The organism is Leucobacter komagatae, assembly GCF_000834055.1.
Classification (GTDB): domain Bacteria; phylum Actinomycetota; class Actinomycetes; order Actinomycetales; family Microbacteriaceae; genus Leucobacter; species Leucobacter komagatae_A.
Genome location: NZ_JXSQ01000001.1, coordinates 114,304 through 229,646, shown reverse-complemented (window position 1 = coordinate 229,646; position 115,343 = coordinate 114,304). Strand labels below are relative to the sequence as shown.

The window sequence follows — 115,343 nt, the reverse complement described above, 5'->3', positions numbered from 1 at the left end:
GGGGCTCATTTATTTCACCAAATGAATACCCCCGAGGCACACGCCTCGGGGGTATTCATTTTCACCGCACCGGTCAGCACCAACACAACACACGTCCAAGACATTGCCAACGCGCCACCGAGTTATCCACAGGCTCAGCGACAGGGTCGCAGAGGCCGTGCGACAGTCCCGCTGCAGTCCTGGGGACATCCCCGCGACGGAGGCGGCGACGTCCCCAGAGGCAGGTCTGTAGCATGCGATGTGACCCGTCTGCGACGGGGGTGCGTTGCAGCGATGAAGCGTGCGATGAGGAGACCGTGCAGAGCCCGGTCTCGCGCTGGAGAGAGGCAATGGTCGCAGCCTTCGGGGCTGCGGTCGACACGGAAGAGTGAGCGGAGGCGCCCCGGGGGCGCCACCGCTTCTCAGCGCTTCGCGCTACACAGGCGCCCCGGGACCAGAGGTCCCATAATCCTGGGCGCCCGTGCTTCCGCGTCTTTCCAACGAAGTAGCGGGGGTCAGGCACCTAGGCTCTACCGAGGCCCCTCCGGGGCTACCCTAGGCACCTAGGGCCGAGGCCCCCCGCAACTTCGTTGATTCTCCAGCAGATTCCATACCTGTTTCACCGCTAAGGCGGCGAAACGAGGTAAGTAACGAAAAGAGCATAAGGGGGCGTGGTCCTTCGCTGCGTTTATCCACTCGCTGCGCTCCTGTCTAAACTTGCTTCGGAGTTGGCATAGCCAACACGCCTTCGTCGACGTCTCAGACCTCGCTGCGCTCGGTCTTCGCCGTCTCCTCACCCGGTCTCGCTGCGCTCGCCGGGCCCTTACTTCGGTCGCTGTGCTCCCTCGCCCCTGCGGAGCCCCACTGGGGCTCCTGGGGTACTCCTGCCCTCCGCGCAGCCGGGCTCGCCCCGCCGGCCTCCTCGCTGCGCTCGTCGACCGGACGGCACAAGGTTATCCACAGCTGGCGCTGTGATGCTCCGCTGCCGTCAGCAAAACACGAAGAGGCTCTGCGCGTCACATAAACGCACAGAGCCTCAACACGAGTAGCGAGTGCTACTTCGGAGTCACGTCCCAAGGCGACGGCACCGAATCAGGACTCACCGGCCTGCGATCAGCCAACTTTGCCTCACCCAGAAACACGCGCTTAAACAGATCGCGAATTCCAGGCTTCAGCTCGTTCACCCAAGGACCGAGGGTGAGCTGATTATCGCCGTCCTCAGAGTCGCTTGACTCGGCATGCTCCTCCCGCTTCAACCAAGGGTTGATCTTCTCCCAGCTTGCGGCAAGCCTCAGCCAAGCGTGAACTCGAGAATGCTCATTAGCGACCTGCTGCTGCTCCACAAGCAACAGAGTCGCCTCAGCCTGCGCGATAGCCGCATGAGCAGCGGCGGCATCGCACAACTCCTTGTGCCCGTCTGACACCGTGATGCGACCAAGACAACGACGAGCGGCGTCAATGCTCCTACGGACAGCCTCAGCGCCGTCAAGGTGCTTCTGAGGGATGTTGTTCCTAACCATAAGGAACTCCTTTCCTGTATATAGCTTGCGAACGGCCGGTTGGACGGGCGCGGTAGCCGTCGCTCATGGGCGGCTCGGGTGTTTATCAAGACTTGGAATCCGGGGGCAGTCACCCCAGTGCTCAGACCTGCGCGTGCTGCATCATGAGCTGCGCCTCAGAAGGCAAAGTCTCAAGCGCGTCCTCCGCGTAGCTCGCGAGGGAGTTGGCGGCCTCGACGACGTCGAAGTAGCTGTAGGTGTTGCTCATGGTGTTTCTCTCTTTCTCGTGTACTCCGATCTCGTGATCTGTGCCGACGCTCAGCCGCCGGCACCCTCGTCATCCGTGGACGCAGCCTGAGCAGCGGCAGGTACCGCGCGCAAGATGCAGCGATAGCTCGCCTTCGGCTTGTCGAACGCACCGACGGAGAGCGGGTTGTTGCCACTCGCCAGCGTGTTCTTCCACTTGACGAGGTCGTACTCGGCGATCAGCGGCTCTGGCATGGCCATCAGCTTCTTGATGCGCTCCGGGCCCGCCGGGCACTGCCAGTGGGCGGAGCCGTCGAGATGCGACCTGAGGCCCTCCACAAAGTGCTTGAAGCCCTCGGGCCTCTCTCCGGGCTCGACCTCCGCGAACCACGCCTTGTAAAGGTCGTAGAGGAACGCCAGCGGCAGGAGATCCCATGCGAACTGCGGCTCGAACTCCTCCCAGAAGCCGCGCACGGAGTTGTTCGTGTTGAACCAGGACGCCCAGGCCCGTCGGCACACGAGGGGCTCGGACAGCTCGACGTGGTCCATGTGCAGCGCGCGCTTCAGCACGTACCGCAGCACGTCCTCGCGGGCGAGGTACTCGTCCTTGATGTACTTGCGCTCGACCCCGGTGAACGACTTGGTCAGCGGCACCACGAGCGCTCGCCGCATGAACGAGGCGGACTTGTCCTTGACCCTGGGCGCCATCGTGTTCATGCACTGCACCATAAAGCCGTTCCAGTGCAGCATGACGGGGTCCTTGTACTTGCGGTCGACCATTACGGGGTCACCGGTGACAACAGCCTTGAAGTCGTCGAGGTCCTGGGCGAGAGCGCCGACGGCGTTCTCGTCGGTTAGCACGCGAGACGACTTCAAAAGACCCGTGAGAGCGAAGGGCTTGCCGAACCGCGCGAGCGGGATCGACACGTAGGCGCCCCTCCCGACGAGCCCACGCATGAGCTCCAGGACCGAGCCCTTGCCCCCGTTGCCGTTCGGCCCCACGAAGTACGGCACCCTGTTCCAGCTCAGGTACGGCCTGAGAACGGCGCTGACGACCTCCCAGAGGAGCTCGGGCACGCCCTCGTCGTCGCTCAGCTCGGCCATCCACTGCTCGACCTCCCAGACGGTGCCGTCGACAGGGTGGGTGATGACAGGGCTCTCGGCATCCGGGTCGTAGTCGACGGCGCACTTCGAGAGGAACACCCAGTCGGGGCTGAACGGAAGCAGCTCCATCCGCGCGGTGTCGAAGACGCCGTTGCGGACGGGGACCAGGTGCGGCTCCTGCGTGGGGACGGCGACCGGGGCCATGCTTGCGAGCCGCTTGAACGCGGACTCGATCGCGTTCTGCTTCATCGAGGGCACGAGCCCGGCAATGAGCCTCTGGATCGCCTCGTCGTCCTCCACATAGAGGCCGGCGTGGTCGCCGAGCTCGTGGTACATGGCGACGAACCTGGAGGCGGCGCTGTCGCCGCCGCGGGTGAAGTCGAGGCGCACGATGCGGTGGCGGGCGAGCACGACGGTCACCGCGGTGGCCTCGTCCAGCGCGTCGAGGGTCGAGATCGCGGGGGCGTTGGCCACGGCCTTGTGGCGCAGGCGCGACTCCGCGGCGATCGCGTTGTTGATGTGGCGGAGCAGCCCGTCACGGATCTCCGCGAGGGTCAGCGCCGGGTTCGCCGCGATCATCGAGAGGTACTCGCCGGTGGCGTCGGACACGATGGTGTCCTTCGACGTCGGGCGGAAGCTCGGATCGTGGAGCCTGTGCTGCCTCTTGCGCACTGGCACGCTGCCGGATGTGCTCGTAGACGAGTCGTCCACGGGATCCTCGTCTGGCAGGAACGCGGACGTTCCTGTAGTATTGATCTCAGCGCCGCCAAACGCTTCGGAAGTCCCTCGACCCAGGTCGGGGGCTTCTTCTTTTGGCGGCGGCGCCTGGTCCGTATCGGGTGCCATCAGCGAGCACCCCCGTCCAAGATCGAGCCGAGGCGCGCGAGCTGCGCGGCGCTCAGCCGGGGGGCCTTGGCGACGACCTCGTCGACGGCGGCGTCGAGCGCCGCCTCCGCGGCGGCCGGGCCGACGGGCTCCGGCCGCGCCCCGAGGACGCGGTCGAGGTCGGCGGGGTCGAAGACGTTCCTGCGCTTCCCGTCACGGATGATCTTGACGCGCGGCAGCTCGCCGGAGGCGATGCGGCGGCGGATCGTCGCCATCGTGCCGTAGCCCAGGGCGATCGCCTGGTGGATGTCGAGGTAGTGGCTGTGTCGCTCAGCGATGGTTGCGGGGTTCCCCACGGCGGCTCTCCTTCGGAGAACACGACGAACCAGGGCACCGGCGTAGTTGGTGCTGCCTGGTTCGGCCGTCTGCCGACGGACGGGGCTGCCCGTGTCGCTGTCACGACAGGGGGTTGTGGTTCTGCTTCGTGCTGGTGCCGAGGTGTGAGGAGATGCTGAGGTTGAGTCTGTGGGACGCTTCGTTCAGCCGGGAGCCCGCGTCACTCTCTCCCGACCGCACGCCTGCCTGGGCAGCACGTGGTGCATGTTCGTTCAGCCACTATTGAATTGTCGGTGCGCATATCTTACGCACTCACAAATATATCATATGATCGCAAATCGGCGCGCAGGTTATTTCGCCTCGACCCACTCGATGCCGACCGTGTCCGGCCTGAACGTGCGCACGCCGCGGCCCACCGGGTGGAGGGTCACCGTGAGCAGCTCCCGCACAACCTCGCGCTGGCGCTCGACGCTGAGGGCCTCCCACACGGCGCGCACGGCCGCCTCGCGCGACTGGGCAGTGTCGCCGCCGAGCCCGACCAGCTCGCCGAGCAGCTCGACCCGGCCCGCGTCCGACAGCTCCGCCTGGATGGCGGCGAGCTGGTCCTTGATGCCCTTCGACGCGATGCCGAGCTGCGACGCGGTCAGGGCCGAGTCGGGCTTCGCGAACTCGGCGGCGAGCGCGTCGAGCCGCTCCCGCAGGCGGCGCTCCTCGGCACGCAGCTTGCGGGCGTCGATGGACTTCGAGGGGCTCAGCAGGCGGATGGCGTCCTTCCTGGCCAGGCGTCGCACCACGATGCGCGTCACGAAGTCCTCGACGGGCTCGGCCATGCGAGAGAAGTGCCCCGTGCTGCCAGAGCACCGGTACCCGCGCACGCCCCGGCGCGCGCTGCCGCCGGCGTGCGCCGTCGCGCCGCAGACGCCGCACAGCGCGACCCCGGTGAGAAGCCCCACAGGGTTGCGACCGGGCCTGCGCCGCCCCGGGTCCAGCAGTATCGACTGCACCTGCTCAAAGAGGTCGGCGTCGTCGCCCTGCAGGATCGGCTCCCACTGGGCCGGCGCGCTCTGCACCTCGCCGAGGTAGACGAGCTGCCCGATGTTGCGGCGGTTCAGCATCACGTCGCGGACGCCGCTGCGGGTCCAAGCGGAGGGCGAGGGAGTCTTCCCGGCCTCCTTCTCGGTCTTGCTCAGGCGCTTGCTCTGGCCGGTCGTGAAGCCCGCGTCGTTCCAGGCCCGTGCCACGGCGCCGAGGGACTCGCCCCTGGCGATCATACGGTACCCCAGCACGATCGCGTCGGCCTCGGCCTGGCGCACCGTCACACCGTCCTTCTCGTAGCCGAAGGGCCTGCGGCCCCCGACGCGCAGCCCCTTCGCCGCGCGCTGCTCGTTCGCGCGCTTCTGGCGCTCGGACTTCCGGCGCACCTCGAACCGGGCCACGGCCGCCAGCATCGTCGCCCGCAGCTCGCCGTCGGCGCTGGTCAGGTCGATCTCGCCGTCGACGGTGAGCACGCGCACGCCGGTGCGCATCAGGTCGGCGAGGTCGGTGATCGAGCGCAGCAGCCGGTCCACGTCCACGGCGATCACCACGTCGATCCGATTCGCAGCCGCGTCGTCGAGCAGCTGCGCCCACTTCGCGGTGCCGCGGCCCTTGCTCGCGCTGGTCGCGTTGTCCTCGTAAGTCGCCACGACGACGTACTCGCGGGCCTTCGCCATCATGCGGGTCTTCTTTCGCTGGCGCTCGATGCCGTCCTTCTCGTCGACGCTCTGCCGCCAGTACAGGCCGGCCTTCGCTCCCGCCTTCAGTGCTCCGCTCATGCACCTATGTTATTTCATTGTCCTGTGAGTCGCATGGACCATCGCAGACCTCGCCGGGCGCCCAAGCCCCGGGCGAAGTGAGGTCGCCCAGGCACTCACGCTGAGAGGAAGCTCGACATGAACGATCACACATCATCCCCATCCGCTGACATGCCCGAGGGCCTGGGCGCGACGGGAGACAAGCGCGAACGCACGATCCGCCCCGACAAGGAAACACGCGGCCTGCTCTCCGAACTCCACGGCGAAGATTCCGTCTCGGAGGACGCGCTTGCCGTTCTCCTCGCGAGAGCCGTCTGGTCACGCCTCGCTGAGCCAGGGGATGCAGCAGCTGGCCTCCTCATCGGCACGCTCGGACCGCTCCGCGCGCTTGACCTCATTGGGGAACCCCATGCAACCAAAGCGTCGGGGAGGGCCCTCAGCGCAGCACCAGATACCGCCGGGTCCCTCTCAGCGACGCAGCTGAGTGCCGGGCTGAAACGATGGCGTCCGAGACTCGATCGGGCGGCTACCGTCCGCGATCTGCGTTCGGCTGTTGCCACGGAGATGACCCTACTGACGCCGGAGTCATCGCTGTGGCCAGCTCAGTTCGATGATCTCGGCAGGCACGCACCGCTCGCGCTATGGGTTCGCGGGAAAGCGGATACTCTCGCTTCCCCATCGCTCGCCGTCGTCGGCGCGCGAGCGTGCACCGGCTACGGCAGTCACGTCACTGCCGACCTCACGGCCGAGGCTGGCGCTGCTGGCTTCAGCATTGTCTCGGGAGCGGCATACGGGATCGACGCGGTCGCCCACCGCACAGCGCTTGCGACGGGTACGACAACCATCGCGGTACTCGCGGGCGGAGCAGACCGGGCGTATCCCGTCTCACACGACCAAATGCTTGCCACGATCGCAGTTGAAGGCGCGATCTGTTCCGAGCTTGTGCCAGGCGCAGCCCCCACTCGATGGCGTTTTTTGCAACGCAACCGAATCATTGCCTCGCTCTCCAAGGCTGTCCTGGTGACCGAGGCAGGAACCCGCTCTGGCACGCTCAACACCGCCGGTCACGCTGCTGAACTGGGGCGTTCGCTCGGAGCAGTGCCTGGACCGGTGACGTCCGGCGCCTCGGCAGGGTGTCACCGCCTCATCCGTGAGTACGGGGCGACGCTCGTGACGAACGGGGCTGAGCTGCGCGAGTTGCTCGGTGTTGAGACACCCGATCCGCTTCTCAGCGCCGATGACCAGCAGTACGACCCGACGGGCCGATCGCCGTCGCTGCATTTGCGCATCCTCGACGCGCTCCCGCTGCAGGGCAGCCGTTCCGCAGCAGATGTCTCAGTCCGGGCGGGCGTGTCTGTAGAAGATGCGACGGAGACGCTCGCCGAGCTTGAGCTCCTCAAATATGTGCGCCGGGATGAGACAGCGGACGATGAGGCGGTGCGGTGGTTGCTCTTGCGGCGCGAATGATTCCACGTGAAGCCGTGACTGTGAGCCGCATACGCAGCTCGTAGCCAGCCGGGAAAAGCACGAACCACCGCGCTCAGACACCCTGTATTTCACTTCTTCGACCAAGATGGGGGCATGAAGCTCAGCGAGGCCGTGTCCACGTTCCTCGATGCCGCACGTCTCGAGTTCGGCTACTCCGAGCACACGATCCGCTCATACCGGCGCGACCTCACCAACTTCACGGGTTTTGCTGAGGAGCAGGGGCACCCCAACCTCGCGGACGCCGACCTCGAGCTCATGCGTTCCTGGCTGTGGGAGCGACAGCAACGCAAGCTCGCGCCCGCGACGATTGCCAGGAACGTCGCAACGCTGAAGTCGTTTGGGTCATGGCTTGAGTCGCGCAGCATGGTTCCCGGTAACCCTGCCTCACGCCTGCGTACGCCTCGCGTCCCGAAGGCGCTCCCCCGGGTCCTCTCCCAGGAGCAGATGGCACGCGTGCTCGATCGGGTCGCCGAACGTGCCGCGACGGGCGACCCCGAACACATCCGTGACCTCGCGGTCCTCGAGCTGCTGTACTCCTCAGCGCTACGCGTCTCCGAACTCACCTCACTAGAACTCGCCGGCTTTGACCGGCGAGAGCGCAGCGTCCGCGTTGTCGGCAAGGGCAACAAGGAGCGCGTCGTGCCCCTTGGGGCGCCTGCCGGCCGCGCACTCGAACGCTACCTGTCTGGGGCACGCGATGCCTTGCTTGCGCGTCAGGAAACAGAGGAGCAGGCTGGGCTGCCCCGGCCGCCAGCGACAGGAAAGCTATTCATCGGCAACCGCAACGGGGTGCCCCTGAACACGGGTGCCGTGTACCGGCTCGTCGCTCGCGAACTTGAGCAAGAACCCGGCGGGGGCCCCAGCGGCCCGCACACCTTCAGGCACACCGCGGCGACGCACCTGCTCGACGGCGGCGCCGACCTCCGCGTCGTCCAGGAAATGCTCGGCCACGCGAGCCTCTCAAGCACGCAGGTGTACACGCACGTCTCGATGGAGCGGCTCGCCGCGACCTACAAGCAGGCGCACCCCCGAGCGTGACGGCTGCTGGGTGAGCACACCCCTGCGGATACGCGAGCTCTCCAGCTACAGCGTGCGCAACCCGCTATGCGGTTGGCCCACCGGGCACACTGATGGCCGTTGCCTGGGACCACACAGCCTGCCAACCGTCAGCGCCGAGCTCGTATGAGTCCGTGTGCCAATACTGTGTTCGGGCAACACGGTGTCCCCCGAAAGCGACTTCCAGGTCAGCACGATAGCGAATGATCGCCGCGCTCCCCGCGAAACGCACTGCGATCTCCCCCGCCTCCCACAACAGGTAGTCAATGTGCCCCGAGGCGACCGCTCCCAGATATTCAGTCTTGTCAAGCAGCGCACCAATCGGGGTGATGAGCTGAAACGACTCCGAGTGCAAGCTCGCCGCCGTGTCCATGTCAGCTGCCACGAGCGAGCGAAGTCGAGCACGCTCTGCTGCGCGGATATCGTCAGCCAAGCGGGCGCTCTCGGCAGTAGTCGCGCCGTCCGGTTGTGTGTTCACGTGTGAGCTCCATTCGAATGAGTTCGGCCGGCAATGTGCACGACCGCTGCGGGATGCGCGACATCGACCCGCCTCGCCCACACGGCCGTGCGAAAAGGTGGGGCGATACGCCTCGAGGGGCGAGACAAACGCGTCGCCGCGGGCCCGATGGATCATATTGACACTTTATGACTAAAGTGTCAATATTGAGTCGTGAGGAACTTAGAGTCGAAGTCAGAGCGCATTCTTGACGCGGCACTCCCCGTCTTCTGCCAGTACGGTTACCGGAAGACCTCAATGCAAGACATCGCGTCAGCAGCGGGAATGTCTCGGGCCGCTCTCTACCTCTTGTTCTCGAACAAAGAGGACATATTCCGCGCCGGATCGATCCGCGCACACCAACAATCGATGGCCGCCGTTGACGCAGCACTCGTCGCCCCCGCTGGCACATTCGAACGAATCCACGCAGCACTACAGGCGTTCTCCTCAGGACTCATGGCAGAAATCGCGGCCAGCCCCCACGGCTCAGAGCTCTTCGACGCCAGCATCGAGCTCGTTGGTGATGTCGTGAAACAGGCGAGGGAAGACCTAACCGCCAGGCTAGCCGACACGCTGCGGGACGCCGAGTCCAGGGGCGAGATCAGCCTGCCCCTCGCAGACACCACCCCAGAACACGTCGCCACACTCCTCCTCGCAACGCTCGACGGCATGAAGCACGTTTCAGGCTCAGCTGGCATCACCGTTGCTGATGGCATTGGCCTTCAGCTCCGACTCCTCGGGCTATCTCCCGACACTGCTCAGCCCGACCCCAACGGCAACAACACCGGCCGCGCGTAAAAGTACTGCAGTGGGTTCACATACTCATCGTCGACACGGACCCCGAGATGCAGGCACTCCGCAAGACAGTGGCCACCCTGAGCAACCTCACCAATCGACTGCCCCCTGACAACCTCGTCGCCCTCCGCGAGTCCCCCCGCTGGTTGCTCGACGGGCTCGAACGACACGACCGTACGCGAATTCACTCGAACTGAAAGCACGTAACGGTCGGCGACTTTCCCAACGAAGCTCACGGTTCCGGCGACGGGCGCATCGACCGGGTCACCGGGAGCAGCCGGCAGATCGATCCCCCTGTGCCCAGACGCGTACGGCGTCGGCGGAGGCCGGTACGGGCCAGATACCCGCAGCGGCGCTCCGAGCGGGGGCCGCCAGAATTCACTGTCACGACTCGGCGCTGCGTGGGGAGCCGGCGCAGCTAGCACAGCTGGCACAGCTGGCACAGCTAGCTCAACGGAGTTGCCTTGGCCAGTGCCGCTGGCGGGGGCAGCAGATAGGGCGGCAGCTGCCCAAAACGTCAGGACTACTGCGAGGGCGCGTTGGAACGAGCGACCCCTGGGCGGCGAGTACGAGGGTGATGGTGCCATCACCCCAGTCTGCGACGCTGCGCATTGCGCCTCGGGAAGACGGTGCGCGGTGTGGGAAGTTAGGCTCTCCCGCGCCACGCATTCGGGGTGTGGAGAACGCTCAGGGCCCGTGTGGGCTCCCCGAGCCCGTCAGGCCACGGTCACCCAGCGTGCAGCCGCATTGCCTACTCGTCGATCGAGAGTTCCTGCGGCAGCTTAAACTCGCGGGCAGACAGCTCCTCGACGTTCACGTCCTTGAACGTGAGCACGCGCACGGACTTCACGAACCGGTCGGAGCGGTACACGTCCCACACCCACACGTCGCTCATCGTGAGCTCGAAGTAGAAGTCATTTCCGGCGTCATTGCGCTTCAGATCCACCTCGTTGGCGAGGTAGAACCGGCGCTCGGTCTCGACTACGTAGCGGAACTGACTCGCGATATCGCGATATTCGCGAAACAGCGCCAGCTCGGCTTCGCGTTCGTAATCCTCAAGATCGTCCTCATTCATCACCCCCATCCTATGCCGCTTCGCCGACACGCGGGCACCACCGTGTCCAGCTTGACGTATTCGAACATATGTTCGAACATGGTCGCATGAGTTCCGCCGCTTCGATTCCCGACCTGCGGCAGCGCATCACCGAGATGCAGCCGCTGCGGATCGACGAGCGCGCCCTCCCAACAGCTCCGGGGCTCGGTGCACTGTTGCCCGGGGGTGCGCTTCGCGCTGGCTCAGCGTATTCGGTTCAGGGCTCATGGCAATTGGCGCTCGCTTTTCTTGCCGAGGCGTCGAGGGGCGGCGCGTGGTGCGGGGTGCTCGGGTGCCCCGCGTTTGGTGCGGAGGCGGCCGTGTCGCTCGGCATCGCGCTCGATAGGTGTGTGCTCATCCCCGAGCCTGGAAGGCACGCGCTCACGCTCGCAGGCACGCTCAGCGAGACGCTCTCGGTCGTCGTCGCGCGTTTCGACACCAGGGTCTCCCCCGCCGACATCGAGCGCCTGGGTGCGCGGCTGCGTGAGCACGGCTCAGCGCTGGTGGTTGTCGGCGAGTGGGCGAAGAGCGAGTCGAGACTCACTGTGGTGTCATCGCGCTGGACCGGTCTCGGAGCAGGTAACGGGGCGCTCGCCACACGCGAGCTTACGGTGCAGTCGGAAGACCGGCGCGGCACGAAGCGACATTCGGTCCGCTTTGAGCGCGGCTGCCTCACGGTGGATCGCCGCCAGACAGCACCCGTCCGCACGCTGAGGGCGGTGTGAGTGATGCCACCGCAACGCGTCATTGCTCTCCACCTCGTCGAGTGGCCACGCGAACGCACGGCCGGCGACGCACGGGGCGGGAACGCCCGGCGGGGCGGCGCGGCCCAGAATCCCGATGAGCAGGAACCGCCGGATTTCGCCCCGGTGTTCGCAAAACTCACCGAGCTCGTGCCAGAGATCGAGAGGATTCGTCCCGGGCTCGTCGCGATGCGGGCGCGCGGGCCTGCGCGCTACTACGGCGGCGAGCGCGAGGTTGCGGACGCGTTACTCGACTTTGCGCTCGCTGAGGGGCTCGGTGTCGCGCGCGTCGGGATCGCTGACGGCCGGTTCGCCGCTGAGCAGGCGGCGAGCGCAGCCCCTGCACCCAGTGATGGCGTGCGGATCATTGCGCCTGGTGGATCCGCCGCTTTTCTCAGCAATCTCCCCGTCGCGGTCGGCACGGACGAACGCCTCGCTGAGCTGCTCCCTGGGCTCGGGATCTACACGCTCGGCGCATTTGCCGCGCTCCCGGAGGATGCCGTTCGGGCCCGTTTCGGGCCGGCGGGGGTGCTCGCGCACCGGCACGCGAACGGTGAGGATGCGGAACGCGGGGAGCCGATCCGCGCCCAGCAGGCGGAGCGTGATTTTTCGCTCGGCCTTGATTTCGAGCCCCCGATCGCTGGGACCGAACAGCTCGCGTTCGCGTGCAGCTCACTCGCAGAGCGGTTCATTGGCGCGCTCACCGAGGAACGGCTCGTGTGCACATCGCTGCGAGTAACCCTCACCGACGACATCGGTGTGCGGCACGAACGCGACTGGGCGCACCCACGGTTCTTCTCCCCGCAGGACACACTCGCACGGCTCCGTTGGCAGTCAGAGAGCCTCGTCGCTGGGCTCACTTCCGGGGGCGGTGAGGAGCGGGCTGGTGCCGGGATCGCTGCGGTGCGGATCGCGCCGGTGTTGACGGACCGCACTGCGTCGCACGAGCCGGGGTTGTGGACCAGCGGACCGGACGAACGTGTCCACCACCACCTCAGCCGCGCGCAGGGGCTCCTGGGGCCTGGCGGTGTCGGCACGGTGTCGCTGGACGGTGGCCGGTTGTTGCTCGAGCGGCAGCGCTTCACGCATTGGGGGTCGGCCCCGCGACGCGAACGCGCTCCTGGGCCGTGGCCTGGTGCGCTCGATACCCCAACGCCGACTCTCGTGTTCGCGCCCCCGCTGCGGGCGCAGCTTCTCGATGCGAGCGGCGCGGTCGTTGGCGTCGACACGGACGAGTTGCTCGCCGCAACACCGCACACGCTGAGGGTTGAGGCGCAGCCCACCCCCGGTGTGGTGCGTGGGTGGTCGAAGCCCTGGCCAATTCGCGAACGTTGGTGGGACGGCAGGCCAGAGCGCTTTCGTGTGCAGGTTGAGCTCGATACGGGCGAGAGCTGGCTGCTGCTTGCTCGAATCCGTGAGGGGGAGCTGGCTGGGGCCGCCGCCAGCTGGTTTGCGGAGGGCCGCTATGACTGAGCCGCAGACAAGCGCCCAGGCCGCTCCGGGGGCGGAAGAGCCCGCGTACGCTGAGCTGCACGCGCACTCCCACTACAGCTTCCTTGACGGGTCTTCCTCCCCCGAGCAGCTCGTGACCGAGGCGCGCAGGCTCGGGCTCGCTGGCCTCGCGCTCACCGATCACGACGGGTTCTACGGTGCGCCGCGCTTCGCGGAGGCCGCGCTCTCAGCGCCCGAATTCCTCACCGTGTACGGTGCGGAGCTCACGCTCGGGCTCGACGCACCACAGTTAGGCGCAGCGGATCCTGCAGGCACACACCTCCTCGCACTCGCGAGGGGCGCAACCGGGTACCATCGGCTCGCCGCGGCAATCACCGAGGCACAGCTCGCAGGCGGTGAAAAGGGGCGGCCCGTCTACGACATTGAGGAGCTCGCGGCTGCCGCTGACGGCGACTGGGTGATCCTCACTGGCTGCCGCAAGGGCGCCGTGCGGCGGGCGCTCGAGCGCGACGCGCACGGCGGCGACGCGGCTACGCTGAGCGCTGCGGCATCCGGCTGGCAGGGCGGCGGCCTCCTCGGGTACGGCGCAGCCAGCGCCGAGCTTGACCGTCTCACCGCACTGTTCGGGAAGGACAACGTCTTCGTCGAACTCACACACCACGGGCACCCAGGCGATGACGCACGCAACGAGTTGCTCGCCACGCTCGCGGGCGACGCTGGGCTACCAACGCTCGCAACGGGGGCGATCCACGCCGCGACCAGGCCAGAGACCCGCACCGCGGAGGCGATGTCCGCGATCCGCGCCAGGCGCAGCCTCGCTGAGCTCGATCCGCATCTGCAGGCGAGCGGCGCCTCGTACCTGCGAAGCCCCAAGGCGATGCTCCGCCATTTCGCCAGCTTCCCTGGCGCTGTCGCCCGCACCGTTCCGCTCGCGCGAGAGCTCGCGTTCCCGCTCAGGGAGGCGACACCGCGGCTCCCGAAGCTCGACCTTCCCGCGGGGCACACACAAATGAGCTGGCTGCGCCAGCTCGTATGGGACGGCGCGCGGGAACGCTATGGGGCAGGACCCGAAACATTGGACGGGCCGCGGCGTGAGCGGATCGAGCGCGAGCTCGACGTCATCGAACAGCTCGACTTCCCCGGATACTTCCTCATCGTGCACGACATTGTGCGTGAGGCGCGCGCCCGCGGGATCCTGTGCCAGGGGCGCGGATCCGCCGCAAATTCGGCGGTCTGCTACCTCTTAAAAGTCACCTCGGTCGACTCGATCTTCTACGGGCTGCCGTTTGAGCGGTTCCTGTCGAGCCTGCGCGAGGAGGAACCGGACATCGACGTCGACTTCGACTCGGAGCGGCGCGAGGAAATCATCCAGTACGTCTACGAGAAGTACGGCAGGCGAAACGCGGCGCAGGTCGCGAACGTCATCACGTACCGCCCGAAGGCCGCGATCAGGGATGCAGCGAAGGCGCTTGGCTACAGCCCCGCGGAGCAGCGAGCATGGACGGGCAGCATCAGCCACCACGACGACTTCCCCGAGGCGGCCGGGCCGGCTGGCAGCGGCACCATGCCAGCTGCCTCCGATGCTGCGCAGGGCGGCAGCACGGCGGGCGGGAATGCGCTAGACGCGCATGCGAGCGGTGACGCACTAGGCGCGCATGCGGGCGCAGCGCACGGGCAAGGAGCACCGCCCGAGCCTGCTCCGGTCCATAAGAGCGGGAACGCGCGCGACTCCGGCCGAGCCCGCGCGAAGAGCAGAGGCCGGGCCGGCAAACCAGGCAACACTCCGAGCGACGACCCAGGCTCCCCCTACGCCGCGATCCCCGAGCCAGTGCTGCGGCTCGCCGGCGAACTCAAGGGCGCGCCGAGACACCTCGGGATCCACTCGGGCGGCATGGTGCTCACGGAGCGACCGGTCGGCGAGGTCTGCCCGATTGAGCACGCCCGCATGGACGGCCGCACCGTGCTGCAGTGGGACAAGGACGACTGCGCGGCGATGCGGCTCGTGAAGTTCGACCTGCTCGGCCTCGGCATGCTCAGCGCGATCGACAAGACGCTCCGCATGGTCGCTGCTGCGACGGGCGAAGAGTGGACGTTCGACTCGATCCCGAAGGAGGAAGCCGGGGTCTACGACATGCTCTGCCGCGGCGACGCGATCGGCGTCTTCCAGGTCGAGAGCCGCGCACAGCTCAACACGCTGCCACGGCTCAGGCCGCGCTGCTTCTACGACCTCGTCATCGAGATCGCGCTCATCAGGCCGGGGCCGATCCAGGGCGGCGCGGTGCACCCGTATCTCAGGCGCCGAGCGGGCAAAGAGGAGATCACGTACTCGCACCCGAGCCTCGAGCCAGTGCTCGCGCGGACGCTCGGGATCCCGCTCTTCCAGGAACAGCTCATGCAGATCGCGACGACCGTCGGCGGTTGCACGGGCGAGGACGCTGACCTGCTGCGCCGGTCGATGGGGTCAAAGCGCGGCAAGGAGCGCATGGATTCGCTGCGCGAGAAGATCTTCGCTGGGATGCGCGAGAACGGCATCGAAGGCGAGCAGGCGCAGCTCGTGTACACGCAGCTCGAGTCGTTCGCCGACTTCGGTTTCGCCGAGAGCCACTCGATCAGCTTCGCGCTCATCGTGTACGTGAGCTCTTGGTTGAAGCTGCACTACCCCGCGGTGTTTCTCGCCGGGCTCTTGCAGTCGCAGCCGATGGGCTTCTATTCGGCGCGCAGCCTCGCCGAGGACGCGAAGCGGCACGGTGTTGAGGTGCTGCCACCCGATGTGCAGTTCTCGGCTGTGCACGCGGGAGTCGAGACCAGCGGAGGCAACGCAGCTCACGCGGCTGACCAGCACGCGCACCCGGCTTCGCCAACGGGCATCCCAGCCTGCGCAGCGCGAACGCACCCGCCGGTCGGGCCGTTCGACGAGACGGCGCCTGACACGAGCGGCAAGCATCGCCGTGACGGGCGGTTCGCCGTGCGACTCGGACTTGCCGAGGTGCGCGGTATCGGGGAGCGGGTCGCTGAACGCATCGTCGCCGCACGCGCAGCGGGCCCGTTTGCTGACCTCGCGGACCTTGCGCGGCGCGCGGATCTCGACCGTGAACAGCTTGAGGCGCTCGCATCTTCCGGGGCGTGCACTGGGCTTGGAATGAGCCGGCGCGAAGCGCTCTGGGGCGCGGGACCGGCGTCTGAGAACCGCGACCGTTTTCTCCCGGGCATCGCGGTGCACGTGCAGCCACCACTACTCCCGCTACTCACCGATGCCGAGCAAACCTCGCTTGATCTCTGGACGACGGGCGTTGCGACGGGCACCCACCCGCTCGCGCTCCTCAGGGAACAGCTCGACGCCCGACGCATCGCCCGCTCAGACCTCGCAAGGAACTCCCCCAACGGTTCAACCATCGAAGTCGCGGGACTCGTCACACACCGGCAGCGGCCGGGAACCGCTGCCGGTGTCACCTTCCTCACCCTCGAGGACGAGAGCGGCACGGTCAACATCGTCGTTTGGGCGAAGGTGTGGCAGACACACAGATTCGTCGCCCAGTCCTCCCCAGCGCTCATCGTGCGTGGAGTTGCAGACCGCTCCCCTGAGGGCGTGTTCAACGTCATCGCGCACGGCTTCGAGCCACTTCCTGCGCCGCAGGCTATCGCGTCACGGGACTTCCGTTAGCTATGCTGGCGGGGTGCACACCTCAACTGCTTTGCTCACCGATCACTACGAGCTCACTATGGTCGACGCCGCCCTCAAGGCCGGCACCGCGCACCGCAACAGCGTCTTCGAGCTGTTCGCGCGCAGACTCTCAGGCGCCCGCCGCTACGGCGTCGTCGCGGGAACCGGTCGTCTCCTCGAAGCCATCACGGACTTCCGCTTCGGCGACCAGGAGTTGGAGTTTCTCCGCGCGAACAACGTCGTGAGCGCAGAAACAATCGATTGGCTTGCGAACTACAAGTTCACCGGCGACATCTGGGGCTACCCCGAGGGCGAGGTATTCTTCCCGGGCTCGCCGCTCATCACCGTCGAGGCGAGCTTCGCCGAGGGTGTCATCCTCGAGACCCTCGCCCTGAGCATCATGAACTACGACTCCGCGGTCGCGACCGCGGCCTCGCGGATGGTCTACGCCGCAAACGGGAAGCCGCTCGCGGAGATGGGCTCGCGCCGCACCGGCGAGCGCAGCGCAGTCGCCGCCGCCCGCGCAGCATACGTCGCCGGTTTCAGCGCGACGTCCAACCTCGAAGCTGGTCGCAGTTACGCGATTCCGACGATGGGGACAGCCGCGCACTCGTTCACGCTGCTCCACGACAGCGAGCGTGAAGCGTTCGCTGCCCAGATCGCGGCGTTCGGAGCCGACACGACCCTCCTCGTCGATACGTACGACACGGAGCAGGGCGTGCGCACCGCCGTCGAGGTAGCTGGCACCGGGCTCGGAGCTGTGCGGATCGACTCTGGCGATCTTCCCGTCGTCGTCGTCGAGGTGCGCGAGCTGCTCGATTCGCTCGGGGCAACAAACACGCGGATCACCGTAACGAACGACCTCGACGAGCACACCGTTGCGGCCCTCGCGTCCTCCCCCGTCGACTCCTTCGGCGTCGGCACCTCTGTCGTCGTTGGCTCGGGCAGCCCCACCATGGGCATGGTGTACAAGCTCGTCGCGCGTGAGGACGACAACGGCGACTGGGTGTCTGTTGCGAAGAAGAGCGCTGACAAGGCCTCGGTCGGTGGGCGCAAGAGCGTGCGTCGCCTCACGAATGCCCGCGGCGTTGCACGGGCAGAACTCATCTTCCTCGGCGACGGCCCTGGCGGTGCAGCAGAGGGCGAGGACGTCGCTGAGACGAGCCGCGAGGTGCTCGAGCACCTCGTCATCGGCGGCGAGATCCAGCCCCAATACGTTGGCGCCGACGGCATCGCACTCGCACGCGAGCGGCACCGCGAGTCGATCGCTGAGCTCCCCCGCGTCGCGATGAGCCTCACGCGCGGCGATCCCGCGATCCCTACCGAATACCGGTAGTCGGCTTCGGGCGCAGGCTCGGCCTCGCTACGCCAGCGAGAGCGCGCCCGCGAGTCCGCCAAGCGCGGCCGCCAAGCAGAAAGTCCGTGTCAGTTTGCGCCACAATCCCAGCACTGGGGTGGCGCAAACTGACACGGACTTTCGTGTGTCTGCGGGAGCGGCCCTACTTCTTCATCCGCTCGTAGACCTTCTTGCAGTCGGGGCAGACAGGAAAGCGCTCGGGGTCACGTGACGGAGTCCACTTCTTGCCGCAGAGGGCACGAACAGCCTTGCCAGTGACTGCCGACTCGACAATCTTGTCCTTCGGTACGTAGTGCGAGAAGCGCTCGTGGTCGCCGTCTTCAATGTGCGTGTCCTCGATCAGCTCTTCAAGCTCGCGATCAAGCACATCGAGGCTTCCGCCTGTGTCTGGTTCGTTGCGCGTGAAAATACCCATGCACGCATTCTAACCGTTCCCGCCACCGAGTAGCGGGTGAGTCTCCTAATCGAAGATCTGAGTGACCGCGAGGATCTCGGGACCCTGCTTGTCGAAGATCTTCCCGCCGATTGCAACGCCAGCGAGGAGGACAACGAGACCAAACCCGACTCCGAACACGAGCGCCCAAATGTTTCCGAGGAAGGAGACATCGGCGATCGCCGCGGCCGACACCCACACAGGCGCAACCGAGAGCAGCAGTGCGGCAAGCATCGACAGCGTCTGCGATGCGCCAGAACCAGAGCCAGACCACTGCGGTTGCACGAACGGGCTGTCGCCGGGACGCGTCGCGGGGTAGGGCATGAGCGCAGAGAACACGCTTGCGACGCCCGTCGCGACGCACAGCACGCCAACGTTCAGCCCGATCACGGCGGGGAGCACACGCCAGTCCCCAAGGAACGTCACGGTGATACTCGACCCAATGATCGCCGCGGGGACCCCGAAGAGGATCGCTGGTGCCAGACGCCCCGCACGGTCGGCCCAGCCGCGAATTCCGCTCGCGACATGCTCCCAAATTGCGGTGGAATCCATGGCGATGTCGTTGTGCTGTGACCAGCCAAGCAACAGCATGAAGATCGGAAGCGGCAGCAACGCCGCAAGGTACATGTCAGCGCCAGCTACGAGGAACGCGACAACAATCGCAATCGGAGCGACGGGAAGCGCGACGAGCGCGATCCGGTACCGCGGGTCGCGCTGCCAGTACGTGAGCTGCCGCGCAGCAATCACGGGAGCAGGGCGCGCAGGGAACCGCTCGAACCAGCCGAGGCCGCGCCTGGCGCTGAGGATATCGCGCGGGCGTTCAATCGTGCGCAGGGAGCGGGCAGCGACACCGAACCACGCAAGCAGCAGCACCAATACGGATCCGCCAAGCACCCCAACACGCAACGCCGCAGTGCTCAGGTCACCAGCAGCTGCGTCATTGATCGCGGCAAAGCCAGCGCCAAACGGTGTCCACGCGAGCACGCGCGCCGCGTCAACAAGCACCTGGTTCGTCTCCGACCGCAGGCTCTCAGCAACGACAAACACGAGGAGCGGCAACACAGCGACGAACAGCACGCCGCCCGTCAGCCGGAACCCACCGGCGAAGCGTTCACCGATGACGAGCTGGGACAGCCCGGAGGCGAACCGTGCAGCGACGACGCCAAACAGGGCCGCGAGCACGATCGCAAGCGGCAGTATGCCACCGGCAGCAGCCCACTCGGGGCGAGCAACCCACAGCGCGATCAGCCAGGTAAGGAACACCAAAAACGGCCAGCTCGCGACGGTGGTCAGCAGCATCGACCATGCAACGTTCGCAGGCCGCGCACGGAACAGTGCGAACTGCCGCGGCGCAAGGTTTCTCCTGCTGTCAAACAGCGGAACGAGCAGCGCGAGCGCGAGCACAACCGCTCCAATGGTCACGTCGAGCACATTGCGCAGCGCGCCAGGGTCGGTGAACCAGGAGACAAGGAAGGGCGCAACACCGGCACCGGCGAAGGCGAGGAGCAGCAGAAACGCGACGCGAATTCCGCGGGCATACGAGCCGCGAAAGAGGCCCCCGGCTAGGGCTACTCGGAGTCGGAAGAGCCGTGCAACCACTGGAGCCCCTTCTGCGACTCGTCGACACCGGTGAGCAGGCGGAACCGCTCCTCGAGACTGACGCCGTCACGAACGGCGTCGACTGTCCCCTGCGCGATTACCGAACCATCGACGATGATCACGACGTGGTCGCACACTCGCTGGATGAGCTCAAGACTGTGGCTCGACATGACAACGCTGCCGCCGCCGCCAACATACTTCTCAAGAATGTCGGTGACGTTCGCAGCTGACACCGGATCGATCGCTTCGAACGGCTCGTCGAGCACGAGCACCTCGGGTGCGTGAATCATGGAGCAGGCAAGCGCAATCTTCTTCTGCATACCGGCCGAGTAGTCAGACACGAGCCGGTCAAGCGCGGACTCGAGGCCGAACGCTGCGGCAAGCTCACCGCTTCGCTTCGCAACCTCAGCCTCAGCGACGCCGTGCAGCACCCCCGAGTAGTACAGCAGTTGCGCACCGGTTAACCGGTCGAACAGTCGCAGCCGGTCCGGGAGCGTTCCGATGAGGCGCTTCGCCGCTGCACCGTCGGCCCACACATCAACGTCTCCGATGGCGACGCGACCAGAGCTCGGTCGGAGCAGTCCGCTGATCATCGAGAGCGTTGTGGTCTTGCCTGCGCCGTTCGGGCCGACAACACCGGTGAGCGATCCGCCATGCACGTCGAACGACACCTCGTTCGCAGCGACCGTAGCCCCGTAGACCTTCGTGAGCACCTCGGTGCGCAGCACGACGGGGTTCTGCTCGGCAATGCGGCCGCGCTCGCGCGCACGCACAACCGACGGGGTCGGCACTTCGATTCGGTTGCGCGCAGGAGCATCAGCAACTTCTGTCGGTTCGGGCGTGGCGGTCGTCCGGGTTCGCCGCACGCGCGGCGCGGCGGTGGGTTCGCCGACCGCAGGTGACCCTGCAGGTGGCTCAACAGTGTGCGATTGCTCCCCGCTGACGGGGTCAGACACGCCCGAGGACGGTGTCACTGGCTCGCGGGAGGCGGCATGAGGCGTTTTCGCAGCACCGAATCCCACGTCCGGCAGCGGTTCAGACGGCGATGGCGGGGTTTCTGGCAGCACCCCCCTAACCTACCAAATGTACGGCTGTCCGCGAGCATAGTGCGCAGTCCAGGTGAACCCGGCAAGATAGACCACGTGAATACATCCGAATACGATCATGGGGGCAAGCGCGGATCAGCGTGGTCATCGCTGTGGCTCCTAACGAAACGCGACTTGAAGGTGCGGTATTCGACTTCGGTGCTCGGATACCTCTGGTCGGTGCTCGACCCGCTCCTCATGAGCGTCATCTACTGGTTCGTTTTTACGCAGGTATTTGAGCGCTCCGTTGGTGAGCAGCCGTACATCGTGTTCCTCCTCACCGCTCTGCTCCCGTGGATGTGGATCAACGGTGCGCTCAGCGACGCGACCCGCGCATTCCTCCGTGACGTCCGCCTCGTCCGATCCATCGCGCTCCCCCGGTGGATTTGGGTTGGCAGAATCGTCGCGTCGAAGGGCATCGAGTTTATTCTCAGCTTGCCCGTCCTCGTGCTGTTTGCGGTCTTCGCCGGCGCACCCGTCTCCTGGCAGTTGGTGTTTTTCCCGCTCGGGATCATCCTGCTGGCGATCCTCACACTGGGACTCAGCCTCATCATCGCGCCGCTCGTCGTGTTCTTCCGCGATCTTGAACGCGCGGTAAAGCTGCTGCTGCGCGTCCTGTTTTACGCTTCCCCCATCATCTACGGCGCCGCAGACCTGCCCGAGTTCGCGCAACCCCTCGCGTGGCTGAACCCGCTCTCGGGCATCTTCGCCCTGTTCCGCGGGGGTTTCTTCCCTGACCAGCTCAACTGGGGCCTCGTCGCCTCCTCAGCCGTGATCGCGCTGCTCGCGCTCGCGGTCGGGTCGTGGACATTCCGCCGCTCCATCGGCGGCGTATTGAAGGAAATCTAAACCCATGACGAACGCAGACCACATCATCTCTGTCTCGGGACTCGGCGTGCGATTTAAGCGCAACCGCAAGTCACGACGCAGCTTCAAAGACCTCTTCGCTGGGAGTAAGCGCCGCACACGTCCGGGCGAGTTCTGGGCCCTGCGTAACATCTCGTTCGACGTAGCCCCCGGCGAGGCCATCGGCGTCGTTGGGAGGAACGGCCAGGGCAAGTCGACACTGCTGAAGCTCGTCGCGGGTGTGCTACTCCCCGACGAGGGAAGCGTGCATGTCCGCGGAGGCGTCGCCCCGCTCATCGAGCTCACGGGCGGCTTCGTTGGAGACCTCACGGTCCGCGACAATGTGTGGCTCACCGCCGGCCTTCACGGGCTTTCGAAGCGCGAAATCGCGGCACAGTTCGACGAGATCATCGACTTTGCCGAGGCCGCCGCGGTCGTCGACACCCCGTTCAAGCACCTCTCGAGCGGCATGAAAGTGCGCGTCGCGTTCGCTGTCGTCTCGCAACTCAACGAACCGGTGCTCATCGTTGATGAGGTGCTCGCCGTCGGAGACAAGGCGTTCAGAGCGAAGTGCTATCGCCGCATCGACGAGCTGCTCGCCGACGGCAAGACGCTCTTCCTTGTGTCCCACAATGAACGAGACCTCAAGCGGTTCTGCACTCGCGGACTCTACCTCGACAAGGGTGCGCTCGCCCTCGACGCCGACATCGACGAGGTCATCGCGCGCTACAACTCAGAACACCCCGCGTAGTCAGCGGTCGAGCTGCGCCGCGGAATCGGCCGCTCGTTCGCTCGCTGCGAGGCTGAGCAACGACTCAATTGCCTCGTGGAAGCGACGCGTTGGCGCCCCGGGTGAGGTATCGCCGAAGTACCGCGAAGACCATTCGCCCAGGCGTTCGCGCGCTCCCGTATCGTCAATAACCCTGTCGAGCACCGCGACGATATTTGCGGCTTCTGCAGCGTGCAACCACTCGCACACACTGAGGTAGCCACCCTCGTCGATCTCGGCCTCGGGCGAGAGCGGGCGTGTCACCATGAGCGGGCGGCCGGTCGCGAGCCGGTCGTACACCATCGCCGATATGTCGCAGATTGCAATATCGGGCGTAAGTAGCTGCCAGCCGAGCACTGGGGAGTCATCGTAGACATGCTGTGCGCTCGCGTCAGCCTGGTTCGCCGCGGCAATCATCGCGATGATGCGGGCGTTCGCCGCGCCGAACTCCGGGCTCACCACGCCTGATCGCGGGTGCGGCCGGTAGACGACGCGGTGGCGTCCGGTGGCAAGCAGTTCGCGCACGAGCGCCTCACCGTGGGAGACGACGGAACCATAGCTAGCTGCTGGCCGATCGCCCTCCCACGTTGGCGCGTAGAGCACCACCGTTCGCTCGTCTGGCGTGTAGGCGGGTTCGCCGCTGAGGTGATCCGTCTGCGGTCGCCCAATCGCGAGCGTGCGCTCGCCGACGTCGTATTGCCAGAGCGCCTTCGAGAGTCGTGCTCGCGCGGCGTCTCCCGCGACGAACGCGTAATCGTACGCCTTGTACTGATTACTCGTCATGTACATCTTGTCGCTCTCACCGTGATTGATGAACACGTGCCAGCGCTCGCCGTAGCGCATCATCTGGAAGTTTCTGGTGTTCTGGTTCACGTAGAGGATCACGTCAAGCTGCTGCGTGTCGATAAAGTTCTCAATGCTCGTGACCTTCGGCACGAATGCGACGTCAAGCCCACTCTCGCGCATGAGTTGCAGGGCGCCGGCCGCGTTGCGCGCGAGCACGACAACCGGGAGCGTCTGCGAGAGCTCGACGAGTGGCGCGTACCACTGCCGCATCTGGTAAATGTTCACATCGCTGTCGGCGAAGTACACGCCGACCCGGTAGCGCTGCTCAGGCAGATCGCCGCGCTCGGCGAGCAGCTTTTTGAGTTCAAAGAACGCCCGGCGCCCCCTGACAACTCGCTTTGCGAGCTTCACCGCGCGTTTGCTGTCCTTCACAATCTGCATCCACCCAGAATAGCCCGCACGGCTGTGTCAGAGAGATCCCAGCGGGCTTCGGCCCCGCGACGGCGGTTCACGGAGCATCCTGTGGGAGGATCGACGGGTGGATCCGCAGCCCAATATTTCGCTCCATCCGCTGGCCGATCAGCCAGCGGTGAGCTACGTCATGCCCGTGTTGAACGAGGAAGGCTACCTCGAGCGCGCGGTGCAGACGATCCTCGCCCAGGATTACGACGGGGAGAAGGAAATCGTCCTCGCCCTCGGCCCCTCCCGCGACCGCAGCACCGAGATCGCGCGCGGGATAGCCGCGACGGATCGCCGGGTGCGGCTCGTCGACAACCCCGACCGGGACATTCCCGCCGGACTCAACCGTGCGATTGCCGCGAGCGTGCACCCCGTGATTATCCGCGTCGATGCGCACTCCGAGCTCACACCTGACTACACGCGGCGCGGCGTCGCAGCGCTTCGCGAGACGGGGGCGGCGAACGTTGGTGGGGTGATGCGTGCCGCTGGCTCGTCGCCCGTGCAACGGGCGATCGCGCGCGGCTACAACAGCCCGTTCGGCCTTGGCGGGGGCGCCTACCACGGGGACGGGTCCCCCGGCCCGGCCGAATCCGCCTACCTCGGCATCTTCCGCCGGGAGGCGATCGACGCAGTGGGTGGCTACGACCCTGGGATCCTCCGCGGGGAGGATTGGGAGCTCAACCTTCGCATCCGCCGCGCGGGCTTCTCGGTCTGGTTCGAGCCTGCGCTCGGCGTAACCTACTGGCCGCGGGCAAGCTTTCGGGATCTCGCGAAGCAGTTCTTCGCGACCGGCACGTGGCGGGCGGTGCTGGTGCGCAAGTACGGTCGGGCGAACCCGTGGCGTTTCTTTGCGCCTGGCACGCTGGTCGTCGCGCTCGTCGCCTCGCTCCTGGTGCTCGCGCTTCTCGTGACGACGGTGCTGCCATGGGGGTGGTGGGCGCTCGGCCTAGCTCCCCTCGGTGGCTACGCGCTCGGTATCGCTTTCGCGGTCTGGCGGATCCCGGAGCAGCGTGGCGCCCTCGATCGTTTACTCACTGCCGTCGCGCTCGTCACGATGCACACGAGTTGGGGAACGGGGTTTTTGCGCGGGATTGTGTTCGGTGGCGGCCGCGTCGTGGATCGCTCGCGAGCGTAGCGCTCGGGTGTTTCGCGGGGCGCTTAACCGCGGGACGTGTCGTGACCGGTGTGCACGCTCGGGAGCGCCCCAAGCTCGGTCAGCCGGTCGACGACCCGCGGTGTAGCGTGCCCGTCATCGTGCGGGGTGAAGCGTGCGCGCCACTCAGCGTATGCTGCGCTCGATGCGCGCACCCAGCCAGCGTCCACGCCGTGCTCAGCGAGCGCCAATGCGTGCGTGACGACCTCGCCGCGTGAGGCAAGCAATGGGCCTGGTGCAGCCCGCTCAAAGTCGAAGGTGAAGCCCCGCTCACGATCGCGGTACTCCGTGAGGTCTGGCACGAAGAAGGCGAGCGGAACGCCGGCTACCGCAGCGTCGAACATGAGCGATGAGTAGTCGGTCACGAGCAGGTCTGCTGCGAGGATCACATCGTTGATGTCCGGGTGCGTTGAGGCATCGATGACGTTTGGATTGACGCTCAGGTATCCCCCGAAGGCGTGCGTACGGGTGTGTCCGCGCGCGACGACGATCCAGTCGTCGCCAAGCTCAGTTGCGAGGGCGTTCACGTCAAGTTCGTCGACAACGCTGCTGCCGCGGTCGCGCCAGGTTGGGGCGTAGACGAGGACTGACTTGCCGTCAGGGATGCCAAGTGCGTGCCTGGCAGTAGCGACCGCGATCGGGTTGCGGCTGCCGCCAAGGTCGGCGAACGCGAGCCTGTCGTCTCTCGGGTAGCCGGTCTCGAGAATCTCGCCGTTGAAAGCGTAGCTGTGCCTGAACTGCTCGGTTGAGTGCGGATTCTGCGAAAGCAGCATGCTCCAGCGACGGCTCTCACGCCGGATCGCTAGCCGCGTGCGTATGGAGACGTTTGGTCGGCCAAGCGCGAGGTGTTTGAGCATCGTGCCGTGCCAGGTTTGCAGCACGGTCTGCCCTGCGGCCCGCTTGAAGCCGTAGCGCAGCCAGTCGTTCACAACGAGCATGCGAGAATGCTGTCGCGCTGCGAACCAGTCCCGGCCACCAACGAGCACGGGAATCGCCCCTGCAGGCACCTGCTGCCGCTCACTTGTCACGCTCCAGTAGCGTGGGAGCTGCGGGTAGCGTGCCGCAATCTCGGTGTCGATCGCGAGCGGGTTGCAGCTCACCTGGCGGCCGTAGAAGCTCTCGAAGAACACGCCGCCCTGGCGTACAAGCTCGCGCGATGGAAGGCGAAGGCGTTCCACGGCCGCGAGCACGCGTGCTGCGGACATCCCATCACGATGCTGGTGGAAACGGTTGGCGAGCACCCGCGCTGCGCGAACCGATTCTCGTTCGGCGGCGGACCCTTCGGTGAGGACACCGGTGAGTGCCTCGCACGCACCGCCCCAGTCCCGCGCTATCGGCGTTCCCACAGTGACTGCGAGCGCCTCGTAGAGCCCCCGCGTTCGCGTGTACTCTTCGAGGTCGGGGGCGAACCACACAATGGGGCGCTCGAGCAACGAGAAGTCGATTGCGATCGATGAAAAGTCAGTGATGACGCTGTCGAAAGCGCCAAGCACCGGTGTGATGTCGCGGATGAGGTCGCTGCCGAGCAGGTGAATACGCTCACCAACTGCTTCGCCGTACTCCCCCTCGCCGAGCGGGTGGGAGCGGATGATGAGCCGCGCACCAGTCGCCGCGAGCGCGGAGCTCACGGCCCGAAGATCACGCTGGTTCGGGATCGCTGGGTCAGTATCGCCGTCGCGCCACGTCGGCGCGTACAGCACGAGCCGTTCGCCGTCTGCGAGCGGGGCGGCTCCGCGCTCTGCGAGGATCCGGGCGACGGTATCCCGTGCTGCGAGGGCAAGCTCGGGGCGCAGTGCCTGCTGCGCGAGCGCGTCGTCGCGCGCGTCGCCGAGGACCGCGACTTTGCCTGGCGCCACCCGGAACGCCGATCGCAGCCGCTCCGCCGCGGTCACAGAGCCCGCGACATAGAGGCTCACCTGTTGGGTGCCGCGCGCGTACATGCGTCGCAGCAGTCCGCGGATGAGCGCTGGGCCGCGCACCGCGGTCGTCACAGGGGAATCAAGGTGGATCCGTTTGAGGGGGGCACCGTGCCAGAGCTGCACGGTGGTCCCGCCGAACACCCCGAAGCGGTTCACGTCGCCGAGCCCGTGCGTCACGACCAGGGTGCCCGCACGCAGCGTCGCCCAATACCCACGCCAGCCGTTGCGGAGCACTGGAGTGAACCCTTCTGCTGCCGCGAGTTCACTCTCGGCTTCGTCTGCAACCAGCCAGGTGATCTGCGTTCCCGGACGCTCGTGGAGGAGGTGCCGTGCGAGCGCAAGCGTTCCCTCGCCAACGCCAACACCGCTGCCGACCGCCCAACTGGCCCTGTCGCGTGGGACGACAAGCGCGAGGAGCCACGAGAGCACGTATTTTGGGATCGCCAAGAGCTTCGAGAGGTTGCTGCTCGCGAATTGGAATCGGCTGGTGCTCATATGACTCAACTGTAGAACACGAAAGCGGGCACCGTTTCGGGTGCCCGCTTTCGCGAGAGAGGCTACGGCGTTACCACTCGAGGGTGCCGAGGGTCGCTGTGACCTGGCCCGCGACGCCGTTGCGGGTGTAGTCGATGCTCACTTCGCTCTCACCAGCGTGCATGCGGATGAGCGCTGATACGGAAGTTCCGTCCGATGCTGGCACCCCGTCGACTGCGGTGATGACGTCTCCGACCTTCAGACCGGCATTCGCTGCTGCGCCGCCGCGCACAACCTCCCTGATCAGGCCGCCAGCGTGGTTCGCATCTGCGTCGGTATCGGCGCTCGAGTCCACCACGCCAGCACCGAGCAGCCCGTGGGTTGGCTTCTCGCCTGCGATGATCTCGTCCGCAACTCGCGTTGCCAGGTCGGCCGGGATCGCGAAGCCAAGGCCCGCGCTCGAGGCCTTGCCCTCGGTTGCTCCAGGGGAGGCGATCGCCACGTTAATGCCGATGAGCTCTGCGCGCGCGTTCAGGAGCGCTCCACCCGAGTTGCCAGGGTTGATTGACGCGTCGGTCTGCACGACCGGCAGGGTCACCTGCCCGCCTGCCTGTTGGGTGTTCTGCTCCTCACCTGGCCTGTCGAAGCGGAAGTCCCATGGGAATCCGCGTCCGTCGGGCGACTCTTCACCGTCTGGCGCTTCCTGCCCTTCCTGGCTCGGGTCCTGCGGGATGAGCGCGCTTCCGACGGAGATGCCGCGGTTGAGCGCACTCACCACGCCACTCGTCACCGTATTGGAGAGACTCATGGGCGCCCCGATCGCGACGGCGAGGTCGCCAACGTTCACCTTGCTTGAATCGGCGATTTCGATCGGCGTGAGGCCCTCGGCGTCGATCTTCACCACGGCGATGTCGGAGTAAGGCGCAACGCCAACCAGCGTTCCGGTGAACAGACGACCGTCGCTGAGCTTCACCCGGATCGTGGGGTCGGTAGCCGCCCCGTCAAGCGTGACGACGTGCGCATTGGTGATGATGTAGCCGTCTTCACTGTAGATCACGCCAGAGCCTGAGCCACCCTCGGTCTGGGATTCGACCGAAAGCGTCACAACGCTCGGTGTCCCGACTGCCGCGACACCTGAGATCTCGGTGGCGGTTTCCGGGTTATTCAGGGTGACCGCGCCGCTCTGCTGTGAGACGGAGCCGTTCTTCGGCAGCGAGTTTGCGACAACGAGCGATGACACGCCGCCGCCAACGATGCCGCCGATGAGCGCCGCAGCGGCGAGACCAGCGAGGAACGTCCCGGTCGAGTGGGTGCGCTTTCCTCCCCCGTTCTTCTGCTTAACGGGCGGTGCTCCCGCGGCCGGCTGACCGAATGCATCGGGGAACGGCTGCGTTGGGTGTTCGTGGGTGAGCTGCGGCTGTCCCTGCGTCTGCGCGGTGTGCGCGCCCTGGAACGGAGTGGGGTGCTGTCCCTGCACGCCTCCGAGCGGCACGCCTGCCGGGGGTCCCGCCTGCGGTGCAGTTGACGCGGCCTGCCCCTGGGCAACTGGCGAAGCGATATCCGCCGTCGGGTACCCTCCTGGCTTCCCCACTGGTGCGACGCCCTGGCCAGGCAAACCCTGCTCCGGTTGGGCCGGCGTTGGCTGCTCAGCTGCTGGCTGCGCCTGCGACTGCTCAGCCGGCACCTGCTGGCCGGATTCCTCTGGCTCGCTCGCCGAAGCATCCTGTCCAGCGGGAAGATTGTTGTCAGCCATCGTGGCTCCTCTCTCGATGACTTAAGCATTCCCCCTTAACCTATGAATTTGATTTGGGAACGCTGCATAGTGCCTGCAGATGCTGTCGCGAGCGAGCGAGTGAGGCGAGCCCGGTCCCTCAAAATCCGGTGAGGGACCCCAGGCCGCGAACAGGCCTCACATGAGCCTCGCCCGCCTCCGCAGCAATGCAATGCCGAGACTCAACCCGCCCATTCCGAGCAGAGCGGCCCCGAGCGCCACCTCCGGAGATATTGGGAACAGGGTGCCGAGCGCTTCCGGCCTTGGCGCTGGGCCCCCGGTTTCGGCAAGCGGCTCAACTATCTGCGCCGTCTCATCTGGCACCCCGAAGTCGTCACACCACTCCGTAATCTTGCCCACGATCTCTGCTGTTTGATCCGCCGCGATGAGGCACGCCTGCACCGTCACCCAACCGCGCTCGTCCGCAGGAATCGTGAACGGTGGGGCCTCGGTCCAGCGATCCACCTCTGTCATCGGCACGAGCACATGGCCGAGCTCACGTGCTGCCGGTGAGGGCAGCGCCTGCCGCTCAGGACGCTCGTTGAGCTGGTAAAACGTCAGCCGGACGTTCGCCTGCAGACGCGCGCCGGACTCGTCTTGCAGCCACTCGCCGCCAACGAGCGTCGCTCTTACGCTGTCCTGCAGCGTGCGAGCGCTCGGTGTGATTGTGTGCTCCGCGAGCCTGGTCTGCCAACGCAACTCCGTCGGAACGATTTGCCGTTCAGCGAGCACACCGAATCGGTCAGCGTGGACGGCTCCCGGCTGCAGAATCTCGGCGGCTCTGATCTCTTCAGACTGGCCCTCCTCGCGAATCATCCAGAGCCAGTAGTAATATCCGGAGGAGGCTCCCGCGAGGGACGTCTCTACGTCATATGTGCCCGGCCCTTCTGTGATCTCCACCGAGGCGCGGGCAGCTACCGGCGCGTCGACCGGCGGATCGGGAGCCTCCTGCTGCGGAGAAACGAAGGGGCCGTAGAGCGTGCCCTCTGCAAGCAACGGGAGCATTTCGCCGCCATCTAATCTTTCGGGCCAGCGCCCATCGGCTTCGGACACGGTCACACGGTCCCGGAACAAGCCGGTCGTTCGCGGCACTAGTTCTTCGGGCACCTGTGTCGTGACTGCCGGCGCGAATCTGCTGTCGAATGTTGCGGAGACCGGCCCTAGCGCTCCCGTATTTTGGCCGACCACAGGTTTCACGCCAGACCCCAGTCGCTGCTCGACCGCCCTTGATGAGGGGTGCACGATGAGCTCGGCCGGCCAATAGCGCTCAGCGAGAGCCCACGTCCCTGAGATCGTGACGTCGTTGAAGCGCGCCCAGGCTGGTTCGTGGGGTGTGGCTGACCACCGGACGCTGCCTGCAGTGCTGCCGTCGAGCTTGAGCTGTGTTGAGCCGTCAGCAAAACGACCCCCGGCAATCTTGAGCTCGGTCGTGCCTCGCGGATAGCTCACCGCTCCGCTCTCAGCGCCATCCTCAGTGTCTTGAGTCAACTCAAGCGGTGCGTCAGGGCGCACATTACCCGGCCCGACCGCCGCGGTTTTCGCCTCCGCTGCGAGCCGCTTGCCTGCCGTCACGAAGGCTGCCCCACCGTTGCGGTTGAAATGCGCGTATTTGCCGTCAATCCATGCCGCGTTCCCAGGCTCACGGCGGAGCTCCCACAGCGCGATCTGCACCGCAACTGCCTTCTCGCTATCCGTGGTGTTTCCGTGTTCTGCGAGCACCCAGTTGAGCTGTCGCATCACTTCACCGGTTGCGGGAGACGTGCGAACTTGGCCGCTCCACCCCCACGCGTCATCTACGTAGACGGAGTAGCCGGGGAGTTCGGACACCCTGCCAGGCGGGAGCTGTGCGCTCAGTGGCGCCTGCGCCCCTGGCTCCAAGCAATAGGCGAGGGAACCGTCGGCAAGAATAAACGCCCCCATCTCGTACCCACCAATCGCAATCATTCCGTCAAGCGAGGCGGCCTGAGCCGCGGGAACTGCCCCAGGGAGTAACAACGGCACGGCGAGTAGAGCAGCGAGCAGGGGCTTTCGCGTGCGATTGCGGCGCACGCGTACGTGGTCATTCATGTGGTCAACCTCTCGGTACGAAAACTACTGAGCGGCCATGCTCGCCCGGTCTTCTTGCGAGCGCGAAAAACCTTCCACAGGCCAAGTACGCAGCCCGATTGGCGTCAGGGAGGAATAGCTGATAGAGTTAATTCTTGTGCCGCGGGGTGGAGCAGTTCGGTAGCTCGCCGGGCTCATAACCCGGAGGTCGTAGGTTCAAATCCTGCCCCCGCAACCATTGAGGAAGGCCCCTGAACTGGAGAAATCCAGATCAGGGGCCTTTCGTTTTGCCTTCGCGCTCGCCCAGGGACGCAGCAATCACCCTCCGCACCGCGCACGCGCGGGCACGGGACTGGCGAGACAGACCCCTCTCCCCCGAACCCCCGGCTCGGCCAACGACAAACCCCGTGAGCCCACCACACCGTGGAGCGCGCAGAAAACACGCGGATCGCATACGCGAGGAGCACGTTGTGGAGAACGCTATAGGCACCGCTCCCCGATCAGCTTCTTCGCCTCTGCACACAGCACCGCGGCCGACCCCGCTGCACTCATTCAGGCACGCTCCCCTTCGCTGGAACCCTCACCCAGCAGGCAAACAAGCCCATTTCACTGCGAGCAGGCCCTCATTTTCGGAGCGCAACACGCCCAGTATCCGCCCCGGTTAGTCACTTCTCCCGTTGCCCCGTTAGGCTAGTAATCGTGACGCGGGGTGGAGCAGTTCGGTAGCTCGCCGGGCTCATAACCCGGAGGTCGTAGGTTCAAATCCTGCCCCCGCAACTTGAAGAAGGCCCCTGATCAGGGATTCACTGATCAGGGGCCTTCTGCTTTGTTCGGATAGGCCACCTACCACGCGCAGACATTCTCAGGCAGACTCAGTCTCCTCCTCCCAGGGACCGATGCAGGGCCGTGCCGCTCGCAGGCCTCCCCTGATAAGCGACGACCCAGCCCGATCACGACGACACCAGAGACGATAGCGCGCCCCGCGCCGCGCTCGGCCTTCGAGCGACAAGTGCACTGGCCCCGAACGCAACACCAACGTAGACGATGGCGCAAGTTGTAACGCATAGCGCACCGGAGACCTCCGCGCACCGGGGGGGCTTCCGCCCCAGGGGCAGCGCAGAGTAGCCTCGTGCTACGGAGGCGGCGACCCTGCGCGTTCCGGGAGGGGAGGCGAGAATGGCTGCTGCGGGCGGACACTCACGCCCCGGCCCCGCGCGCGCAACCTCCGGGCAACAGCCAGCACCGGCCCATGAGCCAGGCCCCTCCAATCAGCCCGCGCATCCGCGCCCACACACGACGGGGCGCGGCAGCAACCTCTTCGACCTCATCCGCATTGCCGCGGCGGGCATGGTGATCGTCGGACACGCATGGCCGCTGTCGGGCATCAAGGGCCCTCCGACGCTCGCTGGCATCACAGCGCACCACCTGGGGGTGTACATCTTCTTCGCGATGAGTGGCTACCTGCTTGCGCGGAGCTGGGCTCGGGAGCCGCGGCCCGCCCCGTTCCTCATTCGCCGCGCGCTGCGCATCTTTCCAGCGCTCGCCCTTGTCGTCGTCGTGACACTCGGCCTGATCGGCCCGCTCATGACAGCTGAGCGGCCTGCCGCCTACTGGGGCAGCGGGCAGACATGGAGCTATTTGCTCAACCTCACGCTGCTTGCCGAGTACGACCTGCCCGGCGTGTTCACCGACAACCCGACGACGGCAGTCAATGGCTCGCTGTGGAGCCTTGGCCCCGAGTTCGGGTGCTATCTCGCGCTCGTAGCCCTTGGCATCCTCGGTGTCTGGGCTAACCGAGTGCTCCGGGGCGTGCTCGCGCTCGCTACCGCAACCGCCATCATCGCGATTCCGCTCGCTGGCCCGCTCCGCATAACCATGATCGCGGTCGTCTTCTTCATTATCGGCTCGCTGCTCGCGGAGATCCCGCGTTCGGTGCGCTTGCCGCTTTGGCCGGCGGCGCTCGGTGCCGTGATCCTGCCGTTCCTCGGCGGCGAAGTAGGCCTCGTGGCAGCCTGGGGATTCGTGCCCTACGCGGTCATCGCCGCTGGGAGCCGGTCAAGCAGGATCGCGGCACCGCTTTCCCGTCTCGGCGATCCCTCGTACGGCATGTATCTCTGGGCGTTCCCGCTGCAGCAGATTGTCATCGCCCTCGCCGGTCCGTTGCCCGTGTGGGCGAGCATCGCAATCGTGCTCCCCGCGGCGGTCCTGCTCGGGTACGTCTCCTGGCACTTCGTTGAGAGGCGCGCAATTGCCCTCGGGAACGCGCTGTCTGCGCGCATCCCTGTCAGGCTCGGCGGGGGCTGAGCGGGCGCTCGAGAGTCAACGACCGGGGCCCCAAGACAGGAGTCTGCGAGCGCGAGCGAAGGCCCGACCTCCGCCCGCCTACGCCGCTACTTCTTCTTTGCGCGGATTGTCTTGTACAGCATCTGGCCGAGCACGAATGCGAGCAGCAGCGAGAACGCCGCGTTGGAGGCGAACGGCGTGATCTTCGTGGCGAGCACGGAGCCGAGGGGCGAGACAATGCTCGCCGCGATGCCGAGGCCGAGGGCTGCCCGCATGTCGACGTTGCGGCGCCTGAAGTTGCCGAGGGTGCCCGAGATCGATCCGGGGATGAGCATGATGAGCGAGGTGCCCTTTGCCACGAGGTCGTTCGACCCGAAGAAGAACATGAGCGCAGGCACCACGATGACGCCACCGCCAACACCGAGCAGGCCGGAGAGCACACCCGTGATCAGGCCGAGCAAGACGAGCCCGCCGCCGAGCAGCAGCGTCATCTCAATCTCCGCCTCGCGCTGCGGAACAACGAACCAGAGGCTCACGACAACGCCGAGCAAGAACACCATGAACAGCCAGCGCAGGAAGCCGGTCGGAACCTTCGCGAGGAGGTAGCTGCCGATCTGAGCGCCGACGATGATGCCGATGGCGAGCAGCAGCGCTGCCATCCAGTCGACGTTGCCCTGCACGCCGTACCCAATGCCGCCGACGATCGCAGCTGGGAGGATCGCGGCGACCGAGGTGCCGGCAGCGAGCCGCTGCTGGTATCCGAGGAAGATGGTGAGCAGCGGAACGAGCACGACGCCGCCGCCGATACCGAAGAGTCCGGAGAGGAGGCCAGTGAGCGCGCCGAGTAGCGCGAGCACCAGGATAGAGGGGCGTGGGAGTGCAAAGTCGGTGGTATTCATGCGTTGCTTTCTGTGCGTGTGCGATCGGTGCGGGGAGCGGATCCTACGATCCGCCGCTCCCCTACCCGGCCCCCGCCACGACGATCGCTGAGCCGTCGGAGCGTGGATCGCTCGCGGCCGTGTACCCGACGCTGCCGTCGCTCGCGCGATCCACTCTGACCACATTCGAGTGGCCCAGGGACTCGTCGCGCGCCGGCACTGAGACGAGCGCGAAGCCCGCGGCAGCAATGGCGGCCTGCGCCTCGGCGGACACGTCGGACTCGACGACAACGCTCACCTGCGTGTCGCCCGTGATCTCCTCGACCATCCAGCGCGGGGCGTGGGTCGCGGTCTGTGGGTCGGCACCGGAGAGCATGCGCTGCAGCAGGTGCGTGTGTACCTGAGGCTGCGCGGCGCCACCCATCGTCGCGGGCACGTAGCGCAGCTCATCGCCCTCGAGCACCATGACGGGCATGAGCGTGTGCCGTGGGCGCTTGCCGGGGGCGAATGCGTTCGGCGACTCGGGATCGAGCGAGAACGATGTGCCGCGGTTCTGGAAAATGATTCCCGTCTCGGGCTCGAGAATGTACGAGCCAAAATCCCAGTACACCGAGTTAATGAACGACACGGCCCAGCCGTCGGCGCTCACCGCGGAGAATCCGACCGTGTCCCCGCTCGCCTTCGCATCGCCGCGAATCGGGCGCTCGGGGGCAACAGCTGCGACGAGCTGCTCACCGGTCGCACCGTCGAATGTCGGGTCGGAGAGCAGCTGCGTGCGCACCTGATTGCTCTCGTAGAAGGCGCGCGCGAGCTCGCCCGCGCCAGCGCCGAGCGGATCCTCGATGCCAGCGGTGATCGCGTTGAGCGCGCGCAGAAACATGAAGCCAGACGTGTTCGGCGGCCCGGTGAGCACCCGAAGCCCACGGAACTCGGTCTCGATCGGCTCGTCCCAGAACGGGCGATAGGCTGCCGTGTCCTCGAGAGTGATCTTCGAGCCGCGGCTCGCGAGCCCCGCCACCCAGCTGCGCGCGAGGTCGCCAGTGTAGAACGCATCCGCTCCCTCAGCTGCGAGCTGCTCGAGCGAGCGAGCGAGGGCTGGTTGCACGAGTGTCTCGCCCTCGGCGAGCGGCGATCCACCGGGGTAGAAGACGTCGCGCGCGCCGGGATCTTTCGAGAACTCGGGCTCGGCGGCGCGCAGCTCGCGCGCGACCGAACGCGAATTCGGGAAGCCGCCCTTCGCGAAGCCGATCGCCGGGGCCAGGTGTTCAGCCCAGCTGCGGGTCGCCCCAAGCTCATGGAGCGCTTCCCACCCGCGGATGCCGCCAGGTACGGTGACCGTGTCGATGCCGCGAAGCGGGAGCGAATCGCCGTGGGCCTCGCGGAGCCCCTCGAGGCTTTGACCTGCCGGTGCCGTCCCCGTCGCGTTGAGGAACCTGATCTCGCCGTCGGGGCTGCGGACGATTGCGACGAGGTCACCGCCGAGCGCCACATTGTTCGGGTAGACAACGCAGAGCGTTGCGGCCGCGGTGATCGCTGCGTCGACCGCGTTTCCGCCGGCGCGGAGCACGGCGGCCCCCGCCTCGGTCGCGAGATGGTGTGAGGTTGCGATCGCACCCAGCGGTGATGCTCCCACTACGCGGTCTCCTGTTCTTCCTGAGTGATGCCTTCAGGCCCGGCTACGCCGTGCTGGTCAGCAATAGAGATCTGTTCGGCGATGTCGAGGACGTGGGCGCGCGCTTCGGCCTCTGCGCGGTCTCCGTCACCGTCAGCGATTGCTTCAAAGATGCGCCTGTGCGCTGCGCTGGAGACTTGCCTGCGCTCGCGCGTCTGGTACCGGCTGCCGCGGCTCGGGGCAATTTGCTGAGCGATCTGTTCGTTGATGAGCTCAAGCAGCGGATTGTGGGTGTACTGGGCGATGGACTGATGGAACGCACGGTCAAGATCGGCGTACCGCTCGGAGGTGACGTCTTTCTCCATCGCCTCGACGAGCTCGCGCAGCTGCGCAATGTCGCGCGGGGTTGCTCGCCCGGCGGTGATGCGGGCGATGGGAGGCTCAACGATCGCTCGGAGCTCCATGATGTCGCGGATCTCAGCCTCAGCGGAGTTCACGGCCTCCCCGATGCGCTCGGCAATCCCAGAGCGTTCACCCGGGCTGAGCACGATCGTGCCTCGTCCTGGCCTGCGATCAATGAGTCCGCGGTTTTCCAGCTCGCGCAGCGCCTCCCGAACGGAGACTCGAGACACACCGAAGAGTTCGGCGAGACTCCGCTCGGGTGGGAGCCTGTCCCCCGGCGCGAGCTCACCCTCAAGGATGAGCCTCTCGAGATCTACCGAGAGGCGGTCGGGCAGCGACAGCGTCGTCGCCGGCTTCATTGAGGTCCAATCCATCGCCACTCCTTTCGTGCATAACTACCGGCTTCGTGCCCGTCGGCGCGCGGGCAACCCTCTGAAACTATCGCGTTTGGGTGGCCACTTTTGCTCTTTTGACGCCGCGCTTCGCGACAGGGTATATTTGCCAAGCGCTCGAGCAATTGGTCTGACCAACAGTTCATTAACTTTACACCGAAGATCCTCGCCCGCGCTACCCACCGGCTGCCGCCCGACCGGCCAGGCAGCCAGAACATCACCAGCATGCCCACATGGAGAGTCAATGACGAAGCCCCTTCCGCCCGTAGCCCCAACGCCAGGCACCACCGAGTCAGGGCCACAACAGCACACCGGCGTGACACGCGCCCTCGGTCTTGTCGTCGATGACGCAAAACCGAGCGGCCTGCTCACCCTTTCTGGCGTGGAGATGTGGGAGCGCTTCAGCTTCTACGGCCTGCAGGTGCTCCTCGCCTACTATCTGTACTATTCGCTGGCCGAGGGCGGCCTTGGCCTCCCCCAGACCGTCGCGCTCGGGATCGCAGGCGCATACGGCGGACTCGTCTACATCGCGCAGATCGTCGGCGCGTGGGTCGCAGACCGCGTCCTCGCGCCCAAATACGTCGTACTCGTCGGCGGTTCCGGCATCCTCGCCGGTCACGTGATGCTCGCAGTAGTTCCCGGCCTTGCGGGCCTTGTCGTCGGGCTCACCCTCATCGTCATCGGCACTGGCGGCCTGAAGGTCAACACCACCATGATGGTGGGCGAGCTCTACCCGAACGGCGGCCCGCGGAGGGACGCCGGGTATTCGATCTACTACATGGGCATCACGCTCGGCGCCTTCGCTGGCCCGCTCGTCACCGGCTGGCTCAACCAATCATGGGGGTTCCATGTCGCCTTCGGCGCAGCGGCAGCCGGCATGGCTCTCGGTCTCGGCCAGTACATCTTCGGCATGCGCAGGCTCCCCGCAAGCACGGGCGTCGTCCCGAACCCGCTTCCGGCGCACGCGCGCGCAAGGTGGATCCTCGTCACCGTCGCAGGCATCGCGGTCATCGTAGCCGCCGTCTCCCTCGGGCTCGTCCGCGCGGACAACATCAGCAACGTCGTCGCGCTCGTCGTACTCGTCGCCGCCGTCGGACTCTTCGCCATGCTGCTCACCAACAAGCAGGTCACCGCGAGCGAGCGCCGCTCGGTGATCCGCTACGTACCCGTGTTCCTCATGAGTCTCGTGTTCTGGACGCTACTCTTCCAGCTCTTCACCGCCTTCGCCGTGTTCGCGGACACGAAGATCAACCTCACGGTCGGTTCCGTCACCGTGCCGCCGTCGCTGATTGTCACCCTCGAGAGCCTCGCGGTCGCCGGCATCACGGCGCTCCTCGCCCTCCTGTGGACCCGCAGCAGGGCCTCGCGGATGGTTCCGTCAACCAAGCTCATTGTCGGCGTCGCCGCAATGGCCGTTGGAGCAGCGGTGATCGTGCCGTTCGGCCTCGGCGCTGGCAAGACGATGCCGCTCACCATCGCACTCCTCGTGATGCTCTGCTTCGCGTTCGGCGAGTCGCTCTTTGCGCCGTCCGCGCTCTCCTTCACGGCCGAGCTCGCCCCCAAGGCGGCGAGCTCACAGATGACAGCGCTCTACTTCCTGACGATGGCTGGCGGGTCAACGCTCGCCGGATGGATCTCTCAGTCATACCAGCAGGGCGCCGAGGCGCAGTACTTCGGCACCGTCGCGATCGTCTCGTTCGCGCTCATCGCCATCCTCGGCATCGCCTCGCGGGTCGTCGACCGCGCAATGTCAGCGCGATAGTCGCGCGCCCCACGCACAAACGGCTGTGGGCCAGGAGACAGTGTCTCCTGGCCCACAGCCGTTTCTCGCTACACCCGGGCTATTACGCCCCGGCCTTCAGCGCCCGCTCGAGCGCCTCCGAGAGCTTCTTGTCAGCCTCAGCGAACTTCGAGAGGTCGCCTTCCTTCATAGCGGCGTCGCGCTCGTCGATCGCGGTCTTCATATCCTGAAGCGCCTTCTTGAGCACATCCGAGCCACCAGTGTTCGATCCCTCGTCCGGCTTCGTCTCGCCGGGATCGGTCTCGCCCTCTGGCGTCTCTTCAACCACGCCGTTGCCGTCACCGGCATTCGCGCCTGAGTCGCCACCGAAGAGCTCGTCGAGAGCCTTGTCGAGGGTGTCTTCGAAGGCGATATCGTCACCGAAGGAGACAAGCACCTTCTGCAGCAGTGGGAACTTCGTTCCCGACGATGCCTCGAGATAGACCGGCTGCACATACAGCAGGCCGCCACCAACGGGCAGTGTCAGCAGGTTACCGCTGATCACGCGCGTGCCACCCTGTCGCAGCAGGTTGAGCTCCGTCGATACCTTCGGGTCGGTGTTGAAGCTGTTCTGCACCTGACCTGGAGCTGGGATCGTGTTGCTCTTCGGGAGTGTCAGCAGCTTCAGCGTGCCGTAGTCCTCAGAGACCTTTCCAGCTTCCGATCCCGCGTTCGAGTTCGCCGCGAGATATCCGGTGAGGATGTCTCGCGCCCCCTCGCCACGCGCGTCAGGAATGTAGGTCGAGTAGATCGAGTACGCCGGCTCAACGCCAACCCCTGCTGACAGCGTGAGGTAGTACGGCGGCTGCGGCGGGTTCGCCCCGCTATCGCTTGCGCTCGCTACGGGGTCATCCGGGGTGCGCCACGCGTCCTCGGCCGAGTAGAAGGCGCCAGCGTCGGTGACGTGGTACTTGCTCAGCACCTCGCGCTGCACCTTGAACATGTCCGTCGGGTAGCGCACGTGGCTGAGCAGCTCGCCGCTCATGTCGTCAACGCTCTTCAGCGTGTCGGGGAAGATCTTGCCCCACGACTTGAGGATCGGATCCTCAGCGTCCCACGCGTAGAGGTTCACGCTTCCGTCGTAGGCGTCGACAGTTGCCTTCACGGAGTTGCGGATGTAGTTCACCGGCTTCGACACCATGCTCACGCGCTGGTTGTCTGCATCCACGGTGAGCGCGTTCATGTCGCTCACCTCGGAATACGGGTACTGCGACGAGGTCGTGTAGCCGTCGATGATCCACTTCAGCTTGCCGTCAATGACCGACGCGTACGGGGCCGCATCGATCGTGAGGTACGGGGCGACCTTCTGCACGCGATCAACCGGGTTACGGTCGAACAGCACCTGCGAACCGTCAACGACGGCTCCTGACAGCAGAATCTCCACGTCCTGGAACTTCAGCGCGAACATGATCTTCGTGAGCATGTTATTCAGGGCGGGGCCGCCATCGCCATCGAACGTTGTCAGGTTTGCGCGGCCGCCAACTGCTGCCTCAACCTCCGGATCGAGGGCCTCGGCAGGCACTTCCTCGGTCTCGGTGGTATCGCCACCTGTTGCCGCGTCCTCTGCAGGAGTCTCCTCCTCAGCCGCCGCCGCATCTGCCGCAGCTGCTTCTTCTTCGGCTGGGGTCGCGTTCTCGTCCTCAGCCGCTGGCGCCTCAGGGGTGCTTTCGATGTCGGACGGGAAGTCGAGCTCGATCGACTTGTCGCGCTCGCCACCAACGATCGAGTAGGCGGGCGAATCCATTCCGAAGTACACGCGCGGCTGGAACTCGCCAAGACGGCCACTCGTCGGGATACCGCCCTCGAGGAAGACGGGCTCGCCGCCGGGTGAACGCTGGTTGCCGTACGCGGCGACCAGGCCATAGCCGTGCGTGAAGACAAGCGTGCGGTTGTACCAGCTGGACTGACCGGAGATGTCAATGTCGCGGATCGCAGACACGGTGTCCTCGACCTGGCCGTCCAGCTCATAGCGGTCGACGTTCAGGGACTTCGGGAACTTGTAGTACTGCTTGGACTGCTCGAGCTGCGCGAAGGTTCGCGAGATCACTTCTGGGTCCATAATGCGGATGTTCGAGGTTGCGACAGCGTCATTGCGCAGCGCGCCTGGCTCAGCATCGGTGACCGCGTCGTAGCGCTCGATCTTCACGTTATCGAGGCCGTACGCCTTCCGCGTGGCCTCGATGTTGCGCGAGATGTACTCGGACTCAACGCTCTGCTCGTCTGGGACGACGCGGAACTGCTGAATCGCCCACGGGTAGCCGACGCCGAGCACGAGGCTCGACACGATGAGTAGCGCCGTGCCGATGACGGGAATCCGCCACTTGCCGGTGACCGCGGTGATGAGGAAGAGAATGGCAACGATTGCGGCGATTCCCGCAAGGATCTGCTTGCCGGGGATCGCTGCGTGGACGCTCGAATACATCGCGCCCGTTGCGTAGCCGTCGGTGCTCGTCACCGTCGCGTACTGGTCGAGCCACAGGCTGACCGCCTGGATAGCAAGGTAGAGCGTCGCGAGCACCGCGGTCTGAATGCGCGTCGACTTCGATACACGGAACTCGCGCTCCGTGAACGAGATGCCACCGTACAGGTAGCTCGTCGCCGCTCCGATGAGCAGCGAAATAAGCACAACGGCCGACGCGAAGCCGGTGATCGACTGCCACAGCGGCAGGTCGAAGAGGAAGAACGAGATGTCAAACCCAAACTGGGCGTCCGTCTCACCTGTCGGTGCTGAGTTCCACCAGAGCAGGACGGTGCGCCAGCTCGAGGCGGCAGCAATTCCGGCAAATACGCCGAGGACGGCGGGAAGCAGCCATTTCACAAGCCGCCGTAACGGTTCGACCACCTCCTGGTAGCGGTCGAGCTGCGCGGTGAGCCGCGCGTATACCGGGCGTTTTCGGTAGGCAATGTCAATCGCGAGGAACACCGGAATCGACATCGCTAGGAAGCCGACGATGAACATCGCGCCTGCCGCTATCCACTGGGTCGCAAACACGGGAAGATACCCGAGTTGATTGAACCACAGGACCTCAGTCATCACTGACGAGACCGCGAGGAACGCGATAATCAGCACGACCACGAGAATAATCGTGATTGCGAGTGGGGAAAGTCGGCGCGATCGGGGGGCAGAAGTAGTCTGTTCGGTCACCCTACGATCGTAGCGTTTACCTGCTGGATATCTTGTGGGAGCCTGAATTCGGGGCCGACTGTTCGCAGTCGGCGCAATGGAATCGCGATTCTCTCGGTAGGGTCTCACCTCCCGTGCCGTAGCGTTATAGGCGTACGAGGCATGAGGAGAACGCCGTGAGCAGCGACGATACACAGCCAGAAGGTCCGAACGAATCTTCGGGCCCCAATTTTGAAGAGTTGCAGCGCATGCTGCAGAACATGCTCAGCGGCCAACAGGACGCTGAGCTCGATCCGAGCCTGCTCGCAAAAGCGGCGGGCATCTCAGGCGACCCCGCTGTGCTCGGGGCCCTGTTCTCGACGCTGCGCGGCGCCATGGCGAACCCGAGCGACAAGATCGACTGGTCGGTCGCGCGGCGCACCGCGCTCGACGCGGCGGCTGGCGACGGCAACATTGACGCGGCACCCGCCGACAGGGCGTTCCCCGTTGCGTCCTTGTGGCTTGATGAGGCGACCGAGCTTGGCCCGATCCCTGACGCCCCCAGAACGGTCAACCGCATCGAGTGGGTGCAGCGCTCGATCGACACGTGGATCAGCCTCGCCGAACCAGTCGCTGAGTCCGTCTCCCAGGCGCTGATGAACACGGTGAATAGCCAAATGCCCGAGGAGATGGCAGCTGCACTCCAGCAGGCGACGCCTATGCTGCGCAGCGTCGGCGGCGCACTGTTCGCGGTGCAGCTCGGCTCGATCGTCGGTCAGCTCTCGGGTGAAGTGGTCTCGGCTGGCGACATCGGAATCCCGCTGTTCTCTGGCCCGAGCTACGAGGGCGGAGCGCTGCTGCCGAGCGGCATTGCTAAGTTCGCCGACGGCCTCGACCAAGATCTCGAAGCGGTCACGATGTACCTTGCGGTGCGCGAGCTCGCTCATGCGCGACTGTTCCGTCACACGAAGTGGCTCCGTTCGCACCTGCTGAACGCCATCACCGACTACGCGCGCGGCATCCATATCGATACGGAACGCATCGAGGAAGTCTCACGTGAGATCGACCCGTCGCGCCCCGACCAGCTGCAGGAGATCCTCGCAAGCGGCGCACTGTTCCCGCCGAAGACCCCCTCACAGGAGGCAGCGCACGAGCGTCTCGAGACCCTGCTCGCCCTCATCGAGGGCTGGGTCGATACGGTTACCGAAGACGCGACGCGCAGGCTCCCCGGCGCCGGCGGCATCGCCGAGATGGTTCGCCGCCGCCGAGCGACTGGCGGGCCAGGCGAACGCGCGTTCGCTGCACTTGCCGGTCTCGAGCTGCGTCCGCGACGACTTCGAGAGGCCGCAGCAATGTGGCGGGCGGTTGTGGATCGGGGCGGGCAGGCTGCCAGGGATAACCTGTGGTCGCACCCCGACATTATGCCGACGGCGGAGGAGCTTGATGCGCCGGATCTGTTGCTCTCACGGATCGGACTCCTTGGCGACGAGCCGGCGCCGGCCGACCCGTTCGACGATGAGCTCAAGAAGCTACTGAGCGACGCGCTGCCCGGCGCCGAAGACGCTTCGGGTGGCGACAGCAGCGGCTCACGCGACGCGGCGCCTGACGCCGATCCCGACGGCCAAGCGGGCCCGCCACAGGCATAGCTTGCGGTTTCCCCACACCCTGCTGCGCGCCACTCTCGGCTGCGGCGGGGTGTGGACAACGCCGCTGCGTCGCGCCAGGGGCGCAGACTGCTCACATGAGCATCTCAGCGACGACGTCTCAACTTGATCCGAGCAAGCCCCTTGTGTGGGAGTCTCCGACGACACTGCGCGTGGGATTCGAGCGCGCGATCGCCCGAGTGGCTGCACCGTCGGCTGCAGAGCAGCGGGTGATCGCGCTCCTCCTGCGCGGGGCTACCGAAGCCGAGCTCGCCAGCTGCGACCCGCTTGCCACAGCTGGCGTGCTCGCGGCGCTGCAACCAGCGCTCGTGGCTGCAGCGCCAACGGAGCTGGCGGCGGCGCGCGAGCGGCGTGCGTCTCCCCCACGGCCGCTGCGACGCGCGCCACTCAACCCGGCGCCTCCCGCGCTGCACCACGCGGGGCCAGTGCAAGCGAGCGGGGCGAGCCGGAGTCTGCGTGTGCTCGTGAACGACGACGGGAGAGAACTCCCGCACTTGCGCGCTGCGCTCGAGGCGGAGCGGCTGTGCACGTTCGAACGAGACGAGGCGCCACCCGACCTCGCGATTGAAGTGCTGCGATACATCGAGCCGCTCGGGCGCACCAGCAGGTGGCTCAGCGCCGACCTTCCAGCGCTGCTCATCAGGTTCACCGACGATGCAGCGAGGGTCGGGCCGATCGTTCGCCCAGACGGGCGCCCGTGTCACGGGTGCGAGACGCTCCACCTCACCGATGACGACCCCGCGATCCCCGCAATCGCGGCACAACTCTACGGCACCGCCCCCAGCGCGGAGACCGCGACGGTCGCGCTGTCCGTTGGTGTCATCGCCGCGCACCTCGTGTCATCCTGGCGGCGCGGCGAGACGTGGGTGCATGACCGACAGATCGCCCTGCGCGTCTCCGGTGGACGCCCGGCTGCGCTGCCGACCAGCACCCGCATCACGCCCCACGAAGCGTGTGGGTGTGCAATTAGGGCCGAACCCCCGCCTCCCCAACGAAGCGCGACGGCTGCCTAGCAACACGGGCGGCGCTCGCGAAGCCCGAGAGGAGCAACGTGTCGCGGGCACGTGTGAAGGCAACGTACGCCAGGCGTCGTTCCTCTTCGATGTCGTGCTCACTCTGCGCGTGCGAGATGGGGAAGATGCCCTCGCTCAGACCAACAACGTGCACGTGCGGCCACTCGAGGCCCTTCGACGCGTGCACGGCACTGAGAGTCACCGCTTCCATCTTCGGTTCGTGCTGGGCGCGCTGCCTTGCGAGCAGTTCCTCGCTGAACTGCACGATAGTCGTCCCGGGCGGCATCTCGTCGGCGAGCGACAGAATGGAGTTCAGCGCTTCCCAGCGCTCGCGCTCCGCTGCGCCCTCTGGTGGTTTCGCCGACCAGCCCACGACTCGAAGCATGTCGCTGACAACCTGGAAGAGCGGCCTATCGTCTCCCGCCTTCGCCTGTCCTCGGATGAGCAGGATCGCACGGCGAACATCAGCGCGATCGTAGAACCGCTGTGCGCCGTGCACGCGCGTGGGGACACCCTGCGACGTGAGCGCCTCCTCGATGCGGGCGGACTGCGCGTTCGTGCGGTACAGCACGGCGATATCTGAGGCTGGCACGCCGCGCGTGCGCGCCTGCGCGATGGCCTGCGCGACGGCGCGGGCCTCGTCTTGTTCGGTTTGGAACCATTCGAATTGCGGGACGACGTCGCCGCCTTCGCGCATCGGGCTGAGCTGCAGCGCGCCAGGCTTCTCCCGCATGAGCCGGTTCGCGCTCACCACGATCGGCGGCGTCGAGCGGTAGTTGCGCTCCAACCGGAACTCGCGGGCATTCGGGTATTCCGCACCAAACCGCAGCAGGAAGGAACTCGATGCGCCGGCAAACGAGTAAATCGTCTGGCTCGCGTCGCCGACGACGCACAGGTCGTCGCGCGCTCCCAACCACAGCTTCAGCACGTGCCGCTGCAGCGGCGAAACGTCTTGGAACTCGTCGACAGTGAAGAATCGGTACTGCTCTCGCACCTGCAGCGCAGCACGCGGCTCGACCTCGAGCATGCCAGAAAGCAGCACAAGCACATCTTCGAAGTCGATCTGCCTTCGCTCCTCGAGGAGCTTCGTGTAGCGCTCCTGAATGTCGATGAGTTTCTCGGGGGTGACTCCCGCAAGTGCTGGCCGCTGGTCAAGCTGCTGCGCATAGGTGTCGAGGCTCAGCATCGACACCTTGCGCCACTCGATCTCAGCGGCAATGTCGCGCAGCGTTTCACCGCTCAACCGCATTCCGAGCGACTCAACAGTCTGCGAGATCGCAGCAACCTTCCCCGGCAGCAGCTGCGGGGCATCGCCCCCAACGAACTGAGGCCAGAAATGGCTGAGCTGGGCGAGCGCGGCACCGTGAAACGTCCTGGCGCGCACGCCGTCAGCCCCAAGCTCGCGGAGCCGCCCTTGGAGTTCTCCTGCGGCCTTGCGGGTGAAGGTCACCGCGAGAACACGCTGCGGATCGTACACACCCATGCGCACCCCATAGGCAATGCGATGGGTGATCGCGCGCGTCTTACCCGTCCCTGCGCCGGCAAGCACAGACACTGGCCCGCGCAGCGCCTGTGCGATCTCCCGCTGATCGGGGTCGAGCGCCTGCAGAATCTCCGCGGCGTCAGCCGTCACCGCTGGTCGCCTTTCGCCCAGGTGTCGAGCAGCCACCCAGCGATCGAGAGCGAGCCGGGAAGCAGTAGCCCGGGCTGCGGTGAACGAATCTCGTCGCGCGTGAACCAGCGAAGCTCCGAGATTTCTGTCGGATCTGGCGCGAGCTGCTCAGGGTCCTGCCCGGCAGCCAGGCTGGCGTGGAACCCGAGCATCAGCGAACGGGGGAACGGCCATGGCTGTGACGCGACGTAACGGATGTCAGCGACGCGAACACCCGCCTCCTCAAATACCTCGCGCTCGACGGCGCTCTCAAGCGTCTCACCCGCCTCAACAAACCCGGCGAGCAAGGAAAACCTTCCGCTCTCCCACAGCACGTTCGAGCCGAGCAACACCCGATCCTCATGTGTGATGAGCACAATCACCGCGGGGTCGGTGCGCGGAAACAGTTCGCCTCCGCTCTGCGTGCGGCGCGACCAGCCACCGTCAGCAAACTCGGTCGGCTCGCCATCTCGCGGCGAGAAACCCGCCGACTCGTGCCAGCGGATCACTCCGAGCGCCATCGTGAGGAGTTCCCGCTCCGCAGGCTCCAACCCGGTTGCTACCTGGAACGTGTGGCGCCAGGTGACCCCTGGCTCCCCCGCGGTCTCTTCCGCGGCGATCGCGAACACCGGAGCTCCTTCGCGCCGGCCGAGGTAGATTCGCTCATTCGCCGGGGCGTCCACCAGCCGCGGCGAAACAAAGGCGAGCGTCCGGTCGCTGTCGCGCACCGGAACGTTTGGACCGGCTACGCGGAGCACCTGAGCCTCCGGTGCCGCCCACGCTCGTTCGAGGAGTTCCTCCGAGCTGCGGGTCGCCGCGTCGCGATCAATCTGGCCTCCGGCTAGCGGCACTCGTTCCACACTCATGCATCGATCTTCTCAGACTTACGGGCACACACCGCGCACGGAATTCTCAGAGACTCCCGAGCGGTGCGCGTGGCGCGATGCGTGTTGCCTGTGGTGTGCATACGCTAAAGAGCATGGCCACCCTCACCCTCACCCTCGCAGCACTCGCGACATCAGCGGTGCCCGGTCTCGTCGCGGTCGCGGTGCGGCCACATCATGCGTCGGGCGATGAGTATGCCACCGCGATCCTCACCACCCCCGACGATGAGATCATCGTGAGCGTGCCACGCACCCAGCAGGCTGAGATCACCCAGTCGGCGTCCGCACTCGGCATGGCGGCCCTCACCGATGGTGCACGGGCTGAACTGCCGTTTGAGGCGCCCCGCTCGCTCGGGATGACCCGCGCCGGCGATACGCGCGCGGTCGCAACCACGTTCCTCCAAGGGGCCCGCTTTGAGGCGTCGGAGTTGCAGCCAGACGCGATCCTCATCGACTCGATTGCGGAGAGCCTCGCTGCGATCCATGCACTCCCAAGGGCGGTCGCCCAGCAGGGCGGGCTCCTCGAGCGGACCGCCCGCGACCAGCGGCTGCTGGTGACCCGTCTCGTGGATCGAGCTCAGGCGAGCAGGTACCTCCCTGAGACCGTGCACGCCCGTTGGACGGAGGTGCTCGAATCCGCTGAGCTGTGGGACTTCGAACCGCGCATCGTGCACGGCACCATGACGGCCGAGGCGCTCCTTGTTGACGACGACCGAGTGGTCGGGGTGCTCGACTGGTCTGGGCTGTCGATTGGTGATCCCGCGAGCGATGTTGCCTGGCTGTTCGAAGCGGGCGATGACGTCTTCGACGCGGTGATGAGTCGGTACGCGCGGCGCTCAGGAACCGGTGAATCCGCGTCGCTGCGCAGCCGCGCAGCGTTCTACCACGAGCTTGAAATCGCGAAGTGGCTGCTCCACGGCGTCGACACCCACGACACGGAAGTGATCGACGATGCGGTCGGGATGCTCGACCGCATGGTGGATCGCCTGAGCCTCCTCGCTGTACCTGTTCCGAGCCGTGACCCCATTGGCGAGGAAGCCGCGATGGAAATGCTCGGTCAGACACCGGACATTGCTGACAGGCTCTCGGAGACTGCCGCGTTTGAGGCACTCGACGAGGATCGCATGTTCGGGTTCGACACCGACTTCATTGAGCCCCTGCCCGAGGAAGAACCTGATCAAGCTGCTGGGGCTGACGCGCCAGCAGCGACGCCGGATACGGCTGGGGCCGCTCCCGGCGCCACCGCCGACGCGCAGCTCACCGAGCCCATCGAGGATCTCCTCACGGAACCCATTCACGACGAGGACTTGCCAGGCGGCAGCGCCCGCTGAATCCACCGCGCCGCGGAGACACGACGACTACTGTGCGCCCGTGAGTTTGTCCGCTGCGGCGAGCCACACCGCCTCAAGGTCTGCGATGCTGCGCGCTTCTGCACCACGAATCTCAATATCCTCAGCCACATAAAACAGGGACACGTCGATCCTGCCGGGATCGATCCCCGCCCACTGTGCGTATGCGTGCCGATAGAGGTCGAGTTGGAAAAACCGGCTCTCACGCTCGGCGGCGTTCACCGGAGCTCGGCCAGACTTCCAATCCACGACCTCAAAGCGGGTTTCGGTACTCTCGCCAGCGCCCGCACGGTCGGCCGGCGCTTCAACCGGATGTTCGACAGAGTAGACCGCATCAAGCTTGCATACGAGCGTTCTGCCGGCGAAGGGAAGCGTCACTTCGAGTTCCACGGCGATGGGTTTGCGGTGGGCCCAGCGTGACCGCTCAAACACCTCGATCAGCGGCTGCAGCTCTGCCTCGGTATCGAACTCGCTGCGCCCCGCATCCCATTCGTCCGGGTCGAGCCCGATGAGCGGGAGGGCCGTGCCGCCCGGTGTGGTCGCCCGACGCTCCACCCATTCGTGGAATCGGTTTCCGACGCGAGTGCGCCGGTAGGGCCGCTGCGGCACCGGCCTGATCCGCCGCCGCTCCGCCGTCACCGGGTCCTCGACGAACTCGTGGAACGTCGACGCGGTCACACGTTCGGGGAGGTCTGCGGAGGGTGTGTCGGTCGTGCCAGCAGCGAGCGCCTCTGCCGCGGCCCGCTCGGCAAGGAGGAGACGGACGGTCGCGTCAATCGCGGTGCCGCTGCCGTCGCCCTCAGCAGCTGCCTCCGCCGCCACCGTGCTGTCGGCAGTCTCAGCTGCACCGGCTGCCGTTTCACTGCGCTCGGCGATCGCGCTGAGCACCTCGTTTGCCGCCCGGAACACCGCGGGCGCGCGATTGCCGAGCGGATCGAGCGGCCAGTTCGCGGTGAGCTCAGCGATCTCGCTCGGATCGGCCTCGTAGGCGCTTTCCTCCGGCAGCTCAGGGAAGAATCCCTCCTGGAGTTCGCGGAGGTAGACCGAGGGCGTCCGCGGCCGCGTCTGCCCGCCCCAGAACGAGCCGGAGAGCAGCAGGAGCCTCGCAGAGCGCGTGATCGCGACATAGGCGAGCCTGCGCTCCTCCTCAGCGTGGCGCTCTTTGAGGTCGGTGCGGTACTCATCGAGCCGTTCGACGAGTTCCTTCTGCGTCGTCGCGATCCGCCAGTTGAGTTGCGGGCGCGCGCCGCGGTCGCCGCGGAGCTCGTCGGGGAGCTCGCCAGTGCGGAGCCAGCCCGATCCGCTGCGCGCGCTGCCGGGGAATTCGTCGGTCACCATGCGCGGCACGGCGACAATGTCCCACTGCAGCCCCTTCGAGCCGTGCGCGGTGATGAGTTGCACGGTGCCGGGCAGCGGAGCGGCAACGTGCTCTGCGACATCGTCATCCTCAATCGCGCGCTCCACCCACTCGAGGAGCGATGCGAGCGTGCCGCGGGTGTCGATCGCGAGGAAACCCTCTGCGAGCTCGGTGAACGCTTCAATGTTTGCGAGTGCGCCGGCTCCGGCGCCTCGCGCCTCGTTGGCTTCGAGTTCGATGTCGAGGCGCAGCGCGTGCGTGACGGCCCCGATGAGGTCCGCCGTACTTCCGCCGACGCCCTGCCTGAGGTCGCGCAGCAGCTGCCCGGCCTCGCGGAGCCGCTCGCGCCCGACCTCCGTGATGCCTTTGAGCGCGCTGTGATCGAGGTCGCGCATTGTCGAGATCGCGTCGAGCGCGTCGATGAGCGTGTACTCGCGGTCGGGGTCTGGCAGCACGCTGTCTGCGGCCCGGTCCTCGTCGGCGAGGGGCTGCTGCCTGATGTCGCGTTTCGCAAACCAGCGGGCGGCGTCGCGCAGGCCGGCGAGGTCTGCGACGCCGATGCGGAACCGCGGCCCAGCGAGCAGCCTGATGACATCGCCACCTGCGTCTGCGTACCAGAGGCACCGCAGGCAGCTCACGACGTCGGTCACCTCGGGGGTGCTCAGCAAGCCGCCGAGCCCGACGATGCGGTTGGGCACGCCGGCTTCGGTAAGCGCGGCGGAGAACGCTGGCATCGCAGCGCGCTTGCGGAAGATGACGGCGGCCGTCGGCGGCTCACCGTTCTTCCCTGGGATCTCCGCGCGGGCCCGCGCCATCCACGCAGCGAGCAGCTCGCGCTCCTCGTGCACGGTCTCGGGGAACGCGACGTCGACGTGCCCCTCGCCCGCCCCTGGCCGTGGTCGCAGCTCGGGCACGTCGACGACGGCGTTCGCCCGCAGCTCGGCAGACACGGCGTTCGCCGCTTCGAGCACCCGCGTCGGGTTGCGCCAGCTGACCGACAGCGTGAGGGTGGCTGCGGCGTCACCGCCCCGGAAGTCCGCGTGGAAGGAGCGCAGCCCCTCTGCGGAGGCGCCTCGCCAGGCGTAGATCGATTGGTGTGGATCCCCCACCGCCATGACGGGCATGCCACCGAAAAGCTTCGCGAGCAATCTCGTCTGGCCGACCGACGTGTCTTGCACCTCGTCGAGCAGGATCGCCTGATACCTGCCACGCAGCACACCGAGCGCTTCGGGCGCCGCGTCGAGGGCCTGGGTCGCGAGCGACAGCTGATCGGAGAAGTCGATAAGGCCGCGCCGCTGCTTCTCTTCACCGTATGCGCGCGCGAGCCTGGTGATGAGCGGCGTCTCCTCGATCGCTTTCACCGCGTCCCGCACCTTCGCGTACACCTTGCCGCTCGGCTTCTCCGGATCTTCCTTGTCGTTGTATGGCAGGCGGGTCACAGCACGGAACTCCGCGACGAGCTGGTCTACCCTGTCGAAGCTCGTGAGGTGGTCAGCGACTGCCCGATCCATCGCGATGACGTGGCGGATGAGCGTGGGGGTGCGCAGTTCACTCGTGACGAGTTCGGGATCGTCGCTCGCGAGCAGTGTCTCGCGCGCGACCCGCCACGCCGTCGCCTCGTCGATGACGACGGCGCCGGGGGCCAGCCCTGCCGAGGCTCCGAATTCCTGGAGCACGCCGGCCGCGAACGAGTTGTACGTGCTCACGTCGGGCAGCTCGAGGCCGTCCGCGAGCCGTTCCTGGAGCTCGCGCGCTCTGGCGAGCTCGGTCTCGCTGAGCTTGCCGAGCTCTGCGAGGTTGCCGAGGCGTGAGACGAAGGCGCCGAGGCTCCCGACGATGCGCTCGCGCAGCTCGCCAGCGGCTTTTCGTGTGAACGTGAGCCCGAGCACGGAGTCTGGCTCGGCGAGCCCGTTCGCGACGAGCCAGACGACGCGGTTCGCCATGGTCTCGGTCTTCCCGCTCCCTGCTCCGGCGATCACGAGGGTGCTTCCAGCGAGCGGGTGCTCGATGACGGCGCGCTGCTCGTCGGTCGGCAGCAGAGGCTGCTCCCCCTCGGGGGCGAGAATCTCCGCGATGCGTGCGGCGGAAAAGACGGCTTCGCTCATGCGTGGCTCACCGCCTGAATAATGTGCAGGCGGCAGTTGCCCGGGCGGTGCGGGTCTGAGCAGTGGTGCTCGATGCGCGCGGTGAATTCCCCCGCGGCCATCGTGTCGGCGACGCCGGCGATGCGGGCCTCAAGCAGTTCGCGGGCCTCTGCGCTGAGCCCGGCCTGCTCACGCTCCACGTACCCTTTGCCCTTTGCGGCGTCTGGGTGCACGTAGAGCAGCTTCGCGGCGGTGCGGATCTCGACGTCGCCTGAGGTGTCGATGTCTCCCGTGTCAAAGGCGCCGAGCGCGACTCCGAGCTGGTAGGCCTGCAGTTGCACGTGTTCCTCAGCCTCCGGTTTCGTCGCGGTGGATCGCCCGGTCTTCAAATCGACGACGGTGATCTCGGCCCCGTCTGGGGTGCGCTTCGCTTCTAGCCTGTCAGCTATGCCTCGCAGCTCGGCCCGCCCCACTTCGAGACTGAAGCTCGACTCCTGGCCGAGGAGCTCGCGGCCAGACGCCTCGAATTCACGGAGATAATCGGAGAGCCCCTCCGCCATCTGCGCTGCCGTGCGCCGTGCGCGCTCCGACTCCCACTCTGCGTCGAAGGGGAGCTTCTGCCATTCGGCCATGATCGCGGCGAGCATTTCCTCGGCGTCATGCCCGTCAACCGTTTCGAGCGCGTGGTGCACGAGGGTCCCGAGGCTTGCTTGCACGCTGCCTGACCCGCCGCCGAGCGCACCGATAACCCAGTCCAACGCGCAGGTCTCTGCCTTGTCGAGCTGCGATGGGCTCACCGGAATAGGTCGTGGTTCCTCGCCGTCGACCTGCGCGAAGAGCGGGGCGGTGCTCGACGGCTCGAGCACGCCGTACCACTCCCGCGGGTGCGCCCCCGGGATAGCTTGATCCGCGAGCGCGACGAGCGACGCTACCGCGGTCTCGTGTCGTGCCGAACCCTTCGCGGCGCCCTCGACGGCACTGCGGCGCATCGCCGCGGTGATCCCTCGCAGGGTGAGTCGGGAGCTCGGAAGGCCGGAAACTTGGAAGTCACTGCCGAGGCCGAAGAACGGGCTCGGGTGACTCTCCTCGTCTGCGACGGCGACAACGAGGAGCTCGGCGCGCGCTCGCGCGCAGGCCTGCAGGAAGAGCCTGAGCTCGTCGTGCGTGGTGTCGCGCCGCGATGGCATGAGCGCCTCGCCGCCGCGCAACCAGCGCTCGAGTGCTGCGGTGCCGAGGAGTGAGCCTCGTGCGCGGAGATTCGGCCATGAACCGTCTTGCACCCCGATGACGGCAACGAGCGCGAACTCCCGCCCGATCATGCCCTGCGGAGTCGTCACCGTGACGGACTGCCGCTCGCTTCGCTGCGCAAGGGAGTCCTCGGGCACGGTGTTCCGTAGGATCTCCTCGAGTAGCTCGGCGATCGGCTGCTCGCTGTCCTGCTCTTCGTGGCGTTGTAGGGCGAAGAACAGCCCGAGCACCGCGTCGAGTGAGCGGTTCGCCTCGTCGGCCCGCAGGCCGCGCCCCGCGATCGCTTCCTGCTGCCACCGGTCGGCAAGCTTCGTACCGTCCCACAGTGCCCACAGCACCTCGCGCGGAGTGCCACCGGCCGCGTGAACTTTGCTTCCCTCCGCTGCGGTGAGCCCGAGCTTGCGGATCGCCCGGCCACCTGCGCTGTCGATCGCGGGGCTTGGGCCAGGAAACTCGAAGGCTTCAAACACCACTTCGTCGACTGCGGCAGCCTCACGCCCCTCCTCGCGAGCGAGCCTGCGCTCGTCGAGGAGCAGCGCGCCGCGCAATCTGCGAACCGCTACCGGGTCAAGCCCGCCAATCACTCCGCCCGCGAGCCGCAACACCCCTGCCGCGTCGAGCGGCGCGATGCCGAGTGCGTGCTGCATGAGCGTTACGAGCTCGCGCACGATCTGGTGTTCGCGGAGCACGAGCCCTCCCGCCGCGACCCCGGTCGGCACCTGGTGCCCGGCGAGTAGTCGCGCGACCCGCACGACCTCCCCCCGGGTGCGGCAGACCACGGCCATGTCGCTCCAGTCGAGCTGCTCCTCGCGCTCAAGCCCGAGCCTGCGAGCCCGCATCCGGTGGGCGATGGTGCCGAGCTGCTCAGCCGGCGTCGCCACCCGCGCGAACTGCACTGCCGTATCGGCGAGCTGTGGATCGGCCGCTTGTGCTGCGCGATGCTCGGCGCCGCCAGCCGCTCCGATCCTGCCACTCAGCCCCTGCACGAAGCCGCGGATCCCCGCACCGTGGCGATACACCGTTTCGAGTACGACGACCTGCTCGGCTGCCCCGGGGGCGGCGATCCACCCACGTCGCGCGAGCTCCGCACCGAGCCCCGCGAGCACGCGGGTGCGCTCACCCTGAAACGCGCCAGTCGCGATGTCTGGGTCACCAAATACCCACACCGCGCTCCCCGCGGCAGCGCACGCTGCGACGAGCGCGAGCTGGCCTTCGCCCAGCTCCTGTGCGTCGTCAACGATGAGAAGCTTGGGCGCTGCGGCAAAGCCATCACGGATCGCTGCGGCCGCGAGCCGCAGCAGGCCGCTCGAACTCACCTCTCCCCCGCGCGTCGCGTCGAGGTTCGCCTGTACCTCCCGCAGCAGCCCGAGCGCCTCGAGCCACCGACCAACGAGTGCCGCATCAGGGCCAGCGGTGAACGCTTCGGCCCCCGCCTCAGTGAGCACACCGGCGAGCTCTGCGGCGAGCACACCTGGCTCGAGACCGAAGTCGTCGAGGACACGCCACAGCTCGCGCAGCTCAGCGCGGAACGGCGCGCTCAGCAGCACCTCGGGAGCGAGCCCTCCCTCGGGTCGCGCGGCGATGCCGGTCGACCCAGCACCGGTCTGCGCAAGCGCGACGGCTGCGCCCTCGACCCGGGCGAGCACGGCTGCTGCGATCGCCTCGTCTTGGACGGTTCCTGTGAGCAGCCGCGGCGGCGCGTCACCCGTCAGCGCAGCCGCGCGCCCCAGCACGGAGAACGCAAATGAAGAAGCCGTGCGCACGGGTGCGCCGCCCATCGCCCTGCCTACACGCCTGTGGACGGCCTCGCGCAACCCCGCAGCGACCAACCGGTTCGCCGCAAGCACAAGCACGTCACCCTCTGCCCAACCGTCGCGGTCGAGCGCTCGCGCGAAACTCTCGACCACGAGCGCGGTCTTGCCGCTGCCAGGCGCACCGAGCACGCGTGCGTGCGTGCGCGGATCAAGGCCGAGCACGCGCTCCTGCGACGGGTCAAAAGCGATCATGCATTTAGCCTACTGAGCACCGCGGACATTGCGGGTGCGCCGTGTGGCATACTCAAAGTCGACTCCGTGCACTGGCACGGCCTCAGAGTGGAGGAACGATGACCCAGGCTGCTGATGCCACCGCGCTGCCAACTGCGAGCGGCACGCCAAAGAAGAGACGACGGGGGCTACGGGTGCTGGGGTGGATCCTCGCTGTGCTCGTCGTCATCGCGCTCGTCGCCGCAGGCCTCGGCATCTGGACCGTGCAGCGTTCCTTCCCGACCACAACGGGAAACATTACCGCCGCGGGATTAAAGAGCGACGTCACGGTGCAGCGAGACGAGCGCGGCATCGCGACGATCACCGCGGACTCAAGCGAAGACCTGTTCTTCTCACAGGGCTACGTGCACGCGCAGGATCGCTTCTGGGAGATGGACTTCCGACGCCACCTCACGAGCGCGCGCCTCTCAGAACTGTTTGGCGAATCCCAGGTCGGTACCGACTCGTTCCTGCGCACACTCGGGTGGCATCGCATAGCCGAGCAGGAATACGAGAACATGAGCGCGGAGGCCCGCGAATACTACGAGGCTTACGCGGCTGGCGTGAACGCGTACATGGCGGAGAACTCAGGCGCGAAGCTCTCGCTTGAATATGCAGTGCTCGGCCTGCAGAACCCAGGCTACGAGCCCGAACCATGGAAGCCCGTTGACTCTATCGCCTGGCTCAAAGCAATGGCGTGGGATCTCCGAACGAACATCGAGGATGAGACCGCGCGTGCGCTCCAAGCACAGTTCCTCGACGCCGACCAGCTCACAGAACTCTACCCCGGCTACCCGTTCGAGGAGCACCCCGTGATCCTCGCCGACGACCCGGCCGGCCGGCGAGTCGTCGCCGTCGGCAAGCTCGAGCAGGGTGCGACGTTTGTCGAGGAGCAGTTCAATAAGCTCATCGAATCACTCAATCTCACACCGCTCGAGGAGCTCCTCGGCAAGGTCGATTCACTGATCACTTCACAGGGTGAGGGCATCGGGTCAAACTCATGGGTGGTCTCTGGCGAACACACCGCGACTGGCAAGCCCCTCCTCGCGAACGATCCGCACCTCGGAGCAGCGCTCCCGTCGGTCTGGACCCAGATGCAGCTGCGCTGCTCGACCGTCTCGCCTGAGTGCCCGTTCGACGTCGCCGGCTTCAGCTTCTCAGGCCTTCCCGGCATCGTCATCGGCCACAACCAAGACATTGCCTGGGGCTTCACGAACCTCACCACCGACGTAGCCGACCTGTTCGTCGAGAGCGTCGAGGGCGACAGGTACTGGTACGACAACGAGTGGCACGACATGACCACGCGTGAGGAGACCATCAAGGTTGCCGGGGGCGACGACGTTGAGCTCACGGTCCGCGAGACCGGTCACGGCCCCATCGTCTCCGGTCTGACGGGAGAGTTCACCGCGATCGCAGAGGCACCGCGAGCGGAGACTCCCGAGGGCAAGATCCTGCCCGTTGGCCCTGGCGATATGGGCGGCACGATGCCCTACAGTGAGGCGGCGCTCGCGCTCCGGTGGACGGCGCTCGACGCCGGATCAACCCCAGAGGCGATCTTCATGCTCAACCGGGCCGAGAACTTCACGGACTTCCGCGAGGCGGCCAGCAACTTCGACGTGCCGGGGCAGAACCTCATCTACGCCGACCCGGAGGGGAACATCGGCTACCAGGCTCCCGGCAAGCTCCCGATTCGGGCGCAGGGCCAGGAGGGCTACCTCCCCACGCCAGGCTGGAGCAGCCAGTACGACTGGCAGGGCTTCATTCCCTTCGAGGAGCAGCCATGGTCTTACAACCCGAAGGCCGGATACATCGTCACCGCGAACAACGCGATCGTGAACGACGACTACGCCCACTTCCTCAGTCGCGACTGGGACTACGGCTACCGCGCAGCCCGCATCGTCGAGCTACTCGAAGAGAAGATCGCTGCCGGACCGGTGAGCGCGGAGGACATGGCCGCGATCCACATGGACAACCAGATGCCGGCAGCCAAGGCGCTCAAGCAGGCCTACTCCTCCGTCAGCTCGGACGACGCGGATCTGCAGGCAGCGCTCGACCTGCTCGCCTCGTGGGACGGTCAGAACGCGATTAACTCCGCCCCAGCTGCGTTCGCAAACGTGCTGTGGGAGAACGTCACCGAGCGCCTCGTGGCCGGGCACGGCGGAGACATTCCGCGCGACGACCAGTCTCGCTTCGCTCGCATGTTTGCGCTGCAGCTCGACACCCCGGAGTCCGACTGGTGGACCGGGGGCGGCTCGACGAGCCAGCAGGAGCTGCTCACCGGGGCAGCCGAGGACGCGCTCGCCGAGCTCACCAAGCTGCAGGGTAAAAACCCCGAGAAGTGGAACTGGGGAAAGCTCCACGCGATCACGCTCACGCACGGCACCTTCGGCGAGAGCGGCATCGCGCCCATCGAGGCGCTGTTCAACCGCGGCCCGTACGACTCCTCCGGCGGATCCGGCGTCGTGAACGCGACGGGCTGGAGCCTCGGCGAGGGCTACGCCACGAAGACCGTTCCGTCGATGCGCATGGTCATCGACGTCTCCGACTGGGATGCGTCGACCTGGCAAAACCTCACCGGCCAGAGCGGCCACGCCTTCCACAAGAACTACACGGATCAGGTCGACGGCTGGGCTTCCGGCGAGCAGTACGCGTGGGCCTACACGCCTGAGGCGATCGCGGCTGCGACCAAGGACACGCTCACGCTGACCCCGGCCAAGTAAGGGAGCCGGGCGACAGGGTTTCTGCAGGGGGTTTCTGCAGAAGGGTTGTACAGGGGGTTTCTGCAGAGGCGTTCTGTGGGGTGCCGGGGTGCGTGGATGCGCACCCCGGCACCCCTACAGCCGCGCGCAGCACTGTTGCAGCCGCGCGCAGCACTGTTGCAGCCGCGCACCTCGCCGTGTCGCAGCCCGACCCGTGTCGCAACCCGTCCCGTGTCGCGGCCCCTCCCCCGCAACCGCGCTGCAATAACTCTCAGATCTACCGAAACGAGGACGGATCCGGCCCGAAGGGCGATAGCTATTGCAGATCCCTGAGTTATCGCAGGAGGGTTGCGCCCGATACGAGCGGCTGCAGGTACGCGGCGAATCCCACACGCACTGACTCCCCACACACGCCGGCTCCCCACACACGCCGGCGCCCACACACGCCGGCACCCACACGAAGCCTGGCTGGGCGGGTACGTTGGAGGTGTGGATCACAGATCCACCTCCGGGCCCGTTGGCGCGAGGGATCGGCGGCTGAGGGAGTTCCAAATGACAGGATCCGGCACAGCACAGCGCGACCAAGCGGGCGCAGCGGGCGCAGCGGGCGTGCTCGCAGCAATCGTCGGCGAGCGGCTCGCCTCGACGGTGCAGTTCTCAGGCGTCGGCGCACTGCCATCCGTGTACCGCGTGACCGATCTCGCCGCAGCAGCGGTCGCCTCTGCTGGGTTGGCGGTGAGCGAGCTGCTCGGTGCGAACGAGACGGGCACGCGGCCGCAGGGCGCCCCGGCAGTGAGCGTCGACCGCCGGCTCGCTTCACTCTGGTTTGGTTCGTCGCTGCGCCCTATTGGCTGGGAGCCACCGCCATCGTGGGACGCCATTGCCGGTGATTACGAGGCGTCGGACGGCTGGCTGCGCCTGCACACGAATGTCCCCGCGCACCGCGCGGCAGCGCTCTCAGTACTCGGCGTCGCGGCCGACCGGGGCCTTGTTTCCGAGGCAGTAGCTGCGTGGCGCGCAGCGGAGCTCGAAGCAGCAGTCATTGCGGCTGGCGGCTGCGCGGCGGTGATGCGCAGCCCACAGGCGTGGGCGGAGAGCGCGGCGGGCCGGAGCGTAGCAGCGGAGCCGCTGGTGAGGGTCGAGCCAGGTACTGCGGGGCCGCGTTCGAGCCCTGCCCCTGATCCAGCCCGGCCACTCGCTGGCGTTCGCGTGCTCGACCTCACCCGTGTGCTCGCAGGCCCCGTTGCCACGCGGTTCCTTGCGCTCCTCGGCGCGGATGTGCTCAGGATCGATCCGCCATGGTGGGACGAACCGGGCCTTGTTCCCGATGTCGGCCTCGGCAAGCGTTCCGCGCGGCTAGATCTGCGGCGGTCAGCCGACTACGAGCGGTGCATCGGGCTGATCGCTGAGGCAGACGTGCTCATCCACGGGTACCGCCCCGGCGCGCTCGACGGGCTCGGCCTCGACCCGGCCACGCGGGCACGCGCGCGCCCAGGGCTCGCGGAGGTTGCCCTCACCGCCTACGGCTCAACGGGGCCGTTCGCCGCGCGTCGCGGCTTCGATTCGCTCGTGCAAATGAGCACCGGGATCGCGGAGACGGGGATGCGCGAGCTTGGCCGTGACCGGCCGACCCCGCTCCCCGTTCAGGCACTCGATCACGCAACCGGATACCTCATGGCTGCTGCTGCGATTCGCGCGATTGCCGAGCAACGCCGCGCCGGACACGGCACGCGCGCCACGCTCTCGCTCGCGAGAACCGCCAGCCTTCTCGCGCGGGCGGCGCCAACCGACGACACTGCGTCGTTACTGCCCGAGACCGCGGAAGACCTCGCTCCCGGCGTCGAGCACACCGCGTGGGGACAGGCGCGCCGCCTGCGAGCACCCCTCACCGTGTCCGGTGTCTCCTTTTCCACGGACAGGCCAGCTCGGCCGCTCGGAAGCGATCCCGCCAGCTGGTAACGTGCGGCCCCGCCCAGAGGCGCTGGGCGCTCCCGGGGCTGGTGCCCCGGCTTCGCTCTCACTGCGCGATCGCCTCGAGCTCCTCACGGATGAGCGCGAGCGCCCACTCGCCCTCCTCTGGGTCACGATGGAGCAGGTGGATCGCGACGCCGTCGACGAGCGCGTGGAGCCGCCTCGCGTGCACGAACAGGCGGTCGATTCCATGGGAGTCGTCTGACACGAGCCGCACGAGGCCCATACTGGCCGCCTGCAGCTCGCGGTGGGCGTGGTCCCTGATGCTGAGGAGGGCCGGCTCTGCTGGCGCCTCCCCGATGAGCGCGAGGTTTACCTCCAGCTCCGCTCGCCGCTCGGCGTCGAGCGGGAGTAGCTGCGCGATGACGTTTATCGCGTATTCGAGCGCGTCGCCGGGGTCGGGGACCGCCCGCACGCGCTCGGTTACCCTGCGCACCATGAGATCGGCGGAGAATGTCAGCAGCTCGGCTCGCGATGGGAACACGTAGCGGAGCGAGCCGACGACGAGACCCGCCTGCTCGGCAACGGTGCGGATCGATACGGCACCGACCCCGCGTTCGAGAATCACTTGCCACACGGCCTCAGCGAGCTGCTCCTTTCGAGCCTCGCGATCCAATACACCTTTCACGCGACAAACGTAGCACAGTCGTGCTACGTTAATCCAGTAGTACGGTCGTGCTACTACCCGGGCCATACCACCGCGGGGCGCCGTCACACGCGGCACTCACCCCTCGGCAACCACGACCCAGACCACCCCATCACGACAGCCCCGACCCTCCGAAACCCCAAGAACCACCCGCCAAGGAGGCGACGCCAGCATGCGCACCCCAACACGACACACCCTCCTCGGCGCCGCCGGGGCGGCCGCGCTTGCGGTCACCGCACTCACCACACTCACCACACTCACCGGGTGCAGCATTGTCGACGGCGTCGTGCAGGGAGTCTCGAGCGGCGTCTCCGGCGCATTCTCCGACCCTAACGTCGAGCCAACGGAACCCGACATCGTCATCGAGGTGCGGTTCGAAGGAGACACGGACACCGGAAGCTCCGCACGCGTCGACGTCGACTCCCCCACTAGCGGAACAAGCTACAGGGAGGACAGCGTCGAGCTGCCCTTCAGTAAGGAATTTCGAATTACGGCCGACGCCTTCCTGCCGTTCAGGGGTGTCACCGCCTCAATCGAGGTGCCGGAAGCGGGCAAGAGCGTCAGCTGCGAGATCCTCATCGACGACCACAAAGTCGCCTCGGGCACGGCCACGGGAAGCGGATCCCGCGCCGAGTGCGAGCGCCGCCTGCGACTCGGGCCCTCCTAGCGACACCTCGCCGCTCGGCACACTCGCGACGGGCGCTCACGGCTGGCGTCCGTGCTGCCGAGCACAACAACACTCCCGGGAAACGAGCATTGCCAACGGTAGCGTTGGATGTTAGATTTCACGAAAAGGGGAAGCACACCCACTGAAACGAGGCCCCGTGTCCGAATCAAACCGCCCACCCTCCCGTTTCCGCAAACCAACCGTGTGGATCCCGGTCGCAGCCGCGGCGCTCGCGGTCACGGCCGCGACCGTCGCGTGGTCCACCATCAATAGCTCCGGCGGGCAAGCCGCAGCCGAGACAACCGGCGACACCGCGCAGAGCTCACGCGCGTCACAGCCATCGGCCGATCCTGCACCCGCCGCCCCATCCGACGACACCACCGAAGAGCTCCTCCCAGGCATCCCCCTCCCGGAGGGGTTCAGCCAGGTGAGCGAGCGCACCGGAGAGACCGTCGGCCTGCCCGTCGTCGTCACTCGCTTCCAATCGCAGCCAGACATCCCGCTTGGCGGCGAGCAGGTCAGTGTCGCCCGCACCCCCGAGGGCGACATCTTGGGTTACATCGACTTCCGACTCCCCGACTCCGATGCTGGCCGGCTACCAACACCGGAGCAGGCCGAGCGCGACGCCTTTGCGCTACTCAACCGCGTCGATGCCGACTACGCTGCGGGTCTCACCGTGCAGTGGGTGGACACACACGATGAGACCATCCTCGACGCCGAAGGCACCGAGCACACACTGCGGGGCATGAAAGTGAAGACGGTCCACGAGAACGGCCGCTACACCTGGGTGATTTACGGCGCCGACAGCAGGGTCATCGCGTACGAGCGCGACATCCCGTGGAACGGGGAGGTTCGCGTGACCGGCGCGTGGCTCGAGGAGCGCGACGGTGTGGCTGGCGGGCGCTAGTGCTGCGCTGACGGCGAACGACACCACAATTTGCGGCGCAGGCCCGGCCCGCAGCCATACACTCGGAACAGGAAGAGTTGCGGTTTCGGCCGTAACCGAGCACGAATTGTCCAGGAGGCAACTGTGGAAGTACGGATCGGCATCAACCAGTCAGCGCGCGAGCTCTCGTTCGAGACCGAGGCCACCGCTGACGAACTCAGCGCTCTCATCCAGGCCGAATCGACCGGGATCGTCTCGATCTCGGACAGCAAGGGCCGCAAGTTCCTTGTGAACCGCGAGGCAATCACCTACGTAGAACTCGGTAGCGACACGTCGCGCAAGGTCGGATTCGTCAGCTAACACCGCACTACAGCGCCTCACGCCGGGAACCCCGGCGTGAGGCGCTGCTGTGTATAGCGCCCGATTTCTCAGGCTGGTGGCACAGCGTGGCGCTCAGCACCAGTCGGGCGCGAACCCAATTGAACTGCGCAGTTCGCCGCCATGCGCGTCGATGTACACCGTCGTCGTCCCGCGGAAGGCCGGGAGCACGGGTCGCGCGTCTGGCTCTGCACCGGCCGAGATGAGTTCGACCGCGACAACCGATCCGTTCGGTGCGGGGCATATCGCCCCGATCCTCGTCCCGCTGTGCGTTGGAGCAAACACCTCTTGCTCCGCCCCGTCAATCATCAAGAGCAGCCGGTGCGCGTCGCCGCTTCGCGCAACGCGGCCTCCCCCAGCGGTGAACACCTCACCGGGGAGGTGCCGCTCGACGACACGCGCTTCACGCTCGCTTCCCGCGCCGCCAGAGACGAGCCCCGACACGTCGATGGCACGCGCAACCCCGGAGAGGTCGGCGACGAGCTCGCCCGTATCGGGGAGGAACCCGACGATCCCATCGGCAGGCCCGAGAGGGACTGGGTCGCGGCCGAGTGCCGGTGTTGCCAGCCACAGTTCGCCATCCTCGTCCAATACCGCTACCCCAATACCGCCAGGCACGAACCGCCAGTCCCTCACGCGAAGCGGGATCCCGTCGGAACCCGAGACCGTCACCGGCGGCGCAACGCCGCTGCGCGCATCCATGACGAGCAGTTCGTTTTCCGTCTGCCTGCCAGCGAGCTCAATACCCGACGCAACGACACCGATGAACTTGCCCGTGGTGTCTGCGCGCAGTTGCGTGAGAGACCCGAGTTCCGCCGGGATGAGTGGGGTGTACGGGCGTTCACCCCCGCCGAACTCGCCGAGTTCAACCGCACCGCCACCTGCGTCCGTGACGGTGAACACCCTGTCGTCGAGCCCGGCGTACTCCTGCACGCGCCGATTGGTCTGTATTTCGCGCGGCCGAGCGCCGCCAACGAGATCGTTGCTCACGATGCGATCCCCCGCATCGTCTCGCACGAGCGTGCGCACGCGAATGTCTTGCGCCGCCACAGCACGCGTCACGTCGGCGACGGATCCGGTGGCCGCGCTCGCTACCCGCAGTTCCACCCGGATCTTCGCCCCGTAGTCGATGCGTTCGGAGAGGCGCACGGTGACGGCGGCGCCATCTGTTGACACGGTGTGCGCAACGCTTGGGGTGAGCGTTACGTCGGCTGGCTGCACCTCGCGAACTGTTTGCGTGAACCGCAGCACGACACGGGCAGTATCGGTGTCGGTGAGCGCAGCCGGGCTGAATTCGAGTGCGGTGAGCTTGGGCGGCTGAAGCGCACTCGCTGCGGCGAGGCTGCTCGCCGCCACGGCGACCGCGGCACACAGTGCGAGGGTACGGGCGCGGAATCGACTAGCTGACATAGGGATCCTCCGGCTGCTCGACAGCGTCGACGACGCTCGGGAGGACGGCGGCGGGCCAGGCGCTCAGCACGCTCGGGTTCTCGGTAAAAACCCCCGACACCTCGACCCAGTCGTCGACCGCAATGGAGCGCTGCCAGTCGGGTTGATACACGGGGACACCGATGGGCTGGGCGTCGACAGCGCAGCAGGTGATCACGAACCGCGTCACGATGAACACGGACTCTGGGTCGTCAGCGTCGGCGGTCACGAAGCCAAGGACCTTCGCGTTGCGGCCCGAAAGGAGGCTCGCGTCGTGCTGGCGCAGCACGAGCGACCAGTCGACCATTGACCGTTGCTCGTCTGCGATGTCGGCGCGACCTGCTCCTGGGTCCTCTGCGTTTCCAGCAGTGGCAGCCGCCGCGCCGGTGTGCGCGGAGAGCGGCCGGTTTGCGGTGCTGTCAGCGGTGAGCGTGGCAGGAGGGAGCAGCACGAGAGCCCAAGCGGCTGCGAGCACGAGCGCCACGCCGCGCACCATTCGGCTCACCCGAACAAGGCGTCCGGGCCTGTCGCCGGATTCTGCGGCCCGCTGGGCGGCGAGCACGCCGCACGCCGCGGTGAGCGCCGTAGCGCCAAGCACCGCCATCGTGAGCGTGAACACCACATACCTTGGGTGCACATACCAGTTCAGTCGGCCCGCGAGTCCGAGCGAGATGATCGCCCCAATCCCAAGCACCGAGAGGGCGAAGCCGACCCAGCTCGCCTTCCATTCGTCACGAGACAAGGTTCACTCCCCATCCGATCGCTGTGCTGCATCCGGCGGTCAGCGCGACGAGCAGCACAATGGTTCGCGTCGTGAATGTCGTGCGAAGCAGGGCAACCATTTTCAGATCGGTCATCGCCCCGAACAGCAAGAAAGCGACGATCGAGCCCGGGAGGAAACTCGCACTCAGCGAGAGCACGAAGAAGGCGTCAACGTTGGAACAGATTGACACAACGAAGGCGAGCGCGAGGAGCGCGAGCACTGACCAGAGCGGGTGGCCCCCGAGCGCCACGAGCACACCGCGTGGCACACCAACCTGCACCGCCCCCGCGAGCGCCGAGCCGACCGCGAGCGCCGGCAACAGCGCGCTGGTCTCGGCCACGAGCGCTGAGGCGCTCTTGCTGACTTTTCCGCCATGGTCGGCTTGAGCGTGGTCGCAGCTGGCGCGGAACCCCTGGGTGAGCATCGTTTCGGGGCGCGGATGGGTGGAGAGCCACCACCCGAGCAGGTTTGCGATGACGAAGCCACCGAGCACCCGGGCGACGAGGATCCCCGATTCCCACCCAAAGGCGTGGTAGGTCGTGAGGATCGTGACGGGGTTCAGTACTGGTGCCGCGAGCAGGAATGTCACGGCCTCTGCTGGGCTGAAACCCCGCATGAGTAGGCCGCGCGCAAGCGGCACGTTGCCGCACTCGCACACCGGGAGTACAACGCCGAGCAGCGATAGCGCCGCTCGGCGCAGCACAGGCCTGCGTGGCAGCGCGCGATCGAGCCAGCTGGCTGGGATCCAGATCTGCACGAGGATCGACAGCAGCGTGCCAAGGATCACGAAGGGTAGCGACTCAACAAAGACCGCGATCGAGAGCGTCGCGAAGTCGCGAAGCGGCGCGGCGAGGTTCGCGTCGCCACCGCCCATGAACGCGCGGAGCGCGATGACGGCGAGCAGCAGGGCGAGCACGCCAGCTGCGGCGAGCGCGGCGCGGCTGCGTCGCCCGAGCGCCACGCTCACCCGTTGACCCCGAGCCGTGCCGCGCCGTCCTCGATCCACAGGACGCGGTCTGCGCTTTCGAGGTCGTCCCTGTCGTGGGTGACGCACGCGACTGCGACGCCGCGCCTGGCTTCCTCGGCGAGGATCTCACGTGTTCGCGCGCGGCTATCGGCGTCGAGGCCGGCTGCTGGTTCGTCGAGTAGCAGTATGCGGGCGCCAACGGCGAGGCCCTGGGCGATGAGTACGCGCTGCCGCTGCCCGCCGGAGAGGTCGGCGAACGGTATCGGGCACAGTTCGCTTGCCCCGACCCGGTCGAGCGCCGCGGCGACAGCCGCGGTTCGCGCGCGTCTGCCCTGCCCCCGTTGCTGCCGCGCGGCCGGGGACTGCGCGCCGAGCGCGACGACGTCGCCGGCCGTGAGCGGGAGCTCGTCTGGCACGTGTGGCCGCTGGACGACGAGGACGACCGTGGCGCGGCGGTCGACGACGCCTGAGTCGGGGATGCGCACGCCTGCGAGGATCTCGACGAGGGTCGTTTTACCCGCGCCGTTCGTTCCGGCGATCGCGGTGACACGCCCGGGAGGTATCTCGAGGTCGATGCCCGAGAGTACTGGCGTGTGGCCGTACGCATAGTAGAGAGCGCTTGCGCGCATCAAGGTGAGGGAAGACACGCAGACCAACCTAGCATGTTGAGAACGGTTTTCATTATCTGTAGTGTCTCTTTCCATGCCCTGGATCTTCGACGCCCTCAGCACGGCCTTCTTCGTGAGAGCCATGCTCGGAGGAACCATCGTCGCCGCAATCTGCGGGATCGTCGGCACGTGGGTGGTCATCCGCGGCATGGCGTTCCTTGGCGAGGCAATCGGCCACGGAATGCTCCCCGGCGTCGCCATCGCGACGCTAACGGGCATCCCACCAATACTCGGCGGCGCCCTCTCGGCCGCCACCATGAGCGCGCTCATCGCCGCGCTCCAACGACGCGGCAAACTCTCCTACGACACGAGCATCGGCCTGCTCTTCGTCGCGATGCTCGCCACCGGGGTCATCATCGTGTCCCACTCAGGCAGCTTCGCCACCGACACCACCGCCCTCCTCTTCGGAGACATTCTTGCGATCTCCCGCGCAGAAATCACCCTCATCGGCTGGGCCGCGGCGGTCACCATTGGCCTCGCAGCAGTCTTCCACCGATCCTTCATCGCCCTCGCATTCGACCACCGCATCGCCCACACCCTCGGATACCGCCCGCGCCTCGCACAAACCGCACTCGTCGGCCTCGTCACCCTCGCCGTTGTCGCCTCAGCACAGGCAGTCGGCACGCTCCTCGTCGTCGCCCTCCTCCTCGGCCCGGCCGTCGCCGCCCAGCCCTGGAGCAGACGGATCCCAGGGCGCATGCTTCTCGCGGCCGCCCTCGGAACACTCGCCGTCCTCACCGGCCTCGCGATCTCCTGGAGCGCCGGCACCGCAGCCGGATCCACGATCGCCGCGAGCGCCGTCGCAACGGCTGGGCTCTCGCACCTGTGCAGATCCGCCCTCGCCAGACGCCAGCGGCACAGCAATCTCAATCCGAACACAGAAGGCACCCCATGAAGCACAACATCCTCCTCGCACTCACTGTCGGTGTGACGCTCCCCATCGCGCTCGCGGCGTGCGCTGCGAGCCCGGCCGCCACCGACTCCCCAGACCCCGCAGCAACCGAGCCGGCAGGCCACGGCGACATCGCAGGGGCGACGGAAGAAGCGGAGCCCCAGCTCGCCCTGCTCACCGTCACCACGACAGGCGAAACTGCACTCCTCGACCTGCTCGACGGCGGCGAGCGCAGCATCGGCGCTATCCAGGCACCGCAGCGCGTTGCAACCGACGGTCGCTACGTGTTCGGCGATTCCGGGGCCGGGGTGACGGTCACCGACAGCGGCGCGTGGACCTGGGATCACGGCGATCACTTCCACTACTACTCTGCTGAGCCGGCACAGCTCGGCACCGTGGCGGGCGACGGCGCAGCCACGGTCACCGGGGGCGCACTGTCCACCGCCGGGTCAACCGGGGTCTTCTTCGCCGGCTCTGGCGAGGCGGTGCTGCTCGACAACGCCGCCCTGCACGCGGGAAGCATCGTCGAACGCTTCCGGGTAACGCGCACACCGCACACCGGCGTCGCGGCACCGCTCGGCGACGGTGCCGTCGTCTCAGAGCTGGCCGCTGGCGGCGGATCGGCGCTGCTTCGCGTTCTCGACGGTAGCGGGGAACCGAGCGACACCACCGCGGAGTGCGACGATCCGCGCGGGGCGACCACCACCAGGGCGGGGCTCGTCGTGCTGTGCGCAGACGGCGCCGTCGTCGCAACCGCGGACGGCAAGGCCGCGACGCTCACCACTGTCCCCCTCCCGGCAGGTGGCGCGCACGCCCCGGCGTTGCTCGACGGGCGCACCGGCAGGCCGCTGCTTGCAGGTGCGGCAACCGCGCCAGACGGAAGCTCAGGGAGCTGGCTCTTTGACGCCCGATCGCTCGCGTGGAACTGGATCGCTAGCGACAGCACGCTCATCCGCGCGACGGCAGTCGGAGACGACGACCAACATATTGTGGCGCTCGACGACTCGGGCAGCGTGCGTGTCTTCCGCGACGGCGCCGAGATTGCGGCTACCGCGCCGCTCCTCGACCAGGCAGACCTCGAGACGGCTGCGCTCGCCAAGATCAGCCTCACGGTGGACGCCAGCAGGGCATACCTCAACGCGCCAGCGCTCGGCACGGTGTTCGAGATCGACTTCGCTGACAACGCCCGCATCGCCCGCACGCTTGTGCCGGCGACCGCCCCGGACTTCGTCGCTGTGGTGGGCCGTTGAGCGCCCGCTCGCGCGGATTCGCCGCGATCGCTGCCGCCGGGGCCGCCGCGCTCACGCTGTCCCTCGCGGGCTGCGCAGCGGCTGCACCCCCGAGCGACGGCGTGCAGATCGTCGTCACCACGAACATCCTCGGTGATGTCACCTCCGAGATCGTCGGCGACGCGGCGCGGGTCACGACGCTCATGAAACCCAACGCCGATCCGCACTCCTTCGAGATCTCCGCGCAGCAGGCAGCGGCGATGGATCGCGCCGACCTGCTGGTGTCGAACGGGCTCGGCCTTGAGGAGGGGCTGCAACAGCATCTCGATCGCGTCATCGCTGCTGGCGGAACACAGTTCGTCGCGGGCGACCACGTCGATGTCCTCTCCTACGCGCACGACAGCAACGATGCGGGCAGCGCCGATGCGGGCAGCGCCGACAGGGCCGACGCCGGCACCCCGGGCAGCGCCGACAGCGCCGACGCGGGCACCGCAGACGGTTCCCGTGACGGTGCCGCGCACACAGGCGACGCGGCAACCCCCGATCCACACTTCTGGACCGACCCGACGCAGATGGTCAGCGTTGCCCGCGCCCTCACCGACGCGATCACCGCCCTTCCCGGCATGACTGCGGATGCGCGCGACCAGATCAAGGCGCGCGCATCCGCGTACATTGCCGAGCTCACGGCGCTTGACGCGACCATCGCCGAGAGGTTCGCCGGCATCCCGGCCGAGCGCCGCGCCCTTGTCACCAACCACCACGTGTTCGGGTACCTGGCGAAGCGCTACGACTTCCGCGTGCTCGGCACCGCAATCCCAGGCGGAACAACGCTTGCGGCCCCGAGCGCCGCCGATCTGAGCGCCCTCGTCACCACCATCACCGCGGCCGGAGTGCCCACGATCTTTGCCGAAACGTCTGCACCAGACCGGCTGATGCGCGTGCTCGCGGAGGAGGCCGGAATCGACGTGCAGGTCGTGGCGCTCTTCACCGAATCACTCACAGCCGATGGCGGCGGCGCTGCGAGCTACACAGAGATGCTGCAGGCAAACACTGAGCGCATCGTCGCGGGGCTCACTCCCGAGCTCGGCAGCGGCCATGAGTCGAGCACTCGCACGCCGGGCACGGGCGGCTGAGCACGCCGCTTCGCTCCCACGTCGCTTCACAACCCCAGTCCACACAAGACCAACCCAGTAAGGAAACCCATGAAACACACCGAACGATCGCTTGCCGCCCGCACTTCGCGCAGCTCCCGATTCATCGCAGCGGCCGCTGCCGGGCTCGGCGTCGCCGTGCTCGCAGCGTGCAGCGCGACCCCGTCGAGCGAGCCGGCACAGCCGGGCAGCGACGCGGCGGCGCCCGCAGCGCACGACACCCGGCTTGCCGTGTCAACGCCCGGCGGCGTCACCGTACTGTCGAGCGGCGCGAACAACGGGGGCGACTTCGCAACCATCGGCTCGCTCAAGACCGACGAGTTTACCCGCCTGAACGCCTTCGGCGACGGCAAGCACCTGCTCCTCAGCACCTCGCAGGGATTTGAAGTGCTCGACGCTGACTCCGCCGAGCTCACGGGGCTCGTCTTCCCGGCCACGACGCCAGGGCACGTCGTCAGGCACGACGGCTCAACGATGCTCTTCGACGACGGAACGGGCCACACCACTGTTCTCGCGACGGACGCCCTCCTGAAGGACGACAGTCACGCGCCAGCGTCGCGCACGTACGAGGCAGACGCGCCACACCACGGCGTCTCGATTGAGCTCTCTGACGGCACACTGCTCACCACGGTCGGCACCGACGAGGGCCGCACGGGTGCACTCGCGCTCGAAGGACACGACGACCACTGGCACGAGCACGCCACCTCAGATGAATGCCCTGGCATTCACGGCGAGGGAACCGCGCGCGACGAGGTCGCCGTGTTCGGCTGCGAGGACGGCGCGCTGCTGTTCAAGAACGGCTCATTCACGAAGCTCACGGCGCCAGACGCGTTCGGCCGCATGGGGAACGCGTTCGCCGCAGACGACAGCCCGTTCGTCGTTGGCGACTACAAGAACGATCCAGACGCGGAAGGCTACCTTCTCAGCGCGGTGACGCTCATCGACACCGCAGCGGAGACGCTCACCGTCGCCGAGCTGCCGGAGAACGTGCGCTACACCTTCCGTGACGTCGTTCGCGGGCCCGAGGGCAACGCCTACATCCTGTCGGCTGACGGCGCGATCCACGTGCTCGACCCGAAGACCGGGAAGATCATCGACTCCTTCGACGTGATCGCCCCGTGGGAGGGCCCAGCGAACTGGCAGGACGCGCACCCCGCGATCGTCGCGGACGGCGACATCGCGTACGTCACTGAACCGGCTACGAAGTCGATTCACGCCGTCGACCTCGCGACCGGGAAGACGATTGCCTCGACGACGCTCGATGGCGTGCCGAACGAACTCGCGGTGGCAGTCGGTTAAGCACAATCCGCGAAGTCCGTGTCACTTTGGCCAGCATTCACCCGCCGTATGGCGGTCTGACTGGCCCAAAGTGACACGGACTTCGTGCGTTCAGCGGGAGGCCTACGCCGCTTCGACCGCGAAACGCAGCGTGAGCCCGATCGGCTGCCCCTGTGCGTCGAGCCTGCCAACAGTGCGGAGCCCCTCGAGCGTCGCCCGCTCTTCACCGATCTCCTCGATGACGGCCTCGAATAGCTCGAGCTGCCCAGGTGGGAGCGTCACCTGTGGCGGCGTCATGCCGTGCGGGATGTCCACGGAGAGCTCGGTCGCCGCAGGCAGCACCCCGAGCAGCACGCCGTCGCCCAGCCGCTCGGCTTCCCCGAAGTCGCCCGCGACCGGCCACGCGCAGCGCAGCGTCATCGGGGTCGCATCGGGGTCGCCCGTCGCCGACTCCAGATACTGGAACCACCACGGCCCGGTCACGTCTCCTCCCGCAGCGCGCACGGCCTCGAACACGCGCGCAAAACCAGCATCCGCCTCGCGAGTTCCGGCAGCCTCATGGGCCTCACGCTCCGCGTCCGTCGCCCCTTCGGCAGGCTCGGGCCATTCCGGCAGATCCAGGTAGGCGAAGCGCTGCGGCCCAACCTGCTCCCGTCGCACCTCGGCGGTGCTTCCCTGCTCGAGTAACCATTCGGCGGCTGCCAGTGCAGCGTCCTGCGCCTCGCGCTCCGTAAGCAGCCGCTCGCGCTCCCTCGCCAACGTCCCAAGGGGGTCGCCCGCGGTGAGGGCCTCGGAAACGACGGCGAGCGGCAAGTCCGCCGCTCGCAGCACCCCGATGAGCCCGGCGGCCCGGAGCTGACCGAACGCGTAGCCACGGTAGCCGCTGCGCGGATCCACCGCCGCGGGGCTCAGTATCCCCTTCGAGTCGTAGTGCCGAAGCGCCTTCGGAGTGAGGCCGGTGAGCGCGGCGAATTCGCCGATTGTCATCATGGGAAGTTCCTCGTTTCTGCGGCCGGCGGCCGCTCACCTCTAGCGTGGGCGTTCCCCCAGGGGCAGGGTCAAGCGGGCCGCGGATACCGCAGCGGGGTCGGCTTTTCGGGGCGTTTCTAGGCTCGCGGCGCGAGCCGCCTCGCCGCGAGCACGACGAGCACGGCGAGCAGCACCATTGTTGTGACGTCGGCGGCGATGTAGACGTAGTGCCACGGCGACTGGCCTGGATCCGCACCGGCGAGCACGAGGTCGGTGCGCGCGTTGAGCGGGGGCCTGATGAGCAGGATCTTCGCGAGGTACACGAGCGCAACGGCGGCGAGCGCGCCGATCTGTGCACGGCTCGCACGCAGCGCGGGGGCAAGCCGCGGCCAGAGCGTGACGGCGGCGAGCGCGATGAGGATCGCGCCCTCCGCGACGTTCAGCGCGAAGAAGACGAGGCGCCCGATGCCGAGACCGAGAGGGATCGTGATTCCAGGCGCCTGGAACTTCAGCGGTGCCTCAATGAAGGAGATCGCGGCGACCATGCCGAACCACAGGACCGGGAGGATCAACCGCCAGGCCGGCAGGGATGTTCCGCGGGTTGAGGGTGCCATACGTTCCTTCCGTTGGTGATCTGTCGGTTCGCGGAGGCAGGGCAGTTAGTCGACGAGCGCACTCTCGGTTTGGTCAAGCTCGTCGCCGACCGCGTCGAGGAGCGCATCTGCCACCTCACGCTTTGAGCCTGCGACGGCAGCGACAATGTCGCCGTCGAAGTTGAGTACCCGCACATCGTTGTCCGCGGATTCGAAGCCCTCGCTCCACCCGACTGCGTTGACTGCGAGCAGGTCGACGCCCTTGCGTGCGAGCTTGCGCCTGCCCCGTTCGAGCAGCTCGTCTTCGCTGTCGACGGTCTCGGCCGCGAAGCCGACAATCACCTGGTCGTCTTGCCGGTCACGCACGAGGCTCACCAGAATGTCGGGGTTCTCAACGAGCGTGAGCGTCGGCGCGCCCCCGGTAAGGTCTTCCTTGCGCATCTTCTGGTCGGCGACGTCGGCTACCCGGTAGTCGGCGACGGCCGCGGCCATCACTACGACGCGCGCGCCCTTCGCTGCTGCGTGCGCTGTCGAGTCGAGCTCAGCGGTTGTGTTCACTGGCACGACGCGGATCGCGGGATCCCCCGTGACCTCAGCGAGCACGGCGCCGTCAATGTTCGCGGCGAGCAACACCACTTCTGCCCCGCGGTCCGCGGCCGCGGCCGCGATGGCAACGCCCTGCTTCCCGCTCGAACGGTTGCCGAGGTAGCGTACGGGGTCGATCGGTTCCCTGGTGCCACCCGCCGTCACGAGTACTCGCACGCCCGCGAGGTCGCCCTCCGCGCGTGCGGCGTGGTCGACGTTGCCGCCTGCTGGAGCGGGCTCGATTTCGGGGGCTTGCCCGGTGACGTCCGCCGCCCAGTCCCGGTCGGCGGTCGCGCCCGTCACCTCGGGGTGTGGCACGCCGGCGAGGCTGCTCACTCCGCCGCCAACGACTGCCGCCGGTTCGGCCGCGTCGACCTGATTATGTAGCCCGGTCGCCTCGGCAGCGGCATCAATGCCTGTGCCGCTGCCAGCACCCGCATCGCTGTCCGCGCGGCTGCCGGTGAGCCCGCCGAGCATCTCTTGGACCCTGGCGAAGATGTCCGCCGGCTCGCTCATGCGCCCTTGACCACTGTCATCGCCGGTGAGCCGGCCGCTCTCGGGGCCGACGAACGCGACGCCGCGCGAGCGGAGGATCGCAATGTTGTCCTGCGTCGCCGGGTGCTGCCACATCTCCGTGTGCATCGCGGGCGCAACGAGCACGGGTGCGCGGGTCGCGAGCAGCGTGGTGCCGAGCAGGTCGTCGGCGAGCCCCGCGGTCATCCGCGCGAGCGTGTTCGCCGTTGCTGGCGCGACGACCACGAGATCGGCGTTCTGCCCCAGGGCGACGTGGCGCACCTCGGGGACGTCGTCGTGCACCGACGTGGTCACCGGGTGCCGGCTGATCGCCTCCCAGGTGGGTTGTCCGACGAAGCGCAGCGCATCGGCGGTTGGCACGACGTGGACGTCGTGCCCGGCCTCGACGAGCAGGCGGGCGAGGGCGACAGCTTTGTATGCGGCGATTCCGCCGCTCACTCCGAGCACAATGTTCACGCCCCCATCTTTGCACGGCGACCGGAGAAGCTCCGCTCCCGCTGCCAAGGGCGAGGGTGGAGATATTTCTCCACCCAAAGATACGGCGCCTGCCCGAGGCGCAAACGCGCACTGGTTTCTAACGTTGGGAGTGTCAGAAAACGAATACCAGGGAGGTGACACCGTGAACGGTGTCTTCGAAATCGCGCTCGTAGTTGTCCTCGTCGGATACCTCATCTTCAAGCGTTTGGCCGGTCAACCGGCGCAGGGCAAGCGCATGCTGCTGCTGCCCATCATCTACGCCGTTGTTGGCGTCGGCCAGAGCTGGCAGGTGTTCACCAGCCCGACCGCGATCGAGTTCCTCGGGCTCACCGCCGTTGTGAGTGTCGGGATGGGGCTCATTCGCGGCGCGAGTGTCCGCGTCTACGAAGCGAACGGGCTCGTGCACATGCGCTACACGGCGGTGACCGTAGCGCTGTGGGTCGTCACCTTCGCCGCGAAGTTCGGCATCGGATACCTGCTCGGGACGCTCGACGCCACAGCGGAACACGCAGTCACCACTGGTCCGATGCTCACCCTGGGTGTCAGCATGCTCGCGGAGGGCATCATCGTGCTGGCGAAGGCGCTGCGGGTTCCCGGCCAGATCATCTGGGATCGCGGCAAGGATGGCGCGGAGCATCGCGCGTCACCGTTTCTCGACAATATGAAGCAGCAGCGCCTCGAGCAGCACGGCGGCATGCCGGGCGAGGCTGGCACGATCGGTGAGATGAGGTGAAGAATGGGGGCATGGTGGCGGACTCAAGCGCGGCGGATCGGATCATCCGCCCGGCAACGATGGTGCTGTTTGTTCTGCTCATCGTGGCGCAGCTCTTCGTGCTCCCTCCCCAGTCGATCCAGGTGTTTACGTGGGCGGTCACGCTCGCTGCTGTCGCCCTCCTCATGGTCACGGGAACCGCGGCAAAGCTCACGCAGCGCGCATGGGATTTCCATGGCTTCTGGCCGCTCGCGGCGTTCGCAGCCGTGAGCGGCGTCGTCTTTGCCCTCCCACCCGGCGGCCTCGCGGTCGCGCTCGCATACTTCGCGTCGAACCGCGCAGGCGAGCGTCTCACCTCCCGGCGGCACGCACTCGCGGTTGCTGTCATCGGAACCGTCGTCGCGACGCTGAGCGCCTGGCTGTTGCCAGCGTTCGGGCTCATCGACGGCTTCATCCCGTGGTGGGTTGGCTTGACCGTTGGGCTGCCGGTGTATGCCGGTATCGCCCGACAGGATCGCACGAACGCGCTCGCCGCTGCGCGCGAGGCCGCCGCGCAAAGCCAAAGGGCGGCAGCCTCGGAAGCCCGAGCGGCAGCTCTCGAGGAGCGGGGCCGTATCGCTCGAGAGATTCACGACGTGCTTGGCCATTCCCTCACCGGCATTGCCATGCAGCTCGACATGGCGGACGCGCTTCACGCATCCGATCGAGATGATGAGGCGAACGGCGCCGTGCTGCGCGCGCGTGGCATGGCCGTCAGCGGCATGGCGGAAACGCGCCGGGCGATTCATGCGCTCCGCGAGGACACGCTCCCACTCCCCACCACGATCGAGGGTCTCGCAACGGCATCGCTCGCCGACTTTGCGCTCACCGGCGACCCTCAACCGTTGAGCGTCGAGATGGCGCAGGCAATCATTCGCACCGCGCAGGAGTCGCTCACAAACATCCGCCGCCACGCTCCGGGCGCCGCAGCTCAGCTCACGCTCGCATACGAGCCTGACCGCGTACGCCTCACCGTCGCCGACACACCAGCCCACGGCGGGGCGGCACCAGCTGTCGCGGCTGGCGAGGGCTCGGGCATGGGCCTCATCGGGATGCGAGAGCGTGCGGCGCTGCTCGGCGGTACGCTGAGCACCGGACCGGGGCCGCATGGAATCGGATGGATCGTGACACTGGAGCTGCCCCTATGAGCGAGACACGTCTCCTTATCGTCGACGATCAAACAGCTATCCGCGACGCCCTCGCTGTGATGCTCGACCTTGATCCGGCGGTGAGCGTCGTTGGGACGGCGGCAACGGGCGAGGAGTCCCTGGCGCAGGCTGCGGCGCTCTCCCCCGATGTCGTACTCATGGATCTGAACATGCCTGGCATGGGAGGTGTTGCCGCTACCGCTGCGCTCACCGCCGAGCATCCGGGCCTCGCCGTCGTCGTGCTCACCAGCTTTGAAGACGACGCCTCCATCCTCAGTGCGCTGCAGGCTGGGGCGCGCGGGTATCTCACGAAAGATGCGGACAGAGGGGTCATCCTCCAAGCGGTTCAGAGCGCAAAAGCGGGTAACGCTGTGCTCGATCCGGGGGTGCAGTTGCGCCTGCTCGCGCTCGCGTCGCGCCGTCCGATGGTCCCGGCGCCCGCTCCGGTGCAGCTGACCTCGCGGGAGCGAGAGATCCTCGACCTCATCGGCCAGGGGCTACGCAACGGCGACATTGCGGCCGCCCTCAGCATCTCTGAGGCCACCGTGAAGACGCACATCAACAATCTCTTCACCAAAGCTGATCTCCACTCCCGAGCCGACGCAGTGCGGCTCGCGCTTGCGCTCGCTGGCCCCGCCGAATAGGCACGCTCGCCGAGCGCCGCCGCGGCACGGGTGAACGTCCCGGCTGCCGTGCGATCCGCCGCTACGCGAGGCCGGCTACCCCCGCGACGACGATTGCCACTGCTGCGACGACGAGCGAGAGTGCGAGCACCGCCGCCCCTGCCCAGATGAGCCCAACGAGCGGGCCCGGCTTGCTCGCGTGCGGCCCGAGCACGCTGAGGAAGAAGCCTGCGGGGAGCAGAATGGCACTGGCGAGCACCCCGACGCCCGACCACTGCAGCGTGGCATTCACGCCGACGGCATCGAGCAACAGCAATACGGTCAGGCCAAGGATAACGAGCACCCCAGCGTGGGCGTGCCCGGCCCGGAAAAAGGAGCGCTGCAAATCGGTAAAGCCTGAGCTGCGGCGCAGTGTTCGCAGCAGGAAGGCGCCACCAGATTCGATGCCGACAATGGTCAGCAGCGTCACGCCCGAGACGATTGCGATCGTTGGACTCATACCTACCTCAATTAGGTAGTTGCGGTATCCAATTATCGGATACCGCTACTATCTAAGTCAAGGAGCCAACGTGGCGCCGCGACAGGAGGCACGCGCATGCAAATCTCAGAACTGGCAGAGGTAACTGGCGTGCCCCTGCCGACCGTGAAGTTCTACATCAGGGAGGGGCTACTGCCCAAGGGCACACCGGTGTCTGCAACCAGGGCCGAGTACGGCGAGGGCCACAGCGACCGACTCCGCGTGATCAGCGCGCTCGCATCCGTCCCCGGCCTACCCATCGCACGCATGCGCGAGATCCTCGCCATCATCGACAACTGGGACGACTACGGCGTCATCGAGGCAATGGGGCACGCAGTGGCAGCCCTGCCCCCATACGCCGCACCGTCGGACGCACGCCGTGGCCGAGAAGACGGAGCATCGCCCGAAGGCCCCCCACCTCCGCAGCTCACATACGCGCGGGAAGCGGTCGCAGCGCTCGGACTCACCTTCGACCCTGAGTACCCAGCGACGCGGCAGCTCGATGACGCGATCACCGCCGTGCTCGGTGCGGGGCTTGCGTGGACGCCAGACACCGCGGCCCGCTACGGTGCTTCACTGCGGCAGCTCGCCGAAAACGAGGTCACCCCCGTCCCCAGCATGACGGCGCGTCAGTCCATCGAATACGCCGTTCTCGGCACAACCCTGTTCGAGCCCGTGATCCTCGCCATTCGCCGGCTCCTGCATCGCCACTTTGCTGAGACCGCCGTTGAAGCTCCCTCGCAGGCACCGCGGGCGACCGAGTGACAGTGCTGGCCGGCAACTGACGACACGGAACCGGCGCGGGTGAACGCCCCGGCTCCCCGCTCCCGAACAGGCAGCCCCACCGCGCGCACCGCCGATACACTTGGATCCATGTGTACGGTCGTGATCGAGGTTCCCTCAGACGATTCAATACCCACCCGCGTGCTCGCCGTGCGTGACGAGGACCCGAATCGCCCTTGGGATCCGCCAGGTGAGTGGTGGCCAGACGAGCACCCTGGAACGCTCGGAGTGCGCGACCGCCGCGCAAACGGCGCGTGGCTCGCGTTCTCCCCCGCGGCGGGCAAGCTCTCGGTCATCGTGAACCGGGCTGCCGAAATGGCCGAACCAGCTGGCGGCTTCAGCTCGCGCGGCGGGCTCGTGCTTGCCTCGGTTACCGGCGGCACACTCACCGATCCCCCGACCTCCGCGCCGTTCTCCCTCGTCGAGGTCGTCGGGTCGCGCGCGACCGTCACCGCTTGGGACGGTGTCGCGCTCCGCCGGGAGGAGCTCACCCCCGGGGTACACATGCTCGCCCATCACGACGTCGATGACCCCCGCACGGAGCGGATCGAGCGCTGGCTTCCGGAGTTCAGGGAGCTTGCAGGCGCGGCAGCGAACGAATGGCAAGCCAAGTGGCTCGGGCTACTCGGGCGCACGTCCGAGCTGGGCACAACAGACGACCGCGCGATCGTGCGAGACAATCGGCCGCTCGGTTACCCGACCCTGTCGCTCCTCACCTGCGTCGCCGACGTATCGGATGCCGCAGTTGATCTCGAGTGGGCTGAGCTCACCGAGCCAGGCCGCTGGGGCAGCCCGAGCTTCGTCACGGCCTAACGCGATGTCGCCGCCGAGCGGCAACCGCGCAGATCGGGCGGGGAGCGTGATGCTCAGGCGCGCTCGAGCAGCACTGCGACCTCGAGGTGCCCCGTGTGCGGGAACATGTCGAACAGCCGCGCCTCCCGCACCCGAAGCGACGGCATGAGGGCGAGGTCGCGTGCGAGGCTCTCGGGGTTGCAGCTCGAATAGATCACGTGGCGGATCCCCGAACGCTCGATCCACCCGGCAAGCGTCTCACCGATCCCCCCGCCGCGGCGGGTTCACCACAACGAGCTCTGGCAGCTCCGCTGGGGCTGCGGCGAGCGCGAACTCGGTCGCGTCGCCCGCGAGGAAGCGCGCGGGGATGCCAGCCTCGTTCGCGCTGCGCTCGGCCGAGAAGATCGCCTGCTCGCTGAGCTCGACGCCGAGCACATCGCGTGCGGTCCCGGAAGCTGATCTCGCGGTGAAGAGCGCGAAACCGCCGACGCCGCAGTAGAGGTCCCAGAGCGAGGCGGGGTTCGCGCGATCCACCCAGGCAGCTGCCTGCTCGTAGAGCGCGAGCGCAACGGCGGTGTTCGTCTGGAAGAAGCTCTGCGGGCGCAGGTACAGGGTGATGGGTTCGAGCCCCTCGCCGAGCTCCATCGCGAGCGCCTCGCCAACGAGCGGCTCCTCGCGCTCCCCCTCGAGCACTGCTTTGTGCTCAGGGAGCAGGTTTACGGAGAGGACGGCCGCCTGCGGGAGCAGCTCGCGAAGGTCGTCGACACGGCGGCGGATCGCGGCAAGCCCCTCCTCGCTGCGCACAACGAAGCGCACCATGAGCTCGCCGGCGGGGCTCACGGTCACGTGCACATACTTCAGTTCGCCGGCGCGCTTCGGCACCGAGTATGGCGCGATGCGGAGATCGTTGACGAAGCTCGCGAGCAGCGGGATGACCCGGTGGATCTCTGGCTCGTGGATGAGGCAGTCGGTGAGGTCGACGCCCTCGCCGCCGCGGTCGAGGATCCCGAGCGTCACGGCTCCAGCGACCCCGCCGACGGCGAGCTTGGCGCGGTTGCGGAAGCCCGCGACGCCCCCAGCCACTGGCGGCAGCCACGCGGCGGCGGCAACGCCGGGCAACAGCTCCGCGCAGCGCTGCTGCTTCGCCTGAAGCTGGGCGTCGATCGGGGTCTCGATGAATGTGCACGAGCGGCACAGCCCCGCAGCGAAGTAGCGGCAGTGCGGTGGTGCTGGAGAAGTGTTCACTGCCGACACCATCATTTAGGCGGTGAGGCCGAGCCCGTCCATGCGGCGAATGTGGTCGGCGATGAGCTCGGTGAACACCGGCTCAACCTCGCTCTCGACGAACTCGCGCTTCTCGCTGAGGTTCAGCACAGCGCGCGACACGAGCAGGGTGTCACCGACGAGCCTGCGCCCCCAGAGGGCGAGCCAGCTCGACAGCTTCGGGTCCTCTTCGAGGGCTTGTTCGAGCAACCCCTTGAGCGCAGCGCGCCCCTCGCCGCCCGTGAGTACTGCGATCACCTCTGCGCGATAGGAGTCTTTCAGGCCGCCAGCGAGGCTCGCGAAGAAGTCGTCGAAGAGGCCACCGACGAGGTAGAGGGACAGCACGTGCTGGTGCCAGTCTTCGGTGTCGATGCGCTCGACGTAGTCGTCGATCACCTGCGTGAAGGGGCGCATCACCACGTGCGGCTCGGCGCCGCGGCGGCGGATCTCGTCTGCGAGGCGCTGCTGCTTCGAGAGCGTTTCGCCGGCGACGCGGGCGAGCGTCTCCTTCGCTTCGAGCGTCGCGGCGCCGGAGACAGCACGCGTCGCCGCCTCATACAGTTCGAGCTGCAGGTAGGCGGTCAAACCGAGGAACGTCATGATCCCTGGGGCAAATTCGGCGAGGTCAACGCGCTCTGTCGCGGTATCACTCGCGTGGGACAGCGACGCTTGTGACGGCGCCTGTTTCTTGCGCAGTCCCCGGATCCAGTCAAACACGTTGCTTAGCTTACCTCCGCAAGCGCGTATCGCGGGAATACCCTGGCGCCATAGTGAGAACACAGTGAGAATCACGCAGTTGTCGCCTTGCCCCATAGACTAAGGAGACACGTATTTTTCTTCGTTGCCGTTGGAGCACGAAGGCTGCGCCCTGTAGTGACGCGCAGCAATGCACAATCGAACACAGAACAGGACCAGGCGTGACCACATTTATCGAACTCGGTATCGACCAAGACATGGTTGATCAGCTCGCACACAAGGGCATCACCGAGGCTTTCCCCATCCAGGAACAGACCATCCCCCTCGCGCTCACCGGCCAGGACATCATTGGCCAGGCGAAGACGGGAACGGGCAAGACCTTCGGCTTCGGCCTGCCGCTCTTGCAGCGCATCGGCGCAAACCCAGAGCCGGGCGTCCAGGCGCTCGTCGTCGTGCCGACCCGCGAGCTCGCCATGCAGGTCTTTGAGGACCTCGAGCTCGCAGCGAAGGGTCGCGCCGCAACCGTCGTCCCCATTTACGGCGGTAAGGCGTACGAGGGTCAGATCGAGCAGCTCAAGGCCGGCGCGCAGATCGTCGTCGGTACCCCTGGCCGACTCCTCGATCTCGCGAGCCAGCGCGTGCTGGATCTCGGCAACGTCCGCGAGATGGTGCTCGACGAGGCAGACAAGATGCTCGACCTCGGCTTCCTCGCCGACATTGAGAAGCTCTTCTCGAAGACCCCGGCGAGCCGCCACACGATGCTCTTCTCGGCGACCATGCCTGGCATCATCGTGTCGCTCGCGCGCCGCTTCATGTCGAACCCGATCCACATCCGCGCGACCGACCCGGACGAGGGCGCAGCGCAGGCGAACATCGAGCACATCATTTACCGTGCGCACTCGCTCGACAAGGACGAGGTCATTGGCCGCATCCTGCAGGCGGAGGGCCGCGGCAAGACCGTGATCTTCATGCGCACCAAGCGCGCGGCAGCTCGCCTCCAGGAAGAGCTCACCGACCGCGGCTACGACGCAGCAGCCGTGCACGGCGACCTCGGCCAGGATCAGCGTGAGCGCGCAATGGCGTCGTTCAAGACGGGCAAGAAGGACGTGCTCATCGCGACCGAGGTTGCGGCGCGCGGCATCGACGTTGATGACGTCACCCACGTCATCAACCACACCGTGCCAGACGACGACAAGGCGTACCTGCACCGCGTCGGCCGCACCGGCCGCGCTGGCCGCACCGGCATCGCCGTGACATTCGTCGACTGGGACGACATGCACAAGTGGGCGCTCATCAACAAGGCGCTCGACTTCGGCATCCCCGAGCCCGTCGAGACGTACTCGTCTTCGCCGCACCTGTTCACCGACCTGAACATCCCCGAGGGCACGAAGGGCCGCCTGAAGGCGACCCCCAGTGAAGGATCCAGCACCCCGCGGCGAGCGCAGCGGAGACCGCAGCCGTAGCCGCACCTCTGGCGGACGCTCTGGCGGATCGCGCACTGCTTCGGGTTCGGGCGCGGCCGCTAGCACGGACGGCAGTTCTGAGGGCGGCGAGACCCGCACAGGCGAGCGCACGCGCCGCCGCACCCGCAGCGCGAACCCGCAGGGTCAGGGCCGCCACGAGTCGCACGGCCACGAGCAGCACGGACACGATGCCGAGGGTGGCAGTGAGCCTGGCGCACCGGCAGCGGCCACCGTTCAGGACGGGGAGGCGGCTCCGCGTCGTCGCCGCCGTCGCGGCGGCCGCGGTCGCGGCGCGGGCGCGGCGGGTGCTGAGGGCACGCAGCAGGCTGCCAGCGGCGGCGCTGCCGGCGAAGCCGCAGACGCTCCCGCAGCGTAAGCGTTCTGGCCGTTTGGCCTGAGACTGGACGGGGTTCGGTGGAAAAGCTCACTGCTTTCGACACCGGGCCCCGTTTTCTGTGGCGGGGTTCACCCGCGTGGGTGTGCCGCGACGGGTGAGCGCCGCTAGCGCGGCACGGCTACCTGCTCACGCAGCAGCGCGACCGTCTCAGCCGGTGTCGTGAGTTCCCCGAGCCTGTTGGGCTTGCCTGCACCGTGGTAGTCGCTTGACCCGGTCACCAGTAATCCCAGCTCTGCGGTGACCGCGCGCAGCGGCGGAAGCCAATCCTCACGGTTCTCTGGGTGCTCAAGCTCAATGCCGCCGAGTCCGGCAGCCGCGAACTCTCGCACGGCCTCGGGCGGCGTTGGGGTGCGCTGCCGTTCGGCGACCGGGTGCGCCAGCACGGGCACTCCCCCGGCATCGCGCACGAGCCTAATCGCGTCGAGCGTTTCGAGCGCGTAGGTGGGGACGTAGTATTCCGAACGCGGGTGCAGCACCTCGGTGAACGCCGCGGACCGATCCGGGAAGTACCCCCCGGCGACAAGGGCGTCCGCGATGTGCGGGCGGCCGACGGAAATCGTCTCGGATTCGCCGACGACGAGCTCCCAGGTGATGGCGTAGTCGGCCGCGAGGAGATCCACCATCTGGCGCGCGCGACCGAAGCGGGAATCCCGCACGCGCACGAGGGCACTCATGAGTTCACCTGCTGCGGGGTCGATGCCGTAGCCAAGGAGGTGACGCGACTTCCAGTTGTGTTTCGTCGTGAGCTCGATGCCAGGCAAGAAGTCGATGCCGTGGGTTCTCGCCGTGTCCCGAGCTTCCTCCCACCCCTCGACCGTGTCGTGGTCGGTGAGCGCGAACCCTGCAAGCCCCAACGCTGCGGCCTCATCGGCGATTGCGCCCGGTCTCGTTGTGCCGTCCGAGTGGACCGAGTGGGTGTGGAGGTCGTAGCCCGGGCTCCCTGTCATTCTCACAGTCTATGCGTGGCTGCGTCACCGCGGTGGCGCCACCTTGGCCCCTGCCACACGCGCCCAGCAGAAGGTGGGACAATGGCACAATGACCGAAAACGCGAATGCAACCCACGAGGCGGAAATCGACAACTCGAACCGGAGCACAACTCCGCAGTCCGATACGTTTCTGAACTTTATTTCGTCGAGCTGGGCAGACCGGGTCGACGAGCTCCCAGCAGAACTTCCCGTTGCGAAGTTCGCGGCGGATCGGCGCGCGGCGCTCGCCGCGCTCTTCGCCGACAAGCGCCTGGTGATCGCGGCTGGCGCCCTCAAGCAGCGCTCGAATGACACGTTCTACCCGTACCGCCCGCACAGCGCGTTCGCGCACCTCACCGGCTGGGGTTCGGAGTCGGAGCCAGGGGCGATCCTCGTGATCGAGGCGTCGGGCGAGACGACCCTCTTCTTCCGGGAACGGGCGGGACGCGACTCCGACGAGTTCTTCGCGAACCCGGAAATTGGCGAGTTCTGGATCGGGCCACGCCCGTCACTCGCGCAGGTTTCCGCGCTGCTCGGCGTGCAGGCAAAGCACCTCGCCGAGTTCGCCGCGCACGACGATGACCTCACGCTCGATGACGCTGATCTCGCCCGCGCCGCCTCAGAGCTGCGGCTCGTGAAGGACGCGTACGAGCTGGCCGAGATGCAGCACGCCGTCGACGCCACCCAGCGCGGCTTCGATGAGGTTCTCGCCTCGCTTGGCGATGCAAGCGCGCACCCCCGCGGTGAGCGGATCGTCGAGGGCGTGTTCAACCAGCGGGCGCGTCTCGACGGCAACGAGGTTGGGTACGAGACCATCGCGGCTGCCGGCGACCACGCGTGCACGCTCCACTGGATCCGCAACGACGGTCCCGTGCACGAGGGAGACCTGCTGCTCCTCGATGCCGGCGTCGAGCTCGACAGCCTGTACACCGCTGACATCACCCGCACTGTCCCGATCTCGGGGACCTTCAGCGAGACGCAGCGCCGCGTCTACGAGACCGTGCTCGAGGCTGCTGATGCCGCGCGCGCCATCGTGAAGCCCGGTATCCGCTTCAGCGACGTGCACGACGCGGCGATGACCGTGATCGAGCGCGCGACGCGCGAGTGGGGGTTCCTCCCCGAGTCAGACGGCACGCCCTACCACCGGCGCTACATGGTGCACGGCACCAGCCACCACCTCGGCCTCGACGTGCACGACTGCGCGCAGGCGCGGCGCGAAATGTACATGGAAGGCATCCTTGAGCCCGGCATGGTCTTCACGATCGAGCCAGGCCTGTACTTCCAGCCTGACGACCTCACGGTGCCCGCGGAGTTCCGCGGCATCGGCGTCCGCATCGAAGACGACATCGTCGTCACCGAGGACGGGTGCGTGAACCTCTCGGCAAACATCCCGCGCACCGCCGACGACGTCGAGCAGTGGGTGCGGGGAGCACGTCAGGCATAACACTGAAGCGGCGGGGTGGTGTTGAGCGTTCTCGCTCAACACCACCCCGCCGCCTGTATGCGCTGGGTTACTCCTGCGGGGTGCCGGTGAGCACGCGGCGCGCCTCGTGGAGGAGTTCCGCCTCCGTGACAAGGTCGTAGCGGGTCGCAACCATCTGCATCACCGACGAGAAGTCTCGCCGGTTGCGGTTCATCGCGTAGGAGAGCAGCCCAAAGAGCATGCCGAAGCCGGCGCCGATCACGACGGCCGACAGGAAGACTCCGCCGATTCCTGCGTTGTCCGGCTGGAAAATAAACAGGAGCAGGCCGAGGAACAGGCCAAGGTATGCACCGGAGAGTGCGCCCATCCAGGCGATCTTGCCGTAGCTCAGCCGCCCGGTCACTCGCTCGACGCTTCGCAGGTCGTTGCCGAGGATGGATACGCGCTGCACGGGGAAGCCGCTGCGGGCGAGCACGTCGACGGCGTGCTTCGCGTCTTCGTAGCGGTCGTAGGTCGATACGATCTCGCCCTTGGGGATCTCAGGCTGAATGGGCCTGCGCGAGTTGGGGAAGCCGGGGGTGCTCATGGCTTGATTCTTCCACAGGGACTCCAAAGTTGCGTGTATTGAGCTGAGTTCGCTGATTGCCGCGCTGCGCGCGATCCCCGGCGGTGTGGTTCCCGGCGCGAGCGCCAGGCTCGCACCGCTACTTCGCCGCGACGGATCTTCGGCGAGTCTCGCGGTTACTCAGGCGTTCAGCCGCCACTGGCGGTAGCGTAGAGGGGTGAGCAGTTCGCGGGTCTTCGTCGGCCGCCTTGCCGGTCGAGGTGTGTTTGATCCCGTCGGAGATCAGATCGGCAGAGTTCGCGATGTCCTCGTCGTGTATCGGGCCGAGGCCGCGCCGCGCGTCGTTGGGCTGATCGTCGAGATCCCTGGCAAGCGCCGCGTGTTCGTCCCGATCAGTAGGGTGACCTCGATCGCGTCGGGCCAGGTCATCACGACGGGACTCATCAACATTCGTCGGTTCGAGCAACGCCGCGGCGAAACCCGCATGATTGCCGAAATGATTGGCATGCGGGTCGACCTCGCACCCGAACACACCGCCCCCGACCCAGCAGCGCAGGCCACGGCCGTGCGCGCGACCGTTGAGGACGCCGCCATCGAGCGCAACCGCGCCGGTGAGTGGGTCGTTTCCGAGTTGTTCGTGCGCACCCCGAAGACGGGCTCCGGCTTCGGCCGCGGGCCGGCGCGGACCGTGCGCTGGTCCGAGGTCGAACGCCCGAGCGAAGACGGTGGCCCGCAATCAGCGGAGCTGCTCGTCCAAACACTCGTGGATCTCAAACCTGCTGACCTCGCGGCGACGCTGCTCGAGCTCCCGAAGGCTCGCATGAGCCCGGTGCTCGAAGAACTCGCCGACGATCGCGTCGCCGACGCGCTCGAGGAAATGAGCGAGACGGATCAGATTGCGATCCTCGCGCTCCTGCCTTCCGGCCGCACCGCGGATGTCCTCGACCGGATGGAGCCCGACGACGCCGCGGACCTCATCTCCGCGCTCCCCGCAGCTCGCGGCGCCGAGCTCCTCGAGCTCATGGAACCGGAAGAGGCAGAAGATGTTCGCCGCCTCCTCGAGTACGAGTTCGACACTGCGGGTGGCCTCATGAGCCCGACGCCCATCATTCTCGCAGCGGAGTCGAGCGTCGCCGAGGGGCTCGCAATGATCCGGCGGGCCGAGATCCCCCCGGCTATGGCGTCCGCGGTGTACGTCACCCATCCACCGTACGAGACGCCGAGCGGCGAATACCTTGGCATGGTGCACTTCCAGCGCATGCTGCGTTTCCCGCCGCACGAACGTCTCAGCGCGTTGCTCGACGCCGAGATTGAGGCCGTGCCGGCGACAGCGAGCGCGGCTGAGGTCTCGCGCAGGCTCGCAAGCTATGACCTCGTAGCACTCCCCGTCGTCGACGATCAGCAACGCCTTGTCGGTGTCGTGACCGTCGACGATGTTCTTGACCATCTGCTCCCTGCGGACTGGCGCCACGCTGACACCGAAGGGTCAACGCGATGAGTCCCCTGAAGCGCCGGCCAGACTTTGGGGCCCCTCTCGCCGGACGCTCCTCGCGCGGACCCGCAGGTTCGCGCGTCGGCGGCAACGAGCGTTTCGGCCGCTGGACGGAGGGTATCGCCCGCGGCATGGGCACGCCCTGGTTCCTGCTCGCGCTCACACTGTTCTGCGTGCTCTGGCTGCTGTGGAACACCCTCGGGCCGCAGCACCTGCGGTTCGACTCCCCGGCGCTCGGGTTCACCGCGCTCACGCTCATCCTGTCGCTGCAGGCCTCGTACGCAGCTCCGATGATCCTGCTCGCGCAAAACCGTCAGGACGACCGCGACCGGGTGCAAATCGAGCAGGACCGCAAGCAGGCAGAGCGCAATCTCGCCGACACGGAGTTCCTCGCGCGCGAGGTCGTCGCGCTGCGCCTGTCGCTCAAAGACCTCCCCGATCGAGACTTCGTGAGGCAGGAGCTCCGGGCGCTGCTCGCCGAGCTCGACCAGCAGGCAGCAGACGCACAGCTCGATGACGCGCAAAAGCACCCGAGGCAGGCGCAGCGCAGGCCGCAGAACGCCTCACCCGCTCCGCGTGAAGTCGGCCGCGATGACGACCATCCTGGCGACCACCCAGATGACACTCCAGACATCAATTCAGGCATCGCTCCCGAAATAGATTCAGACATGGATTCAGGCAAAGATTCAGACGGGGAGGAGCCCCAACGTGGCTGAGCACGACCGGACCGAGCTTGAGCAGCGCCTCTGGGACGCACTCGCGCTCGTCAACGATCCAGAGATCCACCGTCCGATCACAGAGCTTGGCATGGTCGGCGAGCTCAGCGTTGACCCATCGGGCGGCGCTGCCGTGCCGCTCAAACTCACCATCGCAGGCTGCCCAGCCGCACAGCGCATCGAGCGCGAGGTTCGGGAGGCAACGCTCGCCACCAACGGCATCACTGGGGCGCAAATTGACGTGAGCGTGATGAACCCGGCCGAGCGTCAAGCGTTTGTCGAAACCGTGCGCGGCCCGGCCAGGCCCGTCCAGTTCGGCCCCGACTCGCTTACCCGCGTCATCGCCGTCACGAGCGGCAAGGGCGGCGTAGGGAAGTCCTCCCTCACCGCGGCGCTCGCGGTCGCCCTCGCGAAGCAGGGGCTCTCGGTTGGGCTCGTCGACGCTGACGTCTTCGGCTTCTCGATCCCCGGCATCCTCGGGCTAAGCCGCGACGGTGTCACAGAACAGCCGACGCGCGTCGGCGAAATGATCCTCCCCCCGGAAACACACGGGGTGAAAGTGATATCCATCGGGATGTTCCTCGGCGACGCTGATCCTCGCTCTACCGCGGTCTCCTGGCGCGGCCCCATGCTGCACCGCACCATCGAACAGTTCCTCCGCGATGTTTGGTTCGGGGACCTGGACGTGCTGCTCCTCGACCTCCCACCAGGCACCGGAGACGTCGCGATCAGCGTCGGCCAGCTCCTCCCCCAGGCTGAAGTGCTCGTCGTCACCACACCCCAGGAGGCGGCGGCAGACGTCGCGGTGCGCAGCGCGCTCGTCGCCAGGCAGACGGGCCAGCGCGTGATCGGGGTCATCGAGAACATGGCCGGCCTTGCCCAGCCAGACGGTACCGTGCTCGAGCTCTTCGGCACGGGAGGCGGCGCCGCCGTCGTGGATCGCCTGAACTCGTCCGAGAGCGCCGCCGGCCAACAGCCCGTCCGCCTGCTCGGGAGCGTCCCGCTCAGCCCCACCTTCCGCGAGGGCGGCGATAGTGGCTCACCCGCCGTGCTCACGCAGCCGACAGACCCTGCGGCGGCCGTAATCATCAAGATCGCGGAGCAGATCGGCTCGCAGGGGCGCGGCCTCGCCGGCCGCTCACTCGGCGTCACGCCGAGAAGCTAGCTCACCCGGGCGTCTCGCACGCAGACAACCGGCAAACTGGCGCGGCTCCTAGGTCGCCTCGTCGTCGAAGCGAACGGCGATCGTGCCATCCTCAGCTATCCCCTGCCGCGCGCGGCGTGCTGCTTCGAGGTCCTCGATCCGCTGGCTTCGGTCGCTCAGACGCGCCTCCCGCTCATCCTCGACGAGCGCGTCGCGGATGATCCTGCGCGGGTCATACTGCCGAGGGTCGAGCTGTTTCCAGTCGACATCGTCGAATTCGGGGCCCATCTCGTCGCGCAGCCGATCCTTCGCACCATCGGCGGCGCGCTTCAGGGAGCGAATGAAATCGCCGAGCTTCTTCGCGTAGATCGGCAAACGGGTCGGGCCAATCACAAACATCGCGATTACCAAGATGATGATCATCTTTTCGAAGTTGAGGCCGCCCATTCCCTCATCGTAGCGAGAAGCGGCCCCCAATTTCGAACTCAGGGCCCCCCACGGGCCCTGGGTGAGCACTCTCACAGGATCAAGGGCCACAGCAACGGCGAGCCAATCGGTAGAATCCGTGGAATCGCCCTATCCTAAAGGCTGCAGGACAACGGAGGACAGAGGACACGTGAGCAAGCTCGAGCGCAACTGGCAGTACACGGAGCAGTATCCGAGTGAGACTGACACGCTCGTACGCGCGCGCCGCGTCTCCCTCGAACTCGGAATCGAGCCGGTCTCCCGAGCAGTATCCGCCGAGCTGTCAGCGCTTGCCGTGCTCTCCGGCGCGCGTGCCATCTGCGAGATCGGCACCGGAGTTGGTGTGAGCGGCCTGTCGCTGCTGCGCCACCGACCCGACGCGATCCTCACGTCGATCGAGATTGAGCCAGAATATTTGCGTGAGGCACGCTCGCTCTTCTCCGAGGCCGGGATCCCCGCCTCGCGGGCGCGGCTCGTCGAGGGCGATGCGCGACACGTCATGCCCCGCCTCAATCTTTCCGCGTACGACATCGTGCTGCTCGACGCCGAACAGTCCCAGCTGCTCGAGTATTTCGAGCACGCACTCGGCATCGTGCGCCCGGGCGGGGCGATCGTTGTTCCGAGCGCGCTCGGGCACGGCCGCGTCCCCGACCCTGCCTCGCGCGACGAGTCCACGCAGGCGCTTCGCGACCTGCTCGCTGTGGTCGCTGAGTCTGACGCAATCGCGCCAGCGCTCTCCCCGACCGGGGACGGCCTCCTCACGGTCGTGCGCCTCGGGGGCTAGCTAGCCCCCTCGCTCAACTCCGCGACCGGCCAGTCTCCGCGGTGTGCGTACTCCGCATCCCGCCCATCTGGCTCGCAGGCGAAAAAAAATGAGGGCCCCTCGGGGCCCTCATTTACGCGTGCGTGCTTCGGCTAGCCGCCGAGCACCCCCGCGAGCACATCGCGAAGCTCGGCAGCCTCCTCGTCATTGACTGACACCACCAGACGGCCACCGCCTTCCAGGGGAACACGGACCACGATAACGCGGCTCTCGCGAACCGCTTCCATTGGCCCGTCGCCGGTCCTGGGTTTCATTGCCGCCATGACGCCTCCTCGCATGTTTGGTCGTACACCTCCATTATCCCCCGAGAACCGGGGTCGCGGAAATTCTATGAACTTTTTATGCAATGGGAGGCCACATTTGGCCGGATTTGTGCGGAGCATCGGCGGTTGGCCACCGAGCAGGGCGCCATGCACTCGCCCGCCTGCCCTTGCCCGTGAGCACGCTGGGGTGCGCACCGCGGAGCGAGATCCCGGCCAACGGTCCCGCAGCGGGCAGCGACGACTGCCTCGGACAACTCGGGCGCGTCACCTGCAACCCCGTGTGCCCCCGCCCCTGAACCGCTGTGCGTCTTCTAAGGATTGGGCAGGGCCCTTCCCAGGCGTGCGGGCTCACCGACAGCAGCGGCCCGCAACGCACGGTGTGCGCTGCGGGCCGCAGCCAGTGCTCGGAGCTTAGCGCCCGAGGTGCCGCTCTGGCGAACCCAAGTACAGCTGCTGCGGGCGGCCAATCTTCGTCTGCGGATCGAGGCGAGCCTCGCGCCACTGTGCAATCCAGCCGGGAAGGCGCCCAATTGCGAACAGCACGGTGAACATGCGCGTGGGGAAGCCCATCGCCTTGTAAATGACGCCGGTGTAGAAATCGACGTTCGGGTAGAGCTTGCGCTCCTTGAAGTAGTCGTCCTCGAGCGCTATCTGCTCAAGCTCCTGCGCGAGCGCGAGCAGCGGATCGTTCACGCCGAGCTCTTCGAGCACCTTCGCTGCCGAGTCCTTCACGATGCGTGCGCGTGGATCGTAGTTCTTGTAGACGCGGTGCCCGAAGCCCATGAGCTTCACACCGTCTTCCTTGTTCTTGACCTTCTCGACGAACGTCTCAACGCTCTGACCCGAATCACGGATCTGCGCGAGCATGTCAAGGACTGCCTCGTTGGCACCGCCGTGCAGCGGCCCGGAAAGCGCGTTGATACCGGCAGAAACCGATGAGAACATGTTCGCCCCCGTGGAGCCAACAAGCCGAACGGTCGAGGTCGACGCGTTCTGCTCGTGGTCTGCGTGGAGGATGAGGAGCTTGTCGAGCGCGTCGACGAGCACCGGGTTCATCTCATAGGACTCTGCCTTGTTGCCGAAGTTCAGGCGGAGGAAGTTCTCAACGAAGCTGAGCTCGTTCTTCGGGTAGAGGAAGGCCTGGCCGATGGACTTCTTGTGCGAGTACGCCGCCAGCACGGGCAGCTTCGCGAGCAACCGGATCGTGTTCACCTCAACGAACTCGGGAACCGCGGTGTCCAGCGAGTCTTCGTAGTACGTCGACATTGTCTGCAGCCCACCGGAAAGCATCGCCATCGGGTGCGCGGTGTGCGGCACTGCCTCGAAGTAGTAGCGCATGTCTTCGTGCAGGAGCGTGTGTCGACGGATTTCGTTGTCGAAGTTGGCGAGCTCATCGGCGGTGGGAAGCACGCCGTAGATGAGCAGATACGCAACCTCGAGGAAGGTCGACGCCTGAGCGAGCTCGTCGATGGGATATCCGCGGTACCGCAGGATCCCTGCTTCGCCGTCGATGTAGGTAATCTCCGACTTCGTGGAAGCCGTGTTCACAAATCCGTAGTCAAGCGCGGTGTAGCCGCTCTGCTTGGTGAGCGAGCTCACGTCGATCGCGTCAGGCCCGTCAACCGATGGGATGATCGGGAACTCAGCGGAACCTCCGGGAAAGCTCAGCTTGGCGGTGGCCTGAGCCGCAGGTGTATCAGTCACGTCATCTCCTCGTGAGGTCCGTTCGAGCACGCCAAAGGTGTGTGGCAGCCGTCATTTTCACTTTACCTGCAAACTGAGGAATCACGAACCAGTTGGCGAAATCATGCCGGTATCTGACAGAAAGTACTTCGACATCAAACAAAATTCGCGTGTTTTGATGCGTGATCCCCGGCGTGTCACCCACGCATCCGGAGCCGCGTGAACGCGGCTTCGGTTAGTTGGCCTGCGGCGGAAGTGCGGCGATGATCGGGTGGTCAAAGTCGTAGACGCCCACCTTCGCTGCCCCACCTGGGGACCCAATCTCGTCGAAGAACTCCACATTCGCCTTGTAGTACTCCGACCACTCGCCGGGGAGGTCGTCCTCGTAGTAGATCGCCTCAACGGGACACACCGGCTCGCACGCACCACAGTCAACGCACTCATCCGGGTGGATATAGAGCATCCGATCGCCCTCGTAGATGCAGTCGACTGGGCACTCGTCAACACAGGCGCGGTCCTTCAGGTCCACGCACGGAAGCGCAATCACGTAGGTCACTGTGCCCGCCTTTCACTCGGCCATTCCAATGTGTCCATCCTATCGGCGACGTTGCCAGTTTCCCTGAGGCGCGACCGCGCGCCAGCACCGCCGTCCCTTGCCATACGCATTTCGGTGCCCTAAAGTTCCAAAGTGAATGATCGATGCGCAAACACGCCTCACCTGTTCCGCTTCCTCCGAGCTACGACGACATTGGGGTCTTCGATGGACACACATGCAGACGCAACGGACTTCGCAAGCAACCTTCCTTCCACGCTGACGTTGGCTTGGCAGCGCCGACTCGAGTCCAACCCTGACGCTCCGTGCATCACCTATTTCGACCGCACGCTCACGGCTCGCGAGGTCGATGACGTGAGTTGCGCAATGGCAGCTGCGCTCTCGGCGCGCGGCGTCTCCGTTGGCGACCGCGTCGCGATCTCCCTGCAGAACATCCCTCACTTCCCCATCGCCATGCTCGCCATTTGGCGAATCGGCGGGATCGTCGTGCCGGTCAACCCGATGTATCGTGGCCGCGAGCTGCACACCGTGCTCGCCTCCTCCGGCGCGGTCGGACTCATCTGCGCCCCCGAGGCCGTCGAGGTTGCCGTAGCAGCAGCACCAGACACGGAGCTGCGCTGGGTGTTCACGGCAGACGATCAGCAGTTTCAGAGCGAGAACGACCCGCGTGTCTTCCCCGGCGGCGCGGCTACCCAGCCTGGTGCGACGGATGCTTCGCTCCCCTTTGCGCTCGCACCGATGGCAGCTGAACTTGAGCGCTTTGCTGGCGAGCGGCCCGAACCAGCTGTGTGCGAGGCATCCGACACCGCAATGCTCAGCTACACCTCTGGAACCACAGGCCCACCGAAGGGCGCCGAGGCGACGCACCGCTCGCTATTGCTCGTTGCCTTCAACTTCGTCGACTGGGCCGGGCTCGGCCCAGATGACCGAATCCTCGCGCTCGCGCCGCTATTTCATATCACCGGCTCGGTCATCATCGGCATCGGCACGCTGGTCTCCCAGAGCAGCCTCGTCTTCCTCAATAGGCCCCGACCAGACGTCGCGCTTGAAGCGTTGAGCCGACATGCGATCACTGTTGCGATCGCCCCGATCACGATGTACACCGCACTGTTCGAGCTCCCCAATGCCACGAGAGCAGATTTCGCCTCCGTCAGGCAGCTATTCACCGGCGGCGCGCCGGTGCCTCCGGCGAAGCTTGATGCGTTCGAAGAGCGTTTCGGTCACTACATCCTGAACGGGTACGGTCTCACTGAGTCCAACGCCGGGATCATTGGTGTTTCCCTCGGCGAGCGCGCCCCGGTGCACGAGCGACGGGCACGCTCTCAGTCGGCAAGGCAATGGCTGGCATCTCGCTCAGAGTGCTCGACACGGACGGCAACGAGCTCCCAGCAGGAAGCCCGGGGGAACTGGAGCTCTCGGGCGAGCAGCTTGCGAGTGGTTACTGGCGAGAACCAGAAGCCACCGCAGCAACCTTCCCAGGCGGTCGCCTCCTCACGGGCGACGTGGCGATCGTGGACGAGGACGGCTGGGTCTACCTCATCGACAGGATCAAGGATCAGATCAACAGTTCGGGATACAAGGTCTGGCCGCGAGAGGTTGAAGACGTCCTCTACGAGCATCCTGCTGTTCGAGAGGTCGCTGTTGTCGGCGAACGAGATGACTACCGCGGCGAGGCTGTTGTTGCCTACGTCTCGCTGCGCTCAAATGCGACAGCGTCGCAAGACGACCTCATTGCGTTCGCTCGCGAGCGACTCGCGGTCTACAAGAGCCCACGCAGAGTCGAGTTCCTCGATGACCTCCCAAAGACCCTCACTGGCAAGATCAAGCGTCGTGAGTTGCGCGAGCGGCACGGCAGCGACAGCGGCTGAACTATTCGGAAAGCGAGGGACAGATGAAGCAGGCAATACTCGCAATTGACGAGGGGACGACGGGCACCCGAGCCTGCCTGGTTGCACCCGACGGCAGCATCTCAGCGCTCGAATATCATCGCCTCGATCTCGACACCCAGCCTGGCGGCGTGGTCGAGCAGAGCCCCGAGCAGATTGCCGAGCTCACGATCGGCGCCATCCGCAGGTCACTCGCGTCCGCTGAGCTGCAGGACACGGAGGTGCTCGGGATCGCGATCTCAGCACAGCGACTCACCGCCGTCCTCTGGGACGCGCGCTCGGGAGCCCCGCTCGCCCCCGCGCTGGTCTGGCAGGACACACGCAACGCACGCAGAATTCCAGGGTTTGCGGCCGAGTGGGACGCGACCCTCATCCAGCGCACGGGACGCGGCGTAGGCGTTCAATCCCCCTACCTGTGGGCGGCAGACCTCTTGCAAAGCAATGAGCCAGTGCGGCTCGCCTACGAACGCGGGGACCTCCGGTTTGGATCCATCGACTCCTGGCTCATGTGGAAGCTATCCGGAGGCAACGTATGGGCGACCTCCGCCACGATGGCTCACGCCATGGGCGCGTATGACCTCCGCAGCGGCGAATACATCGTCGAGTGGCCGGATGCGCTCGGCTTCCCAGCAGACCTCCTTCCTCCCATCGTCAACGACAGCGGCGAAATCGGCGAAACCTCCAGCGCAATCATCGGTCGCACCCTCCCCATTCTCGCCGCGATAGGAGACCAGCAGGCTGGCGCGCTCGGGCTCGGGGTGCACTCCGAAGGCCAAGCGATGTGTGTTCACGGCACTGGATCCTTCGTCATCCTCACAACCGGCATGTCGTTTCCGAAGCACGCTGGGCTATTTCCGCAGTGTGCTCCCAACGTCGCCAGACGCGGCCAGGATGGGTCCCACTTTGCTGTCGAGACCTTCGTGCCAACCACTGGCGCGGCCATCGACTGGCTTTGCGAGCCCCTCGGCCTCTTCGAGTCGCCGCAGGAGGTGAGCGCCCTCGCGGCAACCGGCGCGAGCACTGGCGGGGTCACCTACCTGCCGACCCTCACCGGCTTCTCCTTCCCCGTGTTCGACACCCGCGGGCGGAGTGCGCTGCTTGGCCTTGGCCTCACAACGTCGAAAGCAGAGGTCGCGAGGGCGGTACTCGAAGGCATCGCCCATTCCGTGGCAAGCTGCCTTGAGGCAGATCAGCAGGTAGCTGCCCTCACCCCGACGCACATGGTCGTCGGTGGGGGCCTCTCAGCGAGCGACACACTCATGCAGCTGCAGTCCGACCTGTGCGGCATCCCTATCGTGCGGCCTGCGGAAGCTGAGGCAGCGAGCCTCCGAGGGGCGGCGTTTCTCGCCGGTTCTGGGCTGCTGTGGGAAAGCCTCGAGGACGCAATGGCGACGGTCGGCAATCCGACGGTGTTCGAGCCACAGATATCGCCGCTCGAACGGGGAAAGCGGAGGACCAAGTGGCAGGCAAGAATGCACGCCGAGAGCCAACTCACGCGGGCGTAGCCAGCGTCGAACAGTGAGACCAGAGGAGCGCGCATGGGAGTCTTTGAGTCCGCAGCAGCCCGCAACGAACGTGCACGACAGGCCACCGCAGGACTCCCGATGCTCAACCGCGCTGAACACGTTGCAAGGCTAGAGTCAGACACGTTCGATGTCCTCATCATCGGCGGTGGCGCCACAGGGGCGTACAGCGCATTTGACGCGGCGCTTCGCGGGTACCGCGTTGCCCTCGTAGAAAAGGGCGACTTCGCGTCCGGCACCTCCTCCAAATCTTCGAAGATGATCCACGGCGGGATCCGCTACATCCAGCAGGGCAATCTCCCACTCGTGCGCCACTCACTGTTGGAGCGCCAGCGTCTCCGCAGGAACGCCCCGCACCTTGTCCAACGGCTCCCGTTCATTTTTCCAGTTATGAGCGCAGACGGCGTCTTTGACAGGCGCCTCGAGCACGGCTTCTCGGCGCTGCTGCGCACATACGATTTCGCCGGGGGCTGGCGCGAAGGGATTCTCCACCGCGCGCTCACTCGCGACGAGGTACTCTCCCACGTGCCGACGTTGAACCCCGAGCAGTTACTTCGGGGGTTCATGTACTTCGACGCGCGAGCCGACGACGCCCGGCTCACGTTTGCGATCGCGAGATCGGCGGCGGCGCACGGAGCGGCGATTGCGAACTACGCGGAGGCGACCGCGATCACGCGAAAGCAAGGCCTCGCGAACGGCGCGGTGATCCACGTTGATGGCAGGGAGATCACTGTCCGTGCGAAAGTCGTCGTGATGGCAACTGGAAGCTGGCTGCGAGACTGGAACGGTGCAGCGCCCGACGCAGATGCTCCGACGATCCGCCCAGCCAAGGGCGTCCACATCGCAGTGCCCTGGACCAAGATCGGCAACGATTCAACCGTCACCGTGCGAATCCCGGGAGCGGGTCGTGCAGCAACTGTCACGCGTTGGGGAGACTCGGTGCTCATTGGCACGTCTGACACGGATTATCCGGGCTCGCTCGACCGAGTGCTCTGTTCTGCCCCCGAGCGCGACATCCTGCTCGACACAGTCGCCCAAGCGTTCGATACCGACCTCTCTGCCGAGGATGTGACTGGCTCGATCGCAGGAACTCGCCCGCTCGTCTCACGCGGCAAGACCGACCGGACAAGCGAGGTGCCGCGCAACCACGAAATCCGGATCGACGACGACGGGCTCGTAACGGTTGTCGGGGGAAAACTCACGACCGCCAGGCACATGGCTGAGCAGGTCGTCAATGCCGCGCAACGGGTCCTGTCCAGACGCAGTCGGTGCAGGACAGCCCGGGCCCCGCTCTGGGGCGGGGCCGGCTACGACGCGACGGCTGCGCTCGCATCCGGCGGCACTGCGGCGCACCTGGCAGAGCGCTTCGGCACGGAGGCGCGATTCATCACCGAGCTGCTCACACAGCAGCCCACAACGCGAGCGCCCGTCGTCGACGGTCTGCCCTACGTGTACGCCGAGGTTGTGCACGCGGTGCGCCACGAGATGGCAATCACGATCGATGATGTGCTCGCGCGCCGCACGAGATCCAGGCTCTTCGCGCGCGAGGCCTCAGCTGCGGCGGCGGATCGCGTCGCTTCGCTCATGGCGGCCGAACTCGGATGGACTGAGGAGCAGCGTTCCGCGCACGTGTCCGACTATCGCAACTCGGTGGTTGAGGAACGAGACCACCTGAATTCCTGAGCGCACCAGCTCCCCGAGGATGGAGACCCATGACGATCAGCAAGCAAGCGATACAACGCGGATTCAATGAGGGCCGTTACAACGTCGGAGAACCGACCCCCTCACCGTGGTACGCGACCATCGAGCACGACGCGTTCACTGGGCGCCCCAGGTACGCTGCCGAGTCAGACGACGGCCCGAACTCTGTCACGGTGACACCGGAGATCATCGCCGCCCTCGCGGAGATTGCCGACTCTGTTGATGCCGATCGGGCGAGCTTGATGGCGCGAACCCGCGACTGGTGGCCTGCGACAATGCTCGCGCATAGCGAAGGCGCTCCGATGACGGCAGACGCCGTGACGGTGCACGTCTCACGGACACCCCAGGTGCAGGCGATCATGCGGCTAGCGAGCACGCACCGCATACCGGTTACCGTCGCCGCTGGGCGGAGCAACGTCGTTGGAGCTGCGTTGCCGGTGCACGGCGGCATCGTGCTGGATGTCACAGGGATGAATCAGATCATGTCGTTCAACAGCACCGACCTGACGGTCGAGACCGGGCCAGGGGTCTTCGGCGATGTTCTTGAGTCGCACCTACAGCGCGCCTGGGGCGTCACGACGGGGCACTGGCCATCGTCTTTTGCGATCTCGACGGTCGGCGGGTGGGTCGCATGCCGTGGCGCCGGACAGCTTTCCACGCGCTACGGAAAGATCGAGGACATGGTTTCGGAGCTCGACGTCGTCCTCGCCTCCGGTGAGCTCGTGACGCTCGGAGGGACCCACCGTGCGGCGGTCGGGCCGGATCTGCGGGAACTGTTCCTTGGCAGCGAGGGCACGCTCGGGGTCATCACCCGCATCGTGCTGCGCACCCATCGGCTGCCGGACTACGGATCCTCCGCTGCCTTCCTGTTCGACAGTTTCGGCGATGGCCTTGAAGCCTGTCGGGCGATCATGCAGGCCGGGGTAACGCCAGCGGTGATGCGGCTGTATGACGAGATCGAAACGGCGCGGCACTTCGCGATCGACGAGGGCCACGTACTCCTCCTCGCAGATGAGGGGCACCCTTCGCTCGTGGACACGACGCTCGCGATAGCGCGAGAGGCCGCGGCACCGCACGGGCGCGAAATCGAGAGTGCGGATGTGTTCGAGACTTGGCTGCAGACTCGCTATCGCATCAGGCCGGTCGCGCCGCGGGACGCCAACCGTGTACTCACCGCTGACACACTCGAGATCGTCGGCCGGTGGAGCGTCTTGAACCGACTTTATGGCGACGTACTCGAAGCCGTAGGTCTCGTCAGCGGCACTGGCGACGGGGCAGGCAGGCGTGGGGTCTCAGCACACCTGTCGCACGCGTATTCCGACAGTGCTTCGCTGTATTTCACGATGTACGGCATCACCACCAGCGGCGAGCGAACGCGCTGGTACCGAGCCGTTTGGGACGCCGCCAACGACGTTATCCTCCGGCACGGGGCTCAGCTCAGCCACCATCACGGCGTCGGTATCGTCCGACTCCCATATCTAGAGGATTCCCTCGGAGCGGCGCATCGGGTGATGCACAGCGTCAAGAAAGCGCTCGACCCGCTGGGGGTGCTGAACCCGGGGAAGCTCGGCAGTGGATGATCCGCCACGCTGGCATCGGGGTGCACCGCAGATTTTCCGGCTTCTCGATCGCCGGAGGGTGAGTCTTCCCGCCAGCGAGGCCCGGAGTGTTTCGGCCCTCGCTGGCGGGAGTTGACTAGCCGATCGTTACGCCGACGAGCTTGGGCTTCCCGAGCAGGTTCATCTCGAAGCCTTCGACCTCATCGCTCAGCCCAACCAACGTGTACCCGTGCACAAGTGAGAACGACTGGGTGTGCTCGTAGATCGCCTGCGCCGCACGGTCCAGACCCGGCCTGCGGTCTTCCTTCTCGCTCCACAGGTCCTGGTCAGCGAGTGCTTCGTCGAGGCCAGGAACGGGAATCTCAGACGGATTGTTGAAACCGTCGGCCGTTCCGACGACGCGGTAGATCATTGCGGGATCGGGTCGCGAGGTGAGCTGGGAAAACATCGCCGGAAACTTCTTCTCGATGATGAACTCTTGGTTCTGTTGGACGACCTCGCGCGGGAGCAGGTTCACCGTCACCCCGACTTCGGCCCACTGCTCCTTCAATATCTCGCTGATGCGGGCGAAGTCTGCGCTGGCGATGACCGTCATGTCGAAGGTGAGTCCTGTTCGACCGGCTTCTTCGAGCAGCCTTCGTGCCTCATCGGGGTCGTAGTCGTATGTCGCTGACTTCGGGGTCGCGGCCCAGTAGATCTGAGGGAAATACCCGCTGGCGACCTCCCCGAACCCAAAGTAGCCGCTCTCAAGGATCGATTGCCTGTCGATCGCCAACGACAGTGCGCGCCGCACCCGCGGGTCGCCAAGCTCGTCCGAGCCAGTGTTGATGTAGACCATTTGGGTGAACAAACCGGGCGTCGCTGAGAGCGAGACTCCCTCGGCCTCCTCCACTGTGTCAGCGCTCGCGCCTGGGATGCTCGACACAATGTCCTGTTGCCCGGAGAGCAGCGCGCTCATACGCGTTTTCGGGTCTGTGAGCACAGTGAAGGTGATTGCGGGGACGCGGGCGCTTTCGGTGTCCCAATAGTCGTCGAAGAGTTCAACGCTGATTGCCTCGCCACGACGCCACTCCACAAACTTCCAGCCGCCAGTGCCCACGGGGGTGTTCCCGAGATCGCCTCCGGCGGCTTCTGCGGCCGTCGGGGAGACCATCATGCCCGCCCTGTCGGAGAAGACCATGAGCAATGCAGCATCGGGTCGGCTGAGTAATAGCGTCACCGTGAACTCATCGTCGACACGAACGTCCCCGATCGCGTCGAGGTCTGGGGCGATTTGTGAACCGTCCCCCTTCGCGCGCTCGACATTGTATTTCACGGCTTCGGCGTCGAACGGGGTGCCGTCGTGGAACTTCACCCCCTCACGGAGTGTGAACTGCAGCTCGGTTGGCGAGAGGTATTCCCAGCTCTCAGCAAGCCCCGGTTTTGGTTCGAGGTCCGCCTCGTACGAAACGAGTGTGTCATACATGGGGAAGAGCAGAATTTGATCGGCGCCAGAGGATCCCCGGACAGGATCGAGCGTCGAAGCATCGGTGGTGACGGCCACCCGCAACGGGCGGTCAACGTCGTTGCCTGTGTCTTCGTCTTCTGCGCTACACGCGCTGAGGGCGAGGGTTGCCGCGGCGACAGCCGCGATCACAGCAAGAGACCTTCTCGACATGTGTTTCCTCTCTGTTTGGCTGCGCCAATGGCAGCGCGGTTGGGGGGCCGCGTAGCCGCGACGAGTGACAGCTTCAGGACTGGTGTGAGCGCGCAAGCGGTCGACGCCTCTCACCGCATGCCGCGTAGCAAGGTCAGACGCCCAGCAATGGGGGCGCACGCAGCACATGCCGAGGCGTACGTGGGGTTTGTGCCGGAGGGCCTCGCTTTCTCTCGGCGCAGGAGGACCGATCCCAGCTTCGCTACTTCTCGTGCCAGTACCGGTTCCCGATGACGCGCTTCAGTACAAGTGACCGCTAGTAGCAACATAAACTCACTACTGCACCCTACGCAAGCATCACTTGTTCCCTACGTGAAGGTGGCCGCGGACGAGGTGCGGCTACGCGAACGCGCCGCTACGACCAGACCATTGCGTCGGCAACGCACCGAAACCCGATGTGGCTCGTCGCCGAGTCCTCAGTCTGCTCCGACCGGGCCGCGGGACGGTAGCGCAGACAATACTCGGGCGCGCACAGGTGAGATCCACCTTTCAGCACGCGGCTCCGCTCTGAGGCGACCTCAGCCGATGCCGCTTCTCGTCTGGCAGTGCAACCGCAGGAAGCCGCCACCGCATCCCCGGAGCCAGTTGGGGCCGCGACCCACGGACTCGTGGTCCACTCCCACACGTTCCCCGTCATGTCGCTCAGCCCGTATCCGTTCTGCGGGAAACTCCCGACCGGCGATGTCCCCACCCATCGCCCCTCGCCAGCACCACGATTCTCATACGGGAACCTCCCCTGCCAGGTGTTCGCATACACACCGCCCCTGTTGCTCGCTTCCCCCCACGAGTAGGTCGCGCCGTCGATCCCACCCCTGGCGGCAAATTCCCACTCGACCTCGGTCGCGAGACGTTTCCCTTCCCACGCAGCAAAGGCACCCGCGTCCGCGTAACTCACTTGCACAACAGGATGGTCTTCCCTCCCGGAAAGATCGCTCCCCGGGCCGGCAGGATGTCGCCAGCTCGCACCGGGAACCCAACGCCACCAGCGCCGCCAGTCAGTGAGCGGGACGGGGCCGGGTGTCGGTGTGAACACGAGGGAGCCTGGCTCCGTCCACACGCCCTCGCCTTCGCGTTTGCCCGGAAGCGGGACGGGTCGCTCCGCTGTGGTCTCGTAGCCCGTCTCCGCCACGAAGCGAGAGAATCTTTGGTTCGTCACTGGAAACCGATCGATCACGAAACCGTCGACGCTCACACGAGCCGGTGGCCCCTCCTCGGGATAGCGCGCCCCCGCCCCCTGGAGAAACTCCCCCGAGGGGATGGCGACCATCTCCCCCGAGCCCGGCCGTTTCGTATCACCCATGACCCCTCCGTCCGACGTTCGTTCATTGACTCGGCAATAAAAGTGACTTATATTTTAAGCCACTCGTGGCGTTGCTCGTGAGGCCCTGCGACGAGCCGAATCCCAGATGGCAAGCGGAGCACCGTAGACCGGAGGAGAGCGAAGTCGTCGCGACATACGTATACCCACTGCCAGACGCACAATCGCGTAATCCTGCCCGCACAGACCCACACACGTCGGCCACTTCGGCGAGCACCCTAGCCGTGTGATGCGCCGAACCTACGCTGGGGCTCTCCACGGTGCCAGCGGTTGAACTGAGAGGAAGACATCGATGTCACACCCAGAAGAAGGCCGCCCGAATATCGTCATCATCCTGGTCGACGATATGGGCTATTCCGACATTGGCTGCTTCGGAGGCGAGATCGAAACGCCAAACATCGACTCACTCGCTGCCGATGGGGTCGCGCTGTCGCAGTTCTACAACACCGCGCGGTGCTCGCCGTCCCGCGCGTCCCTGCTCACCGGGCTGCACCCGCATCAGACAGGCGTGGGTATCCTCAACTACGACGACTCCCCCGAGGGCTACCCCGGCAATCTCAACACCAACTGTCTCACTATCGCGGAAGCCCTTCGCCCCTCGGGGTACCGCAGCTACATTTCGGGTAAGTGGCATCTCGCCAGCGATATCCACGCCCCGAGCGACGCCTGGCCGACCCGGCGCGGGTTCGACCGCTTCTACGGCACGCTCGAGGGAGCTGGAAGCTATTTCCAGCCGCGGACGCTCACACGCGATGAGACCAACATCGAGCACGAAAGCAATGAGCCCGATTTCTACTACACCGACGCAATCAGCGACAATGCCATCGAATTTCTCGACGATCACAGCGCCTCACACCCCGACGACCCCTTCTTTCTCTACGTCGCATACACGGCCCCGCACTGGCCGCTGCACGCCAGGCAAGAGGACATCGACAAGTATCAGGGCCGCTTTTCCGCGGGCTGGGACACGCTGCGGGCGGAGCGAATGGAGCGTCTGAGGAGCCTCGGTGTGCTCGGCGGCGATTGGCCTTTGAGCGACCGCCACCGGCGGGTGCCCAGCTGGGAGGACACGGATTCGCAGGACTGGGAGGCAAGCCGAATGGCGGCCTACGCCGCCCAGGTCGACCGGATGGATCAGGGAGTCGGCCGGGTTCTTGACAGGATCGATGAGCTCGGCGCGCGCGAGAACACGCTCGTCTTTTTCCTCTCGGACAACGGCAGCGACCCCTCCGCCATTCCGCCTGAGATCGCTGAGGACTTCGTGCGCCTCTACGTCAAATACGACGACACCACCCGCGACGGTCGCCCCGTTCGGCTCGGGAGCTCACCGTCGGTCACCCCAGGCGGCGAGGACACCTATTCCGGCTATGGGCCAGGCTGGGCAAACCTCTGCAACACCCCGTTTCGCGAGTTCAAAACGCTCATCCACGAGGGCGGCATTTCGACGCCCATGCTCGTTCGGTGGCCAAGGAAGTTTCAGGGCGGCGCAGTGCGCCACCAACCGCACCAGCTCATCGACGTCGCTCCGACGGTCTTCGACGCGGCAGGAATTGGCGCCCCACCGACCGTGGCCGGCCGAACTCCCCTCCCCTACCCCGGCGTGAGCATGATGGACACGATCCTGTCAGACGCGCAGAGCGCGGACCGGCTGCTGTACTGGGAGCACGAGGGGAACTGTGGAGTGCGAAGGGGCGAGTGGAAAATCGTCCGCAAATACAATCAGGCGTGGGAGCTCTACAACATGGAGAGCGACCGCACCGAGCTCACCGATCTGGCTGCCGAACACCCCGACCTCGTCGCCGAGCTCGAGGAGGCCTACGAGCGTTGGGCCGCTGCCTCAGGGGTCATCCCCCGCGAGCATGTCTTGGAACTCTTCGAGAAGCGCGGGTACGCGGGCCGGGTGCCTGACTGAGGGGTCGCAGCCGACCGGCGCATCACAAATCCGACATGTGGGTCACGACCAAGGTGATCCACGAACCGGCGAGGATGAGCGGGCCGGCCGCGACCTGGTCGCGGCCGAGAATGAGCGCGACGAGAACCAGCACGACCACCCCGGCAAGGAGAAGCAACACAAACACGAGGAAGCCTGCCACCCAGACGGACTCTGCAACGCCCCACACAGCCGCGTATGCCGCCACGGGTATGAGTTTGAGGTCGCCGCCCCCAACGACACCGCGCATGCGAAACCACAGCAGGAACACGAAGACTGTCGCGACCCCAGCGCTCAGCAGCGCAGCGAGCGCGCTGATCCCGTCGCCACGGAAGTGCCCCGCAACGAGGAGAAGCGGAACTGTCCAGAGCGTCGCCCAGGCGATCAGGCCGTTCGGCAGTGTATGCGTGCGAACGTCAACAGCGGCGAGCACGAGCGAAAAGAATCCAAAGCCCGCGTATGCGACCACAGCGAGCAGCCACCCGAAGATGTCAGCGCTGCCCGGGAGCGCCTCCCCGCGCACCCACGATCCCCCGTCGGCAGCCGGGAAGGGGAACAGAAACGCAAACAGCACCGCTCCCCCGATGGCCCCGAGCGCGCCAGCGATGAGGTCTTCGAGCTTCACCGCGGCAGGGAATACTCCAAAGCTAGTCTGCGATGACTTCGGTTCCAATGCCCTGCTCCGTGAAAATCTCGAGCAGCACCGAGTGTGGTTCCCGCCCGTCGATGATCGCGGCCTTGGGCACCCCGCCTTGCACAGCGTCGAGGCAGGCACGCATCTTGGGGATCATTCCCGATTCAAGTGACGGCAGCAGCGCTTCGAGGTCCGACGCGGTGATGGACGAGACCAGCGAGTCGCGGTTCGGCCAATCCGAGTAGAGCCCCGCAACATCGGTGAGGATCACGAGCTTCTCTGCGCCAAGAGCCGAGGCGAGTGCGGAGGCCGCAGCGTCCGCGTTCACGTTGAGCGATTCCCCCGGCCGATCCGCGTCGGGCGCGATCGAGGAGACCACGGGGATGAGCCCTGCGTCGAGGACCGCGAGCAGCGACTCTGGCCGGACCCCGACGATGTCTCCAACCCGGCCGAGATCCACGAGCGCACCATCGACCTCGATGGGCGGCCGCCTGCGACCGATAAACAGCCCGGCGTCCTCCCCTGTCGTGCCAGATGCGAGAGGGCCGTGCGCGTTGATCTCATCGACGAGCTCAGGGTTGACTTTGCCCGTGAGCACCATGCGCACGACGTCCATTGTCTCGGGAGTAGTGACCCGGTAGCCGCCCTCGAACCTGCTCTCGATACCGAGCCGGTCAAGCATTCGATTGATCTGCGGGCCGCCACCGTGCACGATCACCGGGCGAATGCCAGTGTGCCGCAGATACACGACGTCCTCGGCAAACGCCGTGAGCAGGGCGTCGTCGACCATGGCGTTGCCGCCGAATTTAATCACCATGATGGCGTCGCGGAACTTCTTGAGCCACGGAAGCGACTCAATAAGCACTGCCGCCTTCTCTGCAGCCTGGCCCCGTTCGAGGGGCGTGCTGACGTGCGTCATAGGGGTTCCTAGCTCGAGTAGGCGGAGTTCTCGTGCACGTAGTCGTGCGTGAGGTCGTTCGTGCGAACCGTCGCCGCGAAGCTCCCAGCGAACAGTTCAATCTCGACGTGCGTCTTGCGCGGGGTGAGGTCGCACTCGTCGATCGGGCGGTCCGGCGCCCCAGCGTGGCAGAGCCGCACGCCGTTGAAGCTCACGTCTACGGCGTAGGGGTCGAAGGCGGCGTCGGTGGTGCCGATCGCGGCGAGCACGCGACCCCAGTTCGGGTCGTTGCCGAAGATCGCTGCTTTGAATAGGTTGTTGCGTGCAACCGAGCGCCCGACCTCTAGCGCGTCCTCGACGCTTGCTGCGCCGCGCACCTCAATGTCGATGTCGTGGCTCGCGCCCTCGGCGTCTGCCTGCAGCTGCGCAGCGAGCGAGTCACACACGCCGGCAAGCGCCGCGGCGAATTCGTTCTCCTCCGGTGCCACTCCTGAGGAGCCACTCGCCAGCAGGGTGACCTGGTCGTTGGTTGACATACAGCCGTCGGAGTCAAGTCGGTCGAAGCTCACCGCGGTCGCCCGGCGCAGCGCAGCATCGAGCTCGTCGCTGTCGAGCAGTGCGTCGGTGGTGATAACGACGAGCATCGTTGCGAGGCCGGGAGCGAGCATACCTGCGCCCTTCGCCATCGCACCGATCGTCCAGCCGGTTCCCTCGTGGATCGCAGTCTTCTCGACCGAGTCGGTGGTGAGAATCGCCGCGGGCGCCGTTGTATCGTCTGCGGCGAGCGCAGACACGAGCACCGGGACGTTGGTGACGATCTTGTCGCGGAACGCCTGATCACCGGTTCCAATGAGGCCTGTGGAGCAGACGAGCACGCGTTCGGCGCCCTCCTCGACCGTGTCGGCTGGCACCTGCTCCTCGCCTGTCGCCTGCGCTGCGAGTTCGTGCGCGACTGCCTCCGCGGTGAGGCGGGTCGTCTCGTAACCGAAGTCCCCCGTGAAGCAGTTCGCGCCTCCCGAGTTGAGGATCACGGCGCGGGCAGGGCCGTTCTGGGCGACCTTGCGGCTCCACAGGATGGGGTTTGCCTGCGCCCGGTTCGATGTGAACACCACTGCGCTCGCCGGAGCTGGTCCGTCGTTCACGACGAGCGCGAGGTCGGGCTTGCCCGTGCTCTTGAGCCCTACGGTGATTCCGGCTGAGCGGAACCCTGCTGGGGTAGTTACGGTCACGGTGCGACTCCATTCACGCTCAGGCCGGTGGCCTCGGGGATACCTAGGGCAATGTTCGCCGATTGGATCGCGGCGCCAGCCGTGCCCTTGGCGAGGTTGTCGACGGCGGCGACGATCACGACACGGCCTGCTGCCTCATCGATCGCGACTCCCATGAGGCAGGTATTCGCGCCGACGGTGTCTGCCGTGCGCGGGTAGAAGCCCTCTGGCAGCACGTGAACGAAGGTCTCATCGGCGTATGCGCGCTCCCACGCGGCGCGCACGTCGGCGGCGCTCGTGCCAGGGACGATGCGGGCCGTCGTTGTTGCGAGGATCCCGCGGCTCATCGGCACGAGAACTGGTGTGAAGCTCAGCGTCGGCTCTTCGGTCGCGCCAGCGCCGCGGAGCGCCTGCTGGATCTCGGGGATGTGCCTGTGCGTGCCGCCTACGGCGTAGGGGTTTGCGGTGCCCATGAGCTCGGCCCCGAGCAGATGCGTGTGCGCTGCTTTCCCCGCCCCCGATGGCCCGACCGCGAGCACGGTGACGATGTCGGTCGCCTCGATCACGCCGGCGGCGATACCGGGTGCGAGCGAGAGCGCGACGGTTGACGCATTGCAGCCAGGTGCGGCAATGCGGGTTGCCCCGATGAGCTGCTCGCGTTGTCGAGCGGGCAGCGCGGAGGCTTCGCCGCCTGCGACGATGAGCTCCGGGACCCCGTAGGTCCACGGCTCGTTGAATTCGCCGCCGTAGAACGCCGTCCAGTCGGCTTCGCTGGTGAGTCGGTGGTCCGCGCCGCAGTCGATCGCGAGGCGGACGTTCTTCAGCTGGGCTGTGAGCGCACCCGATGCACCGTGCGGCAGCGCGAAGAACACAACATCGTGGCCGTCGAGCACTTCTGGCGTCGTCTCCTGCAGCGTGAGGTGCGCGAGCGATCGCAGGTGTGGCTGCGATGCGATGAGTGGTTTTCCGGCGTTTGAGTGCCCGGTCACCGTTCGAATATCAAACTCCGGGTGATCCGCAAGCAAGCGCAGCAGCTCGCCTCCCGCATACCCGCTCGCCCCGGCGACCGCCACACTGTACGTCATCGACTCCTCTTTCTCGCGCACCTCTATTCTGGCACCATGTCCAGCGCTGGGCTGACCGCAGCGCGGTCCAGGCGCGCGACCCAGCGCGTTCGGTCGCTGAACGCGACCCGTTAGCGGCTAGCGGTGCTTGAAGTTCGCCTCACGCTTCTCTGCGAATGCGCGCATCCCCTCCGTCTGGTCCTCAGTGGCGAAGAGCGCCGCGAACGCGATCTGCTCGACCCTGAGGCCTTCCGAAAGCGAAGACTCCTCTGCCGCCTGCAGTGCGTTCTTCGCAGCCTTCACCGCTGGGAGCGGCTTCGACGCGATGAGCTCCGCGGTCTGCTTCGCGACGTCAAGCAGTTCAGCGGCCGGTACCACCCGCGACACGAGCCCCGACCGTTCGGCCTCTTCCGCGTCCATCATGCGGCCAGTGAGCACCATGTCGGCGGCCTTGTACTTGCCGATCGCGCGCGGCAGGCGCTGAGTGCCGCCGAAGCCGGGGATCACGCCGAGGTTGATCTCGGGCTGGCCAAACTTCGCGTTATCGCCAGCGAGAATGATGTCGCACATCATCGCAAGTTCGCACCCGCCACCGAGCGCGAAACCCGACACAGCGGCGATGGTCGGCGTGAGCATGCGCTCGAGGCCGTCCCATGACGGGAACACGCCACCGGCGAGCACGTCAGCGTACTCGAGGTCAAGCATTGCCTTAATGTCTGCGCCAGCGGCAAACGCACGCTCTGAGCCCGTGATGATGATCGCGCCGATGTTGGGATCAGCGTCGAACCCGGCTGCTGCCGAGACGAGCTCCGTGATCAGCGTGTTACTCAGCGCGTTGAGCGCCTCAGGGCGGTTCAGCGTGATCGTCGCAACGCGGCCGTGCGTTTCGGTGATGATTGCGGTGTACTCGGTCTGCTCTGACATCTCTACTCCATCTCTGGGCATTGCTAGTACCCCCACGCTATCGCGTGCAACGAGAACACGCTCGCCACTTTCCACAGGGCTGTCGTCCGTGCACCGTTCCACGCGTCAGGGCCTCGCACAGGCGTCAGTCAGAGCTCTGCGATCACAATCTTCTTCATCGCCATCAGCTTGTCGTAAGACCCGCTCCCCGCCATGAGTTCGCCCATGTTCGCTGGCACAATCTGCCAGCTCACCCCGAACTCGTCTGCGAGCCAGCCGCACTGCTCGGCCTCTGGCACGAATGACAGCCCTTCCCACAGCGCGTCGATCTCGGACTGGTCCACGCAGTTCACCTGGAGCGAGACCCCGCAGCTAAAGCCGTGGTCGGTTCCCGACCCATTGTCAGACGCCATGAACCACTGCTCGCCAATGCGGAACTCTCCGAACGCGAGGGCCTCTGGCGTCGCGTCACCCATCGCCTGGCCATAGGGAGACTGGAAGCCGACCGCCGCTCCCCCTGGAACGTGCGCGAAGAGTTCGACGTAGCGGGCCGCCGCCTCCGCCGCGCGGTTCTGCGCGGGCCCGTCGAACATGAGCGCAGGGATGATGAGCGGGCGCGGATCCCCCTCCGGGCGCGTGAGCATCAGCTGCCAGCTCACCCCGAAGCGATCCTGCACCCAACCGTAATGAGCTGCGAACGGATACTCCCCGAGCGGCATCATCACGAAACCGTCCGTTGAAAGCGCCCCCCAGAGCGCGTCGAGACGGCGCCTAGCCTCGGCGGCATCGCCACCGAACATGAGCGGGTCGAAATTCACCATGAACGAGATCGAAGGGTTTGGGGAGAACTCTGGGCCCGCGTTGACGAGTGCGAGCTGGGTGCCCTCGACGGTGACATCAACGACGAGCGCCTCCCCCGCGAAGTCCAGCTGGAAATCGAGCAGACCCTCGCTCGGATAGCGCGCCGAAACCGTGGACTCGGCGCTGAGCCCAGCACCGTTGAAGGCCGCGGCGTAGAAGCTGCCTGCCTCCTCGGCCGTGCGATTACACCAGATATTGGGCACGATCTTCTGCGTCATGACATCACCGGGCTTCCCTTGCGCGTATGTGTTGGTGCGGCACACACTACTCCGGTGCTGGCGCTGACGGTAGGGCGAGCGTTGGCGCGCGACCGGCCGCCCTCGTGCGCCCGGTGCCCGGTGCCCGCCGCCTGGTGCCCGCCGCCCGCCGCCCGGTGCCCGCCCACCGGTGCCGTGCAGGGCGCCCGGCGTCTCGCTTCCCCGTAGCCGGTTGGCCTCCTCCTGGAAGCCTGCCCTCAGCGAGCGCCGGCGGCCAGCCAGTCCTCGTAACTCACGCTGTCGATGTCGACGTCGGGCCCGGGAAGGCAACCGCCCGCGCGCACCGCGCGGCCGAACTTTCCTGGAAGCGGGATTTCGATGACTGACTGGGTGAGCCCGTGGGTCTCGAATGCCATTCGTCCCAGATCGGCGAGCCACAGTTCGTCAGGCCCAGCGAGATCCCGCACGTTCCCCTGGGGAGAACCGCTCGCGAGTTCCAACAAACGCTTGGCTACTGAGGCTGCTGCCACGGGCTGGGTGCGCATCTTCGTGATGAACGTCCAACGCCCAACGGAAACGGAGCTCTGCTCGGCGAACTCGAAGAGCTGAGTGGCTCGTAGCAAGCTCCACGGCAGCGGGCCAGACTCGACGAGCTGCTCCTGAAGCGCTTTCCCAGAGTAGTAGCCGAAGGGATGTGCGGCGGCGCCAACGATCGAGAGGGCAACGTAGTGTTGCACGCCGGCCTCTGCGCCGGCCCGCAGCAGCTTCTCGGTGACGGCACCGAAGAATTCGCGCGAGCCGGAGAGCTTGCCGATGGCGGAGACGTCGATCACCGCGTCGACACCAGACAGGTCAAGCGGGTCTGCGCTCGTGAGGTCGGTCGCTACGAGGGTGAGGATTCCAGGCGTTGGGGTTGCAGGATCCGGAATATCCGATGGTTCTCCTGGAACTGCGGAGCGCGCGCCTGCCGCGTCCTCAGCCGCGTCCCGCGCGTGCGGGTTGCGTGCAAGGGCGAGCACGTCGTTGCCGGCGCCAAGCGCCAGGCGCACGAGGTGTGTGCCAACGGTTCCGGTACTTCCAGCGATCGCGATACGCATGGGGCCTCCGTCTTCGGGGCATCCCGGCTGGCGGGCTCGCCCGCCGGGGTTACGCCCCCAACGATACTCCTGGCCCTTGACCGACGAGCGGCTCGGCCAGTGAGCGGCGGGGCCGGAGTGCGTGGCGAGGTGTGGTGTAGAACGGCCCTGCCGTTCTACACCACACCCGGCCGCAGGCGGAGCGAGCGCACGCTAGTCGCGCAGCTTCGCCCCAAACGCAGCCTCGGCCGCGGCGACACCGGCGAGCTTCGCCTCGCTCGCCTCCTCGGCTTTCAGCGTGCGGTCGCTCGCGCGGAAACGCAGCGCGAACGTCAGCGCGCGCTGGCCCTCTTCGATGCCCTGGCCACGGTAGTCGGCGACGATGTGCGCGTGTTCGAGCAGCTCGCCCGCGCCAGCGACGACCGTCGACAGCACGTCGGCTGCAGGGATGTCACGCGAAACAACGAGCGTGAGATCCTGCGTCGCGGCAGGGTAGCCCGAGAGGTTCGCGGTCGCGGGCTCGCGCGGGGCGAGCTCCATGACGCGCTCGAGGTCGAGCTCGAAGGCGGCGACGCGGCCGGGCAGGTGGTACTCGGCGACGAGCTCCGGAAGCAGCTCACCGGCGACACCGACAACCTCACCAGCGACGACGAGCTCGGCGGTGCGGCCAGGGTGGAATGCGCGGTGCGCTCCCTGGCGAACGGTGAGCTCAGCGGAGAGAGCGCCGGCGGTGATGCGCGCCGCGTCGATCGCGTCAGCCCAGTCGTACTCGCGGCCTGGCTCCCCCGGCTGCTTCTCGATGGCGTCGCCGATGAGCAGTGCTGCTGCGGTGTGGGGCTGAGCTGGGATCGATGCATTGAGCTCGGCAAGCACCTCAGCGGAGGGGCGCGCTGCGAGCGGCGGCACGGCAGTGGTGCCCAGCTCATTCGGTGCTACGACGGGCTGGAAGACACGACCGAACTCGACGATCGCGAGGTCGGTGAGACCGCGCGAAACGTTGCGCTGTGCAGCGGTCACGAGACCAGGCAGGAGCGAGCGCCGCATGAACGGGCTCTCACTGTCGAGCGCGTTCGCGAGGCGGATCGCCGCGATCGATGCCGATCCGTCTTCGGCAGACAGCTCGGACCCGGCGCCGAAGGCATCAAGCTGTGCTCGAGAGACAAACGGGTAACTCTGCACCTCGTCGAATCCGGCTGCGGTGATCACGTTCGCGGCGCGCCTGCGAAGCCGCTGCGAGCGCGTGAGGCCGCGACCCGGTGGCGCAACAGGCAGCACCGACGGGATGCGGTCGTAGCCGATGATGCGAGCTGCTTCCTCCACAAGATCGGCCGTCCGCGTGAGGTCGGAGCGCCAGCTCGGCGCGGTCACCAGCAGCGTAGGCACCTGAGCGTCGGCGTCAGTAACTGTGCAGCCGATCATTTCGAGAGCGCCACGCACTTCAGCGTCGCTGTAATCGGTGCCGAGGAGGCCGTTCACCCTGGCAAGGGGAAGGAGCACTGGTGTCTGCGACCAGGGGGCGACAAGGTCGCTCCCGAGCGAGTCGGCTGTGCCGCCAGCGAGCTTGACGAGCAGTTCGACCATGCGGTCGGCAGCGGCTTGGGCGACAAGCGGGTCAACACCGCGCTCGAAGCGCTTCGAAGCTTCGCTCGGAAGCTTGTGCCTGCGCTGCGTACGCGCAATCGAAATGGTATCGAACGTCGCGGCCTCGATGAGCACGTCGGTGGTGTCGTCGCCGACCTTCGTTGATTCGCCACCCATGACGCCTGCGAGCCCAATGGGGCCCGACGAGTCGGTGATGAGGAGGTCTTCGACGTGCAGCTTGCGTTCCTGGCCGTCGAGGGTGAGCAGCGTCTCTCCTGCACGGGCGCGGCGCACGGTGATTCCGCCCTTGAGCTTTGCGAGGTCGTAGGTGTGCAGTGGGTTGCCGAGCTCGAGCATCACGTAGTTCGAGATGTCAACGGGGAGCGAGAGCGCGCGGATGCCGGCGAGCTGCAGGCGCGACACCATCCAGGCCGGTGTCGGCTTGGTCGCATCGATGCCGCGCACGACGCGCGTGACGAAGCCCGTTGCGCCGTCGCGGCCGCGGATCGGCGCATCATCGGCAAGTGTGACCTCGAAACCGCTCGCTGGCGCAACTTCACGCACAGCAGGGTCGGTGAATTCCGCACCGCTCGCGTGCGAGTACTCGCGTGCAACGCCGCGCAGGGAGAACGCGTAGCCGCGGTCGGGCGTGACGTTAATCTCGACCGCGGTGTCGTCGAGCCCGAGGAGAGCGAGCGCGTCTGCGCCGACCTCAGGGTCGAGCCCAAGCCGCGACAACACGATGATGCCGTCGTGGTCCTCACCGAGCGTGAGTTCGCGCGCTGACGCGATCATGCCGTCGGAGACGTGACCGTACGTCTTGCGGGCAGCGATCTTGAAATCGCCAGGCAGCACGGCGCCTGGCAGGGTCACGACGACCTTGTCGCCTGGACCGAAGTTGTGCGCGCCGCAGACAATGCCGCGCACGTCTTCGCCGCCGTCGGCAGCGGTTTCGCCCTCCGGCGCAACGCGCACCTGGCACCAGTTGATGGTCTTGCCGTTTGACTGGGGCTCGGGCTCTGCCGAGAGCACGAGACCTACGACAACGGGGCCTGAGATGTCGAAGCGGCGAACCGACTCCTCCTCGAAGCCGACGCGCACGAGCTGCGCATGAACGTCCTCGGGGGTGCTGTTTGCGGGCAGCGAGACGAACTCGCCGAGCCAGCTGAGTGGGATCCGCATTAGACGAGGCCTCCGAACTGTGCGTTGAAACGAATGTCGCCCTCAACCATGTCGCGCATGTCGTTGAGGTCGTTGCGGAACTGGAGCGTGCGCTCAATTCCCATGCCGAAGGCGAAGCCCTGGAACTCCTCGGGGTCGATCCCTGCCGCGCTCAGCACGTTGGGGTCGACCATGCCGCAGCCGCCCCACTCGACCCAGCGCGCGCCGCCCTTGGCGTTCGGCTGCCAGACGTCCATCTCGGCGGACGGCTCGGTGAACGGGAAGAAGTTCGGGCGCAGACGAATCTTCGCCTCGGCGCCGAACATCTGGCGCGCGAAGTGCTCGAGCGTGCCGCGCAGGTGTGCCATCGTGAGCCCGCGATCGATCGCGATGCCCTCGATCTGGTTAAAGACGGGGGTGTGTGTCGCGTCGAGCTCGTCGGTACGGAACGTGCGCCCAGGAGCGACAACGTATACCGGAAGCTCCCTGTCGAGCAGGGAACGGATCTGCACTGGCGACGTGTGCGTGCGCAGCAGCAGGTGACGGTCGGCTGGGTCGATGAAGAAGGTGTCTTGCATCGCGCGCGCCGGGTGATCGGGGTCGAAGCCGAGCGCGTCGAAGTTGAACCACTCGTGTTCGATCTCGGGCCCCTCCGCGATCTCCCAGCCCATGCCGATGAAGATGTCGCCGACCTCTTCCTTGAGCTGTTCGAGGGGATGCCTGGTGCCCGCGCGGCGGCGCACGGGCGCCTGCGTCACGTCGACGGTCTCCGCGACAAGCCTCGCTTCAGCCTCTGCGGCTGCAAGCTCGCCCTCGCGGCTCTTAAACGCACCCTCGAGGCGGCCACGGGCCTGGCCCATAAGCTTGCCGGTCTCTGCCTTCTCCTCCTTGGGAACCTCGCGCATGAGCGCGTTGAGCTTGGCGATGGCGGATTCGTCGCCGACATGCTCGGTTCTCGCGGTTTTCAGGGCCGAGACGGAGTCGGCCGCGGTAAACGCGGCGAGAGCTTCGGCTACGGCGGCGTTGACCGCTTCCTGCGAAATCGGGTTGGGGTTCGTGGTGTTGTCTGACACGAGGGTCAAGTCTACCGTGGATCCTCCGCAGCGAACCGCTGCGGACGAGCGGGCCGCGCACCCTCCCCAGGCTCGTCGGGTTAAGCTTGTCGCATGGCTCGGCGACAGCAGCCCCTGAGCCGCGCGGCGCGCACCGCCCGCGGCGTCATTGGTGCTGCCCTTTCGACGGTGCTTGCGGCTGCTTCTCACTCGCTCGCCGGCGGTGAGATCTCCGCGTTCGCCGTCGTGATCACCGCGATCATCGCGTTGCCGTTCTGTGTCGCACTTGCGGGTCGTGTCGCCTCTGTGTGGCGGGTCGGCCTCGCTGTCGGAGCAAGCCAGTTCCTGTATCACTGGGCATTCGCCGGTATTGGCGTTTCGGGCGCGCTCGCGACACCGTCGGCGTTCCCGATGGGCTCGCACGCGGCTCACCTCGCGTCGCTTGAGCGCTTTGTACCTGATGTTGTCGAGGCAGGATCAGCCGACGCCCTCATGTGGGTGATGCACGCCATCGCAGCGGTCCTTTCTACGCTGCTCGTCGCGCGGGGCGAGCGCGCCGCGCTCGCGCTTGGCCGGACGATCCGCCGGGCGCTGCCGCAGCCGTTCAGCCTCGCCGCATTTGAGCGCCGTCCCGATGTGGCGGTGCGCCGCGAGGCGCCGGTGCTCCGGAACCAGATCCTCTCGTTCGTTTCCTGGTCGCTACGCGGCCCACCGCTCGTACCTGCGTCGCCCAAGTACTAGCAAGTAATAGGAAACGATCTCCCGGTTTTCCCGGGAAGAGACAGGACCACCTATGCATAC

Annotated in this window: 92 protein-coding genes, 2 tRNA genes and 4 pseudogenes (1 of these 98 running past the window's edge); 47 read left to right on the top strand and 51 right to left on the bottom strand. The window is 66.5% G+C overall.

Translation table 11 applies throughout. The features are described 5' to 3' along the window. Positions 1 to 1,034 precede the first annotated feature (1,034 nt). From SD72_RS01005 to SD72_RS00990, 5 genes are all read right to left on the bottom strand, one after another. Positions 1,035 to 1,499, bottom strand: a complete 465-nt coding sequence (locus SD72_RS01005) for a hypothetical protein (protein ID WP_042542547.1) — start codon at positions 1,497 to 1,499, stop codon at positions 1,035 to 1,037. 121 nt (positions 1,500 to 1,620) lie between these two features. Beyond that, entirely contained in the window at positions 1,621 to 1,746 is a 126-nt protein-coding gene (locus tag SD72_RS18430) for a hypothetical protein (protein WP_255498837.1), read from the bottom strand. A 50-nt stretch (positions 1,747 to 1,796) separates the two neighbouring features. Next, positions 1,797 to 3,674 carry a DNA primase family protein gene (locus tag SD72_RS01000; protein WP_084766655.1) on the bottom strand — a complete coding sequence of 626 codons (1,878 nt, stop codon included), beginning with the start codon at positions 3,672 to 3,674 and terminating at the stop codon, positions 1,797 to 1,799. Next, positions 3,674 to 4,009: a hypothetical protein gene (locus SD72_RS00995; RefSeq protein WP_042542546.1), complete on the bottom strand. Its 336-nt coding sequence runs from the start codon at positions 4,007 to 4,009 to the stop codon at positions 3,674 to 3,676. The genes SD72_RS01000 and SD72_RS00995 overlap by 1 nt, the downstream gene beginning before the upstream one ends. Positions 4,010 to 4,339: 330 nt before the next feature. After that, positions 4,340 to 5,803: a recombinase family protein gene (locus SD72_RS00990; RefSeq protein ID WP_042542545.1), complete on the bottom strand. Its 1,464-nt coding sequence runs from the start codon at positions 5,801 to 5,803 to the stop codon at positions 4,340 to 4,342. A gap of 40 nt (positions 5,804 to 5,843) precedes the next feature. Between SD72_RS00990 and SD72_RS18555 the strand changes: the two genes are divergently transcribed. The 3 genes from SD72_RS18555 to SD72_RS00980 all read left to right on the top strand — a co-directional run bounded on the left by SD72_RS18555 (position 5,844) and on the right by SD72_RS00980 (position 8,308). Continuing rightward, positions 5,844 to 5,924: a hypothetical protein gene (locus SD72_RS18555; RefSeq protein ID WP_332307486.1), complete on the top strand. Its 81-nt coding sequence runs from the start codon at positions 5,844 to 5,846 to the stop codon at positions 5,922 to 5,924. Beyond that, on the top strand, positions 5,921 to 7,249 hold the full coding sequence (gene dprA, locus SD72_RS00985) for a DNA-processing protein DprA (RefSeq protein ID WP_052492361.1): 1,329 nt from the start codon (positions 5,921 to 5,923) through the stop codon (positions 7,247 to 7,249). The genes SD72_RS18555 and dprA overlap by 4 nt, the downstream gene beginning before the upstream one ends. A gap of 114 nt (positions 7,250 to 7,363) precedes the next feature. Next, positions 7,364 to 8,308, top strand: a complete 945-nt coding sequence (locus tag SD72_RS00980; RefSeq protein WP_042542544.1) for a tyrosine recombinase XerC — start codon at positions 7,364 to 7,366, stop codon at positions 8,306 to 8,308. A gap of 64 nt (positions 8,309 to 8,372) precedes the next feature. On the opposite strand, the gene SD72_RS00975 is transcribed toward SD72_RS00980, so the two are convergent. Further along, the gene (locus SD72_RS00975) at positions 8,373 to 8,804 is read right to left on the bottom strand and encodes a nuclear transport factor 2 family protein (protein WP_198141812.1); all 432 of its coding nucleotides are present in this window, start codon (positions 8,802 to 8,804) and stop codon (positions 8,373 to 8,375) included. A gap of 192 nt (positions 8,805 to 8,996) precedes the next feature. Between SD72_RS00975 and SD72_RS00970 the strand changes: the two genes are divergently transcribed. Continuing rightward, on the top strand, positions 8,997 to 9,620 hold the full coding sequence (locus tag SD72_RS00970) for a TetR/AcrR family transcriptional regulator (protein WP_042542543.1): 624 nt from the start codon (positions 8,997 to 8,999) through the stop codon (positions 9,618 to 9,620). On the opposite strand, the gene SD72_RS17220 is transcribed toward SD72_RS00970, so the two are convergent. Beyond that, a complete protein-coding gene (locus SD72_RS17220; RefSeq protein WP_084766653.1) occupies positions 9,581 to 10,204 on the bottom strand; it encodes a M23 family metallopeptidase in 624 nt (207 codons plus the stop codon). The genes SD72_RS00970 and SD72_RS17220 overlap by 40 nt on opposite strands. Positions 10,205 to 10,368: 164 nt before the next feature. Next, positions 10,369 to 10,692 (bottom strand): DUF2469 domain-containing protein, encoded by a 324-nt coding sequence (locus SD72_RS00960; RefSeq protein WP_042542541.1) that lies wholly within the window; start codon positions 10,690 to 10,692, stop codon positions 10,369 to 10,371. Positions 10,693 to 10,778: 86 nt separating this feature from the next. On the opposite strand from SD72_RS00960, the gene SD72_RS00955 reads away from it, so the two are divergent. The 4 genes from SD72_RS00955 to SD72_RS00940 are packed head-to-tail and all read left to right on the top strand — an operon-like array spanning position 10,779 to position 17,902. Then, positions 10,779 to 11,435: a hypothetical protein gene (locus SD72_RS00955; RefSeq protein ID WP_052492383.1), complete on the top strand. Its 657-nt coding sequence runs from the start codon at positions 10,779 to 10,781 to the stop codon at positions 11,433 to 11,435. Between the two features lie 3 nt (positions 11,436 to 11,438). After that, positions 11,439 to 12,926: a DNA polymerase Y family protein gene (locus SD72_RS00950; RefSeq protein ID WP_157000394.1), complete on the top strand. Its 1,488-nt coding sequence runs from the start codon at positions 11,439 to 11,441 to the stop codon at positions 12,924 to 12,926. Then, entirely contained in the window at positions 12,919 to 16,566 is a 3,648-nt protein-coding gene (locus tag SD72_RS00945) for a PHP domain-containing protein (protein WP_042542539.1), read from the top strand. Before SD72_RS00950 ends, SD72_RS00945 begins: the two co-directional genes overlap by 8 nt. Positions 16,567 to 16,579: 13 nt before the next feature. Continuing rightward, entirely contained in the window at positions 16,580 to 17,902 is a 1,323-nt protein-coding gene (locus SD72_RS00940) for a nicotinate phosphoribosyltransferase (RefSeq protein WP_084766652.1), read from the top strand. A 163-nt stretch (positions 17,903 to 18,065) separates the two neighbouring features. Here the strand turns inward: SD72_RS00940 and SD72_RS00935 are convergent, their stop codons facing one another. Genes SD72_RS00935 through SD72_RS00925 form a run of 3 tightly spaced genes read right to left on the bottom strand, consistent with a single transcriptional unit; the run spans position 18,066 to position 20,746 of the window. Continuing rightward, complete coding sequence (locus SD72_RS00935) at positions 18,066 to 18,338, bottom strand: DUF3039 domain-containing protein (protein ID WP_042542537.1); 273 nt, start codon at positions 18,336 to 18,338, stop codon at positions 18,066 to 18,068. Positions 18,339 to 18,383: 45 nt separating this feature from the next. Next, positions 18,384 to 19,955, bottom strand: a complete 1,572-nt coding sequence (locus tag SD72_RS00930; RefSeq protein WP_042542536.1) for a hypothetical protein — start codon at positions 19,953 to 19,955, stop codon at positions 18,384 to 18,386. Then, positions 19,925 to 20,746, bottom strand: a complete 822-nt coding sequence (locus SD72_RS00925; protein WP_332307485.1) for an ABC transporter ATP-binding protein — start codon at positions 20,744 to 20,746, stop codon at positions 19,925 to 19,927. The genes SD72_RS00930 and SD72_RS00925 overlap by 31 nt, the downstream gene beginning before the upstream one ends. 351 nt (positions 20,747 to 21,097) lie before the next feature. On the opposite strand from SD72_RS00925, the gene SD72_RS00920 reads away from it, so the two are divergent. Then, the gene (locus SD72_RS00920) at positions 21,098 to 21,889 is read left to right on the top strand and encodes an ABC transporter permease (RefSeq protein ID WP_042542535.1); all 792 of its coding nucleotides are present in this window, start codon (positions 21,098 to 21,100) and stop codon (positions 21,887 to 21,889) included. A 4-nt stretch (positions 21,890 to 21,893) separates the two neighbouring features. Further along, a complete protein-coding gene (locus SD72_RS00915; protein ID WP_042542534.1) occupies positions 21,894 to 22,637 on the top strand; it encodes an ABC transporter ATP-binding protein in 744 nt (247 codons plus the stop codon). On the opposite strand, the gene SD72_RS00910 is transcribed toward SD72_RS00915, so the two are convergent. Beyond that, entirely contained in the window at positions 22,638 to 23,882 is a 1,245-nt protein-coding gene (locus tag SD72_RS00910) for a CDP-glycerol glycerophosphotransferase family protein (protein ID WP_042542533.1), read from the bottom strand. A gap of 97 nt (positions 23,883 to 23,979) precedes the next feature. On the opposite strand from SD72_RS00910, the gene SD72_RS00905 reads away from it, so the two are divergent. Further along, the gene (locus SD72_RS00905) at positions 23,980 to 25,035 is read left to right on the top strand and encodes a glycosyltransferase family 2 protein (protein WP_269745550.1); all 1,056 of its coding nucleotides are present in this window, start codon (positions 23,980 to 23,982) and stop codon (positions 25,033 to 25,035) included. 23 nt (positions 25,036 to 25,058) lie between these two features. Here the strand turns inward: SD72_RS00905 and SD72_RS00900 are convergent, their stop codons facing one another. From SD72_RS00900 to SD72_RS00890, 3 genes are all read right to left on the bottom strand, one after another. After that, positions 25,059 to 27,467 carry a CDP-glycerol glycerophosphotransferase family protein gene (locus tag SD72_RS00900; RefSeq protein ID WP_042542532.1) on the bottom strand — a complete coding sequence of 803 codons (2,409 nt, stop codon included), beginning with the start codon at positions 27,465 to 27,467 and terminating at the stop codon, positions 25,059 to 25,061. A 70-nt stretch (positions 27,468 to 27,537) separates the two neighbouring features. Beyond that, on the bottom strand, positions 27,538 to 29,199 hold the full coding sequence (locus tag SD72_RS00895) for a S1C family serine protease (RefSeq protein ID WP_052492358.1): 1,662 nt from the start codon (positions 29,197 to 29,199) through the stop codon (positions 27,538 to 27,540). Positions 29,200 to 29,355: 156 nt separating this feature from the next. Beyond that, positions 29,356 to 31,284 (bottom strand): hypothetical protein, encoded by a 1,929-nt coding sequence (locus SD72_RS00890; protein ID WP_042542530.1) that lies wholly within the window; start codon positions 31,282 to 31,284, stop codon positions 29,356 to 29,358. Between the two features lie 140 nt (positions 31,285 to 31,424). Between SD72_RS00890 and SD72_RS00885 the strand changes: the two genes are divergently transcribed. From SD72_RS00885 to SD72_RS00875, 3 genes are all read left to right on the top strand, one after another. Then, positions 31,425 to 31,501 (top strand) — tRNA-Met (locus SD72_RS00885). Between the two features lie 465 nt (positions 31,502 to 31,966). Next, positions 31,967 to 32,040 (top strand) — tRNA-Met (locus SD72_RS00880). Between the two features lie 399 nt (positions 32,041 to 32,439). Further along, positions 32,440 to 33,567 (top strand): acyltransferase family protein, encoded by a 1,128-nt coding sequence (locus tag SD72_RS00875; RefSeq protein WP_042542529.1) that lies wholly within the window; start codon positions 32,440 to 32,442, stop codon positions 33,565 to 33,567. An 86-nt stretch (positions 33,568 to 33,653) separates the two neighbouring features. On the opposite strand, the gene SD72_RS00870 is transcribed toward SD72_RS00875, so the two are convergent. The 3 genes from SD72_RS00870 to SD72_RS00860 all read right to left on the bottom strand — a co-directional run bounded on the left by SD72_RS00870 (position 33,654) and on the right by SD72_RS00860 (position 36,812). Beyond that, positions 33,654 to 34,445: a sulfite exporter TauE/SafE family protein gene (locus SD72_RS00870; protein WP_042542528.1), complete on the bottom strand. Its 792-nt coding sequence runs from the start codon at positions 34,443 to 34,445 to the stop codon at positions 33,654 to 33,656. A 61-nt stretch (positions 34,446 to 34,506) separates the two neighbouring features. After that, on the bottom strand, positions 34,507 to 36,057 hold the full coding sequence (locus SD72_RS00865) for a gamma-glutamyltransferase family protein (RefSeq protein ID WP_042542527.1): 1,551 nt from the start codon (positions 36,055 to 36,057) through the stop codon (positions 34,507 to 34,509). Then, positions 36,057 to 36,812, bottom strand: coding sequence for a FadR/GntR family transcriptional regulator (locus SD72_RS00860; RefSeq protein WP_042542526.1), 756 nt, complete (start codon positions 36,810 to 36,812; stop codon positions 36,057 to 36,059). Before SD72_RS00860 ends, SD72_RS00865 begins: the two co-directional genes overlap by 1 nt. Positions 36,813 to 37,074: 262 nt before the next feature. On the opposite strand from SD72_RS00860, the gene SD72_RS00855 reads away from it, so the two are divergent. After that, positions 37,075 to 38,592: a peptide MFS transporter gene (locus SD72_RS00855; RefSeq protein WP_052492357.1), complete on the top strand. Its 1,518-nt coding sequence runs from the start codon at positions 37,075 to 37,077 to the stop codon at positions 38,590 to 38,592. Positions 38,593 to 38,674: 82 nt separating this feature from the next. Here the strand turns inward: SD72_RS00855 and SD72_RS00850 are convergent, their stop codons facing one another. Beyond that, positions 38,675 to 41,755, bottom strand: coding sequence for a UPF0182 family membrane protein (locus tag SD72_RS00850; RefSeq protein ID WP_042542525.1), 3,081 nt, complete (start codon positions 41,753 to 41,755; stop codon positions 38,675 to 38,677). A 155-nt stretch (positions 41,756 to 41,910) separates the two neighbouring features. Between SD72_RS00850 and SD72_RS00845 the strand changes: the two genes are divergently transcribed. Together SD72_RS00845 and SD72_RS00840 are read left to right on the top strand one after the other, a co-directional pair. After that, positions 41,911 to 43,359, top strand: coding sequence for a zinc-dependent metalloprotease (locus SD72_RS00845; RefSeq protein ID WP_052492356.1), 1,449 nt, complete (start codon positions 41,911 to 41,913; stop codon positions 43,357 to 43,359). A gap of 95 nt (positions 43,360 to 43,454) precedes the next feature. Beyond that, on the top strand, positions 43,455 to 44,390 hold the full coding sequence (locus tag SD72_RS00840; protein ID WP_042542524.1) for a hypothetical protein: 936 nt from the start codon (positions 43,455 to 43,457) through the stop codon (positions 44,388 to 44,390). Here SD72_RS00840 and SD72_RS00835 read toward each other — a convergent pair. Then, positions 44,344 to 46,023 carry an ATP-dependent helicase gene (locus SD72_RS00835; RefSeq protein ID WP_042542523.1) on the bottom strand — a complete coding sequence of 560 codons (1,680 nt, stop codon included), beginning with the start codon at positions 46,021 to 46,023 and terminating at the stop codon, positions 44,344 to 44,346. The genes SD72_RS00840 and SD72_RS00835 overlap by 47 nt on opposite strands. Continuing rightward, entirely contained in the window at positions 46,020 to 46,907 is an 888-nt protein-coding gene (gene nudC / locus SD72_RS00830) for an NAD(+) diphosphatase (protein ID WP_042542522.1), read from the bottom strand. Before nudC ends, SD72_RS00835 begins: the two co-directional genes overlap by 4 nt. Before the next feature lie 113 nt (positions 46,908 to 47,020). Between nudC and SD72_RS00825 the strand changes: the two genes are divergently transcribed. Continuing rightward, positions 47,021 to 48,256, top strand: a complete 1,236-nt coding sequence (locus SD72_RS00825; RefSeq protein WP_042542521.1) for a phosphotransferase — start codon at positions 47,021 to 47,023, stop codon at positions 48,254 to 48,256. A gap of 27 nt (positions 48,257 to 48,283) precedes the next feature. On the opposite strand, the gene SD72_RS00820 is transcribed toward SD72_RS00825, so the two are convergent. Together SD72_RS00820 and SD72_RS00815 are read right to left on the bottom strand one after the other, a co-directional pair. Next, a complete protein-coding gene (locus SD72_RS00820; RefSeq protein ID WP_052492355.1) occupies positions 48,284 to 51,736 on the bottom strand; it encodes an ATP-dependent DNA helicase in 3,453 nt (1,150 codons plus the stop codon). Continuing rightward, positions 51,733 to 54,969, bottom strand: a complete 3,237-nt coding sequence (locus tag SD72_RS00815; RefSeq protein WP_042542519.1) for a PD-(D/E)XK nuclease family protein — start codon at positions 54,967 to 54,969, stop codon at positions 51,733 to 51,735. Before SD72_RS00815 ends, SD72_RS00820 begins: the two co-directional genes overlap by 4 nt. 98 nt (positions 54,970 to 55,067) lie before the next feature. Here SD72_RS00815 and SD72_RS00810 point away from each other — a divergent pair, with 98 nt between their 5' ends. Then, positions 55,068 to 57,707: a penicillin acylase family protein gene (locus SD72_RS00810; RefSeq protein ID WP_084766648.1), complete on the top strand. Its 2,640-nt coding sequence runs from the start codon at positions 55,068 to 55,070 to the stop codon at positions 57,705 to 57,707. A 531-nt stretch (positions 57,708 to 58,238) separates the two neighbouring features. Then, positions 58,239 to 59,645, top strand: coding sequence for a CoA transferase (locus SD72_RS00805; protein ID WP_042542518.1), 1,407 nt, complete (start codon positions 58,239 to 58,241; stop codon positions 59,643 to 59,645). Between the two features lie 58 nt (positions 59,646 to 59,703). Here SD72_RS00805 and SD72_RS00800 read toward each other — a convergent pair whose 3' ends face one another. Beyond that, positions 59,704 to 60,285 carry a TetR/AcrR family transcriptional regulator gene (locus SD72_RS00800; RefSeq protein ID WP_042542517.1) on the bottom strand — a complete coding sequence of 194 codons (582 nt, stop codon included), beginning with the start codon at positions 60,283 to 60,285 and terminating at the stop codon, positions 59,704 to 59,706. 190 nt (positions 60,286 to 60,475) lie between these two features. Between SD72_RS00800 and SD72_RS00795 the strand changes: the two genes are divergently transcribed. The 3 genes from SD72_RS00795 to SD72_RS00785 all read left to right on the top strand — a co-directional run bounded on the left by SD72_RS00795 (position 60,476) and on the right by SD72_RS00785 (position 62,216). Continuing rightward, positions 60,476 to 60,970, top strand: a complete 495-nt coding sequence (locus SD72_RS00795; RefSeq protein ID WP_042542516.1) for a hypothetical protein — start codon at positions 60,476 to 60,478, stop codon at positions 60,968 to 60,970. A 157-nt stretch (positions 60,971 to 61,127) separates the two neighbouring features. Further along, complete coding sequence (locus SD72_RS16695; protein WP_052492354.1) at positions 61,128 to 61,877, top strand: hypothetical protein; 750 nt, start codon at positions 61,128 to 61,130, stop codon at positions 61,875 to 61,877. 123 nt (positions 61,878 to 62,000) lie between these two features. Beyond that, the gene (locus SD72_RS00785; RefSeq protein WP_042542515.1) at positions 62,001 to 62,216 is read left to right on the top strand and encodes a DUF3107 domain-containing protein; all 216 of its coding nucleotides are present in this window, start codon (positions 62,001 to 62,003) and stop codon (positions 62,214 to 62,216) included. A gap of 93 nt (positions 62,217 to 62,309) precedes the next feature. On the opposite strand, the gene SD72_RS00780 is transcribed toward SD72_RS00785, so the two are convergent. Genes SD72_RS00780 through SD72_RS00765 form a run of 4 tightly spaced genes read right to left on the bottom strand, consistent with a single transcriptional unit; the run spans position 62,310 to position 66,039 of the window. Then, positions 62,310 to 63,644: a hypothetical protein gene (locus SD72_RS00780; protein WP_042542514.1), complete on the bottom strand. Its 1,335-nt coding sequence runs from the start codon at positions 63,642 to 63,644 to the stop codon at positions 62,310 to 62,312. Next, positions 63,634 to 64,404 (bottom strand): TIGR03943 family putative permease subunit, encoded by a 771-nt coding sequence (locus tag SD72_RS00775; protein ID WP_052492353.1) that lies wholly within the window; start codon positions 64,402 to 64,404, stop codon positions 63,634 to 63,636. The genes SD72_RS00780 and SD72_RS00775 overlap by 11 nt, the downstream gene beginning before the upstream one ends. Further along, entirely contained in the window at positions 64,394 to 65,392 is a 999-nt protein-coding gene (locus tag SD72_RS00770) for a permease (protein ID WP_042542513.1), read from the bottom strand. Before SD72_RS00770 ends, SD72_RS00775 begins: the two co-directional genes overlap by 11 nt. Then, positions 65,389 to 66,039 (bottom strand): ATP-binding cassette domain-containing protein, encoded by a 651-nt coding sequence (locus SD72_RS00765; protein WP_232299594.1) that lies wholly within the window; start codon positions 66,037 to 66,039, stop codon positions 65,389 to 65,391. The genes SD72_RS00770 and SD72_RS00765 overlap by 4 nt, the downstream gene beginning before the upstream one ends. Before the next feature lie 55 nt (positions 66,040 to 66,094). Here SD72_RS00765 and aztB point away from each other — a divergent pair, with 55 nt between their 5' ends. From aztB to aztD, 4 genes are all read left to right on the top strand, one after another. Then, a complete protein-coding gene (aztB, locus tag SD72_RS00760; RefSeq protein WP_042542512.1) occupies positions 66,095 to 66,955 on the top strand; it encodes a zinc ABC transporter permease AztB in 861 nt (286 codons plus the stop codon). Continuing rightward, positions 66,952 to 68,202 carry a hypothetical protein gene (locus tag SD72_RS00755; protein WP_042542511.1) on the top strand — a complete coding sequence of 417 codons (1,251 nt, stop codon included), beginning with the start codon at positions 66,952 to 66,954 and terminating at the stop codon, positions 68,200 to 68,202. Before aztB ends, SD72_RS00755 begins: the two co-directional genes overlap by 4 nt. Next, a complete protein-coding gene (locus tag SD72_RS00750) occupies positions 68,199 to 69,314 on the top strand; it encodes a metal ABC transporter substrate-binding protein (RefSeq protein ID WP_052492351.1) in 1,116 nt (371 codons plus the stop codon). Before SD72_RS00755 ends, SD72_RS00750 begins: the two co-directional genes overlap by 4 nt. A gap of 69 nt (positions 69,315 to 69,383) precedes the next feature. Then, complete coding sequence (gene aztD / locus SD72_RS00745; protein ID WP_042542510.1) at positions 69,384 to 70,631, top strand: zinc metallochaperone AztD; 1,248 nt, start codon at positions 69,384 to 69,386, stop codon at positions 70,629 to 70,631. Positions 70,632 to 70,733: 102 nt separating this feature from the next. Here aztD and SD72_RS16690 read toward each other — a convergent pair whose 3' ends face one another. The 3 genes from SD72_RS16690 to SD72_RS00730 all read right to left on the bottom strand — a co-directional run bounded on the left by SD72_RS16690 (position 70,734) and on the right by SD72_RS00730 (position 73,747). Continuing rightward, positions 70,734 to 71,600, bottom strand: coding sequence for a MerR family DNA-binding transcriptional regulator (locus SD72_RS16690; RefSeq protein ID WP_052492350.1), 867 nt, complete (start codon positions 71,598 to 71,600; stop codon positions 70,734 to 70,736). Between the two features lie 116 nt (positions 71,601 to 71,716). After that, a complete protein-coding gene (locus SD72_RS00735) occupies positions 71,717 to 72,193 on the bottom strand; it encodes a hypothetical protein (protein ID WP_042542509.1) in 477 nt (158 codons plus the stop codon). Between the two features lie 45 nt (positions 72,194 to 72,238). Then, positions 72,239 to 73,747 (bottom strand): bifunctional phosphopantothenoylcysteine decarboxylase/phosphopantothenate synthase, encoded by a 1,509-nt coding sequence (locus SD72_RS00730; protein WP_042542508.1) that lies wholly within the window; start codon positions 73,745 to 73,747, stop codon positions 72,239 to 72,241. Positions 73,748 to 73,877: 130 nt separating this feature from the next. Between SD72_RS00730 and SD72_RS00725 the strand changes: the two genes are divergently transcribed. From SD72_RS00725 to SD72_RS00715, 3 genes are read left to right on the top strand one after another with little or no spacing between them, the layout of a single operon-like run. Next, positions 73,878 to 74,501: a hypothetical protein gene (locus SD72_RS00725; RefSeq protein WP_052492349.1), complete on the top strand. Its 624-nt coding sequence runs from the start codon at positions 73,878 to 73,880 to the stop codon at positions 74,499 to 74,501. Between the two features lie 11 nt (positions 74,502 to 74,512). Next, positions 74,513 to 75,667 carry a sensor histidine kinase gene (locus tag SD72_RS00720; protein ID WP_042542507.1) on the top strand — a complete coding sequence of 385 codons (1,155 nt, stop codon included), beginning with the start codon at positions 74,513 to 74,515 and terminating at the stop codon, positions 75,665 to 75,667. Then, entirely contained in the window at positions 75,664 to 76,311 is a 648-nt protein-coding gene (locus SD72_RS00715; RefSeq protein WP_042542506.1) for a response regulator, read from the top strand. The genes SD72_RS00720 and SD72_RS00715 overlap by 4 nt, the downstream gene beginning before the upstream one ends. 61 nt (positions 76,312 to 76,372) lie before the next feature. Here the strand turns inward: SD72_RS00715 and SD72_RS00710 are convergent, their stop codons facing one another. Beyond that, positions 76,373 to 76,789, bottom strand: a complete 417-nt coding sequence (locus SD72_RS00710) for a hypothetical protein (protein WP_042542505.1) — start codon at positions 76,787 to 76,789, stop codon at positions 76,373 to 76,375. A gap of 96 nt (positions 76,790 to 76,885) precedes the next feature. Between SD72_RS00710 and SD72_RS00705 the strand changes: the two genes are divergently transcribed. Beyond that, positions 76,886 to 77,572: a MerR family transcriptional regulator gene (locus tag SD72_RS00705; protein ID WP_042542504.1), complete on the top strand. Its 687-nt coding sequence runs from the start codon at positions 76,886 to 76,888 to the stop codon at positions 77,570 to 77,572. Positions 77,573 to 77,680: 108 nt separating this feature from the next. Beyond that, the gene (locus SD72_RS00700) at positions 77,681 to 78,403 is read left to right on the top strand and encodes an NRDE family protein (protein WP_042542503.1); all 723 of its coding nucleotides are present in this window, start codon (positions 77,681 to 77,683) and stop codon (positions 78,401 to 78,403) included. A 53-nt stretch (positions 78,404 to 78,456) separates the two neighbouring features. Here the strand turns inward: SD72_RS00700 and SD72_RS00695 are convergent. Next, a pseudogene (locus SD72_RS00695) lies at positions 78,457 to 79,639 on the bottom strand (methyltransferase domain-containing protein). Positions 79,640 to 79,642: 3 nt separating this feature from the next. Beyond that, complete coding sequence (locus SD72_RS00690; protein ID WP_052492348.1) at positions 79,643 to 80,362, bottom strand: ferritin-like fold-containing protein; 720 nt, start codon at positions 80,360 to 80,362, stop codon at positions 79,643 to 79,645. Between the two features lie 200 nt (positions 80,363 to 80,562). Here SD72_RS00690 and SD72_RS00685 point away from each other — a divergent pair. Then, positions 80,563 to 82,180 (top strand): annotated as a pseudogene (locus SD72_RS00685) (DEAD/DEAH box helicase). Between the two features lie 125 nt (positions 82,181 to 82,305). On the opposite strand, the gene SD72_RS00680 reads toward SD72_RS00685, so the two are convergent. After that, positions 82,306 to 83,148: a PHP domain-containing protein gene (locus SD72_RS00680; protein WP_042542502.1), complete on the bottom strand. Its 843-nt coding sequence runs from the start codon at positions 83,146 to 83,148 to the stop codon at positions 82,306 to 82,308. 89 nt (positions 83,149 to 83,237) lie between these two features. On the opposite strand from SD72_RS00680, the gene SD72_RS00675 reads away from it, so the two are divergent. Further along, positions 83,238 to 84,611, top strand: coding sequence for an aminopeptidase P family protein (locus SD72_RS00675; RefSeq protein ID WP_042542501.1), 1,374 nt, complete (start codon positions 83,238 to 83,240; stop codon positions 84,609 to 84,611). A 67-nt stretch (positions 84,612 to 84,678) separates the two neighbouring features. Here SD72_RS00675 and SD72_RS00670 read toward each other — a convergent pair whose 3' ends face one another. Beyond that, positions 84,679 to 85,176, bottom strand: a complete 498-nt coding sequence (locus SD72_RS00670; RefSeq protein WP_042542500.1) for a general stress protein — start codon at positions 85,174 to 85,176, stop codon at positions 84,679 to 84,681. Positions 85,177 to 85,372: 196 nt separating this feature from the next. On the opposite strand from SD72_RS00670, the gene SD72_RS00665 reads away from it, so the two are divergent. The 3 genes from SD72_RS00665 to SD72_RS00655 are packed head-to-tail and all read left to right on the top strand — an operon-like array spanning position 85,373 to position 88,528. After that, positions 85,373 to 86,653 (top strand): magnesium transporter, encoded by a 1,281-nt coding sequence (locus SD72_RS00665; protein WP_042542499.1) that lies wholly within the window; start codon positions 85,373 to 85,375, stop codon positions 86,651 to 86,653. Then, complete coding sequence (locus tag SD72_RS00660; RefSeq protein ID WP_084766645.1) at positions 86,650 to 87,363, top strand: DUF1003 domain-containing protein; 714 nt, start codon at positions 86,650 to 86,652, stop codon at positions 87,361 to 87,363. The genes SD72_RS00665 and SD72_RS00660 overlap by 4 nt, the downstream gene beginning before the upstream one ends. Continuing rightward, positions 87,356 to 88,528: a P-loop NTPase gene (locus SD72_RS00655; protein ID WP_042542498.1), complete on the top strand. Its 1,173-nt coding sequence runs from the start codon at positions 87,356 to 87,358 to the stop codon at positions 88,526 to 88,528. The genes SD72_RS00660 and SD72_RS00655 overlap by 8 nt, the downstream gene beginning before the upstream one ends. A 48-nt stretch (positions 88,529 to 88,576) precedes the next feature. On the opposite strand, the gene SD72_RS00650 is transcribed toward SD72_RS00655, so the two are convergent. After that, entirely contained in the window at positions 88,577 to 88,954 is a 378-nt protein-coding gene (locus SD72_RS00650) for a twin-arginine translocase TatA/TatE family subunit (protein WP_042542497.1), read from the bottom strand. Positions 88,955 to 89,123: 169 nt separating this feature from the next. On the opposite strand from SD72_RS00650, the gene SD72_RS00645 reads away from it, so the two are divergent. Beyond that, positions 89,124 to 89,756 carry an O-methyltransferase gene (locus SD72_RS00645; protein WP_042542496.1) on the top strand — a complete coding sequence of 211 codons (633 nt, stop codon included), beginning with the start codon at positions 89,124 to 89,126 and terminating at the stop codon, positions 89,754 to 89,756. Positions 89,757 to 89,887: 131 nt separating this feature from the next. Here SD72_RS00645 and SD72_RS17215 read toward each other — a convergent pair whose 3' ends face one another. From SD72_RS17215 to fdxA, 3 genes are all read right to left on the bottom strand, one after another. Further along, positions 89,888 to 90,058: a DUF3117 domain-containing protein gene (locus tag SD72_RS17215; RefSeq protein WP_084766644.1), complete on the bottom strand. Its 171-nt coding sequence runs from the start codon at positions 90,056 to 90,058 to the stop codon at positions 89,888 to 89,890. Positions 90,059 to 90,469: 411 nt separating this feature from the next. Continuing rightward, the gene (locus SD72_RS00640) at positions 90,470 to 91,762 is read right to left on the bottom strand and encodes a citrate synthase (protein WP_084766643.1); all 1,293 of its coding nucleotides are present in this window, start codon (positions 91,760 to 91,762) and stop codon (positions 90,470 to 90,472) included. A 214-nt stretch (positions 91,763 to 91,976) separates the two neighbouring features. Next, the gene (gene fdxA / locus SD72_RS00635) at positions 91,977 to 92,297 is read right to left on the bottom strand and encodes a ferredoxin (RefSeq protein WP_042542495.1); all 321 of its coding nucleotides are present in this window, start codon (positions 92,295 to 92,297) and stop codon (positions 91,977 to 91,979) included. 204 nt (positions 92,298 to 92,501) lie between these two features. On the opposite strand from fdxA, the pseudogene SD72_RS18620 reads away from it, so the two are divergent. The 6 genes and pseudogenes from SD72_RS18620 to SD72_RS00615 form a co-directional block, all read left to right on the top strand. Continuing rightward, positions 92,502 to 93,554 (top strand): annotated as a pseudogene (locus tag SD72_RS18620) (class I adenylate-forming enzyme family protein); the annotation flags it as partial. A 62-nt stretch (positions 93,555 to 93,616) separates the two neighbouring features. Then, positions 93,617 to 93,727, top strand: a pseudogene (locus tag SD72_RS18550) (hypothetical protein); the annotation flags it as partial. Between the two features lie 69 nt (positions 93,728 to 93,796). Then, a complete protein-coding gene (locus SD72_RS17845; RefSeq protein ID WP_232299604.1) occupies positions 93,797 to 94,162 on the top strand; it encodes an AMP-binding enzyme in 366 nt (121 codons plus the stop codon). A gap of 23 nt (positions 94,163 to 94,185) precedes the next feature. Continuing rightward, the gene (locus SD72_RS00625; RefSeq protein ID WP_042542494.1) at positions 94,186 to 95,685 is read left to right on the top strand and encodes an FGGY family carbohydrate kinase; all 1,500 of its coding nucleotides are present in this window, start codon (positions 94,186 to 94,188) and stop codon (positions 95,683 to 95,685) included. A gap of 33 nt (positions 95,686 to 95,718) precedes the next feature. After that, positions 95,719 to 97,386, top strand: coding sequence for a glycerol-3-phosphate dehydrogenase/oxidase (locus tag SD72_RS00620; protein ID WP_042542493.1), 1,668 nt, complete (start codon positions 95,719 to 95,721; stop codon positions 97,384 to 97,386). Between the two features lie 29 nt (positions 97,387 to 97,415). Next, positions 97,416 to 98,984 carry an FAD-binding oxidoreductase gene (locus SD72_RS00615; RefSeq protein WP_042542492.1) on the top strand — a complete coding sequence of 523 codons (1,569 nt, stop codon included), beginning with the start codon at positions 97,416 to 97,418 and terminating at the stop codon, positions 98,982 to 98,984. Between the two features lie 115 nt (positions 98,985 to 99,099). Here the strand turns inward: SD72_RS00615 and SD72_RS00610 are convergent, their stop codons facing one another. Next, complete coding sequence (locus SD72_RS00610) at positions 99,100 to 100,620, bottom strand: ABC transporter substrate-binding protein (RefSeq protein ID WP_198141810.1); 1,521 nt, start codon at positions 100,618 to 100,620, stop codon at positions 99,100 to 99,102. Positions 100,621 to 101,014: 394 nt separating this feature from the next. Further along, positions 101,015 to 101,959 (bottom strand): formylglycine-generating enzyme family protein, encoded by a 945-nt coding sequence (locus SD72_RS00605; protein WP_042542490.1) that lies wholly within the window; start codon positions 101,957 to 101,959, stop codon positions 101,015 to 101,017. Between the two features lie 310 nt (positions 101,960 to 102,269). On the opposite strand from SD72_RS00605, the gene SD72_RS00600 reads away from it, so the two are divergent. Next, entirely contained in the window at positions 102,270 to 103,889 is a 1,620-nt protein-coding gene (locus SD72_RS00600) for a sulfatase-like hydrolase/transferase (protein WP_042542489.1), read from the top strand. A 22-nt stretch (positions 103,890 to 103,911) separates the two neighbouring features. On the opposite strand, the gene SD72_RS00595 is transcribed toward SD72_RS00600, so the two are convergent. The 9 genes from SD72_RS00595 to pheS form a co-directional block, all read right to left on the bottom strand. Further along, on the bottom strand, positions 103,912 to 104,532 hold the full coding sequence (locus tag SD72_RS00595; RefSeq protein ID WP_042542488.1) for a prepilin peptidase: 621 nt from the start codon (positions 104,530 to 104,532) through the stop codon (positions 103,912 to 103,914). Between the two features lie 22 nt (positions 104,533 to 104,554). Then, a complete protein-coding gene (gene argB, locus SD72_RS00590) occupies positions 104,555 to 105,460 on the bottom strand; it encodes an acetylglutamate kinase (RefSeq protein ID WP_042542487.1) in 906 nt (301 codons plus the stop codon). An 8-nt stretch (positions 105,461 to 105,468) separates the two neighbouring features. Next, on the bottom strand, positions 105,469 to 106,668 hold the full coding sequence (gene argJ / locus SD72_RS00585; RefSeq protein WP_042542486.1) for a bifunctional glutamate N-acetyltransferase/amino-acid acetyltransferase ArgJ: 1,200 nt from the start codon (positions 106,666 to 106,668) through the stop codon (positions 105,469 to 105,471). Beyond that, the gene (gene argC, locus SD72_RS00580) at positions 106,665 to 107,732 is read right to left on the bottom strand and encodes an N-acetyl-gamma-glutamyl-phosphate reductase (RefSeq protein WP_042542485.1); all 1,068 of its coding nucleotides are present in this window, start codon (positions 107,730 to 107,732) and stop codon (positions 106,665 to 106,667) included. The genes argJ and argC overlap by 4 nt, the downstream gene beginning before the upstream one ends. A gap of 117 nt (positions 107,733 to 107,849) precedes the next feature. Beyond that, positions 107,850 to 108,635: an enoyl-CoA hydratase-related protein gene (locus SD72_RS00575; protein ID WP_042542484.1), complete on the bottom strand. Its 786-nt coding sequence runs from the start codon at positions 108,633 to 108,635 to the stop codon at positions 107,850 to 107,852. 128 nt (positions 108,636 to 108,763) lie between these two features. After that, positions 108,764 to 109,693: a VOC family protein gene (locus tag SD72_RS00570; protein ID WP_042542483.1), complete on the bottom strand. Its 930-nt coding sequence runs from the start codon at positions 109,691 to 109,693 to the stop codon at positions 108,764 to 108,766. Between the two features lie 236 nt (positions 109,694 to 109,929). Beyond that, entirely contained in the window at positions 109,930 to 110,769 is an 840-nt protein-coding gene (locus SD72_RS00565; RefSeq protein ID WP_042542482.1) for an SDR family oxidoreductase, read from the bottom strand. Positions 110,770 to 110,961: 192 nt separating this feature from the next. After that, positions 110,962 to 113,511 (bottom strand): phenylalanine--tRNA ligase subunit beta, encoded by a 2,550-nt coding sequence (gene pheT / locus SD72_RS00560; RefSeq protein ID WP_042542481.1) that lies wholly within the window; start codon positions 113,509 to 113,511, stop codon positions 110,962 to 110,964. Next, positions 113,511 to 114,563 carry a phenylalanine--tRNA ligase subunit alpha gene (gene pheS / locus SD72_RS00555; RefSeq protein ID WP_042542675.1) on the bottom strand — a complete coding sequence of 351 codons (1,053 nt, stop codon included), beginning with the start codon at positions 114,561 to 114,563 and terminating at the stop codon, positions 113,511 to 113,513. Before pheS ends, pheT begins: the two co-directional genes overlap by 1 nt. Positions 114,564 to 114,656: 93 nt before the next feature. Between pheS and SD72_RS00550 the strand changes: the two genes are divergently transcribed. Together SD72_RS00550 and SD72_RS16685 are read left to right on the top strand one after the other, a co-directional pair. Next, a complete protein-coding gene (locus tag SD72_RS00550) occupies positions 114,657 to 115,283 on the top strand; it encodes a hypothetical protein (protein WP_042542480.1) in 627 nt (208 codons plus the stop codon). A gap of 52 nt (positions 115,284 to 115,335) precedes the next feature. Beyond that, positions 115,336 to 115,343, top strand: the 5' portion of a protein-coding gene (locus SD72_RS16685; RefSeq protein ID WP_084766640.1) for a copper resistance CopC family protein. The gene runs 637 nt beyond the window's last position; only the first 8 of its 645 coding nucleotides appear in the window; its start codon is at positions 115,336 to 115,338; its stop codon lies beyond the right edge, outside the window.

What these genes read in the sequence shown, in the direction of transcription:
- SD72_RS00825 (WP_042542521.1), top strand. Translation starts at nt 47,021, where the DNA reads ATGGCCACCCTCACCCTCACCCTCGCAGCACTCGCGACATCAGCGGTG.
- SD72_RS00680 (WP_042542502.1), bottom strand. Translation starts at nt 83,148, where the DNA reads ATGACAGGGAGCCCGGGCTACGACCTCCACACCCACTCGGTCCACTCG.
- SD72_RS00605 (WP_042542490.1), bottom strand. Translation starts at nt 101,959, where the DNA reads ATGGGTGATACGAAACGGCCGGGCTCGGGGGAGATGGTCGCCATCCCC.
- SD72_RS00870 (WP_042542528.1), bottom strand. Translation starts at nt 34,445, where the DNA reads ATGAATACCACCGACTTTGCACTCCCACGCCCCTCTATCCTGGTGCTC.
- SD72_RS00960 (WP_042542541.1), bottom strand. Translation starts at nt 10,692, where the DNA reads ATGAATGAGGACGATCTTGAGGATTACGAACGCGAAGCCGAGCTGGCG.
- argB (WP_042542487.1), bottom strand. Translation starts at nt 105,460, where the DNA reads ATGACGCACGTCAGCACGCCCCTCGAACGGGGCCAGGCTGCAGAGAAG.
- SD72_RS00710 (WP_042542505.1), bottom strand. Translation starts at nt 76,789, where the DNA reads ATGAGTCCAACGATCGCAATCGTCTCGGGCGTGACGCTGCTGACCATT.
- SD72_RS00780 (WP_042542514.1), bottom strand. Translation starts at nt 63,644, where the DNA reads ATGTCAGCTAGTCGATTCCGCGCCCGTACCCTCGCACTGTGTGCCGCG.
- SD72_RS00810 (WP_084766648.1), top strand. Translation starts at nt 55,068, where the DNA reads ATGACCCAGGCTGCTGATGCCACCGCGCTGCCAACTGCGAGCGGCACG.
- SD72_RS00610 (WP_198141810.1), bottom strand. Translation starts at nt 100,620, where the DNA reads ATGTCGAGAAGGTCTCTTGCTGTGATCGCGGCTGTCGCCGCGGCAACC.
- SD72_RS00855 (WP_052492357.1), top strand. Translation starts at nt 37,075, where the DNA reads ATGACGAAGCCCCTTCCGCCCGTAGCCCCAACGCCAGGCACCACCGAG.
- aztD (WP_042542510.1), top strand. Translation starts at nt 69,384, where the DNA reads ATGAAACACACCGAACGATCGCTTGCCGCCCGCACTTCGCGCAGCTCC.
- SD72_RS00915 (WP_042542534.1), top strand. Translation starts at nt 21,894, where the DNA reads ATGACGAACGCAGACCACATCATCTCTGTCTCGGGACTCGGCGTGCGA.
- SD72_RS00700 (WP_042542503.1), top strand. Translation starts at nt 77,681, where the DNA reads ATGTGTACGGTCGTGATCGAGGTTCCCTCAGACGATTCAATACCCACC.
- SD72_RS00675 (WP_042542501.1), top strand. Translation starts at nt 83,238, where the DNA reads ATGACCGAAAACGCGAATGCAACCCACGAGGCGGAAATCGACAACTCG.
- SD72_RS00670 (WP_042542500.1), bottom strand. Translation starts at nt 85,176, where the DNA reads ATGAGCACCCCCGGCTTCCCCAACTCGCGCAGGCCCATTCAGCCTGAG.
- SD72_RS00660 (WP_084766645.1), top strand. Translation starts at nt 86,650, where the DNA reads ATGAGTCCCCTGAAGCGCCGGCCAGACTTTGGGGCCCCTCTCGCCGGA.
- SD72_RS00910 (WP_042542533.1), bottom strand. Translation starts at nt 23,882, where the DNA reads ATGCAGATTGTGAAGGACAGCAAACGCGCGGTGAAGCTCGCAAAGCGA.
- pheT (WP_042542481.1), bottom strand. Translation starts at nt 113,511, where the DNA reads ATGCGGATCCCACTCAGCTGGCTCGGCGAGTTCGTCTCGCTGCCCGCA.
- SD72_RS00900 (WP_042542532.1), bottom strand. Translation starts at nt 27,467, where the DNA reads ATGAGCACCAGCCGATTCCAATTCGCGAGCAGCAACCTCTCGAAGCTC.
- SD72_RS00935 (WP_042542537.1), bottom strand. Translation starts at nt 18,338, where the DNA reads ATGGGTATTTTCACGCGCAACGAACCAGACACAGGCGGAAGCCTCGAT.
- SD72_RS00735 (WP_042542509.1), bottom strand. Translation starts at nt 72,193, where the DNA reads ATGGCACCCTCAACCCGCGGAACATCCCTGCCGGCCTGGCGGTTGATC.
- SD72_RS00575 (WP_042542484.1), bottom strand. Translation starts at nt 108,635, where the DNA reads ATGTCAGAGCAGACCGAGTACACCGCAATCATCACCGAAACGCACGGC.
- SD72_RS00945 (WP_042542539.1), top strand. Translation starts at nt 12,919, where the DNA reads ATGACTGAGCCGCAGACAAGCGCCCAGGCCGCTCCGGGGGCGGAAGAG.
- SD72_RS00795 (WP_042542516.1), top strand. Translation starts at nt 60,476, where the DNA reads ATGCGCACCCCAACACGACACACCCTCCTCGGCGCCGCCGGGGCGGCC.
- SD72_RS01000 (WP_084766655.1), bottom strand. Translation starts at nt 3,674, where the DNA reads ATGGCACCCGATACGGACCAGGCGCCGCCGCCAAAAGAAGAAGCCCCC.
- SD72_RS00550 (WP_042542480.1), top strand. Translation starts at nt 114,657, where the DNA reads ATGGCTCGGCGACAGCAGCCCCTGAGCCGCGCGGCGCGCACCGCCCGC.
- SD72_RS00990 (WP_042542545.1), bottom strand. Translation starts at nt 5,803, where the DNA reads ATGAGCGGAGCACTGAAGGCGGGAGCGAAGGCCGGCCTGTACTGGCGG.
- SD72_RS17220 (WP_084766653.1), bottom strand. Translation starts at nt 10,204, where the DNA reads ATGGCACCATCACCCTCGTACTCGCCGCCCAGGGGTCGCTCGTTCCAA.
- SD72_RS00715 (WP_042542506.1), top strand. Translation starts at nt 75,664, where the DNA reads ATGAGCGAGACACGTCTCCTTATCGTCGACGATCAAACAGCTATCCGC.
- SD72_RS00805 (WP_042542518.1), top strand. Translation starts at nt 58,239, where the DNA reads ATGACAGGATCCGGCACAGCACAGCGCGACCAAGCGGGCGCAGCGGGC.
- SD72_RS00875 (WP_042542529.1), top strand. Translation starts at nt 32,440, where the DNA reads ATGGCTGCTGCGGGCGGACACTCACGCCCCGGCCCCGCGCGCGCAACC.
- SD72_RS00565 (WP_042542482.1), bottom strand. Translation starts at nt 110,769, where the DNA reads ATGCGTATCGCGATCGCTGGAAGTACCGGAACCGTTGGCACACACCTC.
- SD72_RS00620 (WP_042542493.1), top strand. Translation starts at nt 95,719, where the DNA reads ATGGGAGTCTTTGAGTCCGCAGCAGCCCGCAACGAACGTGCACGACAG.
- dprA (WP_052492361.1), top strand. Translation starts at nt 5,921, where the DNA reads ATGAACGATCACACATCATCCCCATCCGCTGACATGCCCGAGGGCCTG.
- SD72_RS00895 (WP_052492358.1), bottom strand. Translation starts at nt 29,199, where the DNA reads ATGGCTGACAACAATCTTCCCGCTGGACAGGATGCTTCGGCGAGCGAG.
- SD72_RS00625 (WP_042542494.1), top strand. Translation starts at nt 94,186, where the DNA reads ATGAAGCAGGCAATACTCGCAATTGACGAGGGGACGACGGGCACCCGA.
- SD72_RS00860 (WP_042542526.1), bottom strand. Translation starts at nt 36,812, where the DNA reads ATGGATTGGACCTCAATGAAGCCGGCGACGACGCTGTCGCTGCCCGAC.
- SD72_RS01005 (WP_042542547.1), bottom strand. Translation starts at nt 1,499, where the DNA reads ATGGTTAGGAACAACATCCCTCAGAAGCACCTTGACGGCGCTGAGGCT.
- SD72_RS00720 (WP_042542507.1), top strand. Translation starts at nt 74,513, where the DNA reads ATGGTGGCGGACTCAAGCGCGGCGGATCGGATCATCCGCCCGGCAACG.
- SD72_RS00980 (WP_042542544.1), top strand. Translation starts at nt 7,364, where the DNA reads ATGAAGCTCAGCGAGGCCGTGTCCACGTTCCTCGATGCCGCACGTCTC.
- SD72_RS00755 (WP_042542511.1), top strand. Translation starts at nt 66,952, where the DNA reads ATGAAGCACAACATCCTCCTCGCACTCACTGTCGGTGTGACGCTCCCC.
- SD72_RS17215 (WP_084766644.1), bottom strand. Translation starts at nt 90,058, where the DNA reads ATGGCGGCAATGAAACCCAGGACCGGCGACGGGCCAATGGAAGCGGTT.
- SD72_RS00840 (WP_042542524.1), top strand. Translation starts at nt 43,455, where the DNA reads ATGAGCATCTCAGCGACGACGTCTCAACTTGATCCGAGCAAGCCCCTT.
- SD72_RS18430 (WP_255498837.1), bottom strand. Translation starts at nt 1,746, where the DNA reads ATGAGCAACACCTACAGCTACTTCGACGTCGTCGAGGCCGCCAACTCC.
- SD72_RS00615 (WP_042542492.1), top strand. Translation starts at nt 97,416, where the DNA reads ATGACGATCAGCAAGCAAGCGATACAACGCGGATTCAATGAGGGCCGT.
- SD72_RS00955 (WP_052492383.1), top strand. Translation starts at nt 10,779, where the DNA reads ATGAGTTCCGCCGCTTCGATTCCCGACCTGCGGCAGCGCATCACCGAG.
- SD72_RS00705 (WP_042542504.1), top strand. Translation starts at nt 76,886, where the DNA reads ATGCAAATCTCAGAACTGGCAGAGGTAACTGGCGTGCCCCTGCCGACC.
- SD72_RS00890 (WP_042542530.1), bottom strand. Translation starts at nt 31,284, where the DNA reads ATGAATGACCACGTACGCGTGCGCCGCAATCGCACGCGAAAGCCCCTG.
- SD72_RS00815 (WP_042542519.1), bottom strand. Translation starts at nt 54,969, where the DNA reads ATGATCGCTTTTGACCCGTCGCAGGAGCGCGTGCTCGGCCTTGATCCG.
- aztB (WP_042542512.1), top strand. Translation starts at nt 66,095, where the DNA reads ATGCCCTGGATCTTCGACGCCCTCAGCACGGCCTTCTTCGTGAGAGCC.
- SD72_RS00820 (WP_052492355.1), bottom strand. Translation starts at nt 51,736, where the DNA reads ATGAGCGAAGCCGTCTTTTCCGCCGCACGCATCGCGGAGATTCTCGCC.
- SD72_RS00600 (WP_042542489.1), top strand. Translation starts at nt 102,270, where the DNA reads ATGTCACACCCAGAAGAAGGCCGCCCGAATATCGTCATCATCCTGGTC.
- SD72_RS16690 (WP_052492350.1), bottom strand. Translation starts at nt 71,600, where the DNA reads ATGATGACAATCGGCGAATTCGCCGCGCTCACCGGCCTCACTCCGAAG.
- SD72_RS00650 (WP_042542497.1), bottom strand. Translation starts at nt 88,954, where the DNA reads ATGGGCGGCCTCAACTTCGAAAAGATGATCATCATCTTGGTAATCGCG.
- SD72_RS00570 (WP_042542483.1), bottom strand. Translation starts at nt 109,693, where the DNA reads ATGACGCAGAAGATCGTGCCCAATATCTGGTGTAATCGCACGGCCGAG.
- argC (WP_042542485.1), bottom strand. Translation starts at nt 107,732, where the DNA reads ATGACGTACAGTGTGGCGGTCGCCGGGGCGAGCGGGTATGCGGGAGGC.
- nudC (WP_042542522.1), bottom strand. Translation starts at nt 46,907, where the DNA reads ATGAGTGTGGAACGAGTGCCGCTAGCCGGAGGCCAGATTGATCGCGAC.
- SD72_RS00950 (WP_157000394.1), top strand. Translation starts at nt 11,439, where the DNA reads ATGCCACCGCAACGCGTCATTGCTCTCCACCTCGTCGAGTGGCCACGC.